The sequence below is a fragment of the Bacteroidales bacterium genome (assembly GCA_035647615.1).
Taxonomy (GTDB): domain Bacteria; phylum Bacteroidota; class Bacteroidia; order Bacteroidales; family 4484-276; genus SABY01.
In genome coordinates this window covers 173,015-288,357 of sequence record DASRND010000036.1, presented here as the reverse complement: position 1 = coordinate 288,357, position 115,343 = coordinate 173,015, and the positions used below count along the sequence as shown (strand labels likewise).

Genomic DNA, 115,343 nt, shown 5'->3' with positions numbered 1-115,343 from the left:
TTCGTCGCTCCTGACTCTGTCGTCTTTTCGTGTGAGGAGAGCGCTGAATTTCCTTCTATTTTTGGTTTAAATATCGACAAGCTATTGGCCGACTCGCTCATGGGAATATCTGGTTTTCAATCGGGCGAAATTATCATTGCCGGCCTGTCTCCGTTAGTTTCGGGTAAATTACAGTTTGATATTGTACAATTACCACAGCCCGAATTTACGGTGGAGCTGCGCTCGACGCGGTGGAAAATTCTTTTTGAGGAAACGGCTGTTAAAGATATTGATGCGCGTAATTTTCCTATGACCATTAAAACAAAAAAACTGGAGCCGGGAATTTATTTTTTAAGAATTCTCTCCGGAGATCATCATCTTGTCAAAAAAATCATTGTCCAAAATTGAGTAAACTCATCACTGATAATCCCGAACAAAACCAACTGCTCGAACAGGGACTCTTGCTTCCGCTCATGGAAGAATTTTATACCCTTCAGGGCGAAGGTTACAATACCGGCGAGGCGGCCTGGTTTATCCGCATCGGTGGCTGCGACGTAGGTTGCCGCTGGTGTGATGTAAAAGAATCGTGGAATCCAAAGCTTCATCCCCTCACAGCCACCGACAGTATTGTGGCGCATGCCATCGAAAATCCTTCTTCAGCAGTGGTGGTTACCGGTGGTGAGCCGCTCATGTACAACCTCGATTATTTGTGCCGGCAGCTAAGAGGCAAGGGCTGCAAAACCTATTTGGAAACTTCCGGCGCCTATCCGCTCACAGGCGAATGGGACTGGATTTGTCTCTCGCCAAAGAAAAATATGGCGCCCCGCCAGAATATCATCAGCCGGGCCGACGAATTAAAAGTGATCATCTATAACGATAGTGACATTGCCTGGGCCGAGGAATATGCCGCTCAGGTTTCTCCCGCGTGCAGGCTTTTTCTTCAGCCCGAATGGAGCCGCGCCAAATACATCACGCCCGTAATTATCGATTATGTGATGAAAAATCCAAAGTGGAAAATCTCATTGCAAACGCATAAATTTATGAAGATTCCGTAATCGGGTTGCCCCTGCATTTCTTCGCACCTTTTCTTCTTTGCAATTTCTAAAACAAATTTTGGTTATTGATTTTTTATAATCTGATCATTTTAAAAGATTGTGATTCCACTAAACAAAATATACCATTGGGCGCTTTTGGCTGTAATAATACTTTGCGCAATAACAGCAGATGCGCAGGAACTTTCGACCACTTCGCGAAAAGCTATCAAATATTTTGAAGAGGGACGCAGCAACTTCACGCTCATGTATTACCCGCAAGCCCGCGCAGATTTGCAAAAAGCCATAGCTGCAGACGAGGGTTTTCTGGAAGCATATCTTTTGCTTGCCGACGTTTACAAAGCTACCGATGAGCCGGGTCAGGCTTTAGAAATTTATAAAAAAGTTGTTGCAATCGATCAGTCACATCTTTATCCCGAAGCTTCGTTTTTTACAGGAGTAATTTATTATCAGGAGGCGGAATATTCCACTGCAGTGACCTATTTCGAAAAATTCCTTTCTGCTCCCGGCGCTGCACAGGCACGCATCGCTGATGCCGATTATTTCCTGCGCTGTGCTCTCTTTGCCGAAAAGGCGGTGGCCAACCCTGTCCCTTTCTCACCCGTAAATATCGGAACCGGAATCAATACTGCCGGCGACGAATACATCAATGCGGTTCGCGCCGACGAGCTTACATTATATTTTACAGGACGGCAAATCGGCACCGACGGCAAAAAAGAAGGCGACGATTTTTATTATTCTGTCCGCAGTGCCGACACCATGCCGTGGCCTGCTTCGGTAAAACTCGGTCCACCGATAAATACGCCCGGCGACGAAGGAGCGCTTACCATTAGCTGGGATGGCGGCAATCTGCTTTTTGCAGGCTGCCATTGGGACGATGGTTATGGCAGTTGCGATATTTATGCCTCACGTTTGTCGGGCAACCGGGCCACTCCGCCTGTTAATTTGGGGCCGGTGATTAATACTGCCAAATGGGAATCGCAGCCTTCGCTGGCTGCCGATGGGCGCACGCTCTATTTTGCCAGCACGCGTGGCGGCGGTTACGGTAATTCCGATATTTGGTGCAGCCGCCTGCTCGACGATGGTTCCTGGTCGACGCCTGAAAATCTTGGCGCTGTGATTAATACTTCCGGTTCCGAAATGGCACCTTTTATCCATCCCGACGGACAGACGCTCTACTTTTCGTCCGATCGTCACATTGGCATGGGCGGTATCGATTTGTACGTTTCACGCGCCGACAGCATGGGGCAGTGGAGTGCACCGGTAAATCTCGGATTTCCGATTAATACCGCTGCCGACGAAATAAATATAATCGTTACTGCTTCCGGCCGCAAAGCTTACATCTCTGCCGATCGTTTGGGTGGAATGGGCGGATACGATATTTTTGAATTTCCGCTTCACGAAAGTATCCGGCCTCAGCCTGCTACTTACGCCAAAGGCAAGGTTACCGACGCGGTGACGCATGCACCGCTTGAGGCTTATTTCAGCCTCACGGATTTACTTTACAAAAAAGAAATTGTCCGTTCATTTTCTGATGCTGCCACAGGTGAGTTCATCGTGTGTATCCCGGCCAACCGGCATTATGCGCTAAATGTTTCCCGAAAAGGCTACTTGTTTTATTCCGAAAGTATCTCCATTTCCGGTTTAGCAACTGAGTTGGAACCACACCTTATTAATATAGCACTGCAACCAATCGAAGCTGGTGAGACGATGGTGTTGCGCAATATCTTTTTTGATACGGATAAATATGATCTAAAGGAAACTTCGGTGGTTGAGCTGGAACACCTTGTTGCTTTCCTAAAAAACAATCCGGGCATCGGGGTGCAAATCAGCGGGCACACCGATAGCATTGGCTCGGTGGATTATAATCTTACGCTTTCGCGAAATCGTGCCAAAGCGGTGGTGGATTATTTGACTGATCAAAATATTGCGCCAAAGCGGCTGACATTTCAGGGTTACGCCGATCAGCATCCCGTTGCCGATAACACCACGGAGCAAGGCCGCGCACTCAACCGCCGCACCGAAGTGACGATTTTGTCGGTGGATTAGGGGATAAGATGTTCCCTTCGACTTGGTTTGGCTACGCTCACCAACCGACGCTCAGGGCAGGTGTTGTTCCTTGTTTATTGTTCGTTGTTTTAAAAAAAAAGTTGCACAGAGTTACGCTGAGTAAAAAATTGAGTTTCACGATGCCTTTTCCGTTCTACCTTCTACCTCCTACCTACTCATCCCTGCCGACTGCAGACTTTGAACTGCGGACTGTTTTCCCTTTACCATAATTGACAATTAAGATATTTTCGGAAAACAATATTTCTACGTAATTTCAAATGATTAACTTTGCCGCCAATTTTAGAAAAACCGAATTATTTGTATGATTAAGATAACGTTACCGGATAATAGTATCAGGAAGTATGAAGCGGGAGTTACCGGACTGGAAATAGCATCAAGCATCAGTGAAGGACTTGCCCGCAATGTGCTTTCAGCCAAAGTCGACGGAGAGGTGTGGGATGCCACCCGCCCCATCGACCACGACGCCCATGTGCAACTGCTCACATGGAACGATAAAGAAGGTAAATCCACCATGTGGCATTCGTCGGCACACCTGATGGCTGAGGCTATCGAAGCGCTTTATCCGGGTGCTAAATTTGGCATCGGTCCTGATATCGAAAATGGCTTTTATTATGATGTCGATACCGGCGACCATGTAATTACCGACGCTGACCTTCCGCGCATCGAAGCCAGGATGAAAGAGCTGGCAAAGCAAAAACAAACCTTCAGCCGGCGCGAAGTTTCCAAACAGGAAGCCCTTGATTATTTTAATAAAAAAGGTGACGAATATAAACTGGAGCTGATAAATGAACTGGAAGACGGCACAATTACTTTTTACGAGTCAGGCGGCTTTGTTGATCTCTGTCGCGGCCCTCATGTTCCCGACACCAGCCAGATTAAAGCTATTAAACTTACCAGCATAGCCGGTGCTTACTGGCGTGGCGACGAAAAGCGCAAGCAGCTCACACGTATTTACGGAATTACTTTTCCCAAAAACAAAGAGCTCGAAGATTATCTGCATCTGCTTGAAGAAGCCAAAAAACGCGATCATCGCCGATTAGGCAAAGAACTCGAGATATTTACTTTTTCACAAAAAGTAGGGTTGGGATTGCCGCTTTGGCTGCCCAAGGGTGCCGAGTTGCGCGAACGTTTGGAAACGTTTCTGAAAAAAGTTCAGAAAGAAGCCGGCTACCAGCCTGTGATTACCCCGCACATCGGAAACGTGGAGCTTTACAAAACCTCCGGGCATTTTCAGAAATATGGCCAGGAGTCATTTCGCCCCATCACTACGCCGGTAGAAGGCGAGGAGTTTTTTCTGAAACCAATGAATTGTCCACATCACTGCGAGATTTATAAATATAAACCCCATTCATACAAAGACCTGCCAATTCGCTACGCCGAGTTTGGAACCGTTTATCGCTACGAGCAAAGCGGCGAGCTGCACGGTCTTACCCGCGTGCGTGGGTTTACCCAGGACGACGCCCATATTTTCTGCACTCCCGACCAGGTGAAAGATGAGTTTAAAGCCGTGATGGCAATTGTGATGAAAATCTTCAAGGCCCTCGACTTTGATAATTTTGTAACTCAGATTTCACTGCGCGACCCCGAAAACAGAGAAAAATATATTGGCACCGACGAGAATTGGGAAAAAGCCGAGAAAGCTATCCTGGAAGTTGCAGAGGAGACAGGACTGGAAACAGTGGTAGCCTATGGCGAAGCTGCTTTTTATGGTCCCAAGATGGATTTTATGGTAAAAGATGCTTTGGGGCGAAGCTGGCAACTGGGCACCATTCAGGTGGATTATAACTTGCCCGATCGTTTCGAGCTTGAGTACATTGGCAGCGACAACGAGAAACATCGTCCAGTGATGATCCATCGTGCGCCTTTTGGTTCAATGGAGCGTTTTGTGGCCGTACTCATCGAGCACTGTGCCGGTAAGTTTCCACTTTGGCTGGCTCCGGTTCAGGCTATCATATTGCCTATCAGCGAAAAATACCAGGCGTACGCAGAAAAAGTTTTATCTTTGCTGCATTATTCTGATGTCCGCGTCGAGATAGACACCCGCAGCGAGAAAACCGGAAAGAAAATCAGGGATGCCGAAATGCAGCGAATTCCTTTTATGCTCATCGTGGGCGAAAAAGAAGAAACGGACGGAACCGTATCGGTAAGAAAGCAGGGCGAAGGCGACATGGGTGCATTCTCAGTGGATGGTTTTGCAGAATTAATTCGTGATGAAGTCGAAAAATTAGTTTCAAATAAAAATTAATGTCGGATAAGGAAACTCATGCATGTTCATTTATCCGACAAATTATAAATTAAAAATAGGAGAATAGGTTATAGCGACACCATTTAAAAAGCGATTTTCGGGAAGAAGGCCTGTGCGCAGGCAAGTCGAAAATCCACACAAGATCAATCTGCTCATAAAAGCACCCGTCGTGCGGGTGGTTGGTGATAATGTAGAACAGGACATTTATAATATTAAAGATGCATTGGAAATTGCCGAAAAGCTGGGGCTCGATCTTGTGGAGATTTCCCCTACGGCCACTCCACCGGTTTGCCGGGTGATTGATTACAAGAAATTCCTGTACGATCAAAAGAAAAAACAAAAAGAAATTAAAGCCAAAACGGTAAGGGTGGTAGTGAAAGAAATTCGCCTGGGACCCAATACCGACGAACACGACTTTAATTTTAAGCTGAATCATGCCAGGAAATTCCTCGAAGAAGGAGCAAAAGTAAAAGTAGATGTCTTTTTTAAAGGACGCACCATTGTTTATAAAGACAAAGGAGAAATCATTCTGTTGAAATTTGCTCAGGAACTCGAAGAGGTGGGTAAGGTAGAAAGGATGCCCAAGCTCGAAGGCAAGCGCATGATTATGATTATTGCACCCAAGAAATAATAGACTATAATTAGAATTCTCATTTATTCATTTTAAAAAACACTTTTAGTAATGCCGAAGATGAAAACGAAGTCCAGTGCCAAAAAAAGGTTCACCTTTACTGGTACTGGAAAGATTAAACGCAGACATGCATACAAAAGTCACATTTTGACCAAGAAGTCGAAAAAGCGCAAACGTAACCTGGGTTACTTCGCCATGGTTGACAGCGCCGACGTAAAGAATGTAAAAAGTATGCTTTCGAAGTAGCAATTATTAATTATTCACTTGCGCTTAGCGGAAAAGTTCCCGGGGAGCGGGGCGCTAACGTAATAAAACAGTAAAACAAATGCCAAGATCAGTAAATGCAGTAGCATCGCGGGCTCGCCGCAAAAAGATCCTCAAAAGAGTTAAAGGACAATTTGGGCGCCGCAAAAATGTGTGGACCGTAGCTAAGAACGCCTACGAAAAAGGCGCTCAATATTCTTACAGAGACCGCCGCAAGAAAAAAAGGAATTTCAGAGCACTCTGGATTCAGCGTATCAATGCCGGCGTGCGGCAGCATGGAATGTCGTACTCGGTATTCATGGACCGATTGAATAAAAATCAGATCACGCTCAACCGCAAAGTTCTGGCCGACCTGGCCATGAACCATCCCGACGCCTTCAAAGCTGTGGTGGATGCCGTGAAAGATTAAATCGAAATATTATTAACGACAATAAAAAAGCAGACTGTTTTTGCAGTCTGCTTTTTTGTTTGCCTGTAGCCCAAATGCAGATTTTTCGTTCCAATGGCAGAAAAACGACTTCGTCAGAGCGTCTATAAACCCGGATGAGTCGATGGGTAATGGTGTTTGTCCATTCCTGCTATTATTAGCTTTAAAAGCGTTCTTATTAGAATTTTTCTTTTTTTTAAATTATGCTATTTTTGGTTCGTTGCAATTTGATAAGATGTGGGAATGAAAAGGTAGTTGGGGAAAGATAAATTGCACAAAGGTCACCTTAAAATTCGTACAACTATTTAATCAGAAGCTTTTTTTTAGCGGGCGGTGTTAGGTACAAAATATTAAAAAACCTTAAAGTAACTGCGCTTGGTGCGCTTTTGATTATGTTTGTCGTCCAAAACTCAACTTGAATTACTGTTTAATGTCTACCTTTGCTTTTTTGTTAAGATTATTTAAAACGGATAAAAAAAAGGTGGCTGCATGTGTAGTCTGCGTTTTATAGTATATTTGTTTCGTGAATTTAGTATCATTTTAATTATTATAGAATTTAATAATCAATTCAATTTTCTTCATTAAACCTTAAAAAAGGAGGATTACATGTATTTAAAAGTTTACAAATTAAAATTTCTACTTGCCTCGTTGCTGCTGCTGCCTTTTCTGGCTATGACACAACCTGCAGGATGGGAGGTAACGGAAACTCCGTTAACTCATGTTATCATTATCCCCGATGGACTAAATCTATCCCTCGAAGTTTACAGTGTACAAGATGGCGATTTCATTGGCGTCTTTTACGATCACGGTGATGGGCTGGTTTGTGGTGGATATGTGGAGATAGGCGCAGGGGCAGACAACAACTTTGCTGCCTACGGGGAATTCCCGCTAATCACCCCCCCTCTTCCGGGTTTCTCTGACGGAGAACCTTTTTACTGGCGCTGGTACGACACTGATGCCAGTGTAGAACGTATCGTTATCCCTATCTTCGAATTAGGTGGTAATGTATGGAACGAAGGAGCTTCAGTACTTGAAAGCTTCGAAAACACATTTGGTGTTCAGGCTCATGCCTATCCCATTTTGTTATGCGACGGTCCCGGTGATGTTACGCTCTTTGCGGATACCTATACACAGCCGGTTAAAGATCTTATCTGGGAATGGTTCATTGGAACTACCCCGATTGGCTATACCCAGGAGTTGGTTTGGCCCGTAACCGAAACTACTACTTTTATCGTTAAGGCTTCAGCTACAGACAGCCCATATGAGGCTGAATCGGAAATAACCGTCACTTTTAGTGGCGTTTTTGCTGGTAACTATAATGGCGGTGAAGATCCCGATCCTATCGTACTGAATTTGGCTACGGCTTCTCCTGATGTGATCGGATATAGCTGGGTCACCAATGGAACCGGTACTTTCGATAATGTCAATTTACTCAATGCTACCTACACCCCCAGCCTTGCTGATATTAACAGCGGAAGTGTTACATTAACCTTAAGTGGCGTTTCGCTGGCATGTGGAGCTGTATCAGATGATGCAACCATTACATTTGTTGAAATGGTTACACTGGATATGCCCGAAATTATATTTACATGTGTTCATGATGGAGTAGCTGACCCGTTTGATTTTGATGGCTTAATAACTGCTACAAATTATGATCCCGACGTAATTCAATGGACAGCTATCAACTCAGCAGGTGGTTATTTTGAACCTAATGAGAATGTACTGGAACCTGTCTTTTTTTCCGGTGTACCTGATGTTGGTTCTTTCGATGTAAATGGTGAACCTAACCAACTTTTATTGACTCTTACCGCGCTCCCTCCTGCTATTGGTGATGCTGATGGTATTGCAAACCTTTATTATGTACGTCCTCCGGTTGTTGATGCAGGTGATCCTTATGGCTTCTGCATTGATCCTGCTGTAACAAGCTTTACCTTCGATGGAGCAAGTGTCGAATTTGACGACAATCCATCTCTGGGTCCGGTAATGTACGCTATTAATAATACTATCCTTTGGACAACTGATGGTGGTGGCTACTTTGCTGATGCTACCGTGGAACATCCAACCTATTTCTATGGTGGTGATGATCTGTTGGGTGGTGTTATCAACTTTACCGTTACCGCTGAAACCGATGTGACTTGTGGTCCGGTTAGCTCAAGCACGACTCTTACGGTTCAGGCTGCACCAAGCATCAACATTATTCCAGAGACCTACACAATTTGTGAAGGTGATTTTATGGACTTTACCGATCTGGTTGAAGGTGCCAATTACGAATCACTCCAATGGTACACTACCAATGGTTTAGGTAATTACTCCGACGAAAACGTTTTGGAACCCATTTATTATCCCAGCCCACTTGATATTTTGAATTTTGCTGAAACAGGTGAATGCACCGAATTATGGGTTGCTGCTGAGGCCATTGATCCTTGTATAGGTTCTGACGAAGATATGATGTTGCTTTGCTTTGCATTGATGCCCGTAGTTGTTTTCGAAAAGGATGACACCATATGTTCCAACGAAACTTATACTACCAGTCCTACTGTTACAAATTCAGATGGTCCATACATGTGGACACATACCGGTGAAGGTCATTTTGAGGATTCTACGATGCTCAACGCTACTTACGTGGCTGTTCCGGCTGATTCCGATACTGAAATCACCCTTACCCTCACCGCTGGAGCTATTGATCCTTGCACCGGTTTTGGCGAAGGTTCGATGCAACTCACCATATTGTGCGCACCCTACGTTGACGCAGGTCCAGATATGCTCGTTTGTGAAACTGAAAACCCGGAGCTAACCGGCATAGTAGATTGTGTATCCGATCATATGTGGGCTACTACCGGCGACGGTTTCTTCTGCTGCCCGCAGGATCTGACTACCACTTACTATCCTGGCCCTAATGATATTGAAGATTGCGTTACCCTGGTACTAATTGGATATCCGCTTGAGCCTTGCGAATTGTACGAACTCGACAAAGTCGTGGTTTGTTTCGAAAAAGCTCCTGTGGTTTACGCAGGACCTGACCAGACCGTTTGTGAAGGTGAGCTCGTGTATCTCGATGATGCTTTTGAAGAGCACACTTGTGGCCTGCAATGGGTTACCTTTGATGGTTCCGGAACATTTAGTGATGAAACAATCGTAAATCCAACTTATCAGCCTTCATTCCAGGATTTCGTCAGCGGAACAGTACACCTTATATTAATAGGTGCTCCCTGCGATCCCTGCTCGGTACCCGCTATGGACACCATGGCTCTCACCATTCAGCCTCTTCCTGTTATTGAAATTGGTGATGATGAAGTTACTATTTGTGAAGATGCCACCTACACTTCTATTGCCTCCATTACAAATTACTCCGGTCTGCTTTGGACTACCTCTGGTGATGGTACATTTGATGATGACACTTTCCTATATGCCACTTACACTCCCGGTTCTGGCGATATTGCCAACGGAGCTGTAATTATTACCCTCACCGCCGAAGCTGTAGAGCCTTGCCTTGCATCTGCCTCTGCAGATATTCTGATCAATATTCAGTTGCTGCCGACTGTAAATATTATTCCTGAGCGTGACACTATTTGTTACGAACAGTTTTACGACTTTACTGGCTTGGTAGTAGGAGATAACTATGCTGCAATCCAATGGTTTACTACCAACGGTGTTGGACAATTTAATAATGAAAACATTCTCGAGCCAATTTACTATCCGAGTCCGCTGGATTATGTCACAGGATGTGTCAAACTTTACATTCTCGTAGCACCGATCAATCCTCCTTGTTTAGGTGATGGTGCTATGGACAGCTTGATCTTGTGCTTCCAGGCTCCTGTAAATATTGAAATTGGTGGAGAAGCCATGATTTGTGAAGATTCATTCTACACCCCCGAAGAGTATCTCCTCGAAAATGCATGTGGTATTTTATGGACTACCGACGGTGATGGTGAATTTGATGATGCCACTATTCAATACACTAAATACACACCTGGTGAGGAAGACCTTGAAGCTGGTTTTGTTGAATTGCACGTAACAGGTATCGGCTGCTCAACTTGTGAAGATTTTACTGCCGATGTTTGGGTTGGAATTCAGTTGAACCCGATTGCTAATGCTGGCCCCGACGGTGTTGTTTGCGAACATCTCTGTCTGCCTCCATGGACTAGCGGACAATATCAATTGGCTGGCGTTGTTGACAATGCAAGTGGCCAATTATGGACAACAGTAGGTGACGGTGCTTTTGACGATGCTACCTTGCTCAATGCTGTCTATACCATTGGTGATACCGACATTGAAAATGGCTCAGTAGAGCTTTGCCTCACAGCCGAACCGATAGATCCTTGTACTATTGCTGATATTGATTGCATGACACTGGACATCCAGTACTTCCCGATTGCAAATGCTGGTCCCGATCAGTCGATTTGCGAAGGTGAAACAGCTCAGATGGATGGTTCAAGCCAATATTCTGACGGTGTATTCTGGGATTTCGCATTCATGGGTGAAGGCGACGGTACCTGGAACAACCAGCTTATCGAAGACCCGATTTACACTCCTGGTCCTGAAGATATCGAATTAGGATATGTTGAACTGATTATGGTTGCTTTCCCAATGAGCCCATGTACGTATCCCGCTGTTGATATTATGAAACTTACCATTATTCAGCAGCCTGAGGCTAATGCTGGTGATGACGACATTATCTGTGCAGGCGAGACTTACACGTTGCTGGATGCTTGGGTCGAAAACGCTACGGGTGGTGTCGAATGGACAACTAACGGAACCGGTGAATTTGACGACATTAATCTGCTGAATGCTACTTACACACCAAGTGAAGCTGATATTCTTGCAGGTAGTGTTGAATTGTGCCTCTGGGCTTTCGACAACTCTGCATGCCTGGGTGAATACAAAGATTGCATGAATCTTACGATTCTGCCACCCCCGACTGCTAATGCAGGACCCGATGCAACAATTTGCGAAACTGATGTATTTACCACCGCTCCTGAAGTTGCTAATTATAGTGGCGTATTGTGGACTACTGAAGGGACAGGCTCATTTGGAGATGCTACTTCACCTATAACTACATACATGCCGAGTGAAGCCGATATTCTTGAAGGAAGTGTTGAGCTTTGTATCGAAGTTTACTCGGTTGAACCTTGTCAAATCACTGCTACTGACTGTATGACCCTTACCATTCAGCTTTCACCTGTTATTGAACCGATGGAAGACATGACGGTTTGTGAAACAGCAGCTCCATATTGTTTCGAAGCTACTGCTGAAAATTACTCCTCATTGGAGTGGACAAGCGCAGGCACCGGAACATTTGATGAGGCATGCTACACTCCAAGTGCAGAAGATATCCTTGAAGGAAGTGTTGAGATTTGCCTGACTGCTCAGCCAATTGATCCTTGCACAGTTGCAGCTACCGAATGCTTCACCCTTACTATTCAGCTTGGCCCTGAAGTTTTTGCCGGTGATGATGCAAACATCTGTGAAGGTTCGACTTATACTTTTGCTGATGCTACTGCTGCCAACTACAGCTCGCTGGAATGGACAGGCGGATTGGGTACTTTCGACGATCCTACCGCTCTTAATCCTACCTATACTCCTGATGTAACCGAATACGGCACAACTGTAACTCTTCAGCTTGAAGCTTTAGCTATCGAACCTCCTTGCACAGAGTCTGCTTTCAGCACTGTGAACCTTACCATTCAGCTTGGTGCCAGTGTAGTTTCTGGTGTTGAGGATGCAACAATTTGCGAAACCGACACCTATACCGCTAACCCTGTTGTTGAAAATTACAGCAGCGTATTGTGGACAACTACCGGTACCGGTTTATTTGATGATGCTACTCTGCTTACGGCTACTTACACGCCAAGTGCATCCGACATCGAGGAAGGAAGTGTTGTACTTTGTATCAAAGCTTTCTCAGTTGAGCCATGTCTCTACGCTGATTCAGCCTGTATGACCCTTACCATCCAGCTTTCTCCTGTTGTTGAACCAATGGAAGATGCTACTATTTGCGAATCCGATGTGCTGTCAATCGTTGCTGTTGCATCAAATTACAGCAGTCTGTTATGGACAACTGACGGTGATGGTGAATTCAACTTTATTGATGTAGAAGATGTAGAATACACACCAGGCGCTGAGGATATTCTTGCAGGTTCTGTTGAACTTTGCCTGACTGCTCAGCCAATTGATCCTTGCACAGTTGCAGCTACCGAATGCTTGAACCTTACTATTAATCTAGGTCCTGCTGTATATGCTGGTGCTGATGCTACCATTTGCGAAGAAGCCTATACTTTTGCTGACGCTACTGCTGAGCGCTACAGCTCACTGCTGTGGACTGTTGCTGGTCAGGGTACTTTCGACGATGCTACAATGCTCAATACCACCTACACATCTGCTGAAGGTGAATTTGGTGAGATAATGTTTGTGCTTACAGCACAGGCTATCGCGCCTTGTGAGATGCCAGTATCGGATACTGTTTATGTAACAATTCAGCAAGGTCCTGTTGTAGACGCAGGTGCTGATGCTGCTATTTGTCAAGGTAATGATTACCAGCTCAATGGTTCGTCTGAATATGTAAGTTCAGTATTATGGAGTGGCGGTACAGGAACATTTGACGATGCTACTCAACTCAACGCTACCTATACTCCTGGTGTTGGTGAAATTGGAGCAGTGAATCTTACGCTTACCGGTATTGCAATTTTACCATGCACTGGTGAAGTCACAGATGTAATGGTACTCACTATTCAGGGATTGCCTATAGTTAATGCCGGTGAAGACCAAACCGTTTGCGAAACTGAGGAAACAATCGATGTTGAAGGTGAAGCTCTCTATGCAACCACTATTTTGTGGACCACTAACGGTGCAGGATTCTTCGATGACGAGAACAGTCTGGAAACAGCCTATAATGTAAGTGAACTGGACATTAGTCAAGAAACAATTACCTTGTATCTGACAGCAGATCAACAATACCCATGTCAGGGCACTGTTACTGATTCCATCATCATTACCTTCGAATTAAGCCCTCAAATTACTGGGCTGGTGAATGCTTCCATTTGCGAAGGCGATGGTGAATATCAATTCACAGGTGTTGAAGTTGCTCACCAAAGCTCAATACTTTGGACTACCGATGGTAACGGTACTTTTAGCGATGCCACGATTCTCAATCCTATCTACTACCTGGGTGCTGCTGATGGTGACGAGGTTATTCTTACACTGACAGCTCAGCCAACAGGTATATGTGAAGCGGTTTCTATGTCGATGACCTTGACCATCGTTGCCGATCCGACCATTGAACTTGCTCCAGAAATGGAACTTACCTGCGCTGACTATGACTTTGATCTTGAACAATGGCTCCCCATTGATCTGGAACCCATCGTGGCCAACGCATCAAGTGTACTTTGGGAAACTTCAGGAGATGGTTTCTTTACCGATGCTACTTCAGCCCTTACCCAATACAACATTGGATCTATGGTTGACAAATGGAATGGTTCTGTAACACTCACACTTACTGCCCACGGCGATGATAACTGTGGCGTTGTTGCTGAGGCAAGCATTACCATCCTTATCCCGCAACAAATCATCAACATTCCTGCAGGAACTACTTGGAGAGGTATTTCATCGTATGTTGATAAATCAACTACCTCTGTACCTGATGTGATGCAGCCTGTTGTTGTTGTTCCCGGCTCACAGAGTCTGGTAATTATGGTCAACACCGCTGGTAAACACTACTGGCCGGTGCCTGTACCACCTATCAATCAGTTAGGTCTGTGGCAGCCCATTGGTTACAAAGCCAAATTCAAAGCTGAAGGATGTCTGCCAATTTATGGTGATGTACCTTACGACACCGTAGCTCACAACTTTGCTGTCTCCGGCTCATTTAGTTATGTACCATGTCTTACCAACTATCCGGTTTTAATTACCGATCTGTTTGTAGGTCACTTTGATCCGGTGTTAAAGGTTTCTGACGAAATCCTGCTTATCTATAGCTGGGACGAAGCTGCTCTTTGGATTCCTGCTGAACCATTTGCTAGTCCGCTGCAGTTTATCAAGCCAGGCAATGCTTACCTGTTGGTGAACAAACCTGGTGCTAACTACTCCGTGACATTCCCGGACTTCGACTTCAATGCATCTATAGTTGCTAATGCTGTTGTTCCTCCGGCTGCTACCGACAATGGTGCTCCCTGGAATATCGCTGTTAATACTTCACAGCCGCACTTTATACTGTTTGCTGACGAAGTGATTGGCAAAATGCAGGCTGACGACGTATTGGGTGCCTTCGACCAGAACGACGAATGCGTTGGTGCTACCACAATCAACACAAGGGAAGCAATAATAAAGCTCCTTGCTATGGGCGACGATCCTATGACTGATGTTATTGACGGTTACCTAGATGGCGAGAACATGATGTTCAAACTGTATCGTTCTTCAACAGGCGAAACATTTGATGTAACCTTCATGTACGATGCTAACTATCCGAGCTACAACAACAAATTTGAAACTTATGGTGTGTCCAGAGTGGTTGATATGACCATGACACTCACCACACTAGACGAATTGGTTGTTGATCGCAGCATTAACGTTTATCCGAACCCTGCCAATGAAGTAATCAACATTGCTTCTGATTACGACATGAGAAGCGTTACACTGGTCAACTATGTTGGTCAGACCGTATTCTCACAGGTTGTTGAAGGCAATGATTTCCAGATCAACGTTTCCACGTTTGTCAAAGGAATGTACTTCGTACGCATCGAAACTACTCAGGGTAATGTTATTACAAAACCCATTGCAGTCCAATAATCATTAAATTGAATAATTAAGAAAAGGCCAGCCATCCGGTTGGCCTTTTTTTTTGTAAAAATTTGTTACATTCGCCAAAAGCATATCCGGAAGTTGTACTTTTACAATTTCAAATATTAAAATGCTGACTGCAATGAAAAAAATACACTTTTTTAAGTTCCTTTTCCTTCTCCTCCTCGCAGTAAACCAGCTCGTAATTGCCCAGGGTTTGCCACCGGGATGGGAATACAATTCGTCACTCTCTACCTTCATCATTGCCGTTCCGGTTTCGGCCCAACCTAATATCAATGGTGTGCTGCTCAATCCCGGCGATTACATCGGAGTTTTTTATCTCGACGACCAGGGCGAGTTTGCCTGCGGAGGCGCTACGCCATGGCTGGGAAATCAGAACACGGGGATTATTGCCTTTGGTGATGATCCCTTTTCGCCGGAGAAAGATGGATTTGCTAACAATGAATTAGTTAATTATAAAATTTACTCATGGTCGGTGCAGCGTGAATACGATGCAGTAGCGATATGCAACCCCAACCCCAACATGGTTCCATGCGATCATTTTGTGGCCAATGGTCTTTCGGGAGTAGATTCGTTATATGCCAATGGGTTTTTTATTGCTGCCCAGGCCGACCCAGAAGAGATTTGTGCCGGCAGTCAGGTGCAGCTCCTCGTGGAGCCAAGCGGCGGATCGGGAAGCCATACCTTTTTATGGACTTCGGTGCCGCCGGGGTTTTCTTCCACCCTGCCCAATCCCGTTGCTTTTCCTGAGGTGGATACAGAGTATTTGGTTATCGTTACCGATGGATCGGATAATCTTACGACCTCATTAAATGTCGAAGTAGCGCCGGCGCCTATAGCCAATGCAGGCAGCAACATTACTATTTGCGAAAATGCTTCTGTACAGCTAAATGGCCAGCAATCGAATGGTTCGTCACATTTGTGGTCGACATCCGGCGATGGTACCTTTAACAATGCGTCCGCGCTTGATGCAATGTACTTTCCGGGCGTGCAGGATATTGCCGGAGGCAGCGCGCAGCTTACGCTCACTGTGCAGGCAACCGCTCCATGCACCGGGTCTGCAATCTCCTCGCTGATGGTTTCGGTGGTTAGTATGCCCGTAGTAGATGCTGGCATGGATGTGACCAGATGCGAAGATCAAAACGTAAATATTTTGGCTACCATTCTCAATGGCGTTACCTCTTTGTGGAGCACCAGCGGCGACGGAACTTTCCAGGCACCATCGCAGCCGCAAACTATTTACAACCCCGGCCCGGCGGATATCAGCGCCGGTGGAGCCACATTAACAATTTCAGTAAATGCCATCGCTCCCTGCACCGGCGCGGCGCAGGATGCATTGGAATTAACCCTGGCGCCATTGCCCGTTGTCGATGCCGGCCAAAACCTGCTCATCTGCGAAACGGAAACGGCGCTCCTTAGCGGAAATGCTCAATACCAGTCCTCCGTCGAATGGCTCACTGCCGGCGATGGTTCTTTTGATGACCCTACAAATATACAAACACAATATTTCCCTGGTGCCCAGGACGTCAGCAGTGGCTCCGTCACGTTATCATTGGTTTGTCAGCCGGTAGCGCCTTGTACCACTGCTCTCCAGGATGATCTTCTGCTCAATATTCAAAATACTCCTGTGGTTGCGGCAGGTGGCGATGCCGTTATTTGTGAAAATTCCACCCTGCAGCTTTCGGGCAGCGTAAGCAATTTCGATGAAGTATTGTGGAGCACCACCGGCGACGGCACCTTCGATGATGCCGGAAGCTTAAATACACTTTATCATCCCGGAAATAACGATATTGTTGCCGGTCAGGCAACTATTACGCTCACCGCCCAGCCGGAATTTCCATGCACCTTATCGGTATCTGACGATATGCTGCTAAGCATTGTTTATACTCCAACAGCCGACGCCGGCATGGACGCCACCATAGAGAAAGCGGATACCCACCAGCTCGATGGTTCCGCCTCGAATTATTCGCTTACTATCTGGAGTAGTTCCGGCGATGGCATCTTCGACAACTTCGAAAATCTCGATGCTGTGTACACTCCCGGCATAGCAGATATTGGCAACGCAGGAGCTGTGCTGAGTCTTACTGCTTTTCCGCTTACACCTTGTGTTGTAAATGCGGTGGATGAAATGATCCTTAGCATCGACACTACCGTCGGAATCAGAGATTGGTTCGATCCATCACGTTTTACGATTTTCCCAAATCCGTCCGACGGATTGTTTTATCTCTCTTTGCCCGATGATGCTTCATCCAAACCATCTTTTGTTGTAGAAGTTTTTGATGCGTTGGGGCAACTGGTTTTGCGTGCAGATGGGCTGGCGATAAAATCTATCAGCGCCAATTCGCTAATCATCGATCTGCGAAAGCAAAAAACCGGAGTTTACTTTCTAAAGGTGAGCCAGGGTAATTATATTTTTAATAAAAAAATGTTGATAAAAAAACAGGAATGAAGCGTTTTACTTCAGAAAAATAGTTACTATTGTCGCTACAAAGTCAGTAGTGACGTGACCTTAATTAAAAAACGTTAAAAACAGTGTATGATTTTGAATAATAGTCATACATTTGTTTGCACTTATCGGAAAATTTACAAACCTAAGCGAATACAAATCATTAAAAAAGGAGGATTACATGTTATTAAAAGTTTACAAATCAAGAGTATGGCTCATACTCTTTATGCTATTGCCGTTTGTAGGCAGTGCTCAGCTTCCGGGATCGCCCTGGAACTTTACCAACCATCCCAATTCGGCCGTTTACGTGATTCCCACTACGGTAGCTTACAACGGTGGTTTGAATGCTCTTTCTGCCGGTGACTGGGTGGGAGCTTTCTACATGAACGACGGCGTGTTGGAGTGTGGTGGTGCCTACCAATGGACCGGAACCGCCAATATCACCGTCGTGGCCTTTGGCAATGACACGCTCGTAGCCCCTATCAAAAATGGTTTTTATGAGGGCGAAACGGTACACTGGAAATTTTATCGCACTGCTACGACCACCGAGGTAGAGGTTCTCTCAACTCCGGAATATTCCTGGACGAACGGTGCCTTAGGTGAAGTAACTAAATTCTCTGCTGCAACGCCACCGGTGGTTTGCCAGGATATCAACCTGGTTACAGGCACCAGATTAATATCATCCTACATTCAACCGGATGATCTTAATTTTAAAAATGTTATGCAGGGAGTTCTCGGTAATTTAAGCATTGCAAAAAACTCTGCAGGTTTGTCACTTCGAAAAATCGCTAATAACTGGGTCAATGGCATCGGGAATTGGGTTGTAACGGAAGGGTATTCTGTTAGGATGAATTCTCCGGCTTTACTTGAAATATGCGGAGACCAAGTGCCTTACGATACCCCCATCCCAGTAAGTGGGACAAAATTAGTTGCGTATTTACATAACAGTCCAATGAATGCTCTAACCGCATTCAATAATATTTTACCAAATTTAAGCATCGTTAAGAATTCGACAGGTTTGTCACTTCGGAAGATCGCGAATAATTGGATCAATAGTATTGGGAATCTTTCTCCTGGACAAGGATATTCCGTGCGAATGAATGCTCCGGATATTTTGGTTTATCCAGCTCTTGACAATTTGCCTTCTATGGGAAAACAACCAGAAACTATGAGTCGTGATGGTCATTTTGTATGGCCAGGTGGGGATGTAATGGACAATACTTGGTCACTTTATATTGACTTTGCAACTCTAAATGGAGTTTCTTTGCAGGCAGGAGATGAGATTGCTGTTTTGGATGGTGATAAAATTGTTGGTGTTCGGATTTTGACAGGTGTACCTGCACCTGGAACTTATAGTGAGGAATTACCTACATTTAAAACCTTAGGTGATGGCAATCCTGGTTATGTGCCAGGTCATCCAATTTCGATAAAGGTTTGGTCGGTAGCAAATCAAATAGAAGCATCAGAATTTGAGATTTCGTTTATTGACCCAGGCGATGCATGGATGGAGCCATTTTTCCCCGTTCAAAATGATGAATATAGTGTTGTTACATTATTATTTACGACGGAACAAGCTTACGTGCCTACATTCAATATTTATCAGGATGGATCATTGTTAACATCTAATGTTGAAGGAAATACCTATCTGGTAGAAGGTTTGACTAATGGAACTGAATATTGCTACACCGTAACCCAAAATCTGGAAGGTGGTGATGAGTCATGCCATTCCAATGGACTTTGTGCAACTCCTATTGGAGGCTGCCAGGACGTTGTTATCAACAACTTCCCCACTGAGCATGCAGATCTTTGCGCTGGTACAGAGTTATCATATGACTTTAGTGGTGTTGAAGTTCTCAATGCTGCCACAGTTACCTGGTCAGTCGATCCGGTTGCAGCCGGAACTTTCACAGGAGTTATTTTCACTCTGGATACAGATTATGTAGGTGTTGTTACCATTACCGTATTTGGTGAAGCTACGCCTCCATGCGCCGATTCTACCGCAAGCCTTTCATTTGAAGTGTTCGCACTTCCCGTTGTAACATGTCCGGAGTTTGATGCTGTTTGTTCTGGTAGCGATGTGATTGATTTCGCAGCAGTACCGGGTGGCGTTTACACCGATATTGAAGGTGTGGAAGTAACCGAATTCGATCCTATTGAAGCCGGAACTTTCGTCTTTACCCTCACAGTTATTGATGGAAACAATTGCTCCGCATTCTGTGATTTCGACATTGTTGTTCTGCAATCTGCTGTAGTTTATGCCGGTGCTGATGCAACCATCGAAGAAGGCGAAACATACACCATTGCTGATGCTACCGTTCTTAACACTACAATAATCCTTTGGTCCACCAATGGTGATGGTACATTTGATGACGTTACAATCGCCAATACTACCTATACGCCGGGATCGAGTGATATTGCTGCTGGTCAAGTTACCCTTACGCTCCAAGGCGGTGGCGTTTGCCCCGATACAGATAGCATGGTTTTGACTATTGGCGAGAATCCTTGCCCGAATCCACCTGTTGCTAATGCCGGCCCGGATATGGAAGTTTGTCAAGATGGTGAAGCAGTTCAGCTTAATGGTTCTGCCGAATATTACTCTAGTGTTACATGGACTACTGTAATGGCATCTGGTGTATTTAGCGATGAATACATCCTGAATCCTATCTATACTCCTGGCGAAATGGATTATTTACTGGGCTCTGTAGAAGTAATCCTACTTGTTAACGGTCTTCCTGGCTGCGATACAGCAGTTCAAGACACCATGATTATTACATTTAACGAGTTGCCCGAAGTTACACTGGCAGCTTACGCACCGGTTTGCGCAGGCATTGAAGAATTTGCTCTTTATGGTGGTTTACCAGAAGGTGGTATTTATTACGTTGATGGCGTTGAAACATTAGTGTTTGATCCGGCAGTAGCTGGTGAATACGTAGTGAAGTACACCTACACCGACGATAATGGCTGTAGCAATTTCGCAACGGGTACGATCCTGGTTAACGAACTGCCCGAAGTTACTTTGGCAGCTTATGCTCCGGTTTGCGAAGGCGAAGAAGCATTCGATCTTTATGGCGGTATGCCCGTAGGTGGAACTTACTTTGTAGATGGTGTTGAAGCATTAACTTTTAACCCCGCAGTAGCTGGCCTATACGAACTGATGTACACTTACACCGGCGAAAACGGCTGTAGTAACTCTGCTGTGGGTACGATCCTTGTTAATGCCCTTCCAATTGTGGAATGCCCGGTTATCGAGCCTGTTTGTGCTGGTAGCGAAATGATTGCTTTTGAAGCAGTCGAAGGTGGCGTTTACACCAATGCAGCCGGTGATCCCGTTATCGGATTCAATCCTATAGATGACGGAACATTCGTCTTTACCCTCACCGTTACCGGTGCAAATGGTTGTGTTGGTACATGCGATTTCAATATTGTCGTTAATCCATTGCCCGTTGTTGAATGCCCGGAATTTGAAGATGTTTGTTCTGGTAGCGAAATGATTGATTTTGCAGTAGTAGAAGGTGGCGTTTACACCAACGAAGCCGGTGACATCGTTATAGGATTTAATCCCGAAGATGTCGGTGTTTATGAATTTACACTCACGGTTACTGAGAACGGATGCGAAGGTTTCTGCACGTTCGAAATCACTGTTCTTCAATCTGCTGTAGTTTATGCCGGTGCTGATGCATTCATCGAAGAAGGCGAAACATACACCATTTCTGATGCTACAGCATCTTATGCCATAGCACTCCTTTGGAGCACAGACGGTGACGGTACTTTTGATGATACTACTATTATCGATCCTACCTATACCCCGGGCTCGAATGATATTGCTGCTAAACAGGTTACGCTCTCTCTCTTCGGCGATGGCGATTGCCCCGATACAGATACAATGGTGCTGACTATTGGCGAGAATCCTTGCCCGAATCCTCCTGTTGTTAATGCCGGAGAGGATATGGAAGTATGTGCTGATGGCGAACCAATTGAACTCAATGCCTCTAGCGAATTTTGTACTAGTTACCAATGGTTCACTCCAGACGGACTTGGTTCATTTAGCGAAGAAAATATCTTGAATCCTACCTATACTCCTAGCCCACTTGACTATGCGGCTGGTTCAGTAGAGCTATGTGTAATGGCTGAGGGTCTCTCTGGCTGCAACGCCGTTACTGATTGCATGACCATTACATTCAACCCACTGCCCGAAGTTACGCTGGCAGCTTATGCACCTGTTTGCGAAGGTGAAGAAGAATTCGATCTTTATGGCGGTATGCCCGTAGGTGGAACCTACTTTGTAGACGATGTTGAAGCATTGACCTTTAACCCCGCAGTAGCTGGCCTTTACGACCTGATGTATACTTACACCGACGATAACGGCTGTAGCAATTCAGCAATGGGTAGTATTCTTGTTAATCCGTTGCCAGTTGTTGAATGCCCTGTTTTTGCTCCTGTTTGCGAAGGCATCGAAATGATTGTCTTTGACGAAATAGAAGGTGGTGTTTACACCAACGAAGATGGTGCTGTTGTTGCAGGATTTAATCCTATAACAGCCGGAGAATATGAATTTACACTCACCGTTACCAATGAGTTTGGCTGCTCAGCATTCTGCACGTTCGGGATTGAAGTTCTTCCGCTCCCAACTATTACTACACAGCCTGTGGATGTTGAAGTTCAAATCGGACAGCCATTCGAGCTTATCGTAGAAGCAGTAAACGCAACCGGATATCAGTGGTATTTTAATGGTGCTATTATTCCAGATGCTACTGATGCTGCCTACACCGTTGCAAGTGCACTGGGTGCAGATGCCGGAACTTATTATGTGATTGTTTCTGGCGATTGCGGTGATGTTACGTCAGTAGAAGTTACTGTTACCATTGCTGCCATTACCCCTGAAACTCAGGTTATCAACTTCTATGGTCCTGTAAACGGTATGTCAACCTATCTCGAACTGATAAATCCCGATATGTCCAACATCTTTGCTGATGTAATGGACGATCTATACTATGTTGAGATGAAGAACCCCTCGAAAATCTGGACACCGCTCAATACATCGTTTGATTTTAATGAAAGCAATGGAGCAAAAGTTGCTCTGTATGGCGGATATCCCTCTTCTATCGAAGTTGCAGGTTACGCGCGCACTGACAATACCGTTAACTTGCCTATGGGTGGTTCATATATGCCCATTTACTCACGCACTGCAGTAAGTGCTGCTGATGTATTCGGGCCATTGGGTGCTTCACTCTATGCCGTTTACAGTATGGATTATTCAGGTATTTACTGGCCAGCTTTTAATATTTACACTCTGCAAAACCTGATTCCGGGAAGTGCTTATAATGTTGTAATGACTGCTCCTGGTGTTGCTAATTTCGATGTTCCTATCGTTTTAACAGCGGTAGCCGGATACACCAATGTTCCTGCAAACCTTACAAGCTGGAATGACATGGTTCTCACCGCTACACAGCACAACATCGCAATTACTGCTGCTGCTTTGTCAGGACTGCAAATTGGTGACGTTATCGGTGCTTTCAACGAATATGGCCAGATGGCCGGTATGGTAGAAGTTACCAGTCTGATAGATAACCTGGTGCTGAGAGCATTTGGCGACAACCCTGCTACCGAAGCTGTAGAAGGCTTTGTAGAAGGCGACATGATTACCTTCAAAATCTGGCGCAACGGCGTTGAAATTTCTGCTGAAGCAACTTTCGCAGCTAACTTGCCCAACCAGAATGTATTTGCAAAAGATGGTATTTCTGCTGTCGAAGGCCTGAAAGCCGGTGTTACCGCTATCAACGACCTGAGCACTGAACTTACCGCTAACCTCTATCCTAATCCTGCTACCGACCTGGTGAATATCAACACCAACTTTGTGATCAGCAACATTAAAGTGATCAACTATGTAGGACAGGTGATCTTCGAAAATAATCCTTCACAGGAAGATTTCCAGATCAATACTTCAAACCTCGTTTCGGGAATGTACTTTGTACAGATCGAAAGCAACGAAGGTTATGTAATTACCAAAAGACTTACTATTAAGTAAGTGGTTTAATTGGTGAAATTTAGGGGCTTCTCCATAAGGGAAGCCCCTTTTTTTATGTTTTTATGGGTTAATTTTCTATCATAATAATTCTAATTTTGCCCATTACAATCAGATGCTTTGCACAAATGCCTAAATATTTTATCACTATTCTATTGATTATGTCGCTTCCGGGCTTGCATGTGCAGGAATCATGGCTAAAAATGATGCAGCATCGCGATAGTTTGATGGCGCAAATAGACACGGCTTCCGGAGCGATTGCCGGTAAAAATATGGCCGAGTTCCGATTCGAAAATCTGCAGCTCCGCAGGGTCGTTTTCTTTGACACTTTGCTTTTGCAGGAGATCGTAAAAGTGATTCCTCCGGACACACTCATTCCGGGCCTCACGGCACAAAACGATATGCTTCATCGTCAAAAGCTGGATTTACAACAAGTGCTAAGCAATAGCGAAGAGCAGCATCTTCTCACCCGCCGTTATTTGAACATGCTTTTGATTGTTTCGTTTATTCTGTTGATTGTTGCTATTTGGGTTTTAGCGCTTTGGATGCGTCAACGAAGTAAAGTGATGAAACTGGAGGAAGCCAACGGCAAGTTTTATACTGATTTGCATGCTTTGCGGTCGGAGATAGAAAAACATCAGGAGACGCAAAAGCAATTGGCCACAGCCATCAATAAAAGTAAAAGCCGGCATGCTGATGAACTTAAGGCGCTGGAGCGCGAAAAAGAACAAGTAGCCGAGGAGGTTTTGATGCTCCAAAACCAGTTGGCAGCTGTAAAAAATGCTTATGATGCCGAGGTTGTAAAACGTGAGGAAATGATGCTTCAGATTGAAAACACATCGCCCGCTGCCGGAGGAAATGTTGATGCTTTGCGCAGAGAGATTGTGCAACTTCGGGAAGAGAAAAACGTTTTAAAAACAAAATATGAAAATGAGATAGCCACTCGTCTGTCGTTCGAAAAAGATGTCAGCAATCTCCTTGAAAAAATAAAAATAAATTTCGGATAGTGGAATTTAATATTCAACTTTAAAACTGATCAACCATGAAAAACCTACTTTTTATTGCAGTTATGCTTTTTAGTGTTGTCGGCTTTTCGCAACAAAACAATCAGATCGTCAAAGACGCACAGAGTGGTAAGGATATTCTTATCGGGCAATGCGATCGGCAAGCTTTAACGAATCCCACTTTTGCGGATGCCTACAACAAGGGCTACAACAGCTATGCTCCTGACCAGGAAGTCGTTAAAAAATTGAAAAAGGAAAAGAAAAATGTACAGGTAGTTGTGGTGATGGGGAGTTGGTGCAGCGATAGTAAAACACAAGTGCCGCATCTTTACAAAATCATGGATGAGGCCGGTATCAAAGACTCTGATGTTCGCCTTATCTCTGTCGATCGTGAGAAAACAGGTGGAGATGTGGATGTTTCAGCTTATGACATTCAGCGTGTGCCAACTTTTATTTTTTATAAAGATGGTCGGGAAATAGGTCGCATCGTGGAATCTCCTTCCACTTCTGCACTCGAAAAAGACCTTTTGCTCATATTCTCTCTCGGTTCTTAATCATTAAAATTGCCTGGTGAATGCTCATTCTTAAAACGATATCCGAAGCCGGTGCCTGGCGTGAAAGCGTGCGTCAGGAACAAAAAAGCATTGGCTTTGTGCCCACCATGGGGGCGCTCCACCCCGGTCATATTTCTTTGATACACAAGGCCAATACTGAAAACGATCTGGTGGTATGCAGCATTTTTGTTAACCCGATACAATTCAATAACCGCGAAGACCTGGAAAAATATCCGCGAACGCTCGATGACGATATCCGCCGTCTGGAGGAAGTAGCCTGTGATGTGCTTTTTGCTCCGACGGTTTCAGAAATGTATCCGGAGCAGGATATCGTAAACGATAAGTACAATTTTGGCAATCTCGACAAGGTGCTTGAAGGGAAGTATCGCCCGGGACATTTTAATGGCGTGGCCGTCGTGGTGCGGAAACTTTTTGAGTTTGTACAGCCTCACCGTGCCTATTTTGGTATGAAAGATTATCAGCAGCTTAAAATCGTTGAGGCGCTGGTGGAATATCATAAGATGCCCATCGATATTGTAGCCTGTCTTACTTTGCGTGAAAAAGATGGTCTGGCCATGAGTTCGCGCAACGTGCGGTTAACGAATCACGAACGCTCCATCGCCCCGGTTATCCATCGGGTGCTATTGGAAATAAAGCAAAAGATCGATCACCTTACGCCTAAAGAAGCGCAGATTTGGGCCGCCAACCAGTTGAATAAATACGCTGAAATTCAGGTTGAATACCTGCAAGTTGTTGGCGCCGACGACCTTCTGCCCATCGAAAGCTGGGATGATAAAAACAGTGTGGTGGCGCTGGTGGCTGCATATCTTGGTAAGGTAAGGCTCATCGACAATTTGATTATAAAATAGTAATTTCGCCGCTGCTATGAATATCGACATTTTAAAATCCAAAATTCATCGGGCTACCATTACAATGGCCGATCTGAATTACATCGGTAGCATCGCCATTGACGAAGACCTGATGGATGCTGCCAACCTGATCGAGAGCGAGCGGGTACACGTTTACAATATCAACAATGGCGAACGCCTTGACACTTATGTGATAAAAGGTCCGCGAGGTTCTGGCGTTATTTCGCTCAACGGCGCTGCTGCCCGCAAAGGAGAGCCCGGCGACCTGGTGATCATTGTTTCGTATGCAAGTATGGATTTTGAAGAAGCCCGCTCGTTCAAGCCTTCCATTATCTTCCCCGATCAACACAACAAACTTTAGCAGCTTTTGAAAAAGAAGTTCTTTTCGGCTTTGAAGATCCTGTTTTTTCTCTCCATAGGGATCTTCTTCATCTGGATATTTCTGCGCAAGCTCACCCCGGATCAGAAACTCGAAATCTGGGATTCGTTCATTCATGCCGATTTTAGCTGGCTGGTACTCGCCTTGATAATCGGAATCCTCAGCCACCTGGCCCGAACTCTTCGCTGGCAGATTTTGCTCGAGCCGCTTGGCCACAAGCCACGGCTATCCATCACCTTTGCAGCTGTAATGATTGGTTATTTGGCCAACATGGCGCTGCCCCGGCTGGGCGAGGTAACACGTTGCGGGGTGCTTAACAAATACGAAAAAATCCCCATCACTAAATCCATCGGTACCGTGATTGTGGAGCGCAGTGTCGACATCGTGGTTTTTATCCTGCTTTTCTTTATTAATCTCTTTATCTTTTTTGATAAAATAAATCAGTATGCCACTGATAAAATTTTCGTTCCGCTTAACGCTAAATTTCAATTTTCAGGGGCGCTCACCAATTATTTGCTTATCGCTGTTGCAATTGCTGCTGTTATCATCCTCCTGTTTTTTTTATTAAAAAAGCGCTTGAAATACACAGGCTTCTACATCAAGATGCGCGAAATCGCTAAAGGCTTCTGGCATGGCCTCTGGGCCATCACTCGCATCAAACGCCCCATCGCATTTGTACTTTACTCCATCGGGATTTGGGTGCTTTATTTTCTAATGGTTTGGGTGTGTGTTTTTAGTTTGCCGCAAACCAGTCATCTGGGCATCGATGCCGGTCTATCAATGTTGATTTTTGGTTCCATCGGCATCATGATCGTGCAGGGCGGTATTGGCATCTATCCGGCCATCATAGCCGAAGTGCTGCTGCTTTATCATATTCCGGCCACTACCGGTTACGCACTGGGATGGCTTACCTGGACGGCACAAACGCTGATGATTGTGGTGGCAGGTTTCGCGTCATTGATTGTTCTTCCCATCATTCAAAAACAAAAAAACTATGGAGCAACTCCAGAGCATACAGTCCAAAATATTCCCGCAGGCGAATGATGACCTGAGTCGTCAGCTTGCTTTTTGGAATTTTAAAAATCAAAAGATAGTTTTCACGAATGGATGTTTCGATATTCTGCATCGTGGTCACATCGACTACCTGGCCAGGGCCGCCGATCTGGGGCATGTGCTGGTGATTGGCCTCAACACCGATGCTTCGGTATCGCGTCTGAAAGGGGAAGGGCGTCCGGTGCAGGATCAGGATGCGCGCGCACTCATACTGGCAGCTTTGCGGTTTGTAAGTGCTGTAGTTTTGTTTGATGAAGATACACCTTACCAACTCATCAAAGCTGTGCAGCCTGATGTGCTCGTTAAGGGCAGCGATTATAAAACAAACGACATTGCAGGGGCTGACATAGTTCTAGCTAAAGGTGGGCAGGTGCAAACCATCGATTTTTTGGAAGGCTATTCTACTTCAGGAATCATAAGGCGTTTGTTGGCATCATCACAAAATAAATAGTCATGGCAAAAACGAGAACAGCCTTTTTTTGTCAGAGTTGCGGATATCAGTCGCCCAAGTGGCTGGGTAAATGTCCGTCGTGTGCGGAATGGAACACTTTTGTGGAAGAGCTGGTGCAGCCAGTATCCAAATCATCTGCCGGAACTTTGTCGCAGGCTGTTATAGCACACAAGCCGGTTCCCCGGCTTCTGAGCACCATCGACATGCAAACCCAAAATCGAATCGATACGTGTAATATTGAGCTTAACCGCGTGCTGGGTGGTGGTCTCGTTCCCGGATCGGTGGTGTTGGTGGGTGGTGAACCCGGCATCGGAAAATCTACTTTGATGCTTCAGGTGGCGCTCGATATGTTAAATTTCACCGTATTGTACATTTCTGGTGAGGAAAGTGAGCAGCAGATAAAGATGCGCGCCGGTCGATTGGGTGAAAAGAAAAACGATACTTACATCCTCACAGAAACGGACATGGAGACGATTTTCCGACACATCGAAAGTCTGCAGCCGCAGATCATTATGGTCGATTCCATACAGACGCTGCACACTGGCAGCATTGAGTCGCCCGCCGGCAGTGTTTCGCAGATACGGCAATGCGCCAACGAACTGCAACAATATGCCAAAGTTACCAACACGCCTGTGTTTCTAATCGGACACATCACCAAAGATGGTTCATTGGCTGGACCCAAAATTCTGGAACACATGGTGGATGCAGTTTTGCAATTTGAAGGCGATCGCAACTACGGCTACCGCATGCTGCGCTCCGTAAAAAATCGCTTTGGTTCTACTTCCGAGCTTGGAATTTATGAGATGCAAAACGACGGGCTGCGTCAGGTGCTTAATCCGTCCGAGCTTCTGATAACCCATCGTGACGAGCAATTCAGTGGCATCACCATTGCCTCTACCATGGAGGGTTTGCGCCCCATGCTTGTCGAAATTCAGGCGCTGGTGAGTACAGCAGCTTATGGAATGCCACAACGCTCCACCACCGGTTTCGACGGACGCAGGCTCAATATGTTGCTGGCCGTACTCGAAAAACGACATGGCTTCCGGTTGGCAACTAAAGATGTTTTTTTGAATATTGCCGGTGGCATACGCATCGACGACCCGGCTGTGGATTTGGCCGTAGTGAGCGCGGTGATTTCTTCCAACGAAGATATGCCCATTAATCCTAAAACTTGTTTTGCTGCTGAGGTAGGGCTTTCGGGAGAGATACGTGCTGTGAGTCGTGTGGAACAGCGCATCAGTGAGGCCGCCAAGTTAGGTTTTGAAAAAATCTTTGTGGCGCGTCATGGTCTTAAAACTCTTGATAAAAAGAATTTCGGTATCGAATTGATTGCCGTGGGACGCATCGAACAGGTCTTTGAGATTTTGTTTAGGTAAAAATGCACTGACTGTAGTCATGGAGATTCATCTGGGAAAAGAGCAACTCAAATAATTCTATTGATTGTTGCGTAAGTTATTCCAATTCACTTGTTTCTAATTCTTTTAAGTTCCTGCACATCCAGAAAATCTTTAGGCCGTCCCGATTTGAGCTTGCTGGTTATCAGGTCATCGAAGGATATTATATTCCATTTCAAAATCTTTTGACCTCCCGCAATAAACTCTTCTGATGACCGATAGGCTTCTTCAAAAGTTTTCCCGGGATTGAAACGTGTTATCAACTCGATTTCTAAGTCTGGACTTAGTTTTATAGAAATATTTTGATTTCCGGCTCTCACTTCTTGTGGGAAATCTTCAAGTGTGTATCCGAGTTCTCGCACTGCATCGAGCATCTTATCCAGATTCCGAGGCGAGTTTTCAATCCAAAAATCTATATCTGCCGAATGCCTTTTATAACCATAATAGTTCACAGCATTTCCACCCACGAGGATCATCCTAACATTGTTGTTTTGGCAGGCCTCAATAAAATTATAAACCTCTTTATTAAAATTACTCTCCATCTTTCTTGCGAATTACGAAATTGTTTTTTTTATCATTTGGATGCTCATAATCCTCTGGAAGCGGAAAAGTACGCGGAGCAGTCACCATTTCGATAAAGGCTATCAAGCGCTCGCCCGGCGTAAGTTTTAAAAACTCCTCCTCGCGCCGTCGGTTATTTTCTTCTTTGGTGCCGAAAAATATTTCCATGGAGTTTAGCAAGAGTTAGCTATTAAAACCAAAATCCAATGCGGATGGCATTATTAAAATTAAGACCAAAAGTATTATCTTTTTTCTCCGGGAATTTTAACTTGAGAACACCATCTTTTTTTATCGTAACCTCTTTGTATTTAATAGTCTCCATCCCCAGACCCAATTCCACGCCGGCATAAAAGTGCTTCATAATATAGATGTCGGTGCCGGCCACCAGATTGGCTTTAATGGACGAGTATGCCCGCTGGTGAACCGTAAAAGCATTAACAGGATTGCCCCATGGATCGTAAATTACTTCGTTGACACCCCAGCCATTTTCGATTTCCGTTTTTGCTACTACAAATTCTCCAGACGGATAGCCGGAATTATAACTGTTGACTTCATCATTGTATTTCGCCGCCTTGGCTTCGTATCCGATGTCGATGCCAAGATATGGCGATACGCGCGTATTATCAAAAAAATGATAAGCCAGGCCGGCATTGATGCCCCAGAGGGTGTAATCCATTTCGTATTTGTTAAACTTCAGAATGCTGTTGCCGTTGTGTTGAAAAGTTCGCGGAAGCTCATCATCTTTCTTTACCCTGTCGAAGTTGAAACCGGCACGCAGCACAAGTTGGGGACTGATGAAATAGCGGACTTGAAACGACTTTAAGTCGATAGGTCCGCTTTCGCTAAAGGGCAAAAAGTCAAGCTCCAGGGCAAGGTTGCCTTCGGTGGGTCTGAATTTAGGTGTCAGGCTATCCGATTGCGCAAATCCTGAAAAGGCGATCAGGATAAAAATGGTGGCGATAATTTTTGTTTTCATGCGATTTTTTATTTTTTCTATATTTGCAAATGTACAAAAAAATAAAAATGATGGCAACGATACAAAAATCCCTCCCGCTGATATTGGTTTTTGTGCTTTTCCTTTCTGGCTGTGAAAAGGATGATGACAAAACCTTTTTGTTTCCCGGCAAATCCAAGCTGGATTTTGATTATAATGATCATCTGCTCGAGCTGAGCCTGGGCAATATTGCGGATAAAACGCTGAAATGGGCGGCTACTGCCGAGGATGATTTTCTGGTGCTCGACAAAACGTCGGGCACGCTTGCAGCAGGCGCGTACCAAACCGTTTCCATCGCACCGCTGCGCAGCAAAATTACCGGTGATTCGGTGCAGTCGTCCATCACATTTTCATCCAATGTCGGGCAGGACATCCGCATAGGGATATCAATCCGTAACTATCCCGAAAATAAAACCCGGCTTTCTTACAGTGTGCGTGATATGGCTTTTGATAAAGACAAGCAGGTGGTTTATCTTTTACCCGATGGCGGAGAATATTTGGAGGTTTTCGATTTGAATGAAAAGGCCTTTCGGAAAATTGATCTTAAATGGAATTCCCATTCAAACAATGATTTTTTGCAACTAATGCCGGATGGTAAAAACCTGATTATTTCGCAGTACCACTCCCTTTTTGTGCTGGATCTTAAAAGCGAAAGCATAGTGTATTCGCATGATTTTAATAAAAAAATTGTAAGTGCAGCAGGTACCCTCAATCAAATCATTTACATTACACTCGAATACGAGAACCAGAATTTCTTTACCCTCGATTTGAATACGCGGAATTTGGTAAGTCAGGAAATGAATCTCAATAGAATTTTCATCCAAGCCCATCCTTCATGGAAATATCTTTACGGAGTTGGTTACTATGAGGAATTGATGAAGATAGATATTCAGGGAGATACTCCTCAGGAAATTTATTCGAATAATAAATATCAGGAGGCTGATCGGTTTTGGATATCCGACGATGGCACCAGGATTATTACTGATGACATGCAATTTATTCATATCAACCCCAATTTAGCAGGCTATGACGTGCTCGAAACGGAAACGATTTCGGTTTCCACTTATAACGCCATTCACGACTTTGCCAGCAACACCCAAAACAATGAGTATTATTTAATTTTTAAAGATTCCTACTATTACGAAGAAAACACCAGTTTGTATGCCTGCGATCAGGAAATGAACACACTGCGCAAAATTATTCCTGAACCTTTTTTGGTAAATAACAACAGTGGCGGATATGAATCAGTGAAAGCAACGCCACATTTTATTTTTAGCAATCCCACCGACAATACGCTTATCGTGTTAACCTACGGAAGAGTAAAAAGCAAAAGGGTGTATGCGCTCGAAATTATCGAAAACAGCGGGAGAAAGTAAGTACAGATATTACCTGCTTTATTTACAAACTTTTATAGAACACGGATCAGCGTTCCATTACTACAAGTGATGAGTTATTCAGGATTTAAAGTACATCGTTTTTTATTTTGATAAAAAAAAGCCGGAAGATTGCTTCCGGCTTTAATTTTATAATACAAAACGATTATTCACTTTTTACTTCTTCATCCAATGAGAAGTCCAATGTAGCCAGTCGCTGGTAACTCTTGTAACGCCACTGTGCATTTTTAAGCGCTTCTTTGGTAAGTATTTCAGCTTGGGCGGGGAATGCCTGATGCAGTGAGGTATAACGCACCTCTCCATCCAGGAAGTCGCCAAAAGCATTCCAGTCGGGCTCTTTGGAGTCGAGTTGGAACGGGTTTTTGCCTTCTTCTTCCAGAGCAGGGTTATAGCGGTACAGATGCCAGTAACCTGAATCGACGGCGCGTTTTTCAGCTTCCTGAGTTTTGCCCATTCCGGCACGGATGCCGTGGTTGATACAGGGTGAGTAGGCGATAATGAGTGATGGACCCGGATAGGCTTCAGCCTCGCGCACTGCCTTGAGGAACTGCGACTGGCTGGCGCCCATAGCTACTTGTGCTACATAAACGTAGCCGTAGGTCATGAGCATGGCGCCCAGGTCTTTTTTACGTGTTTTTTTGCCTGAAGCGGCAAATTTGGCTACAGCACCTGCTGGTGTTGCTTTGGAAGCTTGTCCGCCTGTGTTTGAATATACTTCCGTATCCAATACTAAAATGTTGATGTCGTCGCCTGAAGCTAAAACATGATCCAAACCGCCAAAGCCAATGTCGTAAGCCCAGCCGTCGCCACCAAAGGCCCATACTGATTTCTTAACGAGATATTGTTTCAGGTTCATGATCTCTTTGGCTACAGCCAAATCGTTGTTTTCGCAAGCGGCAACTACCCTGGCCGATGCTGTTACCGATCCTTCGGAATTGTCAACGTTTTGGATCCAATCGCCAAAAGCAGCGATCATCTCTTCGTTCAACCCATTGGAGCTTATGGCTTGATTCATACGTTCGGCAATGCGTTGGCGCATCTTATTTACGCCAAGCATCATTCCGTAGCCATATTCGGCGTTGTCTTCAAAGAGTGAGTTGGCCCAGGCTGGTCCGTGACCCTGAGCGTTGGTGCAATAAGGTGTGGAAGGTGCCGAGCCGCCATAAATCGACGAGCAACCCGTGGCGTTGGCTATCATCATGCGTTCGCCGAAGAGCTGGGTGATGAGCTTGATGTAAGGCGTTTCACCACAACCGGCACAGGCACCCGAGAATTCAAAGAGTGGCTGTGCAAACTGGCTGTTCTTTACGGATTTATCTTTGGGTACGATGTTGTCTTTGTAGGTAACATTGTTCACCATGAAGTTCCAGTTGTCACCTTCATGCAGCTGGGATTCTAAAGGTTTCATCACAAGTGCTTTTCCTTTTGCCGGGCATACGTCTTCGCAGTTGCCGCAGCCGGTACAGTCGTATGGGCTGAGCTGTATGCGGAATTGTAATCCTGCAAAAGTTTTTGGAATGGCTTTCAAGGTTTTCATCCCTTCGGGCGCCTTGGCCATCTCTTCTTCGTCGATAAGGAACGGACGGATACAAGCGTGTGGACAAACATAAGCGCACTGGTTGCATTGGATACAATTTTCGGAAATCCATTCGGGTACGTTTACAGCGACGCCGCGTTTTTCGTAGGCGGTAAGACCCGACGGGAAGGTGCCATCTTCACGACCCAGGAAGGCACTCACCGGTACGTCGTCACCTTTTTGAGCGTTGACAGGTTCCACTACGTTTTTAATAAAATCGGGAAGGTTGCGGTCGTCTACCACTTTTTCGATTTTCAGATTTGCCCATTCTTTGGGTACTTCCACCTGTTCGTATTCACCGCCACGATCAACAGCTGAAAAGTTCATGTTAACGATCTCTTCGCCTTTGCGACCAAAGCTTTTAACGATGGCTTTTTTCATCTCATCTACTGCCAGATCGTAAGGGATGACGTTGGAGATTTTGAAGAAAGACGATTGCATAATGGTGTTGGTGCGGCCGCCCAGTCCGATTTCTTCGGCCAGTTTGGTAGCGTTGATGATATAAAATTTGATATCATTCTCAGCCATGTATTTTTTGAACTGATCGGGCAAACGATCCTTGCTTTCCTCGGCATCCCAGATGCTGTTGAGCAGGAAAGTTCCACCTTTTTTCAGACCTTTCAGCATAAAGTATTTGTTGAGATATGCCGGAACGTGGCAAGCCACAAAGTCTGGTGTTCCAACCAGATACGATGCCTGGATTGGCTTGTCGCCAAAACGCAGGTTTGAGGTGGTGATGCCACCTGATTTCTTAGAGTCGTATGCAAAGTAAGCCTGGCAATATTTGTCGGTATTCTCGCCGATGATCTTGATCGAGTTTTTGTTGGCGCCCACAGTACCATCGGAACCCAGACCGTAAAATTTGGCTTCGAAAGTTCCTTTGGGTACGATGCTGATTTCTGGCAGCAACGGCAGCGACAGGAATTTCACGTCGTCATTAATACCTACCGTAAATTGATTTTTCGGCTCGTTTTGTTTTAGATTATTATACACCGAAACGATCATGGCCGGCGTGGTGTCTTTTGAGCTTAATCCGTAGCGTCCGCCCACGATGATGGGAGCGTTTTCTTTATCATAAAAAATATCTCTGATATCAAGATAAAGTGGTTCGCCGGTGGCGCCGGGTTCTTTGGTGCGGTCAAGCACCGAGATGCGTTTTACGCTTTTTGGCAGTACACGCATAAAATATTTCTCAGAGAAAGGACGGTAGAGATGCACTGTGATCAGACCTACTTTTTCGCCTTTTTCCATAAGGTAATCAATGGTTTCACGAATCACAGGTGTGATGGAGCCCATGGCCACGATGATGTTTTCGGCATCAGGAGCACCATAATAGGTAAACGGATGGTACTCGCGGCCGGTCATTTTACTGATCTGCTGCATGTAGTCTTCCACCATGTCGGGAACAGGATCGTAAAAATGGTTGGCAGCTTCACGCGACTGGAAATAGATGTCGGGGTTCTGTGCCGTACCACGTGTTACAGGCTTTTCAGGGTTCAGCGCATTATCGCGGAAACGCTGCAATGCTTCCATGTCGAGCATGGGTTTTAGCTGTTCGGTAGTAAGATATTCCACTTTTTGTATCTCGTGCGAGGTACGGAAACCATCGAAGAAATGAACAAACGGAATGCGCGATTTAATAGCCACCAGGTGTGCAACGGCGGCAATGTCCATGATTTCCTGCACGCTGCCGGTAGCCAGAAAAGCAAAGCCGGTGTTGCGGGCAGCCATCACGTCGGAGTGGTCGCCAAAAATCGACAGCGCCTGTGCGGCAAGGCTGCGGGCACTTACGTGGAATACGGCTGGCAGCAGCTCGCCCGAAATTTTGTACATGTTGGGCAGCATCAGCATCAGACCCTGTGAGGCCGTGTAAGTAGTTGTGAGTGCTCCCGCCTGTAAAGAGCCGTGAAGCGCGCCAGCGGCGCCACCTTCCGATTGCATTTCCGATACTTTTACGGTCTCGCCAAAAATGTTTTTGCGTCCGTTGGCCGACCATTCGTCGATGTATTCGGCCATGGTAGATGATGGTGTGATGGGATAAATAGCGGCTACTTCGCTAAACATGTAGGCGATGTGTGAGGCCGCGTAGTTACCGTCACAAGTGATAAACTTTTTCTTTGTAGTCATGATTATGAATTGATTAAATCGTAATTTTCGTTAAATTCAAAATTTGCTACGAAAGTAACCATAACTCCTAAATGGAAGGGCTTACAAAACCTTTGCAGATGTGAAAACCAGCTATTTAAATTCGTTTCAGATTAATCAATAAAGCAACTTCGTCAATTTTATCTTAATGATTTTTAAAGAATAGGTATGGCGGGGAGAGATGATTTTTGGTATTTTTGTCCGAAACAGAACAAATAAAATTAACAAGCACATTTTAATAACAAAAAAATACGATGATATGGCAGAATTGAAAACCACTTATTTGGGATTGGAACTTAAAAACCCGCTGATTGTGGGCGCCAGTAATCTGGTGATGGACGACGACGCGCTGGCGCAGATAGAAGCTGCCGGTGCCGCCGCAATTGTTTACAAATCACTTTTTGAGGAGCAGATACAGCTCGAGCGCGCACAGCTCGACGACAACCTCAGCGAGTATAACGAGCGCCATGCCGAGATGGTGACGCTGTTTCCGAAAATAGAACACGCCGGCCCGGACAAGCACCTGATGAGTCTGGCGCGGATAGTGAAAAAGGTAAACCTACCGGTGATTGGCAGCCTCAACTGTGTGTACGACGTCACCTGGACCGAATATGCTAAAAAACTTGCTGACACTGGCATCGCTGCCCTGGAGCTGAACTTTTATGCCAATCCCCGCGACGACAAGAAAGCCGGCAAAGAGATCGTGGAACAGCAACTGGCCGTTCTCAAAAAAGTAAAACAGGCCGTCAACATTCCTGTAAGCGTCAAGTTAAGCCCGTTTTACACCAACATTTTTAAGGTAATAACAGAAATGGATCAGCTGGGTTGTGATGGCTTTGTGTTGTTCAACCGTGTTTTCCAACCCGACATCGACATCGAAACCGAAGAACTGGTGTTCCCGTGGTTCCTTTCCAACCATGGCGACTATCGTCTTTCGTTGCGCTATGCAGGCATACTTGCCGGCAACATCAATGGAAGCATTATTGGAAATACGGGAATCCTCACCGGAACCGACGCCATACAGATGCTCCTCGCCGGTGCCAACGCAGTGCAGGTAGTTACCACTTTGTACAAAAACGGTATCGGACAAATCAAAAATATCCTTTCCGACATCAACCAGTGGATGGACAAGAAAGGATATGCTAACATCGACGATTTTAAAGGCAAGCTCTCGCGCAATAGAATGAACGATCCATTTGCCTACAAGCGTTCACAATATGTGGATATCCTGATGAGATCAGAAGAGATTTTCAAAAAATATCCGATGCGGTAGTCTTTTTTTTAATGAATAAATCAAAAGCCGCCTTCTTCAACCGAAAGCGGCTTTTGTATTAATAAAGAATCAAATTCAAATATTCGTATCGCTTTTGGTCATTGAGTTTTTAATATTGAAATTTATTTATGATGTTTACTCCGACTATTGGCGGATGTTTTATTGTCGTTTGTTATTTAGCTTCTAAAAAAGAAATTTATGTCTCTTCCTAAAACAATGAAAGCCATTCAACTTAATGATTACAACAGCAACCTGCTGCGTGTGCTTGCCGCGATGCGTGTGGCAGAAATCCCCGTGCCACAGCCCGCCACCAATCAGGTGCTGGTACGTGTGGAAGCTTCCCCGGTAAATCCTTCCGATCTGGCTTTTCTGCGTGGTGGCTACAATGTTCGAAAAACGCTTCCGGCAATCGCAGGTTTCGAAGGTGCTGGTACCATCGTCAGTGTTGGCGAACGATCAAAAGAAAATCTTATCGGAAAGCGTGTTACTTTTTATGTAAACGACGACCGCCAGGGTGCCTGGACTGAATATGTGGCGCTGTCGGACAAAGATTATTTCGTTGTGGATAAAGATATGCCGGTAGAGCAAGCCGCTTGCTTGTTTATCAATCCCTTCACGGCCTGGGCGCTTGTGGAGCATGTACAAAAGGGCGGACATAAAACCGTCATCCAGTCGGCTGCTAACGGACAAGTTGGAAAATTTATCCGTCATTTTGCGCTAAGCCGTAACATCGAAGTCATAAATCTGGTGCGCAAACCGGAGCAGGTGGAAGCATTGAAAAACGAAGGAGTAAAACATGTTTTAAATATCAGCGATGATAATTTTGATGAACAACTTCAGGCGCTGGCTTTTGAGCTGAAAGCTACCGCTGCCATCGATGCAGTAGGAGGGGAGCTGAGTGGAAAACTCTTCAACGCGATTGGAGACAACGGCGAAGTGATCGTTTATGGCGGACTGTCGGGGCAGCCTCTATCAGGATTTGATACGCTTGGCGCAATTTTTAAAAGCAAGACTATTCGTGGCTTTAACCTCAACGGATGGATCAGCGAAAAAACCTCTGATGAATTCGAAAAGGTTTCAGAAACTATCCAATCACTCTTCACCAGCGGCGAGCTTGCCACGCAAATCCAGGCCTCATTCCCCCTCGATCGTTTTGTGGATGGGATCCGCCAATATATTTCTGCGATGTCCTCCGGCAAAATCCTCTTGCTGCCATAGGCGCTTCCCACTGCCCTTGCAGGGTTTCGTTTCGTTGCGCATAACCCACTTGGGCAAAGCAAACTCCCTGTCTGCTCCGCTGAATTCAAAACCCTGCAAGGGCTTCAAGCTACCGCGAGGCTCCGCTAAATTCAAAACCCTGCAAGGGCTTCAAGCTACCGCGAGGCTACGCTGAATTCAAAACCCAGCAAGGGTTATAATCCTTGCCCCGTATCCTTCAAGAACCAGCGGTATTCCCCGCTCTGAAATTTCTTGCTTTTGAAGTCCCATCGTATCTGGTTGCAAAATATCTGTTAATCGCATCTCCTTTTTATCACTCCATCCCATCTCACCAAAAGCATGCTCGGGGATTTTGACGAAAGTCTCTATTTTCTTGTTTTCAAAATTTACTACCAACAGCAATTTTTCATTTTCGGTGTAGCGCAGCCAGGCATAAATTCCGCGTGGCGCGTTTTCGTTTGCCCACATCAGATCGTAGAATTTTCCGGCAGCAATGGCTTCGCTATCACGACAAAAAGTAAGTAATTTCTGATAAAATTTTCTCAGCGACTTTTGATCGTCCTCTAACAGTCCGCCATCAAACTTTCCGTCGTTCATCCATTGCTGGTGTTGTGGCATTGCGGCATAATCGTATATGGTGGTTCGTCCGTCGTCGCCACTGTAACCCGCAGCGCCTGCCGCTCTCTCGCCCATTTCCTGTCCGCCGTAAAGCATCACCGGACCTGTATTCATGGCGGCGGTAACGGTCATGGCCGGAATTCCGGCGCGAGGATTTCCGGCATAAGCCGCCGAAGCTATCCGAACCTCATCATGATTTTCGATAAACCGCAACATCTGTTTCTCTTTTCCCTCCAGCGCCTGCCAGCAGCCGGTAAGTGTGCGGGCGCTCGCACCATGGTGGATAATGTTGAACAACGTATCGTAAACGCCCATTTTATCGTAGAGATAATCGAAGCCGCCGCGTTGTATATAATCTGTGTAAGCAGACGGATTGTAGATTTCGGCTATGAAAATTATTTCGGGGAATTTGTTTTTTACTTCTCCAATCGCCCATTGCCAAAATTCCACCGGCACCATCTCGGCCATATCGCAGCGGAAGCCATCCACGCCTTTGGCTGCCCAATATAGCAGAATGTCGAGCATCTTGTGCCAGGTATCCGGCATCGGATCAAAGTAGGTTTTCCGTCCGTTGAGTACATCCACACCATAGTTGAGTTTGATGGTTTCGTACCAATCGTATTTGTCGGGATGTGCCGTAAAGCGGTCGTTGCCGGTAGTTTTGACAGGCACTTCCCGGTAAGGCTCCGGAGGTATTTCGTTTTCTATATTTTGCAGCCATGCAATCCCGTCAGGTAGATGAAATTCGGTGCCGGGCAGGTAATAAAAGTTGTTTTGTGGGTCGAATGACTTTTCAGGATTGTCATTTTTTCCAAAATCTTCAACACCTTCCGGTTTAACATCTGAAAAGTATTCCCTGTAAAGATGATTCGGAACAAAATCGATGATCACTTTAAGATTGGTCTCATGCGTGCGTTTTATCAGCGCTTCAAATTCCTGCATGCGCTTATGCGGATCGACAGCCAGATCGGGATCAACATCATAATAATCTTTGATGGCATAGGGAGAGCCGGCGCGACCTTTTATTAAAGTAGGATGATCTTTTTTAATACCGTATTCGCTGTAGTCAGTGGTGGTGCCATGTTCAAGTATACCGGTGTACCAGATGTGGGTTGCGCCAAGCTGTTTTATTTGTTTCAGCGCCACGTGGGTAAAATCATCAAATTTTCCACAGTCATTTTCGGCTAAAGTTCCATTAAATCCGGTCTTTTTTGTCTTGTTGCCAAAGAGTCGGGGGAGGGTTTGGTAGATGATGATTTTGTGGTTCATATTGGATTATCGGTGGTAAATTTTGGTGATATGTTTCAGCCAGGCAGCTTTGTCGTGTGTAAGTTGGTGTTGCTGGCAGCGCCAGTGCCAGTTGCCCGAAGGAGTTCCCGGAATGTTCATGCGCGCCTCGCTGCCCAGCTCCATCAGGTCCTGCAGTGGGATAATAGCCACATCGGCTACCGAACTCCAGGCCAACCGGATGAGTTTCTGGTTGATATTGCCGGTTTTGCTATCGATATATTCGCGCACCTGTTGACAAACCTCCGGCTCCAGATTGTCGTACCATCCTTTCAATGTGTCGTTGTCGTGCGTGCCGGTATACACCACGAAGTTGCGGCGGTAATTGTGCGGAAGATAGCAGTTGTCGGGGTCATCACTAAAAGCAAACTGCAAAATTTTCATGCCCGGAAATTCAAAGTCATCGCGTAAAGCTTCTACTGCGTCTGTGATTACCCCCAGGTCCTCGGCTATGATGGGTAACTTGCCGAGTTTTGCAGCGATTGCTTCAAAAAGTTCTTTGCCAGGTGCTTTTATCCACTTTCCATTTTCTGCGGTCTTATCGCCGTAAGGCACCGCCCAATAAGCCTCAAAGCCTCTGAAGTGGTCGATGCGGATGATGTCGTATTGTTCTATCGACGCCTCGATTCGTTTGGCCCACCATTCAAAGCTATGTGCCTGCATGTAATCCCAGTCGTAGAGCGGGTTGCCCCAAAGCTGACCTGTAGCGCTGAAATAATCGGGCGGCACACCGGCAACATGTTTGGGTTCACGATTCTCATCAAACTGAAACACCAGGTGGTTGCTCCACACATCGGCGCTGTCGTGCGCCACATAGAGCGGCAGGTCGCCAACTACGGATATTCCTTTTTCGTTGGCGTAACGCTTTACGCGATGCCATTGTCCGTGAAAAAGGTATTGTACAAATTTTTGGAAAGAAACCGACTGAGCGTGTTTTTTGGTAAAACGTTCGATGGTTTCAGGCTGACGAAAGCGGTAGGCTTCGGGCCATTCCCACCAGGGTTTGCCGCCAAAATGTTCTTTGATAGCTATAAAGGTGGCGTAGTCGTCGAGCCAGTGCTGGTTTTTATTGATAAAAAGAGTGTAAGCATCATGCAGCAGGTAGCTTTGTTTAAATTTGGCGAAAGCCTGCAGCAGGACTTTGTTTTTAAAAATGATGACTTTCCCATAATCCACTTTACCATTGTCGAATGTTTCGTCGTTCAAAAGATCGAGGTCGTCGAGTAAACCGTCATCTTTCAGGCTGTCAAGGTCTATGAGAATGGGGTTGCCGGCAAAAATTGAAAAACACTGGTACGGAGAGTCGCCATATCCGGTGTGACCCATCGGTAGCACCTGCCAGAGCTTTTGGCCGGCGAGATGCAGGAAATCGATAAAATGTAAAGCCTGCTGACCCAGCGAGCCGATGCCGTAATTTCCTGGAAGGGAAGTAGGATGAAGTAAAATGCCGCTGCTGCGTGATTGTTTCATGTAGTATCTTTCTTAGTGGTTAATCTTAGCCAACAAAAATAGATTTTAAAGCAGTATATTTTTTAATAATACAAAAGCAAAAAAACCACCGGCACAATGATGCCGGCAGCTGTAATAATGGCTCCGCGTCGTGTGATACCATTGCGCCCCCTTAGGATGAAAAGTCCCGTGGATGCCAGCAAGATCAGCCCGCCGGCAAAGACATCCGAAAATAATGTCCACCACTTTTTAGGGTTGTTATGCAAATAATTGACTGCGTGAAATACGGGCCTCCGCGAAATTTTCTCAATCTCGCCCTGCCCGGTGTTGATGTTGATCAACAGGCTGCCACCATTCAAAAAAACCTTGAGATGCGATGGGTTGGACATAAAATGTTTCTTGTAGTTTTTGGACTCACCGTAAGGCTTTAGCAGGTCAAGCACTTGCTCGCGATCCATATCATCATCCAAAGGATGTCCTGTATCCAACATTGTACGTGTGACGATGTAGTTAGGATTCCAGTCGCCGATGTGGTTGAGTGCTATGCCCGAAAGCCCGTAGATAAGGCTCATGGCAAAAAAGAAATAGCCCACGTCGCGGTGAATCGCTCGGTTCCATTTGCGCCATTTTATTTTCATGATTTGTCTTGTTTTTTAATAAAAAAGGCCACGAAAGTACTTTCCTGGCCTTTTTGTATTTGCAATGCTTTTATTATTTTTTTTCTTTGCACTCACTGGCAATGATGGAGTAATACGAAAGATGATCGACGTTTTGCTCGGCCATTTGTGTGCGGTAGCCCTCTATCTGCTCATATTCTTTATGAGTGTCACCTTCGTCGTGGTCGTGACCTTCTTCGCCGCGGTGGATTTTGAGATCTGATTCAGGGTTATCAGCTTTCAGCTCGTTTTCCCATTGCGTCAGGTAAGCCTCGTCAATGCGTAACTCGTCGACAAAGCCATGAATAACTACGTCGCTGCCTTCAAGGGTTTCGACGAAGCTGGAGATAGCGTCGCCGGCTTTCACCTGAATGCGGTTTTCGGGATCGGTGCCGATGATAAACATCCGCTTGCCACCATGTTTGCACACATGCACAGCGGTACCTTCGATCACTAAATTTTTGTCGACAAAAGCGTCAGGATTGGCGTTGAATTCGTCGGGTGAAACCATGACTACTTCGGTTTCGCCGGCGTACATTTGGTCGCCCTCGGCAGCCTGATCTTTTGGTGCGTTATTGCAAGAAGCAAAGAAAATTGCTGCTATTGCAAAAAGATAGAATTTTTTAAACATTATTACCTCCCTGTGATTTAGTTTTGTAATTTCATTTAAGAATTTTATAATAAGGGCGCAAAGGTAATGTTTTTGATAATTGAAAGATACAGCAAGCTAAATTGCAAAAATTAACAGATAATAAGTATGGACGAACAAGTTTTAGGAATAGGCTCCCGGGTGCGACATCCCGATTTTGGAGTGGGCGTTATCACGCAGGTCTCGGCAGAGGCATGGGAAATCGTGTTTATCGATCATGGCTGGCGGCGTCTTTCGCGCAGCTACCAGCAACTCGAAGTGATTGATGCTATGGAACCAGATCGCGATTTGGTAAGTTATGAGCAGGTCGAAAATATGATCGTCAAGGTGCTGCGAAAGTTTTCGGATGTGCAGGAAACCGTAGAGATGGGCGACAAATGGATAGGTGGCACCATGATTCTCCGACCAGGGCGTAGCGATCTGTCCGAAAAAGAAATCCCTATCGACGCTTTCTTTCATAAAATCGTAATGGCACGCGACCGGCTGCGGGTACTCGAGCAGCGCGTCAACAGCAGCGAGCTGAGTGACGAAGAGAAGGTGAACCTCCAGCAATACATCACGCGTATCTATGGAAGCTTTACTACTTTCAACGTGTTGTTTCGTTACAAAACGGATTACTTTTCGGGTGAGAAATCTTAGCCCGACAACTTGGTTTAAGGGATTTATAAGATAGCCACTGCACGCACCGGAGAACCGTCGCCGCGGGAGATACGCAGCGGAAATGCTGCCAGCGTAAAACTCTGTGCGGGCAACAGGTGAAGATTGGTGAGGTTTTCGATTACATACATCCCGCTGCCCAGAATGATTTTGTGCACCGGATAATCTGTGGAGTCGATGGAGTCGATGGAAGCCACATCCAGCCCGATGCCAACGATGCCAATATCTCTGAGGTATTCCGCAGCTTCAGGGGAAAGCACCGGGAAAGGATCGAAATATTTTTGGGTGCCCCAATGCCGGTAGAAGCCGGTGTGGAGAATCAACCATTGCAATTGCTCTCCTTCCAGTTTGAACTGCCCGAGATGCGATTTTGTGATTTCTTCGTGACCACCAAACTTCCGGCAGTCGATCATGAGCGCTTTGCCATAAAATGGAGAAAGATCGTTGGTGTCGGTTGCGGTGCCTCCGTCGATGAAGTGCCTCGGGCAGTCGAGGTGAGTGCCGATATGCGTGGTAATTTCCATGCGCGTTACCTGCGAACCATCATCGGAATGCGTCGTGGCCAGACTGAATTTTGGAGGTTCATCGCCTGGGAAAATGGGCATATCGTTCTCCAGGGTATGGGTGAGATCAATGAGTAGAGCCATATTCTTTTGTATTTATAACAAAGGAACAAAAAACTTATTTCACTGCAGAGACGCAAAGAAAAGTAACTACTTTAATCGCAGAAGCGCGAAGATGCAGAGATTTTAAATTTCTATTAATGTCTTTTTCTGCGCCTCCGCGCCTTCGCGGTTAATTATTTATATTCTCCAAAAATTACCTTACCCCAGAAGCCCGCCGCGTTTGAAGATGTCGGCTTGCACTTCGGAGAAAGGATTGATGGTGGCCGTTTTACCGTTTTGGGTGTTGGTGATTTTTCCGGAAGTAAAATCCAGTTTTACCACAGCACCTGACTCCAAATCCAGCTCCTCGATGACTGCAGGATCGTAGGTAAGGATGGGGAAGGCAGCGTTGATGGCGTTGCGTTCGTAGATGGCCCCAAACGATTCGGCTAATATTGCCGAAACGCCCAGCGACTTAAAACAATCTACCGCCTGTTGACGCGAACTTCCGGCGCCAAAGTTTTTGCCGGTAATTATTATGTCGTTAGGCTTGGCTTTGCGCGAAAAATCTTCATATCCCGGTAGGTTATCAAAAGCGTATTGTCCCATCTCTTTTATGTCGGTGATGGTAAGATAGCGGTTGTGGAAGATCATGTCGGTGTCGATGTCGTCTTTCTGGATTATCCAGATGCGACCTTCAACTGTTGTGGGCTGCTTTTCGTCCGATTTTACTTTGGGTGTACCCTGAATTACCTTTCCTGTTTTCGCGAAGGTAGCCGGTTGTTCCGGAATCTGGTCGGCAGTGGTGATGTATCCGGCTACAGCCGAAGCTGCCACCACTTCGGGCGAGGTAAGGTAAACAAATCCTTTGCCCTGTTTGCCGGCAAAGTTGCGGTTGCCTGTGCTTAAGGTAACCTCGTTGGGGCCGTTTTGTCCCACTTGTCCGGCGGCACAGCCTGCGCATCCGGCATTGGAAACCAGCGCGCCGGCATCCTTAAAAGTCTTGATATATCCCAGCTCCAGCGATTGTTGCCACACATGGTCTGTGGAGGGTACGATTTTGAGCACCACACCCGGAGCCACATGGCGTCCTTCCAAAATTTTGGCTGCTGCAGCCATATCTTCAATGCGTCCGTTGGTACACGAGCCAATAAATGCCGAGTCGATTTTTACCTTCTTCACCTCTTCAATATCGATGTCGTCATGCGGATGTCCTGGCATGGCCACCATCGTTTTGAATTTGCTGATGTCGATACTGATTACTTTATCATAAACGGCATCATCGTCAGCATAAATGCTGGTGATCTTTTTGCCGTGCATTCTTTCCAAATCAGCTATTATTTTGTCGGTAGGTGGGAAAAGCAGGATGATGGCGCCCATCTCGGTTCCCATCGACGAAATAGTGATGCGTTCGGCAAGGGTGAGTTTTTTTATAGCATCACCATAAAACTCAACTGAATACCCCAGCAGCTTGTTGGCGCCGAAGATGTTGAGCATATTTATCGCAATATCTTTGGCAGAAATGTTTGCCGGACGTTCGCCCTGGAAAACAAGCTTTACAGATTTGGGTACTTTAAACCAGGCCGATCCACTGGCCCATACTGCTGCGATGTCCTGGTCGCCCATGCCCTGGCCAAAAGCTCCTATGGCGCCCATAATGTTGGCATGCGAGTCGGTGGAAACAAAGGTTCCGCCGGGAAGAATCAATCCGCGGTCGATAGCCAGATGGGTGCCAATGCCGGCATCGATGTCGTAGATTTTGATGTCGTTTTCGCGGGCATATTGCCGACAGAAGTGCTGGTTGGCGGCATACTTTTGATCGGAGCCGCCCGGGTTGCAGTCGAAAGTGAAAAAAGTGCGTTTGGGATCATCGATGGTGAGTCCGTTGTCGATGATGTTTTTTACCACGTTGGCTCCTCCAAAGTCGCGTGCCACGCGGCAGTCGATCGTTACGTCGACGATCTGGCCAGGTTGTACGGATTTTTGCCCGGAATGGCTGGCCAATATTTTTTCGATTATGTTCATTACCAAAAGTTTTTTTAGTTTATGATAACAGCGTGCAAAGCTAAGCCACTTTTCGCATCGGCAAGCATCAAAAGTTGGAAATATTTAAAAGGTGGGTTTTAATTGATGGCAGTGTGCAAGGCGTCAGGCGCAGAGCGCAGGTATTAATTTTGCTTCTTCACACAAGGTAAGATTTGTTAGATAGTGTTATGTTGAAAGTTCCAGGATTGGTAAAGTGGAAAGCCTGCTTGCCCTTCGCAATTATCATCACTGAAAGAAATTTAAGATTTAGAGAAGTGACATTTTATCAATGAGCGCCATATCAATTCCAGAGTTGTTCGGTCGACTGTTTCCGTGTGTAGCATCTGAGTTGTGTTTTTTCGATAGGGAAGTAGTTCACTACAAAACTCAAGGATTTAGGATCAAGGAAACCTATTTGTTGGATTTTTTAGAATCAATTTTAAAGTTTCTTGCGTCGCAGTGGCATGGTCATACAGCGAGCGCCGCCGCCACCGCGCGATAGCTCCGAGCCGTCGATGGTGACGACATATTTTTTGTGATCCTTCAGGTCGATTATCCCATCGATCACATCTTCGGCCTTAATTACCTCATAGTTATGTTTGTTGAGTTGTTCCACGGTAGCTTCATTGCGATTGTATCCGATAACTTTGCCAGGCCCCATTGCAAAAAAGTTGGCGCCGCTGTGCCATTGCTCGCGTTCCTGGGTCCATTTGTCGGCAGTACCGCCGCAATAGATGGGCTGCAGGTCGATGCCCAGCCGGGAGAGACATTCGAGAATGTTCTTCTCTTCGCTGATGGTTACCTTGCGTTTGTCGATCTTAATGTAAATGGTTTTATAACGATTTGGTAGCATCACCACTGGTTCGTAAACCATGCACTCGTTTTGACTTAGAAATGTAAAGACCATGTCGAGGTGGATGAACGACTCTCCTTCGTGAGGAAGTTCCTGGACGATGATGTGGTGTACGCTCTCTTTCTCTTTCATTTTCTCAATGATCACATCCACACCTTCGGACGTGGTGCGCGAGCCTATTCCTATCAGGGTTACGTCTTCGCGTGCTATGAGTACGTCGCCGCCTTCGATACTTAGCAACTTATTCTTGCTGCCGCTTTTGGCAGCGGAAAAGGTGTTGGTATTAAAGTCGGGATAGTAATCGAAAATGGCCTCCATAATTTGTGACTCGCGTTCGCGTACAGGGCTGGCCATGCTTGCGATGAGCACGTCGTTTCCTATAGAAACCGAGGCGTCGCGGGTGAAGAAGAAGTTATGCAAAGGCCTGACAACAAATCGCTGTGGGTTCAGGTAACGTGAAAGACTGTCGCGGCGCACTTCAACGCCTTCAATCAGGTGTTGCGCCAGAGCCGTTGGCGAGAGCGAATCAAGGAACGTCAACACGCGCTGGTCGCTACAATTGGGGCAGGCTTTCGCTATCAAGTCATTTTTAACTTGATCGTTGCCCAGAACCGAAACAAGCAAATCTTCCACCTCAAAAACTTTGCACACTTTGCTGAGCACACCACTTAGCTGCATGTATTCCTGCCGCGCCACCGACAGGCTCAGGATGTCGCTGTACAAGGCACGTTCTGCATTTTCGGGCGTCATGTTCTCTACCTCGCGGCCAACTGTGTGGATGATGACGGCTTCAAGATCGCCAACTTCGCTATTGATATTTACATTAAAATTCTCTTTCATAAACATTTAAAAATATCGGCAAAAATACAAAAACAGGGAAGGAAGCCCTCAACAAAATTACTGTTTGACTTCTCATTCAATATTATTAGCTAATTACAAAAAAAATCCCAGATAAATTTCAAAAATCCTTGACGGCTTTGGTCATTGAATTTCATGTTGAAATTTATTTGGGATTGTTTACATCGGCTACTGATAGTTGTTTTAATGACTTTTAGGATTTACTGGGAAAGTCTAAAAGTCATGATCAAAATCAGGCACCATTAATTTTCAACCGGCACTTCCTCTTCGATGAAGCGAACACCATGCTCTTCGAGTTCCTTGAGAATGGGTGCGTATATCTCTTTTGTAATAGGGATATGAACGCCGCTGAGTTTGAGTTTTCCGGTAAGTATTAGTTTAACTGAAATGCCCATGGGAAGCCCCACGGTTTTTGCCATAGCAGTATGTACATGGTCATCGCCTTCCACAATCAATGAGGAGAGCATGTGTCGTTGTTCCCCTTTCAGCTTGTAGCCAAACTGGTGCTGCATTACGAGCATGTCTCGATCGTTAGGAAGGAATGCCCATTTTTCGGCAAGCAGTTTTTGCAATATCTGTGCAGGCGTGGCCCGTTTTAAGCCAATTTTCTTTTTGTTGTCAAAAAAGCCCAGCCACCTTAGGCGATACATCTCGTTTGAGTTGATGTCGATGCCGGTGTAAAATGCCAGGTTTTCCTCGGGAGTGAAGCAAGGGTCTGATTCGATGAAGGCATTCAGGAAGTCCAGATAGGTCATGTTTTCTGAATTTTCGATAGTCACGGTATCATCGGTCAGGCCAAGTTGCACAAAAATATCCCAGGCTTGCGAATAGCCGGGTCGGCGCAGTGTTCCACGCACCAAAGTAGGAATATCGTCGAGGCCGTAAACGCTGCGATATTTCAGTGAGTCGCGGTTGAGGTAAGCTTCAAATTCGCCATAGTTGAGCACTTCCACGCGGCGAGTGCGGCGGAAGAGCTGATGGTAAGGAATGAATTGATGCTTTCCATCAACAATGGCTTGTGCCGTGCACTGGCCGGCGAGGATTACGTTACGCGGTGCCCAGGTAAATTTATAATTCCACGGATTGTTGTCCGATTGCGGAGCTGGCAGGCCACCACAATAGGAGCGAAACTCCGTCATCTCGGCACCCTGATCTCTTAGTTTGTCAAGCACGTGCATGGCCGACATATGGTCGATGCCAGGATCGACACCTACTTCATTGAGCAACAAAACACCAGCTTCTTTGGCTGCGGCGTCGAGTGCCCGAATTTCGGGTGATACATAAGATGCCGTAACCATGGGTTTGCCTTGCTTTACGCAATCGGTAGCCAGGAGGCTGTGCATGAACGCCGGAAGCATCGATACTACCAGATCAGCACGGCTAATTTCGTCCCAGCTTTGGCGGCGGTCGTTTACATCGAAAAAGATGGCCTTGCCGTGTGGGTGTTTGTTGATTTTGCGCTCAGCAGCGTCGATGTCTTTGTCGCCAAGAGTGATGTGCCAATCGTGTTGTTCGGCATGGTCGAGCAGATACTTGATCAGTGTAGATGCGGAAAGACCGGCGCCGATCATCAAAATATTTTTCATTTCTACGAAAGTTTTATGAATAAGAATATGAATGAATTTTTCCAGGATGTCTGATGGTAGGCGTCCCGGATTGTAAGTTTTTAGCGGTTACACGTGTTTCTGAAGGTATTCGTAATCGGGAGTAAATTTTCCGTTTTGCAGGATGAGCGCGCGTTTTATTGGAGCGGGCAGGTCGAGCTTTTCGAAGCTGGCGTTGTAGTCGGCACGCACGATGGCGGGCACAAATTCGCGCAAAGCTTTTCCGAAACCGAGCGACGACTCACGTGGCAGCTCGCTGGGCAGAATATCGACAGCCATCACCAGGATTCCGTCGCCCTCAAAACCCATGGTAGCTTGGCGCGACACAGGATCGTAAACGAATACAGGATCTTCTATCTCAGTTCCTTTGTGTGTGAATTCTATCGAGCCATCGGGGTCGCAGCTCACATCGCCGATTACCTGCAGTTTCATCTTGCCTTGTTTGTAAAGCGTTTCGGTGAAATCTTTGGTGAGTAATCGCGGGTAGCGGTCGTTCCAATACATGCAGTTCATCAACAAAGTGATGTGGGGAGCGTATTTTTCAAACTGGTTGCGATATTCTTCAGGATGACCGTAATAGTGCTTCAGATCGAATTTTTTGTTTTCATCAATCGGAGCCGAAATGTCTTCTTCTTTAAAAACCACTTTATAAATCAATTTGTCGGAATAGTCACCCGACTTTTCGAGTGTCAGTAGCTGAGCAGGCGTGATTTCTTTGATGGGCAGCAGGTCGGCCATTTCCTGAACGCCTTTGCTCACGTTGCCATAACCAGTGATGCCCAATACCATCGGGGTGAGTTTTTTGGGAAGACCTTCTTTACGAATCATGTCGCCAACTTCTTTGATAGCTTTTTGGGCTTCCTCCAGCGAGTGGTAGTGGTGCGACTGCTGTATCCGCGTAAAGCGATTGTCGGTACCCTGCACTCTGAGACGCTCGCCCAGCGACCACAACGAATTGATCATTCCGGCAAGACCGGCATAATACCCGAAGAAGATCAGCCGCCGGCCATTGTCGTCAGTAATTGTTTCGTAATCGATCAGGCTGCATTTTTTCTCCATCATACGTTTCAGCATGGGCATGTTGTAGGGCTGCCCCTTGATGACGTGGGAGAATAAGACGTAAGTTTTCCCTTCTTCAAAATAATCCAACGGCATCTCTTTTACACCAAAAATAACCGGAGCATCTTTTAAACTTTTCGTTACGGTGGCTCCCGCCTCTTCAAATTCCGAGTCCTTAAAAATGCGTTTCGGTGAACTTTCCACAAAAACTTCCATTCCGGCCCGGGTAAGAATTTCGACCTCTGGGGGGGGGATAGCTACCCGACGTTCCATTAAATATTTGTCCTCGTGTCTGATGCCTACTTTTTTATTCATAGCAGCTTTATTATTAGTATTTATGATTATTGAATGATGATGAAAGCTTTTGAAAGCCTGCAATTTACAACTTTTGAGGGGCGGTTTTTTAACCAAAATCCAAATTGTATCGTTTCTAATTTGCGCCCCAAATTCTGATGATTTTCCAAAGGAACGCCTTTTTATTTGTATTTTAAGGTTTGATTGGTTTACAATTTCTTAATGCCAACATTCGGCATGTCGTGGGGCTAAGTTTTAAGGATTAGTTATTTTTGCGGCAAATTATGAGATGACCATCGGGAAAGCAGATACAGAAAAAATGTTAGTTTGCTTTAACCTCGGGCGATTGCGAGAATCGGGCAGTTTCTTGAGGCGGTGAGAGTGGGGTTTATTTTTGGAAACAAAAACTTTATGTAAATAAAATGAAAAGATGTTTGATAGTAACTGGTGGCGGCGACTGCCCCGGATTGAATGCAGTAATAAGAGCCATTGTAAAACGTGCTTCTACCGAAAAACAGTGGGAGATTATTGGAAGCATCGAGGCTTTCAACGGGATTTTGCGTGAGCCTACCGAGATAGTAATTCTCGACGAGGAGAAAGTGGCCGGCATTCACTATCGGGGTGGCACAATTTTGCAAACTACCAACAAAGGCGGCCCTTTTGCCTGGCCCATAAAAAACAACGACGGAACCTGGACTACTGTCGATCGCTCCGAAGAGATGCTGCGAAAGCTCCAATATCTTGGCGTGGAAGCAGTGATCAATATTGGTGGCGATGGTTCTCAGAAAATTTCGCAGCAACTTTTCGATATGGGGCTCAACATAATTGGTGTGCCCAAAACGATTGACAATGATCTCTCTGCCACCGATTCGACGTTTGGTTTTCAAACAGCCGTGCAGGTTGCCACCGAGGGCGTCGATAAATTGGTGACCACCGCAGCCAGCCACAACCGCGTGATGATTCTCGAAGTGATGGGGCGGTATGCCGGATGGATAGCTTTGAATGCTGCTGTTGCCGGAGGTGCAGAGATATGTATCCTGCCTGAGTTTCCATATGATATTAAAAAAGTGCTCAAGAACGTAAACGATCGTTTTGAGCGCGACCGTGGTTTTGTTAACATCGTCATTTCCGAGGGTGCCCGTGCCATTGGCAGCGACTATTCCACCCTGAGCCAAAAGGAGATTGGCTACGAAAACCGTCGACTTGGAGGCGTTGCCAACGTGCTGATGAACCAACTCAAAGAGGCCGGTTGCACTCACAGCATTCGCACTACCGTGCTCGGTCACTTGCAGCGCGGAGGCGTCCCCATAGCTTACGACCGTGTACTCGCTACCCAGTTTGGTGTGAAGGCTTTTGAGATGGTTCTCGATGGCGAGTTTGGGCGCATGGTCTCTTACCGGCATCCATACATTACCAGTGCTTCGCTGGCAGAGGCTCTGCTGCAGCCCAACCTGGTGGATAACGAAACCGCACTGATGAAAACAGCCCGTGGCATCGGCATAAGCTTTGGCGATTAAGCCGGAATATTTGCTGAATGATGGGCAAGAATATAAATTGTAAAATCGCTTTTAACCAAAAATTTTCGTATTTCCTTTTATAGTGAAGTCACAGCTAAGACATCCTGTTTTTGAACTTGTATCGGACACAGCGCACCAAATGAACCTGCCGGCTTATGTGGTGGGTGGGTTTGTTCGCGATCTTTTGTTGGGCAATCCCGGCAAGGATATCGACATTGTGGTGGTGGGTCAGGGTATCGAATTGGCGCAGGCCGTAGGTCGCGAGATTGGGAACGAACATGTGCAGGTTTTCAAAAATTACGGTACCGCCATGTTGCATTATCACGATTATCAGATCGAATTTGTGGGTGCCAGGCGTGAATCTTATCAGCGTACCTCACGCAATCCGATTGTGGAGGATGGCACTTTGGAAGATGACCAGCAGCGGCGCGATTTCACCATCAACGCCATGAGCATCAGTCTCAACAAAGATGATTATGGCCGTCTCATCGATCCTTTTGATGGTGCCGGCGACCTCGAAAGAAAGATTATCCGCACCCCGCGCAACCCCGACATCACCTATTCCGATGATCCGTTGCGTATGCTGCGCGCCATCCGTTTTGCAACGCGACTGGGTTTCACAATCGAAAAGAAAAGCTTCGATGCCATCGCACGCAATGCACACCGCATTAGTATCATCTCGCAGGAGCGCATCACCGACGAGCTTAACAAGATTATAATTGCTGACAAACCTTCGACGGGTTTCAAATTGCTCTTCGATACAGGTTTGTTGCAACTGATTTTTCCGGAGATGGTCTTACTTCAGGGCGCCGAATACAAAGAGAATAAGGGGCATAAAGATAACTTCTATCATACGCTGGTGGTTTTGGATAATGTGGCAGCGGAATCGGACAATCTGTGGTTGCGGTGGGCTGCCATCCTGCACGACATCGGCAAGCCGCGCACCAAGCGTTGGGCCGATGGAACAGGCTGGACCTTTCACGGACACGATTTTGTGGGCGCTAAAATGGTGCCCGCCATTTTCAGACGTCTGAAATTGCCTGCCGGCGAGAAACTCAAATATGTAAAAAAACTGGTGCTGCTTCATCTGCGCCCCATCGTGCTTTCGGAAGAGCTGGTCACTGATTCGGCTATCCGCCGCCTGCTCTTCGATGCCGGCGACGACATCGACGATCTTATGACTTTGTGCGAGGCCGATATGTCGTCGAAGATACCGGAGAAAATTAAGCGGTACCGCAAAAATTTTGAGCTGGTGCGCCAAAAGCTGCTGGAGATAGAAGAAAAAGACCGCCTGCGCAACTGGCAGCCCCCCATCAGCGGCGAGTTTATCATGGAAACTTTTGGCATTCCACCCGGAAGAATTGTGGGCGAGATAAAAACCGCCATCCGCGAAGCCATTCTCGATGGCCGAATCGACAATAATTTTGACGAAGGCAGGCAGATGATGCTGCAAATTGGTCTTTCGCATGGATTGAAGCCCGTGATAAAAAACAATTAATGATCTGTGTAATTCTCTTTTTTATTCTACATTTGATTTTTTTTCTGACCTTCCCACACAAGAACTTTGCGGCGGTCAAAATAGTAGGGAATTGAAAATTATTTTGGTTTTAATAGGGATTTAAAAAAATTACACCACATGAATATCTACACGTTCCGTTTGGTTATTGATGAGCAGGACGATTTTTTAAGAGAAATTGAAGTCAGAGGCAATCAGACTTTCAGGCAACTGCACGACTTTTTGATTAAAAATCTGAATTTAAAAAAAGATGAGCTGACTTCATTTTTTATCGTGGATGATTTTTGGAACAGGTTGCTCGAAATTACGCTGATAGATATGGCTGTGGATCCCAGTCCCGACGATGAAAGTGACAAAGTTATACCGGAAGTTTATCTGATGGATGAAGTTAAGATCGAACGCTTTGTAAAAGAAATTGGGCAGAAGCTGATTTACGAATATGATTTCCTGCAGTTGCATGGTTTCCGTCTTGAGCTCACCAAACTTGTCGAATCGGTACCCCGTCGCCGTTATCCCTTTATTGCGGCCAGCAAAGGAACGCTCGTTTTGCAGGATAATTTGCGCATAGAGGATGACGCACAACGCCTGAAGCAGGAATTACTCGACGAATTTGATGCTTTGGTAGGCGAAGATATGGACGATGACGACGACCAAGGCACTGACGATGACTATTAATCAAAAATCTATACATCCCCCTGTACTCATCACAATTGCCGGCCCCACGGCAAGTAACAAAACAAAAATAGCGATAGCGCTGGCGCAACATTTCAATACGGTGATTCTCTCAGCCGATTCCCGACAATTTTATAAAGAGCTGAAAATAGGAACCGCTGCGCCGACTGCCGAAGAACTGGCCACGGTGAAGCATTATTTTGCCGGCCATCTTTCCATCCACGATTATTATAATGTATCGCGTTATGAGCAGGATGTGCTGCAATTGCTTGACGAATTATTCCGGAAGCACCCGATAGTAATCATGGCCGGCGGCTCCGGATTGTACCTGGATGCCGTTTGTGAAGGCATCGATCAGTTGCCCGAACCAGACGCCGCTTTGCGCGAGAGAATCAACGAGATTTATCGAAGCCAGGGACTTGTTGGTTTGCAGCAACGCTTGCAACAACTCGATCCGGAGTATTACGAAATTGTCGATCGCAACAATCCCAACCGACTCAAGCGTGCGATAGAAGTATGCCTCCAAACAGGAGCCACTTACACGTCGCTGCGAGTGAAAAAAGTACAACCGAGATCTTTTAATATTATAAAAATCGGATTAAATCTGCCGCGTGCTGAATTGTTCGACAACATCCACCGCCGCACCGATGCTATGATAAGCAGCGGCTTGGTGGAAGAAGTGCGGAGTCTGCTGCCACACCGCCATCTCAATGCTTTGAACACCGTTGGGTACAAAGAGATATTTGCCTTTCTTGATGGTAAAATGACGCTCGGAGAGGCCATCGATAAGATAAAAACCAACACGCGTCGCTATGCCAAACGCCAGCTCACCTGGTTTCAGCGCGACACTGCCATCACCTGGTTTCATCCCGACAAGGTGGAGGAGATGATAAAATTTGTGGAAGGGAAAACCCAAAACATCCAGGAAATATAATCAGGTTCACTGCGATGCTACGCCGAATGAAACTTCACCAGCGCGTCGATGGGCTTGCGAATGATGGTGCTAACGTGCATGCTGCGTTCGGCGGCTATTTCGAGTAAGGTATCTGCAAGAAGATGCGCTATCGAACCGACAAATCCCAAAGGATAGCTGCCCGCTTTTTCATATTTAGCAAGAATTTCATCAAAGAAATGTAGGAAGGCTTTTCTCACCAGCCTAAGGGCAAAATCCTCGTGGCGATGTGCTACAACAAAAGGAACAAAGGATGCGATGTAGCTGGCCGGATCCTGGCGTGCGTAGAGGCGCGGAATAAAATCCTGCAGTTCGTCGGCAAATTTTTCTTCAAATTCTTGTTTTATCACAAGGGGTAGCTCATTTTTAAAATATGCGTTCAGCAGAAGTTTCCCAATATCGGCACCGCTTCCTTCGTCGGCAAGCAGATAGCCCAACGAAGGCACAGCGCTGGTGATGGCGCCATCCGTAAAAACGCAACTGCTGGAGCCGGTGCCTAGTATAGAAGCAATGCCACTGCCGCGTCCAAACAATGCACGCGCAGCGCCAAACAAATCGTGGTGCACTTCGGCTTGCGCTGCCGGAAACTTTTGCTTCAAGACATTGCTTACCAGATTTTGTGTTTCCGGTGTGGAACATCCTGAGCCATAAAAATACACCGACGCCACCTGTTCCACGTCCAGTTGGTGTGCAAATTCTGCCAGCGACTGCTCAAGCGCTGACGGTGGAAAATAGTTCGGATTGTAACCGCCTGTGGTAAGCCGTATTACTTCTGCCTGGTTTTTTACAATTACCCAGTCTGTCTTGGTGGATCCGCTTTCGGCAATAATTTTCATTTCTTATTTATTTTTTAATAATCAGATAAAAAACCTATTGATAATGTGAGGTAAAAATAAAATTACCCCCACCAAAGCTGCAATAATGGCGGTGATAAGCACTGCTGCTGCGGCAACATCTTTGGCGTGTCCGGCCAGCGGATGCTTCTGCGGTGAAACCAAATCGATAAGCAGTTCCAGCGCAGTGTTGATGGCTTCGGCTGCCCACACCATTCCGACGACGATCAGCAGTAAAATCCATTCGGCGGCAGCCAACCTAAAATAAAAAGCCGCTGCAATGACCAAAATCGTAGCCACCAGATGAATGCGTGCGTTGTGTTGCGTTACCAGCAAATAGCGTAACCCTTTGAAGGCATAGCCAAAGCTGCTGATGCGCTGCCGGATATTAAAAGGTTGTTTCTTTTTAGGATTTACCATTGCTGCCGTTTTTTTAAGTCTTCAAAAATATAAAATTAATGGCACGATAGAGGGAAAAGAGCAAAGAGCATGGCGCGTGGCGCAAGGCGCGTGGCGCATGGCGCAAAGAGCAAAGAGCATGGCGCATGGCGCAAAGAGCATGGCGCCGGGTTGGTATTTTTGAATATTGAACCGTAAAATATCGAAGCTTGCCTGCCCTGAGCGTAGCCGAAGGGAATAATGAAGTAAAGAAGGCAGGGCGCATGGCGCAAAGAGCGTGGCGCAAAGAGCATGGCGCTGAGCGCAATTACATGGTCGCGATTTCTATTCTTTTTTCGCTGTTTTCAGAGAATTCAGATTCATCGAACATCGACCCACTTCAACATTCGAGATTCGGTATTGGATATTAGATATTCCTTTTTCTTGTTTTAATTTTTGAATGTTGAACCGCAGAATACCGAATGTTAAATAATGAAGTAAAACCCTGCTGTCCCACGGTTTGGACGAGGCAGCGGAGGCTGCGGTGGCTGAGCCTGTCGAAGCCAGCTTGTCGAAGCCCTCGTCCGCTTTATTTTTACTTGCTGTGCCTGTTCAAAACTTCTTTGTGCCTTCAGGCACATGATACGGGTAGAAAAATGAGCGCCTCTCAATCTCGTCCCGTACGGGACGAAATAATCTATTACAATGTGCTTTCTACCCATATTGCATCCCTACGGGATGGTTCCAGTTTATTTTTAAATGCTGTGCCTGTTCAATCAAAATTTGAAAAAAGCAGGCTGCGCCTGCAAAAATTGATGCAGCTTAGGCTGGTTTCGACTTGGTTCGGCTACGCTCACCAACCGGCGCTCAACCACCGCCACAGTCTAAGCTGAAAGGCAGTGCCAAGTTATTGCTAACCACTACTTTCTACTTACTTTTTTACTGCTTACTTTCTTCTTCCAAACTAAAAGTGCACGAAATCGGATAATGATCCGAATATTCGACCGGATATTTTTGGTAATGCTGGGCTTTGAGTTGTGGACTGTGCAGGAGGTAGTCGATGCGCAGAAAAGGAATGCCGCCGGCGTAGGTAGTTCCCAGCCCGGTGCCTGCTTCCAAAAATGCATCCCGAAGGTTTTCGGAGATGGTGCGATAAACGAACGAGGTGGGGGTGTCGTTGAAATCGCCGCAAACAATCACCGGGTAGGGCGACTGGCTGATGTATTGCCGCACCACCGCCGCCTGACGTGCACGCCGCAGAAAGGCTTTGTGCAACTTATAAAAAATGATCTTTGAACTCGACGAATGACCCGTGGCTGCCGGATCCATAACTTCCGAAACAAATTTGTAGTCGGCCTGCGAAAAACGCACCGATTCCAAATGGAAATTAAAAACTCGGATGGTATCTGTTTTTATCACCACATCGGTAAAAATCCCTGAGTTGGAAACGGCATCTTCAAAATTAATCTCCTCGCGCCGCACAATCGGAAAGCGCGTGAAGGTAGCCAGGCCATAATGCTTTTTGTCGCCAACAGTTTTTACATATCCCACATGATAATTCTTTGCTTCGCTCTCAGCCACAAAAGGGTCGATGGTAGGAAAGTAGGTGTCGTTGCCATGAAAAAATTCCTGAAAGCATACAATGTCGGGATGCTGCGAATGGATAAAATCAAAAACAGCATCGCGCGTAAAATAGTCCTGGTCACTATGCCATTTGTACTGGTCGAAAAGCCGGACGTTGTAAGAAAGGATTTTAAAATCAGCTTTGGTTTCCTCGCTGTCGGTGGGCGCGCTGATGCTGATCATCCGCATAAAGATGTTCAAGCCGATTATTAGCGAAAGCAATGAGAATAAGAAATACCAGCGCAGCCGTAACATCCAGAAAATGGTGAAAAGCACATTGATGATCCATAGCACCGGATACACCAGTGCAAGCATAGCAGGGATGGTGGTGATTTTGGGATGGGTAAAGGGTGCGAGATACGAAATTAGCAGCGCAGCCACAAACACCAGGTTGAGGATAAGCATGAGGCGATAAGGCCATTTTCTTTTGCCGCCGGATTTTGTTTCTGCCATGGCGTCTGCCGGATTAATGTTGTTTCTTCGAGGATTGGAAAAGCATGGCTTTTTCCTCTTTGGTCAGACTGCTGTAGCCCGACCGGGAAATCTTTTCGAGAATTTTATCTATTTGCTCCTGGTTCAGTTTTCGGCGATAGTTGTATTCGTCGTCGGTAATGGGGCGCTGAATATCATTTGGAGAACCCGTGGTAGTTGGTTTGACAGGTTTGGTGAAATATTTGAAAAACTTTTTGAAGTTCATGGTTCCAAAATTTATAGAGAAGTCGTTTCCCTTTTTGAGCATTGTTACATACATAAATCCCCAGAAAGCTCCTCCCAGATGGGCGATATGTCCGCCGGCATTGCCGCTTTGTATGCTGAGCAAGTCGATGACAATAACAGCCAGCGCCAAATATTTCAGCCGGACACGTCCAAAAAGAAACAGCGTTATCGAATAATCGGGCACGTATGTCGATACCGCCACCAACACTGCCAACACCGAGGCCGAGGCGCCCAGAGCAACGGAGTATTTCACCGTTTCGTCAAAAACCGGGAAGATGTTGAAGGCAGCGATGTAAAAAATGGCTCCGGACAGTCCGCCAAGAAGGTAGATGCTCAGAAGCTTGCGGTCGTTCATGTATTCCATAAAGATGCGCCCGCTAAAGTAAAGCACCATCAGATTAAAAAAGATATGAAAAAAGCCTTCGTGCAAAAACATGTAACTGAGCAGCGTCCAGGGGCGCAGCAGCAGCGACGGCAGGCTGGCAGGAACTGCCAGGTAATAGGCAGCTATCGAAATGCTGCTCATGCCTTCGGGGTGGTCGGGAAGCTGCAAAAGCCAATACAGCAGATTGACAAGACTCACCAGGATAAACACGCCGATGTTGATGACGATAAGCTGGCGTAATACCGAAGAGCGTTTGAAAAATCGCTTAATGTTGTCGAGTGGGTTGGGTTGGTGATACATCATTTTAATGAACGCCTTTTCGTTTCCAATATTTGATCATAATAAAGCCAAAAAGCATTCCGCCAAGGTGGGCAAACCGAGCGATGTGGTCATCGGGAAGATCGCGTACACCATAAATCAGCTCCAGTAATCCGTAGCCAATCACAAAGTATTTGGCTTTGATGGGGAATGCAAAATAAAGATAGAGTGTCATGTTGGGATACAACATGCCAAAGCCGAGCAGGATGCCAAACACAGCGCCGGAAGCTCCGATGGTTGGCGTGTTGATGAGACTGTTGATGGTGGCCATCTGCTCGTTTACATAATTTTTGCCCTGAAGCAACGCATCGTGGCCTTCGCTGTAAACGTGCTGAATTTGTTCGGGGGTAAGTGCACCCTCGAGGAATTGAATGCGCCCCCATATTACCAGCACATGGATCAAAGCAGCACCCAGTCCTGTAATCATGTAAAATTTTAAAAATCGTTTGGAGCCCCAAGTGTTTTCAAGGATATTGCCAAACATCCACAGCGCAAACATATTCGACAGGATGTGCATGAAGCTCCCGTGCATAAACATGTAGGTGACAAATTGGTGTGGGTTGAAGTTGGGCGAAGCAAAATAATGAAGACCCAGATATTTCACCAGATTAATTCCACGCGTCTCCAGTGCAATGGTAGCCAGATACATGATGCCGTTGATGATCAGCAGATTTTTTACTACCGGCGGCAAAACCTGGAAACCTTGTGGGTGATATTGTTGATTCATTTCTTACTTTTGGGAATGTTAAACTCTGATGTTTTGCCTTTTGTTCATGATTGGCGTTGGCTGTCGTACATGATTTTTTCGGTGGTGATGATACGAATGATGGGCTCGCCATCGATGGAAATATCGGGTACTTTGCAGGCAAAAAGCTCTTCCACCAGCGCTTTCATTTCGGGCGGTTGCATCGGACGTCCTTTTTTAATGGCCACGTTGCGCGCCAGTGCCCGCGCCAGGTTGTTGTTTTTGTCAAGATTAAGCTCCAGCAGGTTTGTGCGGTAGTTTTCCACAATGCCTTCCAGCAGTGTGCTGATGTTGTTTTGTGGATGCCCGGCCGGGATACCGCTCACTACAAAATGAAACGGTTGTTTGTCGTCGGGCGCTATATCAAAACCCAGCAAACGAAGCTCTTCCGAAATCTCGTGCATCAAACCGGCTTCGGCAGGTGGAAGCGCAAAAGTTACCGGAAAAAGTATCTGTTGCGACAAAGCTTTGCGCCGGCTGAGCAGCTCCACATATCTGTCGTAAAGAATACGTTCGTGTGCCTTCTGCTGATCAATCACCATCAGGCCCGATTTTACCTGCGACAGGATGTAGGTACGATGCAACTGAAAAAAAGGTTGATCGTCGGTGGGTTCATCATTAGTATGGCCGGTAGCAAAGGCTTGCGTTTGCTGCTGTGGCCGGTTTTCCCCCTGCTGCGCATAAAGTTTTTCCCAGTTCTGCCGGTTCCTCTCCTCCCGTGGCGTTGGCTCTGGTTTCTGACTCTCAAAAGGATTGTAATCAGGATTGATCGTTATCTGTGGATTGCGGATTGGCGTGGTGGCAGTGGGCATCCTCAGGTCGAGCGAAGGCTCCGTTTCGAAGTCGAGAGAAGGTGTAACGCTAAACTTTCCCAAAGCTGATTTCACCGCGCTGCGTATCACCGAATACATCAGACGTTCGTCCTGAAATTTTATTTCTGTTTTGGTAGGATGGATGTTGATGTCGATCTCGTTGGGATCTATTTCTATAAAAAGGAAATATCCCGGAAAGGCTCTTTCGGGAAGCAGATCTTCAAAAGCACTGTCTACGGCATGATTCAGATAGGGGTGCTTCATAAAGCGTTTGTTGACGAAAAAATACTGTTCTCCTCTGATCTTTTTGGCGTATTCAGGTCGTCCCACAAAACCACTCACGACAAAGGTATCCATCTTTTGTTCGACAGGTATCAGGCGGTTGTTGTAGTTCTGGCCATGCAGCGCTACGATGCGTTGCTTGAGGTTTTCGGGGCGGAGCTGAAAAATAGGTTTACGATCGTTGAACATCCCAAAAGCAATGTCGGGCTGTGCCAGTGCCACCCTTTGGAATTCCTCCATAATATGCCGCAGCTCCACGTTGTCACTTTTTAGGAAACGTCGCCGCGCCGGCACATTATAAAAAAGGTTTTTCACCATAAAGGTGGTGCCTTCCGGGCATTGACAAACTTCCTGACTTTTTACCGATGATCCTTCGATGGTGATGCAGGTGCCAAGTTCTTCCTGCGTCAGGCGGCTTTTTACTTCCACATGCGCTATGGCCGCAATCGATGCCAATGCCTCGCCACGAAAACCCATGGTGCGGATACTGAAGAGGTCGTTGGCCGAACTTATCTTGGAAGTAGCATGCCGCTCGAAAGCCATGCGGGCATCCGTGTCGGACATGCCGCAGCCATTGTCGGTGACCTGCACCAGCGTTTTTCCGGCATCTTTCACCACCAGATCAATTTGGGTGGCGCCGGAATCGATGGCGTTTTCGAGCAACTCTTTTACTGCCGATGCCGGACGCTGAATCACCTCACCCGCTGCTATCTGGTTGGCTACCGAATCGGGAAGCAAATGAATAATGTCTGACATGCCTTGTTTTCGACTTTTACACAAAAAAGATAAAATAAACCAGCAGCGCAACGATGATCACATACACCAGTAGATTCGCACCACGTGCTTTGCTGCGGTTTTGCCGGTCCATTCTGCGCCAGCGCCGGTCCATCTCACCGCGCACAAAACTGGTGTCGCCGGTGCCGGATTTTTCAAGCTCCCGTCGCCGCGTTTCCATCCGCTCTTTTTCCTCGTCGTAATAGAGCGGTTTGTATTCAAAGGCTTTTGGTTTGGGTGTTTTAAAGAATACAATTTTCATTTGTTCAATATTTTCGACAAAAGTAAAACTAATTATTGCCATCGGTATTTTGCGGCTGTAAGAAAGGCTTACGCCCGGATTGAATATTAAAAGCCAGGCCTGAAGATTTGGGTAACGGAAGTCTGCTTTTAACGGATAATTAGATTCAATGAGGGTGTCGTCGAATCTTATTAGCTCATCACGTCTTGATTAATTATTAAAAACTGAAATTTGCTCCGCCAAAGAACATTCTTCCGGCGGATGGATATAAATATTTTTTACCATCCAAAGCTTTGCCGGTGCCATCATCCAGCGCATAGCCTGTGTCATTGTAGGATGCACCGAAGATGTTTTTAATATCAATATAAAAAGTTACAAAATGCAGGTTGTACTGCAAACGGGAACTAAGAATGGTGTGTCCGTTAAGCGTTACCAGGTTTTGATTGTCGAGATATATTTTGCTGGCACCATTCAAAAGCAGCGAAGCGCCAAATCCGGTTTCGGGAGCATAAGAAATGCCTGCTGATATTAGGTTTTGAGGGATACCTTTGGGACTTTTGCCTTCATTTTTGCCAGATGAAAGCTCAACCTGTGCATAGTTGTAATTCGCAAACCCGCTCCAAACGTTGTGTAGATTTACTTTAACACTAACATCTAATCCGGTATGTTCGGTGTCGAGTATGTTTTTGTAAACCTGAGTTCCCGGATCGAAATCTATTCCATCTTTCACTTTTATCAGATAGCCGGCGAGGCTTATTTCTACGGTAAAGTTGTCGGAGAATTTATAATGATGATAGGTGCCAATTTCGTAATTGTAGCTGGTTTGTGGTTTGAGGTTTGCATTAGCAAAAGGATCGGCTTTTATTTGGAATGGAGTGTACGTTGGTCCGGCCTGCATAAACCTAAAGTTATGGAGCCTTTTCAGGTCGGTGCGTTGGTCGATGGTAGGTGCTTTAAATGCGTGGGAATAGTTCACAAAGATGCTTCCGGAGTAATTGTCGGTTTTTCCGGTGCTAAGGTTAAGGGCAATTTTGGGGCTTAAAGCCGAATTTATTTTATTGATAGATGTGTCGGGAACCTTGCCAGTATATTCGTCGGAAATGTAGTCGTAGCGAAGGCCTGCTAAAAGTGTGAGCGGTTCGGCCAGGCGTATTTCGCCGTTTAGGTAAACAGCTGTGGTAAAATGATAGCCATCGCCACGAGTATCAAGCGAATCCCAGGGAGTATAATTATTTTGATAATCGTTTTCGAAACCTCTGAAAATATCAGCATACTCGCTGCTGAAGCCGCCATAGCCTCCTTCGATTCCACTGGTGATGCGCGCTCCTGCATCGGGAATTTCGCTGTGGATGCGAATGGCCAGATTCAACTGGTCGGTGTCGAGGTTGCGTCTTTTTGTGTCGCCATACGCAGTGGTATCGTACAATTCTATCGGATAAGTTTCTTCTCCTGTAAATATGACCACATTAGGAATTTGTGCAAATGTCTGGGTTTTTTCCTGCTTTCTGTGCTGATAGCTAAGGCTGATGCCCAGATCGGTATTGACATTTACACGGGTGCGAAGTTCCAGGTTGGCCAGATGTTTTTCTGCATCCTGTCCGTCCTGCCTAAAATAGGCCAGCGACTGGTTGCGGTCAGTATCGATGTTTTGTTGAAACAAAAAGCCCGGGTCATCTGCCGAAAGTATCTGGTTGAAAGTACTGAAATTGAGCGTTGAGTTGCGACTAATGGGCAACTTCACTTTGCCGCCAAAGTTGATGGTGCTCCATTTGGCGTGATCTCTGAAACCATCGGTAGCGGTGTGGTTGGCATACAGTTCATAGCTGCCGTTTCCTAATTTACCCCCATGGGCTGCGCCTATTTCGTATGAGTTGAATGAGCCATAGCCGATATTGGCCGTAGTGAAAGGTTTATCGCCAGAAACAGTTCTGATGTTAAGCACCCCGCCCATAGCGGCATCGCCATAAATGGTGGAGGAGCCTCCACGCAGCAGTTCCACGCGGTTGATCGCATTTATCGGAATCTGGCTCCAGTTGGCCAGCCCTGATTCCAAATCGTTCACAGGCATGCCATCCACTATAACGGTGAAATATTCAGCTTCGTCACCACCATAAAAACCGCGGATACTGATCTGTGGGTTGAGTCCCATGCCATCGGTGGAGGTAGCATAAATCCCCGGAAGGTAATTAAGAATGCCCGTAAAATTCTGTGCCGGCAACAGATTTATCTCTCCGGCACGCAGCACATCCACTGAGGCGCCGGCGTCGATAAGCTGCTGATTATAACGGTTGGGGGTGATCACAACTTCGTCCATAGTCATCTGTCGCAATGTGTCGGGCTCAGAAGTGATGGCATTCACGAAAGAGTATTGAAATAACTGAAGAAGGAGGATAACTGCAGGCAGCAAGAAAACTTTTGGTCGGTTTAATCTCTTTTTCATAATCGTTTTTACTTTCTTTTCATCAGCAAATTTAGAATTAATACAATGCCCGTTAGAATGTACCTGTCACAACTCAAAAAAGGCATCTATTTTATGAAAGCCACCGATGGCAATGGTCTTGTTTTTAGAAAAATAGTGGTGGAATAGCCCTTTTCATGATTTTTTTATTCGTAATCAGCAAACCCGGCAAAGTCCGGGTTTGTTGTTTTATGGCTTGATGTTCACGTTTTTATCTATTTGGATTACCCAATTTAATACGTTTAATTATTGATAAAAAAAATTTACCAAAAAAGTTTTCAATCAATCAAAAATTATAGCTATAATTGTGGGCTGTAAAAGGAAGCTGGAGTGGAGACACGAAACAATAAAAAAATTGGACTTTAAAATAATTTAGAAATCAAAACAAAGCAATGCCTATGGTAAAATTCATTTAATACAACTCTTATCAAAAAAATGCTTGATCTGCGAAGATCACAACAATCACATCAAAAAAAATTCAATGAATTATTAATTTTAAACCTAACGTTTATGAGAAAAATTACAAGTTTACTAATGATGCTGATGGCAACATTTCTGTTGTTAACAGCGAGTATCTCCTATGGCCAGATACAGGTAGGAAATGGCACAGTTAAAGACAAAGGCCTACCAATTGAGCCTTATTATAATTTCTCTTATTCTCAGGTTATTTATCTCGCTTCCGAGATTGGAACCTCCGGGGATATTACCACGCTGTCGTGGGAATTTGCGGGCGCGACGCTGAGCAAGTCTAACGACTGGACCATTTACATTGGTCACACTACTAAAACCGAATTTGCCAGCACTACGGATTGGATTCCGGTGACTGAGCTAACCCAGGTTTATTCAAGTACATTCACTCATCCTGGCGGTCCAGGCTGGATCGAATTCGACATCACTGATTTCATATATAACGGATCTGATAATCTAGTAGTTGCAGTTGATGAAAATAGTGGAGGTTGCAATGGATCGGGCGATGATTTCTATTGCACCAATGTTGTAAACAACAGGGCATTAGTTTACCGTAACGACGGAACAAATCCTGATCCTGCTGCTCCTCCAATCGCCTCATACAACTATCCTAACATTGCCAACATCATTTTTGGAGGGATAGCTCAGGCTTGCCCGGCACCCTCAGCCCTAACTGCTGAAAATGCAACGGTCAATTCCGTTGAACTTGGCTGGACAGTCAATGGCAGTGAAACCATGTGGGATATCACTTTTGGTACACCTGGTTTTAATCCTGAAACAGAAGGAACTCTCGTATCAGGAATTGTGGCAAATCCCTATCTGCTCGAGAACCTGGCTTCTTCATCGGTTTATGCATTTTATGTAAGGGCCGATTGTGGCACTGATGAAGTAAGCACCTGGGCTGGGCCTGCTACTTTTGCAACCGCTTGTGAAGCGGTTTCAGTTTTTCCGTACTCAGAAAACTTTGATGGCACCTGGATGGGCATTCCTGCAGCGCCTAAATGTTGGAAGGTTGTTAATGCAGACGAAGATAGCTACATGTGGTCTCAAAGTAATCAATACCTCCCAGCACATTCTGCACCTTATGCTGCCCACGGCATGGGCAATGGCGATGACTGGCTTATTACTCCGCAGATTGATCTTAGCGGTATAAAGGCTGAGATTAAGTGGTGGGATAAAGTTGAAAGTTCTACCAAAATTAATTCTTATAGTGTACTGGTTTCAACCACAGATAGTGATATTGCATCCTTTACTGATGAGCTGGCAGACATTGATTGTAGCAATATATCCTGGCTGGAACATACCTTGAATTTAAGCGCGTATGATGGTGAAACCATCTACATTGCATTTTACCAGTATTATTCAGCTTCAACAGTTTATGGTTTTGGCATCGATGATTTTTCAATTAGTGAAATGCCAGCCTGCCCTCCTCCATCCGATCTTACCGCAACCGACATTACCACCAGCAGCGCTTTGCTGGGCTGGACAGAAAACGGAACGGCAACTTCCTGGAACATTGAGTTTGGTGCGTCTGGTTTTACCCCAACAGGAAATCCCACAGCCAGCGTTAACGATGATCCTACTTACTTGCTAACTGGTTTAACATCGGGAGCATCCTACGCTTACTACGTGCGAGCCGACTGTGGTGATGAATACAGCGATTGGACTGGCCCACTTACGTTTATTACCAAAGTTGTTGCACCTGTTCCTTACTTCGAGGGGTTTGTTACTACCACAATTCCTGCAGGCTGGTTAACAACAGGATGGACAATTGGCTCCGGTAGGGGTGCAGCAGGAAATCCAGGGAATAGCATTTATAAAAATCTTTATAGCTCTACCCCTGGTATCTTCACAACAGCGAATATTGGTACCATAGAAGATGGCATGCTTTTGACATTTGAATACAAAACTTCAAAGTATTCCTCGCCGTTTGCGCCCCCTGCTGCCGGTTCTGGAAATTTTGTAGTATCCATTTCCACAGACTACGGCACTACTTACACCGACATTGATACGCAACCCAATGATGGCATTGAAGGATGGCACTCCAAATCTTATGATCTTGCTATTTATGCTGGTTTTGATGTCAAAATTCAAATTACAGGTAACCGGTTCTCGGAAGATTATGATCTGGCATTTGATAACTTCAAAGTGGAAGTTCCCCCGGCATGTATGCCGCCATCTGCACTTACCGCAACCGATATTACCACCAATAGTGCAATGCTGGGCTGGACAGAAAACGGAACGGCAGAGTCATGGAATATCGAATTGGGTGAAGCTGGTTTTACTCCAACAGGAATTCCTACTTATTCAGGTGTTACTAATCCCTACCTCGTTGAAGGTCTAATGGATTACACTGCTTATGCTTTTTATGTGCAGGCTGATTGTGGCGCCAAAGCTTTGAGTACATGGGTCGGACCTTTTACTTTTAAAACGCTTGTTTTGCCATTCACCGTTCCTTTCTTCGATGGCTTTGAAGTTGACAATACCCAAGATCAGCCGGTTGCTGTATGGACGCAGGAACTAATTTCCGGAACTAATTCGTGGACTGCCAATAATACACTCACTAACTACAATCGGACTCCACTTACAGGCGATTGGAATGCTTATCTTAAATATGGTTCCACAACCTGGATGTTTATAGAAATAGAGCTTACGGGTGGCGTTAAGTATGCTTTTTCGATGTTTGCCCGCCAGGATGTTACAACTGGGGCTAGCCTCACCGTAAGCTACGGCGATGCCGGCAATGCTGCCGCTATGGTTAATCCAATCATAGCCGAAACCAATATTGTAAATGGTGATTATCAGCAATTGTCAGGTTTGTTTACTCCTGTCGCTGATGGAATTTATTTTGTTGGTATCAAAGGCCAGTTAAATTATACTCCCTGGTATCTTTCTATAGATGATATCTCCATAGAGGTAGCTTTCCCGGGATACATCACCGGTGTGGTAACTGATGCGGTTACCAATGATCCGCTGGAAGGTGTTATTGTAACGGCTACGCCGGATGGCATAATAGACATAACAGATGCTTTGGGCAACTATTCGCTGGAGCTGGATTTGGGAACGTATGAGCTAACTTTCGAATTACAAGATTACTATCAAACCACTATTTCGGGAGTTCTTGTGGAAAGAAACGAGACAACTTTCCAAAATGCAACGCTTGCGCCCATTACTCCTCCCGATTGTGCTGAGTTGGTTTTTCCCCTCGATAACCAAATTAGTGTGCTGCTTGACGAGCCATTGCAGTGGGAACTGCCCGAAGGTTCAGCTCCGGCAACCGGATACAGATTGTTCCTTCAAAATCGAGACGATGAAATCTGGTTGGAAGAGGATACAGATATAGGTAATGTTAACGAATTTCTGCCCGTCGGCGGATGGGAATGGGGCAAAACCTATGATTGGCTCATTTTCCCCTACAACAATGCCGGCGCTTCCGAAGACTGCATACCCTGGTCTTTCACCACTTCTTTTACAGGCATTTTTGAAGGGATGGTTACCGAGGCCGGTACCGGATTACCACTGGAAGGTGTTAGGATTACACTTGTAGAAGTTTTGCCTCACAATCTCCCCCCTGTCGAAGTAATGACTGCTGCTGACGGTTCCTGGTCCTTCGAGTTTGAATCTGGTGTTTACAATTTGACTTACGAAAAGTATGGATACGAAACTTTATGGACTCCCTACAAAGACCTGCCAGCTTCTGGTACATTGTACCTGGAAGAAGAGCTTGTTCCGGAAGTTCCTTATCAGATGCCTTTCACCGAAACCTGGTCGATGGGTTCCTATGGCGCACAAAAGTGGGTGCGCGATCCCATGCCTGGCAATTGGGGGCTTGTTGTAGTGGATAATTCTGATACTGTTGCTATTTTTAATGGCGAAGAGCCTAATGTTGTTGAGGATTATGACATGCTACTCAAGAGTTATTTTATCGATGCCACAAACGAAACAGAAGTTTATGTGCAGTTTGATCTTATGCTTAACAATTGGGACTGGGATTATTTTGAAACAATGCAATTTGAAGTGTTTAATGGCACAGGGAGGCATGTGGTGGAAGTGTTTGACAACTATTGGGGCAATATCCCATGGCAAACAAATACCTACGACATCTCTGAATATGCAGCCGGCGGCTTGTTCCAGATTGGTTTCAGAGCTGTGGGCGAGGATAGTTACGCCATCTATTATTGGCTGATCGACAACATCATTGTTACCAACAAACTCTTTGAAGTACAACCCGAAACCATTCACAGCGTCCTCAATACAGGTGAAACCGCCGATTGGGATATCAACATCCAAAATTATGGTTTAGGTGGTATTGGTTGGAATGCCCAAATCGTTCCGGCTAACGCAGCCATGTCACTTAGCGAGACTTCTGGCACTGTAATGCCCGGAACGCAAACCATCATTCTCACCCTTGAGGCTGATGCCGTAGCTCCCGGAATTTATGATGCAGAAGTGATCATAACCGGCGGAGGTGAAATCTTTATAGAATCGGTGCTTGTTCACTTTGAAGTTTCCAGACAGGAAATAATGATCCCGGAGTCCGGACAGTGGGGTTACATCTCAACTTTCATTGACATGAATGGAAAGATGGGCATGGACTCGGTAATGGCTCCTATTAAGGACGATATGGTGATTATGCTTGGTAAAACAGGGATCTTCTGGCCCGAATTTGACATCAACACCATTGGTGAGTACGACACCTATCAGGGCTATAAACTCAAAATGGCTGATGACGCTGCTTTGTATTTCTATGGTTATCCGGTAGAAAATAAAACCGTCAGCTTTAGCGCCGACACCTATATTGTCCCGGTTCTCAGCGAGGAGCCAATCCTGGCTGCCACAGTTTTCGACGATCAGCCGGTTGAGTTTGCCTTTGGTCTTGATGGTACCATATACTGGCCAACAGGTAATATTTATACCCTGGAGTGGTTGGAGCCCGGATATGGCTATTTGGTAAGATTCAATGCGCCGGCTACGCTTGACTTCAATGGATTTAAATCGGGTGTTGAGGCATCCAATAAGCCTGCTTCGCGTGTGAACTACACCACATGGAACGACGTCAACTACACCGGCGATGTTCATATCATCGGCATTTCTTCCGAAGCTGTTTCTGAGCTGTTGCCAGGTGATGTTGTAGGTGTTTTCAGTGCTGACGGACAATGTACAGGTATGGCTCTTTACAATGGCGACAACAAAGCCTTTGCACTCGTAGCTTACGCTGATGATCCCACCACAAATGCTTTGGATGGCATGCTGGAAGGTGAAGCTTTGCAGGTAAAAATCTTCAGGGATGCCGAAACCATCGACGTGCAGCCTGTTTATAACCAAAGTATGCCCGACCACAGTGGTTACTACGTTATCAATGGTCTTACTATGATCGATTCGTTCAAAGCCGGTGCTACTTCTATTGACGATGTGGCAACTTCTTCCTTTGCTGTTTATCCCAATCCTACCACAGGAATCATCACTATCGATGGTATCAACAGTACCACCCGGGTGATGGTAACCAATACGCAAGGACAGATCATCAGCAATATCTCTATCGAAAACACGCATCAGCTCGACCTTAGCGCACAGCCTTCAGGGCTATATTTTGTGAAGCTGGTGAGCGATCAGGGAACCAAAATCGTGAAACTGATTGTGAGATAGAAACTCTTTATGGATTTGGATGATTATCATTCAAACCTTGAAAAACCTGCCTGTAGAAATATGGGCAGGTTTTTTTGTGCTTTTAGGTTACCTTTGCGGCCTTTTAATTATTGTTAATTAATACAACTATTGAAAATGAAGCAGGATTTCCGCACGCCACACTATCGATTGCAATCGCTTGTCACAGGACGAGTTTTTGACGACACCGGGTGGCTGCTCGACGATGAGCAATCCGACAAACCCGGATTGCTGCGCGCCATTTATGATGCACGTCAGCTTACGCTGAAAGATGAGAGCTATGGGTTTTACAAGTTTGCTGATTGGCTGCCGGTGCACGAATATTTGCAGGGATCGTCGGCACCTGTCACTTATCGAAGCGAGCATCTGGCTGATCATCTGGGGCTCAAAAATCTTTGGATAACTTTTAGCGGTTATTGGCCCGAAAAAGGAGCAGCCATGCGCACCTGCTCTTTCAAAGAAACCGAAGCTTATGCAGTTTGCGGACGCCTCGATCGCCAAAGCGGGAAAATACTGGTGGTGGCTTCGGCAGGTAATACTGCCCGCGCTTTTGCACGCGTGTGTTCCGATAATAAAATCCCTTTGCTGCTATGTGTTCCCGAAGACCGGATAGAGGTTCTTTGGTTTGACGAACCCATCGACGACTGTGTAAAACTAGTGGCTTCCCGGCGGGGAAGCGACTATTTCGATGCAATTCATCTGTCGAACTTGGCTTGCCAAATTGATGATTTTGTAATGGAAGGAGGCGCCAAAAACGTAGCCCGCCGCGATGGCATGGGAACAACGGTGTTGTCAGCCGTTACAACCATCGGACGCATCCCCGATTATTATTTTCAGGCGGTAGGAAGTGGCACCGGAGCCATAGCTGCCTGGGAAGCCAACATGCGGCTGATAGACGATGGTCGCTTTGGTAATAATAAGATGCGGATCATGGTTTCGCAAAACGAACCTTTTGTCCCGATTTATCATGCCTGGAAAGCTGATTCACGTGAACTTTTTTTTGCCAGTATTGCCGAGGCGCGTGAACAGGCAAATCAAATTGATGCCATGGTGCTTAGCAACCGCAAGCCACCTTATGGACTTGCAGGCGGATTGTATGATGCCCTAAAAGACACACAGGGATCGGTGCTCACCGTCAGCAACGAGTTGCTGCGTCAGGCTTCCGTTTTGTTCGAAAACCTCGAAGGTATCGATCTTCATCCCGCAGCAGCAGTAGCAGTAGCTTCGCTGATAGAGGTCGTAAATAATAAAACAGTGGATAAAGACGCACTCATCATGCTCAACATCACCGGCGGCGGCGAAGAGCGGTTTAAAAAGGAGAACACACTGTATTATCTCAAACCTGAGTTGGTTTTTGATATTGATCCGGATTTTGAAGAAGTGAAAAGCCGGCTACAAGCCCTTTTCGCAAAAAATGTTACGCCGGTTTCAGTTACTAAAGAGTAGGATGGTTTCTATCATCCAATTTCATCAATCATTTTTTAGATATGATAAACGTTATTTTTGCCTGCGATTGATCACCTGTCACATCCAGAAACAACAATGATCAATAATAAAAAAGTTGTCGTAGTATTGCCGGCCTACAAAGCCGCCAGGACCCTTGAGAATACCTATCGCGAAATTCCACACGATCTGGTGGATGAAGTGGTGATAGTGGACGATCATAGTCCCGATGATACCGTAGAAGTGGCGCGTCGCATTGGCATCCGACACATTGTGATCCATGTGACCAATACCGGCTATGGTGGAAACCAGAAGTCGTGTTACAAAAAAGCGCTCGAACTTGGTGCTGACATTGTGGTGATGCTGCACCCCGACTACCAATATACTCCCCGATTGATTCCTTCGATGGTTTACGTTATCGCCAACGACATTTACCCTGTAGTGATGGGTTCGCGTATCCTGGGGCGTGGCGCACTAAAAGGAGGAATGCCTTTTTATAAATATGTAGCCAACCGCCTGCTCACCTTTGTGCAAAATATCCTGCTCGATCGTAAACTTTCAGAATATCACTCAGGTTACCGGGCTTTTTCGCGTGAGGTACTACAGCATATCAATTTTGAAGATAACTCCGATGATTTTGTCTTCGACAACCAAATACTTTCCCAGATTTTTATGGCTGGTTTCGAAATAGGCGAAATCACTTGCCCTACCAGCTATTCTGATGAGGCCTCAAGTATCAACTTCCGGCGCAGCGTAAAATATGGCTTTGGCGTTTTGCAAACTTCCATGCTTCATTTCCTGCATCGCAAAGGAATTATCAATCACAGACTTTATGCGCCAAAAAAATCTTAAAGTGGTAGATGACATGATCGGGCAGATGAAGCTTTCGGGTAAACCGAAGGTGCTCGGCAATGATTTTTATCAACGTCCCGATGTTTTGGGCATTGCACGTGAACTGATCGGGAAGGTATTAGTTGCTAATATTAACGGTGAACGCACCACCGGCATCATCACCGAAACTGAAGCTTACGCTGGTATTACCGATCGTGCGTCCCATGCCTGGAACGACCGCCGCACCCCCCGTACTGAGATTATGTACGGAGCCGGCGGGCATGCATACGTTTATCTTTGTTATGGAATTCATTCGCTCTTCAACGTGGTGACAAACACCATTGGTATTCCGCATGCCGTGCTTATCCGCGCCATTTGCCCCATCGAAGGATTAGAGACCATGTTGATGCGCGCAAAACGAACACAGCCCGACAAAACCTTTGGGAAGGGTCCCGGGAATGTATCTAAAATTTTAGGTATTCATTATACTGATTCGGGATTGCCGCTTACAGAAAGCTTAGGGAAGATTTTTATAGAAGATCACCAGATGGCCTTTCCGGATGATGCCATTAAGGTAACACCACGGATAGGCATTCAGTATGCAGGCTCTGACGCTGCTTTGCCTTACCGGTTTGTGGTATAGCACGAGCAAAAAAAAGCCTCAAAATTTCTTTTGAGGCTGTTAACTTTTCGTGTTTTCGATTAGGCAATATTAAGGTTCAATTCAGTACCGGGTTTGAATTTTACAACCTTCTTGGCAGCAATCTTCAGTTCCTTTCCGGTTTGAGGGTTACGGCCGATACGTGCAGCGCGCGTAGCAACGCTAAACGATCCGAAGCCTACCAATGCAACTCTGTCGCCTTTGGCCAGGGCTTCGCCTGTAGTTTTGATAAAAGCATCAAGTGCTCTTTTTGCTTCTGCTTTTGTGATGTTGGCATCAGTTGCCATTGCGTCGATTAATTCTGCTTTGTTCATGGTATAAAAATTTTGATTAACAATAAATTTTTCAAATCGCTTACAAATATAAGTCAAACCGCAAAAGTAGCAAGTTATACCAGTTAAAAAATATTGTTTTGTTAATAAATTGCCCTTTTTGTTGATAAAGCGCGTTAAAAATCCTTAATTTCAGGGCGATACAGCGTTTTCTGGTGGTTTATCCGTTCGTTTGCCATCTTTCATTCATATCAAAACCATTCAGAAAGTTTTTGGTGCTCATCCGTGTTTTACCAGCCATTTGCAACTCCAGAATTTCAATTAAGCCATCTTCAGCATATATCTTTAAATATGTTTTGGAGTCGGTAAGGATGCTTCCGGGAGGGGGTGCAGCTGAGGTGTCCTCGTAGGTGGCCTGGTATATTTTTATTGGAAATAATAATTCTTCAGGGCTCTTCAAAACCGTGTAGGCAGTGGGGTAGGGACTTAGCCCTCGTATTTTATTGTATATTTTATTTGCCGGGTTTTTCCAGTCGATCAGGGTATCTTCTTTAAAGATTTTGGGAGCTTGCCGTGGCATCCTGTTCATGTTTGCAGGCCATTGCTGTGGTTGTTGGGTGTAATCTCCGCTACTGATGGCTTTGGCAGTTTTAACTACCAAATTAGCTCCGGTATGCATCAGCCGGTCGTGCAGCTCCCCGGCACTTTCGGCAGGGCCTATCGGCATTTTTTCTTGTAAAATGATGTCGCCTGTATCAATGTCGTGTTGCAGGAAGAAAGTAGTGATGCCGGTTTCTGTTTCGCCATTGATGATGGCGTGATTGATAGGTGCAGCTCCCCGGTAGTCGGGCAGCAGTGAGGCGTGTAGATTAAATGTACCCAATTTTGGCATTGCCCAGATTACCTCCGGCAGCATTCTGAAAGCTACCACAATACCAAGATCTGCTTGCAGTTCTCTGAAAGTCTCCACAAAATCATGCGCTTTCAACCGCTCAGGTTGCAGCACTGTAAGTCCGTGACTGAGCGCTGCAACTTTTACAGCCGGTTGCATGATCTTTTTGCCACGTCCTGCAGGTTTATCGGGCGCCGTAACTACTGCTACTATCTCGAAGTCTGCTGCCAGCAATGCTTCCAGCGAAGCTACCGCAAACTCCGGAGTGCCCATAAAAACGATGCGTAACTTTTTATTCATGGCCGAAAGATAAAAAAAATACCTGTTCATGATTTTGAACAGGTATTTGTCATTTTTTATTCGATAGCTTTATTTGATCATCCCTTGTGCGTGGGCAATAGTTTTTTCGATTTCTCTTGCTTCCTGGCTTCTGGGAAATTTAGTTTTGATCTGTTTGTACATGTCGATAGCTTTGCTGTAATCTCCGAGAATTTCGTAAGCCCATCCTGCTTTCGTCAGGAAAGCCGGTGCGGTAAGTTCATTTTCGCTTGCGTTGGCAGCTTTTTTATAATACTCAGCAGCTTTTTCGGTTTTGTCGAGCTGCATGTAGCTGTCGCCGATAGCGCCAAGCGCCATTGCTTTTACCAGTATATCTTTGGTGCTGAAATCTTTCAGATGGTCTAGAGCTGCCTGGTATTCGCCTTGCTTCAAATAAATAATCCCTGCGTAATAATGGGCAAGGTTAGCCGATTCAGTCCATTGGTAATCATCGATGATGTCGAGAAAGCCCGGATTGATGCCGTCGCCATTAAGTGCCAGATTGAGCGAATCATGGCTGAAATATTTCTGTGCCATGAAAATCTGCTCCTTGGCGGTTTGTTCTTTGGGATAGAGGTAAAATCGTTGAAACGCAAAAAATGCAAGAATGATCACCACCAACACACCAATGACGGTAAGTATCGGTTTTTGATTGTCTTCGATAAATCGTTCGGTTCTGCTTAAAGCCTCCTCAACGGCTTGAATGTTTTCTTCTGCTCTCGTGGTTTTTTTAGCCATAACTATTACTTCAATATTTTGAGGTGCAAAAGTATATTTTTTTTGATAGGAAACATTCAGAGCAAACAATTATTATCTATTATTCATCCATAAAGGATACAGGAAATCGGTGGGTGGATCGAAATTTTCTTTGATAGAGCGCGCAGAAACCCATCGCAGCAGGTTTAAATAGCTGCCCGACTTATCGTTGGTGCAGATGCACGTGCGCCTTCAAAGGGCTGCTGGCTCACTACAGCGCCGGTAGGTTTGTCGTTGATATAGAGATTTCCGGCAGCGTGCAGAAGTGTTTCAGAAGCAAGTTCAACAGCGTACCGGTTGAGCCCGAAGATAGCGCCGTGAGTGCATAAGGTGAGGTTTTGTCAACCAGATGCAGCGTTTCTTTGACTTCTCGTCGTCGTAAAGATAAATAGTCAGCACTCAATAGTTTTTTTATTTCAACATTCGATATTACTTCTTGCTCTTCCCGCCATGCGCCCTGCTTTTTCCTTGCTTCCCACCCCGACAACTTCTTCCTGTTTTACCAATTCTGTTTATCTTGTAGACTTAGAAATGATTAGTATTTAAACATTAACAAGATACCCCTTTGATTCTCAACGCTCATTCATATTACAGCCTGCGCTACGGAACCTATTCTATCGAGGAGCTGGTTGCAGATGTCGCCCGCCATGGCCACACAGCCCTGGCGCTTACCGACATCAACAACTCCACCGGCATCATCGATTTTGTAAAGGCGTGCCGACAGCAGGGCATTAAGCCCATTGCCGGGATGGAATGCCGGCGCGAGGATAAGGTGCTTTACACCTGCCTGGCGCGCAACAATGCTGGCTTTCGCCAGATCAATGAATTTTACACACATTACAGCCTCCAAAAAATTGACCTGCCCGATGAGCCTCCAGCTTTTGATGATGTGTATGTGGTTTGGCCTCTGGAGCAGGAGCCTCAACGAAAGTTGGAAGACAACGAATTTGTTGGCGTAAAACCTGCGCAGGTGCGGAGGCTCGTAACTTCCCGATTTGTCGGCCAGCAATCCAAATCGCTTGTATTGGCTCCTGTTACCTTCCGCGATCACGACGACTATTTGCTGCATCGCAACCTTCGGGCTATCCACAAAAACACGCTCATCAGCAAACTCACTGCTAACGACGTGGCTGCAGCGGATGAGATGATACTTTCGTCCGATGATCTGCGCAAGCAATTTGCCGATTATCCTCAGCTTCTTATTAACACCGAAAAAATCCTGGACGATTGCTCGATAGATTTTGATTTTAAAACCGTAAAAAACAAGCAGGTCTTTACCGATTCACGTTACAGCGACAAGATGCTTCTCGAAAAGCTGGCGCACGACGGCATGAAATACCGCTACAGCGCTGCCGACAAAACAGCCGCCGAGCGCATCCGTCATGAGCTGGCCATCATCGATAAGCTTGGTTTTTCGTCGTATTTCCTGATGGCGTGGGACATCGTGCGTTATTCGATGTCGCGCGGATTTTATCATGTGGGTCGGGGGAGTGGCGCCAACAGCGTGGTGGCTTATTGCTTAAAGATTACGGATGTTGATCCCATTGAGCTTGATCTCTATTTTGAGCGTTTTATCAATCCCAAGCGTACCAGTCCGCCTGATTTTGATATCGATTATTCGTGGAAAGAACGCGATGAGGTGATCGACTACATCTTTAAACGTTATGGTCGCGAACATACCGCTCTGATGGGAACTATTTCAACTTTCCGCGACAAATCTCCCATTCGTGAAATAGGCAAAGCTTTCGGGCTGCCCAAAGCAGAGATTGATGCACTGGTAGATTTTCCAGAGCGCCACAGGCAGCAGCACGACAGCGTCACAGCACAGGTGCTTCAGGTAGCTGCCCGCATGACGGATTTCCCCAATTTGCGAAGCATCCACGCCGGCGGAGTACTCATCTCGGAAGAACCCATTACCTGCTACACCGCGCTGGACATGCCGCCCAAAGGTTTCCCGACAACCCAGTGGGATATGTATGTGGCCGAAGAGCTGGGATTTGAGAAGATGGACATCCTGAGCCAGCGCGGCATCGGACATATTAAAGAATGTGCCGACATTATCCGGCGAAACCGAGGTCTGGAGGTGGACGTACACAATGTACCCAAGTTTAAAAAAGATGCTCAGGTGAAAGCGCAACTGAAACGCGCCGAGACCATCGGATGCTTTTACGTAGAAAGCCCTGCTATGCGCTCGTTGCTCACCAAGCTGCGCTGCGATAATTATCTGACGCTGGTTGCTGCCAGCTCTATCGTACGCCCCGGCGTGGCGCGCTCGGGCATGATGCGCGAATACATCCACAGGTTTCATCATCCAAACGATTTCGAGTATTTCCATCCGGTGATGGAAGAACAACTTCGCGAAACTTTCGGCGTGATGGTGTATCAGGAAGATGTGCTAAAGGTGTGTCATCATTATGCCGGCCTCGACCTGGCCGAGTCGGATGTGCTGCGCCGCGCCATGAGTGGTAAGATGCGCGGCAAAGCGGAGTTTCAGCGGATTGTGGAGCGCTTTTTTGAAAAGTCGCTACAGCTTGGCCGCCCCGAAGCCACCACCAAAGAGGTATGGCGTCAGGTGGAATCGTTTGCCGGATATGCTTTTTCCAAAGCGCACTCAGCATCCTACGCCGTCGAAAGCTTCCAGAGCCTCTACCTCAAGGCGCACTTTCCGTTGGAATTTATGACGGCGGTCATCAACAACTTTGGAGGATATTACAACACGTGGGTTTATTTTAACGAAGCGCGCCGCTGCGGGGCTGACATTGCGCTGCCATGCGTCAATCGCAGCGAGTACAAAACGACCATTTATGACAAAGAAATTTTTGTGGGATTTATCCACATCCAAAACCTGGAGCAAAAGCTGGCATTGCGTATCGTCGAGGAGCGTCGCATCAATGGCGTGTATGCCGATCTGGAAGATTTTGTGACGCGGGTACATCCGGGCATTGAGCAGATGATTTTGCTGATACGCATTGGAGCGCTTCGCTTTACCGGCAACACCAAGAGCCGCCTGCTGTGGGAGGCACATCTTTTTTTTGGAAAACGAAAAAATGAAGTCATCCAAAACACGCTTTTCAAAGTAAGCGGCAAACAGTTTACGCTGCCCCAGCTCGATTACAGCAGGGTGGAAGATGCTTACGACGAAATAGAACTCATCGGATTTCCCGTTACCATTGGCTATTTTGATTTATTAAAAACTAATTTCCGGGGCGAGATAAAGGCCCGTGAGATGTTGGAGCACACAGGTAAAACCGTGCGCATGCTTGGCCAGTTGGTTACGCGGAAATATGTAAAGACCGTCCGTGGTGAGATTATGCACTTTGGTACTTTCATCGACGACGAGGGCGAATTTTTCGACACCACCCATTTCCCCAATTCTTTAAAGCAATACAACTTTCAGGGCTATGGCGTCTATCTTATCTTGGGTAGAGTAGAGGAGGAGTTTGGTTTTCCCAGCCTGGTAGTGCAAAAGATGGCGCGCCTGCCCGTGGTGGAAGATCCCAGAGCAGGGTAATGCAAAAAATACACATACTCAAAATTTCAAATGACAAATAAATCCCAAAAAACAAATTTCAAATAAAAATCCTGAGCCGGCTGAGTGAATGAATTTGGTGAAATCTCAAAAGGGTTGGCAGGAGGTTTTTTTAAAATTAGTTTTGAATATCGAATACGGAATTTCGAATCTTAAATTTTGAATTTTAGATCATAGCCCCAAAGAAGCGTCATTATCAGTATCAATTTTTGAATGACGATTAACGCTTTAGGAGCGAAGCTGCTTTGAATAACGACTACAGAACCGAACCATAGAGCGCAAAAGCTCATTTTTAATATTAATTAACTACCAAATTAGTTAATCAACTAAAATAATAGTTTTATGTTTGCGTTTTAAAATTATTATAAAAATAAAACAGATGAAACCACTTACCAGAGCCGAAGAGGAGATCATGCAAATATTATGGAGTAAGGGAGAATGTTTTGTACACGACATCCTCGAAGAGTTTGATGAACCCAAACCTGCCTACAATACCGTGTCGACGGTGGTGCGCATTCTCGAAAAGAAGGGTTATGCCAGCCATCATTCGTTTGGCAAAAGTCATAAGTATTATGCGCTGATCAGTAAAAAAGAGTACACCCGGCGCTACCTGAGCGGACTCATGTCGGGTTATTTCAGCGATTCGTACAAGCAATTGGTTTCCTTTTTTTCTAAAGAAGAAAACCTAAGCGTGCAGGAGATGGAGGAAATCCGCAGCCTGATTGATGCGCAGATTGAAAAGAAAAAGCAAGACCCGGAATAATCTGAAGAACCTATAAAAACAGATTTGTATGGAAAATTTCATCCTATACCTATTACAGTCAGCCGGCGCCTTGTCGCTGTTTTATTTGCTGTACCGTGCGGCGCTCAGACGCGAAACGCATTTTACGCTCAACCGGATTTATTTTCTGTTGGCGGCGCTTGCCTCGTTAATGTTGCCGTTGGCCAAAGCCAATATCTTTGGAAACGCTGCCATGCCTGCCACCACAATGATCGTTCTCGACACCATATTTATTAATGGTTCGGATGTGCAACAAATGGCGCAGCAGCACATGAGTATCTTCCAGATAATGACAGGAATTTATCTTCTTGGTGTTATTTCTCTTTCGCTTCGGTTTGTGATAAAATTGGCGCAACTTTTCAGGCTCATCCATCGCAGTGAAGTGACAAGCTACGGATCGTGGCATCTTGTTGTGATGGAGGAGGAGATGGCACCATTTTCATTTTTTAATTATCTTTTTATTCATCGTTTGGAAATGGAATCTGAGCAGCTCGAAACAATCGTGGCGCACGAGCAGGTGCATTGGCGGCAGCTTCATTCGGCTGACCTGCTTCTGGCGGAGTTGCTGACGATTTTCCAGTGGTTCAATCCATTTGTATGGCTTTATCGCAAGTCGTTGGAAACCGTGCACGAATATCTTGCCGACGAAGGTGTGCTGCGAAAAGGGTACGAACCCATCAATTATCAGAATCTTTTATTAGTGCAGGCTTCGGGTGCTTCCGCCTTTGGCTTTGCCAACCATTTTAATCATTCATTAATCAAAACACGTATTATTATGATGACGAAAAACAAATCGCGCCGGCGGTCGCAATTGAAAGTGCTGCTGGCTGTTCCATTGACACTGCTGCTCATTGCAGCTTTTACCTACAGCCTGCCTGCCGGAGAGCTGGTGCAAAAGATTTCTTTGCCCGCCACTGAGTTTCCACAAGCTACTTCTTCACCTATCGCTACTACACCCGACACACTTAGCCCTGAGCGGCAAGTTTATCCGGTTGTTGATCACATGCCAAAGTTTCCGGGGGGCGATGCCGCCCGGATGAAGTATCTCCAGGAAAACATTGTTTATCCTGAATCGGCTCGTAAGGCTGGTGAACAAGGCATTGTGTATGTCACTTTTGTGGTGGAAGCTGATGGCCAGATTACCAATGTAAAAGTGCTTCGTGGATTAGGTGAGGCACTCGACAAAAGTGCACTGGATGCTATAAACGGAATGCCTGTCTGGGAGCCCGGGAAGAAGGATGGAGAAGCGGTCGCTGTTCAGTTTACCATGCCCATCAAGTTTACGCTGGATGCAGGGAAAGATCAGGAAAAAGAAGAAGCTGATCCTGAAAAATAAACGGTCGGGCGGAAGCCATCCGGACGAATTAACATAGAAAATCATTTGGCGAAAGCCTGCTCAACAAAACAGCAGGCTTTCGTGTTATGAGGCCATTCACAAAACATATTATTATGAAAAATAAAACTCCTTTCTTTCTTTTCGCTTTCGCAATGGCTTTGATTTTCGTTGCAAATTCTGCTATCGGACAAGAAACTGCCTCCGAAAAAGTAAAACAACTTTGGGCTACCGAACAGGTTTTTATGGTGCCTGAATCGGTTTATTACGACAGCCACAACCAGATGTTGTATGTGGCCAGCGTCAACGGAAAGCCTACCGATAAAGCATCAAATGGTTTTATTTCGGCGATGGAACCCGATGGCCGTATCACCCGCCTGGAGTGGGTTACCGGACTGCATGCACCCAAAGGAATGACCATGCTCGACGACAAACTATTTGTAGCCGACATCGATCGGGTTGCGGAAATTGATGTAACAACCCGTGAGATTGTGAAATTTTATTCGGCAAAGCAGGCTGAATTTTTAAATGATTGCATTGTCGATGAGCAAGGCAGAGTTTACATTACGGATATGAAGACTGGCGCGATTTATCGGATTGCCGATGGCGAAATTGACGAATGGCTGCCGGCAGGCACTTTCGACAGTCCCAATGGAATCAACTACCGCAACGGCTATCTTTATGTGGGTGTTAATGGTAAGATAATTCAAATCGATTCGTCGGATAAATCACAAAAGGTGGTTGCGGAATTTGATGGGAGTGTGGACGGACTTGAGATGGACAAGTCGGGCAACTTTATTTTCTCGGATTGGAGTGGCCTTGTTCGTCGTGTTGTGCCTGGCGGCAAACCGGAAATTCTTTTTGATACCACCGACGAAAAAGTTAATGCTGCAGACATTCATCTGATGGCGGAAGAAAACATACTTCTAGTTCCCACCTTTTTCGACAACCGTGTTGTAGCTTATAAAATTCTGGATTAGCAGAAGAAGTCTTTGGGTTTTAAACAATCTCACGGTGTTTGGACGAGGCTGCGGTGGCTGCGGTGGCTGAGCCTGTCGAAGCCAGCTTGTCGAAGCCCTCGTGTTTTCTATTTTTACAGGCTTTGCCTGTTGCTGTTTTTTTTAGATGAATTAAAAAAGGCAGGCAAAGCTTGCAGAAATAGATTCAACTTAGGCAGGTTTCGACTTGGTTCGGCTTGGTTCGACTACGCTCACCAACCAACGCTCACCAACCGACGCTCAACCACCGCCACAGCCTATGCTGAACGAGCGACATAACAGGGAATTGCCAGCTGCGAATTGCAGCTACCTACGACATACTACCTACTTCTTTCTCATCTCTCATTTCTACTTTTTAACTTCTACCATCTGACCGAAAAAATCCACCACCGATACCTTCGCCGGACGATACGATATGCCGAGTTCCTTGATGCTCTTCGTGTTGTCAGCACGGAAAGGATAGCCGATATTGCGACTGATCATTTTGCGAGTAAATCCTGCCAAAGGTCCGATGAGCCACAAAAGAGGCTTCGGGATTTTTCTTGTGGGAAGCGGGTATTTATTGCCAAAGTCATCTCTCAGCATCTTTGAAATTTCCAATATGCCGGAGTTGTTGCCGGAGATGATGTAGCGTCCTTTGGCAGTGGGAGTGAAGCCGGCAGCAAAATGCGCCTGCGCCACATCGCGCACATCCACAATCCCGATTTCATAATCAGGAGCGCCCATTTTCATGGTGCCGTCGCCAAGTTGTTTTATAATTTTAAAACTCTCCGAAGTTATTTCGGGACTGATGCCCGGCCCCATCACCAGCGAGGGATTTATCACCACCAAATCCCAGCGCTGCTGCTGATCCTGCATCCTCCAGGCTTCTTTCTCAGCCATTGTTTTGGAATAATTATAAGGCTGGTGACTAACCGAAGAGGTTGTGTTCCAACATTCCTCAGTAATGGTGTGGTTGGGGAGTTGCAATAAATCTTTGTTGTCGCCGTAGATGGCTGCCACACTGCTGGTGAGCACTACGCGCTTAACGGAAGTGGTTTTGTTTACCGAATTCAAAACGTTACGGGTTCCTTTTATGGCAGGGTCTATCAGATCGCGCTGCGCATCTTTAACGTTCAAAGCAAAAGGAGAGGCCGTGTGAAAAACCAACTCACAGCCTTGCATGGCTTCATCGTACGAGCCTTCGCGCAATAGGTCGGCATCAAAATACCGGAGCGTTCCCGGCGTTGAAGCTGCCAGAGCATCGAGATATTTGGTTTTGCTTTTATCGTTGGGATTGCGGATGGGAGCATGTACGGTAAAACCCTTGTCGAGCAAAATTTTCACTATCCAACCAGCAACATAACCCGTTGCACCGGTGACCATTGCAGGCGCTTTTTTGTTGATTTCTTTCATGCCGTTTTTGTTTATAAAAAGTTGCCCCTAAAAGCATACGGAAGCCTTCTTTGTTCATTTGCCTATCTTTGCAGCTATATTTTTAGTTTATGAAATTCGATCAATACAATATTTACGAAGGCATCAAAACCAGTTTGTCGAAACTGGAGTTTAAAAAGCCCACCGACATACAATTCAAGTCTATACCTGCCATCCTGAGAGGGGAGGACGTGCTGGCGATAGCACAGACGGGCACGGGCAAGACGGCTGCTTTTGCCATTCCCGTTTTGCATTTGCTGCAAAGCCGCAAAATCTCTGGCCGGCCTGACGGAGTGAAATGCCTGGTGATGGCGCCGACGCATGAGCTGGCGTTGCAAATCGCTGGTGTTTTTGAGACGCTTGGCAAACATACACGCATCACCACTTTCTGTATTCATGGTGGTGTGGATCAGCAGCCTCAGATAGACACGTTGAATAATGGTGTGGATGTTTTGGTGGCTACTCCGGGGCGGATGTTCGATCTGGTAAGCCAAAAAGCGCTGGACCTGCGACGCGTGGAAATTCTTGTGCTCGACGAGGCCGATCACATGCTCGACATGGGTTTTATTAAAGATATCCGCGACCTGATGCGCCTGTTACCCAAAAAACGGCAGACGCTATTTTTCTCCGCCACTATCAACGAAACCATAAAAGATCTGGCTTACTCGCTGGTGGTGAATCCAATCAGAATCCAGATTTCGCCCAAAGACCCGGTGGCCAAAAATATCGAGCATGGGGTTGCTTTTGTGGAGATGGACGACAAAAGGTTTTTCCTTGAAGATTTTATCCGACAAAATCCTGATAAAAAGACATTGGTATTTGTGCGGACTAAAGTCCGCGCCGAACGAGTGAGTGCTGCCATGAAACGTGTGGATATCGCAACCGAAACCATCCATGGCGACAAAGAACAAGCGGAACGTCAGCTGACGATGAAAAACTTCAGAGCCGACGACCTTAAAATTCTTATCGCTACCGATGTGAGCGCTCGTGGCATCGATATTCCGGATGTGGAATTTGTGATCAACTACGACTTGCCCGACAGCGCCGAACAATATGTGCATCGCGTAGGCCGCACGGGCCGTGGAACTGCCAAAGGACAAGCCATTACTTTTTGCAGCAGCGAGGAGAAACCTATGCTCGAAGAAATTGAAGCCTCGCTCGGAAAACCCATTCACCGCATTGTGCTTACCGGAAAGGAATATCACGAGGTATTGCTTGAAGCAAAGGGTCCAAAAAACGACTGGCGTGCGTTGCTGGCTGAAGATGAATCAGGAAAAAAGAAAAAGAAGCCCAAGAAAAAGTAGGCTAGATTTCTGAAATTGCACCCCAGCTCACTCATTTTTTAACTCTGATGGTGATCAGCACAACCGTTTATTTCTGACTGTCAGCATTTGTAACGTGCCGTCTCGTAGGGTTATCCATCCGAACCATACCTTTGCCCGCCATACAAATACTTATTTATAAAAAAGTAATACTAATGAAAATAGACAAAGCAGGATTTATGACACGTCAGGTGCATGCCGGAGAAATTGAAGATCCTTTTGGAAGCGCTACCGTGCCGATTTATCAAACATCAACTTTTAGATTTAAAAATGCTGATCACGGAGCCGACTGTTTTTCAGGCAAAAGCGATGGATTCATCTATACACGTTTGGGCAATCCCACCGTGTGTGCATTGGAACGCGCTGTGGCCAGTCTCGAAAACGGATTTGGCGGAATTGCAACCTCCTCGGGTATGGCTGCCATCACCACGGTTTATATGGCTCTTCTGGGGGCAGGCAAACACATCGTTAGTCACAATAGTATTTATGGTCCAGCACGCGGTGTGATGGAGACTTTGTTTTCGCGTTTTGGCGTCGAATATTCCTACGTCGATACTACCGATCTGGATCAGGTGCGCCGCGCCATCCGTCCCGAAACAGCAATGATTTATACCGAAACACCTGCTAACCCTACCATCGCTATCTCCGACCTCAAGGCTTTGGCAGAAATAGCTCATGAACATAATATCCCGTTGGTGGTGGATAATACTTTTTGCAGTCCTTACATTCAGCGGCCTATCGAACTGGGTGCTGACATTGTAGTGCATTCGATGACGAAATCCCTCAACGGCCATGCCGACATTGTAGCCGGTATGATTATTTCAGCCAGCGAAAAGTACCACAAAATACTAAAGCCTGTGATGCAAAACATGGGCTGTAACATGGATCCGCATCAGGCTTATATGGCCCACCGCGGACTGAAAACTCTCTCTTTGCGTGTAGAAAGATCACAGCAATCAGCACAGAAAGTTGCCGAATTTCTCGAAAGTCATCCTAAAGTAGCCTGGATTAGATATCCCGGGTTGAAGTCGCATCCACAATATGAATTGGCACAAAAACAAATGCGTGGCCCCGGATCGATGATGTCGCTTGAGCTTAAAGGCGGACTGGATGCCGGAAAGCGGATGATGGACGGTGTGAAATTGGTGATGCTTGCAGTTTCACTCGGTGGCATAGAGTCGCTGATACAGCACCCTGCCTCCATGACGCACTCCAAGATTTCACATGAGAAAAAAATCGAAGCCAATATTACCGACGGACTGGTGCGCATCTCTGTAGGAATTGAAGATGTAGAGGACATCATTGCCGACCTCACCCAGGCACTCGACAAAGTATAAGCCGGGTTAAAAACCTTCTTTTTTCATAAAACTGCCTTTGCCATTATCAAAATAAGCGAAGGCAGTTTTTTTTGTAATTACTTTGCAAATTTCCACCCCGTTGAAACAGGATTAATTTTTTACCCGCCGAATTAAAAATTTATCTCTAAAACCATCGTTTGCATCCAAAGCAAAGGTTAGTGGTGGATCATTCCGTAGGTAAATTATTTTTGTTGTTGATGTTGGTTCTGGTTGCCTGGCTGCCAGCGTCGGCGCAACAGGGCAACGCGCTCGTACTTAGTGGTGGCGGCTCACGTGGTATGGCGCACATCGGCGTGATAAAAGCGCTCGAAGAAAACAACATTCCTATCGACTACATTGCCGGAACATCCATAGGAGCTGCTGTGGGCGCTATGTATGCTGCCGGGTTTTCACCTCAGGAAATCGAAGACATTTTTACCTCGGAGGATTTCAGGCGCTGGATTGCCGGCGACCTCAGCCGGAGCTATTCGTGGTATTACACCAGCGATCTGCCTGATGCCGGATGGGTTGATCTGAATCTGCAGTTTAAAAATCGCTTTTCAAAAGTATTGCCTTCCGGGATAAAGACTCCCGTAGAACTCGACTTTCAGATCACACGTCTGCTCTCCGATGCCTCTGCTGTGGCCAATTATAACTTCGACAATCTGATGATCCCTTTTCGTTGTGTGGCTGCCGACATCGACTCAAGCAAGGCGCTGACACTTCGGCATGGCGACCTGGCGCGCAGCGTGAGAGCAAGCATTACTTTTCCGTTTTTGTTTACACCAATAGAAATCGACGGTCGTTTGCTTTTCGATGGGGGCATGTACAACAACTTTCCTACAGATGTAGTAACCGCCGATTTCGGCCCTGCGCTTATCATCGGCAGCAAAGTGTCGGGCAACTATCCAAAACCCAAGGCAGAAGATGTGCTTTCGCAAGTACAAAATATGTTGATGTGCGATACTGATTTTGCACTCGATTCCGCTGCGGGCATTTTGCTTGAGCCTCATTTGCCCAAGGTAAATCTTACAGACTTTACACTTTCAAAAGCATTTATACAGGCTGGCTACGACATTGCCATGCAGAACATGCCACAGATAAAAGCCAGGATAACCGAGCAGAGAACCGCGCAACAGGTCGACTCATTGCGCCGGCAGTTCAATGCCCGAAAACAACCTTACATCATCGACAGTATCTACATCAGCGGGCTAAAGCCCAGCGAAACGGAATATGTGTACCGCACGCTGACACATCGCAAGGATAATTCGACACTCGACGAGATTTCGAATCAATATTTTAAACTTGCCGCCGACGATAAGCTGAAGCTTGATGGCAGCCACATGAAGCTCAATCCAAAAACCAACCTTTACGATCTTTATCTCGATCTTCGCCCTGCCAACCCTTTTACTTTGACACTCGGTGGCAACATTTCTACGCGCACCGCCAATCTTGCTTTTGCCGAACTCAACTACCGTCATCTTTTTCGAGAGGCCTTGCGGCTGAAGCTCAATGTTTATTTTGGTCGCTTTTACACGTCGGCGCTGGCAGGCGCTCGGTTCGACTTACCCGGAAAAATTCCTTTATATGCCGGCGGCATCATCGTTTACAATCATTTTGATTATTTCAAAAGCACTATTCATTTCATTGAAGATGTGACCCCTTCTTTTTTAATACAAAACGAAAACTTCCTGGATGTATACGCCGGCGTGCCTCTCACCGTAAATGGGCGGCTCGAAGCGGATTTTGCGCTTGGACGTTTCCAAAATGAATATTACCAGGACAATATTTTTGCCCGCTCCGACACCGCCGACCGAACCCGGTTCGACTTTTTGCAAAGTGGCCTTTGCTGGGAGCTTAACTCGCTCAACAGGAAGCAGTATGCCACTGCCGGAGCACGTTTTAGCATCTCCACCGGAATGGTGTGGGGCGACGAAGCTTTTGAGAGTGGCTCTGTCAGCAACATTCAGCAGGCACGCGCTGGCAAGTTTCACCGGTGGGCTTTTGTAGATTTACTCTGGGACAATTATTTCCAGAAGCTAGGACCGGTAAAGTTTGGTTTTTACGGCCGCATCCATCTTTCCAATCAGGAGTTTTTTGGCAATTATACCTCCAGCGTATTGGCTGCCCCGGCATTTGAGCCGGTACCCGAAAGCAAGACGATGTTTCTGCTCCACTACCGCGCTTATAAATATGGTGCTGCCGGTTTAAAAGCTGTGTGGAGCCCCACCCGCAACATCGATCTGCGCTCAGAAGTCTATCTGTTTCAACCCTACCAGAGCATTAAAAGAGACGCCACTAATCTGGCTTTTTATGGCGATCCTTTCGACGACCGATATTGGATATTCTCCGGCGCCATCGTTTACCATACGCTTATTGGTCCTGTAAGCCTTTCGGTTAACTATTTCGATAGCCCCGAAGAGAAGTTTTTTATAGGTCTTAATGTCGGCTACATCATCTTCAATAAAAGCATCCTGCGATAGGAGCCCCCAGTCTTCAGCAGGCAGTCTTCAGTTCCCAGCCGGAAGTGTTTGGGATGACAGCTCCAGTCCAAACCCTAAGATTTACGCCTTGCACCTTGCTTTCCGCATTATCAAGTTTTACCTATTTTTGAGGCAACCATTTTAATCCTTTGCATCATGAAAATATCCCGACTTCTGCTCCTGATCTTTTTGGCCTCCCGGCTCGTGCTTTCTGCACAAACGCTTTCACCGGAAGAAATTCTTGCTACACGCGGTGAGGTTTATTTCCAAACTATTGTTCCTGACCGGGATTTGGTGAATAAGATTTCACATCTCGTATCGGTGGATTGTCTGCACGGCGATACTGTTTTTGCTTACGCAAATGAAAAGGAGTTTACGGCCTTTAAGCAAGCCGGTTTTGATTATACAATCCTTCTGGCGCCCGGATTGCTTGATGTGCCGGTGGAGATGCGCGACAATGTAGATATCCGGAATATCCGGAGCTGGGATTTTTATCCTACCTACACCGCCTACCTCGATATGATGCAACAATTTGCCAATACTTATCCCTCGCTTTGTCAGTGTTTCAGCATCGGGCAAACAGTTAACGGACGCGAACTGATGATGCTGCGCATTTCGGATAATGTGGGTGTGCGTGAGGCTGAGCCACAGTTTCTTTATACCGGAACCATGCATGGCGATGAGCTTGTCGGCTACATCCTGCTGCTGCGGCTGGCCGATTATCTTTTGTCAGGTTACGGTCAGGATGCCGCCATTACTGATTTGATTGATAACACCGAAATTTGGATAAATCCATTGGCCAACCCCGACGGCACTTTTTATGGCGGTAACCATACTGTAAACGACTCGCGTCGTTACAATGGAAATTCTGTGGATCTCAACCGTAATTATCCTGATCCGGAAGATGGACAGCATCCCGACGGCAAAGCCTGGCAGCCTGAAACTATTGCATTTATGCAACTGGCCGAAGAGCAAAATTTCGTGATGTCGGCCAACATGCATAGCGGCGCCGAAGTGATAAATTACCCATGGGATACCTGGTCGCAGCCGGCTGCTGACAACATATGGTGGCGGCATGTTTCGCGACAATACGCCGATACTGTTCATCTTTATTCGCCCGCATCCTATCTCAAATTTAAGGACAACGGGATTGTTAATGGCTGCCAATGGTACAGCATCAGTGGCGGACGGCAGGATTATATGAACTATTTCCACCACTGCCGTGAGGTGACCATGGAGCTGTCGAATACGAAAAAACTTTCCACCTCCGCACTCGAAAATCACTGGCAGTGGAATTACCGTTCGCTGATGAATTATTACAGCCAATGCCGATATGGCGTGGCCGGCATCGTTACGGATGCGCTCACCGGCGAACCGATTAATGCAAAAGTTTTTATCAATGGGCACGACATCGACCAGTCGTGGGTGTTTGCCGACAGCCTCACAGGATTTTACCAGCGACTTTTAGCACCGGGAACTTACAATCTCACTTTCTCCGCGTTGGGATATTTGCCGCGCACCATTCCCGCCGTAGGAGTCAGTTATAATCTCACCACAGAAATTGATGTAATACTAACCCCCGCCGGACTTGTGGTTGATTTTGAAGCTTCGCAAAATGCAATCGCAACAGGCAGTAGCATCAACTTTACTGATTTTAGCACCGGGAATCCCGTGTCGTGGCAGTGGCATTTTGAAGGAGGAATGCCCGCTGTTTCAACTGCAAAAAATCCGTCAGGCATTATTTACACTTCGCCCGGGCAATACAATGTTTCGCTGACGATTACCGATGCCACCGGCCATACCGCAACCTCTTCAAAAACCAATTTTATAAATGTAGATGCGCCTGTATTAATGGCCAATCAGACGCTGACACTTTCGGGAGGATTATTTTATGATTCAGGTGGTGAGAATAACAATTATGGCAACAACCAAAATCTGACGACGACTTTTTTGCCAAAAGCACTCCAGGCCAAAGTTAGCGTTGACTTTCTGGAGTTTTCAATCGAAAGCCAGGCTTCGTGTAGCTATGATTATTTAAAAATTTATGACGGTGCTTCTTCTGCAGCTCCTCTGTTCGGCACCTGGTGCGGCACACAAAGCCCCGGAAAGATTGTAGCAACCAACGCCGCCGGTGCGCTGACGTTTGTATTTCATTCCGACTACAACAACACAAAAAGTGGCTGGAAGGCGCTGCTGCGCAATGAAGCTGCACAACAGATAACCTTATCTGCCGGATGGAGTGGGCTTTCACTTTATGTAAACCCTGAAGAAAATGATGCCGCTACAATTTTTGGTGAAGTGATCGACGATTTGATCTTTTTGGCCGGAGAAGCAGGCGCCCTGCTGCCGGAAAATAATCCACAAGCTCCTTTTGATTGGAATTCCCGTAAAGGGTATTTTATAAAAATGACCGAACCGGCAACTCTTACCATTCCGGGTACTGTAATTACCAACAAAACCATAAACCTTCATGCCGGCTGGAATCTCTTGCCCATTATCATTGCTGAGCCTTTGTTGTCGCAGCAACTAACATCGCAACCAACCGAAGTGATTAAAGCAATCAAAGAGGTGGCTGGCACAAAAGTGTGGTGGCCGGAAAAGGATATTGCTACACTGCAAGTACTTGAACCTGGGAAATCTTATTGGCTTTTTGCTACGCAGGAGGCGGTGCTGGTTGTTTCGGAATAAATGGAGCTGATCTTTACGTTTTAAGCAAAAGGCTACTTCTCTGACAATTTACAAATCTCTTAATTTCATAGCCCAGGCGTTTTCGTTTAAACCCTCCAACTATTTCTTCCAATGCTCGGCGATGTACTCCAGCGCTTCGCTTATTTCGAGGCTGGCAGTGCCGGGGCCGGTGCGGATGTAAAAACTTTCGTCGAAGCCTTTTTGCCGCAGAAACACAGGCGCTGGAGCAGGAAGGCAATGCACACGGCAAACGGTGCGCTGGCCAATGGTTTCAAGGGTGGTTTTCAGGTAAGGGCTTACCTGTTGCCCCATCGACGACTTGATGAGCGCCCACACATGCAGCAGAAATTTGTCGGTATTGTCAAACTGATCCATCTCGATGCCCAGGATGTTGCCGTTGTCTTCCACCCCAATGAGCAGGTCGCCGCCGGCGCTGTTCATAAAGGCTGCCATAGTTTTTAGTGCCGTATGTTCGATGGCCGGATTTTTTTTGTTTTGATACAAATTCCAGCGAAAGGTACTTTTAAACTCCAGGCTGTTGCTTTCGCCGAGGCTGATAAGCTCATGAATCACAGAAATCTTATTTTGTCCTTTATCAAAAAATCCCAAAAACTCAATGGTATTCAATGCCTCGTTGTGCAGCTCCCTGACGCGCTGCAATGGCTGGCGCAGAATATCAAGGAACGCTTCTGAGTCTTTTGCGATATTTGTTTTGGTCATTTGCAATGCCAGCGTGCTGTTGGCGTATTCACTTGGGGTGATTACGTGCGACACCAGCATCAGCGGAAGCATCAATCCATTTTGATGGCCGGTGAGCAAAAGGTTGACGGCAGCTTTTTTCTCCACCGAAAAATCATTATAAAAGTTCTTTAGCTGCTTTTGCAGAATATCGGCTCCATCCCCCGGAGTTGCGTCATTCTCAAATTGACTTACAAAACTACGGTAGGCCTCGCTCATCACCGAGACGCTCCAAAAAATCAGATTCATCACCTCCGGATTTTTATCATAGAAATCGATTGTGCCAGCGATATCTATCAGCGGCTGGGGTTTGCCGGTACTGCGACTGTGCAAAAGTGCGCCTTTTGCATAAAGACTTTCGAAATTTGTGGCAACCGGATCATCTCCTTTTTCGATGCGATCTTTTGCAAACGAGAAAATGGCGGCGCCATTCATCCCGGCGGCATCGTAACTGCCACTGAGCGTAAATTTCACAAGCAGATGTTTGAGAATTCGTGCGTCCGCATGTGCAAACTCGGCACCCAACGGAGTGGTGAGCGGCGCCCCCTCATGATAAATGATAAAATCCTCCTCACGCATCACAAGATCGAGCGTTTCGGAATTGATAGCAGTAGGTTTGGTCATCGAAGTATTCTTTTTCTATATTTTTGCCAAAAATAATCTTAATAAAAATCTATCTGATGATGAAGATGAAAAAGAATTTGTTGTGGATGCTGATTCTGGCGCTGGTAGCCTGGGGTTGTAATTCTCAAAACAGTAAAGATGAATCTGACGAAGCTGCCGACAGCGCAGCCAACCAAGTCCTTGTAAGCCATGTCAATCATCCCGATTGGTCGAAAAATGCAAACATTTATGAAGTAAATCTGCGGCAATACACCAGTCAGGGAACGATAAACGCTTTTGTAGAGCATTTGCCGCGGCTCAAAGAAATGGGCGTCGATATTTTGTGGTTTATGCCTGTGCAGCCGATTGGCGAGAAAAACCGAAAAGGCGAGTTGGGTAGTTATTATTCCGTACGCGATTACAGCGCCATCAATCCGGAGTTTGGGTCGATGGAAGATTTTAAAATGATGGTTAAGCGCGCTCATGAGCTGGGTATGAAGGTGATCATCGACTGGGTGGCCAACCACACGGCGTGGGATCATGGCTGGATGAATGATTATCCCGAGTTTTATGCAATCGATAGCACGGGCCAGATGTACGCGCCTTTTGGCTGGGAAGACGTGGTGCAGCTCGATTACGTCAACGACGCTTTGCGCGATGCGATGATCGGCGAGATGAAATTTTGGATAAAAGAGGCTGACATCGACGGCTATCGCTGCGATGTGGCCGGCATGGTGCCAACCGATTTCTGGGATCGGGCACGCCGCGAGCTCGACCAGATCAAGCCTGTTTTTATGTTGGCTGAAGCCGAAAAAGAGGCGTTGCTTGTAGATGCTTTCGATATGGATTATAGTTTTCAATTTCACCACCTAAGCAATGCGATTGCACGCGGAGATACTTCGCCAGCGGCGATTGCTGCGTATTTTGATCAGACGGAGGAGACGTTTCCGAAAGGAGTTTACAAAATGAATTTTACCACCAACCACGACGAAAACTCCTGGAACGGCACGGTTCACGAACGCTATGGCGAAGGTTATAAAATATTTGCAGTGTTGATGGCTACCGTTCCCGGAATGCCGCTGGTCTATTCTGGCCAGGAAGCCGGACTCGATAAACGATTGGAGTTTTTTGAAAAAGATGCCATCAACTGGAAAGAATATCCTTTACAGGATTTTTATAAAACCCTACTCGATCTGAAACACCGCAACCAGGCGCTTTGGAATGGCGACCATGGCGGTAAATATGTTCCTGTCGAAACCGATAAAGAATCCGTTGTTGCTTTTACGCGGACAAAAAATAATCAGTCGGTGCTTGTCATTCTCAATCTTTCGGCAGAGCCAATCGACGTAATGCTGCAAGGCGAGGCCTACGCCGGGGATTACAATGATGTGTTTGGTAATAAAAAAATAACCATGCGCGATAACCATCAGTTGCGCCTTCAGGCCTGGGAATATCGTGTTTATGAAGGGTTGTAAAGTTAAAGGGTTCGCAGCCCCGCAGGGGATGCAACCCTGGACAGAATTTATGGAGTTGTCGGGAAGGGAGAAGTTATCAAGTTTTGGAGATATTAGGTTTTATCTATTGAGATTAAAATGACGAAGCTATTTTTATTAGCTAAAATTGATATTGGATGTAACAACAGATTTCTCTCCGACCAGTTGTCGGATCGAAGTGACAAGCGAACTGATGAGATTTGGGGAGGTGGGATCGGCGCATAGCGCCGATCCCACCTCCCCCTCGCTCGCGTACTAGTCGTGTCATTTCGACCGAAGGGAGAAATCTATTTTCAGATAATTACAAAACAAAATTGAAAACTAATTACAAAACAAATTTGATTTCATGAAAAAATTCCTTTCCTTTCTTTTGGTATTGCTTTTCGCAATGCCAGCATTCCCACAGCAACTGCTCAACAATAGCCTGGGAAATTTAAAAAATGTAAAATCCAACAAGGCAAAGCAAACGTTTTCATTCGTTACTGAAAACGGAACGGCCAATGTTACCATTTACACACCCAATATCATTCGGGTGCGCATCGCCAAAACTTTCGATGCCGACGTGTCGTACGCTGTAGTGGGGGAGGTGACACGTGGTGACTTTGATTATGGCGAAGACAAAACCCAATATTTTATCACCACCGATTCGATTCGGCTGGTGATTGATAAAAATCCAGTTCGATTTACCTTCAAAACCAAAGATGGACGCATTATCTCGCAGGACGACCCCGCCTTTGGGACGTCCTGGACAGGCACTGAAGTTTCAACCTACAAATTGCTGCAGGATGGCGAGAAATTTATCGGCCTCGGCGAAAAGTCCGGTCACCTCGACCGTCGCGGCGAAGCCTACACCAACTGGAATACCGACAATCCGCATTACGACAACAACAGCGATCCGTTGTACGCTTCCATTCCTTTTTATATCGGGCTGCACCACCAGTTGCGCTATGGCATTCTGCTCGACAACAGCTACCGAACTGTTTTCAACTTTGGCGCTTCCAACGACAGGTTTTCTTATTTTTCGGCTGACGATGGCGAGATGGATTATTATTTTATCTGGCATACCAATGTAGCCGACATCCTGAAATCATACACCTGGCTCACCGGCCGCATGGAGATGCCTCCCCTGTGGTCACTTGGGTTTCAGCAAAGCCGATGGAGCTATACTCCCGATACGCAGGTGCTGAGTGTTGCCCGTACTTTCCGTGAAAAGAATATTCCTGCCGATGTCATCTATCTCGACATCGACTTCATGGATAACTATAAAATATTTACCTGGAATCCCGAAACTTTCTCCGATCCTGCCGGATTTCTGAAACAGCTTCGTGATATGAATTTCAAAACCGCTATCATCGTCGATCCGGGTATCAAAGTGGAGAAAGGCTACAAAGCTTATGAAGAAGGTGTTGCCAACAATTATTTTGTAAAATATCCCGACGGCAAATTCTGGACAGCGCAGGTATGGCCCGGCTGGTGTCATTTTCCGGATTTTACCAGCGAGCGAGTGCGCAAGTGGTGGGGATCGAAATTTAAAGAAAATGTAGATTATGGCATCGAAGGTTTTTGGAACGATATGAACGAAATTGCCACCTGGGGTCAGCAGCCGCCAAGCCTGATACAATTCGACTGGGAGGGTAATAAAACCACTTACCGCGAGGCCAAAAATGTGTATGCCAACACGATGGCACGCGCCACGTTGGAAGGCACCAAAAAGCTGATGAACGGGCGGCGTCCGCTCAATATTACGCGAGCGGGTTTTGCCGGCTTGCAACGCTACACCGCCATTTGGACCGGCGACAACCAGGCCAACGATGAACACATGCTTTTGGGCGTGCGACTGGTAAACTGTCTGGGCTTGTCGGGTATTTCATTTACCGGCTCCGATGTGGGCGGATTTGGCGGCAACCCCACGCCGCAGCTTTATGCCCGCTGGATGCAGATAGGCGCTTTTACACCTTTTTTCCGCGGACATACTTCCAAAAATACCGCCAGCAGCGAACCCTGGGTGTATGGCGAAGAAACCGAACGCATCGCTCGTAACTATATCCAGTTACGCTATAATCTGCTTCCTTATCTCTACACCGCCATGCGCCAGTCGGTGCTTACCGGCTTGCCCGTAAACCGCAGCCTGGCCATCGACTACACCGATGACGAAAAGGTGTTCTGGCGCATTTATCAAAACCAATATCTCTTTGGCCCCTCCATGCTCATCATCCCTACTGAAAGTACGCGTCTGGCAACGGGTGCCTATTTGCCGAAAGGCGGCTGGTACGATTTCTATGCTGATCAATATTTTGAAGGAAACCAAGAGATTTTTGCAGCCAGCCCCGTCAGCCGGCTTCCGGTTTATATTAAAGAAGGAAGCATGATACCGATGCAGTCGCCGGTGATGTTTACCGGACAGAAACCTTCTGACACGCTGATGGTGCATCTCTACCGAAGCCATTGCAGCCAGGATGTTTCGTGGAATTACTATGAAGATGACGGCGTGACATATCAGCACCTGGATGGGAAATTTTACCAGCGGAAAATGATTTATAAACCGGAGATCAACGAAGTAGTTTTTGGTGAGAAATCAGGGAATTACGAAAGTAAATTTACCTATATACAATTGATTTTTCATGGGTTTGATGATCCCGAAATGATGGTGAAGTTCGACGGTAAGCCACGCAAAAACCAGCCGGCAGCCTTTGATTTCAATCGTGCGGGCGAAAAAATAGTTCCTGCCGATGCCGCACTTTCCAATCTGCCTTCGATAGTATTTCCAAACGAAAATGGGAAGATGGTGGTGAGCTGGTGAGAGTGATTCAATCCTCTGGAGCGGCGGTGAGAAATTCTACGTTGCTCGCGGCTTAAGGCTCTCGAACAAAGCCAGGCATTCCTCTTTCAAAACCTCACCACGAATTGTGATTTCTTTAAAACCTTTGGTAACGATTTCTTGAGCCGAAATCTCAATCTGTGGATAAAACCTGTTGATTTCTTGCCAGGGCACGGAAAACACTACTTCGCCAATGCCCGCATAGATGATGGCGCTCATGCACATGGGGCAGGGTTCGCCGGTGGTGTAAAGTGAAAGACTGTGTGCTTTTATTTCGGTTTTGGCCAGTTGCCGGATGGCGTTCATTTCGGCGTGTGCCGAAGGGTCGCCACTGGTGCGTACAGTGTTGGGTGTTTCTACCACTATTTTATCACCATTTGCAATCACACAACCAAAAGGTGTTTTTGCCTCACGGGCAATTGCCAGCGCCCGCTGCATCATGCGTTTGTCACGAATTTCGGTTGAGCTTTCCATTATAAACAAGCTACAAATGTCAATAAATCAAATTCCTCGTTCGGCTTAGGCTGCGGTGGCTGAGCTTGTCGAAGCCCGCCCAAGCTGTATCTATTTTTGCAGGCCTGGCCCGCTTTTCCTTTACAGGATGTTGAAAACAGGCCAAGCCTGTAGAAATAATCTGGACGAGGCACAGCCTCGTCCAAACACCATCTTAAAAGTTATGGTTAGTGATCTTTGCACCATTTTATCCCCAGCCTAAAGAAAACCATTAATTAGTGTCTCTCCATTAACTCGCCATCCACCACACACCCCTCTAACTCCCCTGAAGGGGAGAACCAGCCAACGCACTACCAGCGCGAGGGACTTCCCCTTTAGGGGAATGAGGGGTAGCGAAGGCAAATTTTAAATATGTCTACTTTATGGACAGACACTAATTAAGCCCCTGCGGTACCAAATCTCGGTGCACGTAAATGGCCAGGGTGTTGAGTTGCATGTAGGGTTGTGAAACATATAAATATCCGCCATAGTCGTTGCTGTCGGCGTCCCACGAGTTTTTCACTTTGTACCACGTGTTGCCGTTCTGGTCTTTGGCCATGCCGATGATGTGCATCGAATGGTCGTCGGTGGTCGAATAGCTGTCGTAGGCTTGTTGCCGCATTTCGGCAGTTACCACGCGCTGCTTGCCAGCCACATCAAATACACTATCGCGTGACGCACGTGGAATATCGCTCCAATCTTTCTCAGGTACCAGCGCCAGACCTTTTTTATGACTAAATCCCGGATTGCTCACGTCGGCAGCCCACGCCACCGAGTAGCCGTTGTTGATGGCCAGATCGATGATGTTGGTGAGGTCTTCCATTTTTACATTATAATACATCTCATAATCCCAATTGTCAGGAATTTTAAGGATGAAATTTCTGTAATAAGGCTGGTGCGAATAAGAGGTAACCTCCACATAATCTGCCGGGTTAAGTTTGATAACTTGCTTAGCAAATGATTCGGGCGTGTAGCTTTTGCCATTCCAGGTAAATTGCTCCGGTTTGGAGCCAAGGTAAGCATCGAGGATTCCGTTGTAGGCGGTCATCCACACGGGCGTAAGTTTTCGGTTTTCGTTGTCGGTGATGGCTTTTACGAAAGTTTGCAAAACATGATCCATCTCACCATGCACATGTTTGTCTTCACCGTAGGTAAGGCCATTGTAGGCTTCTTCGGGCAGCATGCCACGGTCGGCAAGCGTTGCCATCACATGGTGCGGCTCTCCGCCGGGACCAAAGTTGAAGTTGCCATGCTGACGCACATAGCCGTCGGCGCGCTGCTCGTAAGCGTAGCGTACAGGCCACATCTCGGCCAGATCCAATTCAGGGCCGCCCTGCCGCAGCACTTCTGCTTCGATAAACGAGATGCCTGCGTACGACCAGCAGGTGCCCGACTGGTTTTGGTTTTTTACAGGCATGTGTGGCGCAATTTTAATATCCGTAAAAATGTAGCCGCCAACGGTGTCAGCAGCACTCTGGGCATGCAACCGGCTGATGCCGGAAAATCCTGCAACAACAATGAGCAGGACGATTAGAAAGTTTCGTTTCATTATTTTTATTTTAGTAATATTTGTAATGCAGGCAAAAATAATGTAAAAATGCAAGGCCGTTATCCGATTGAAATGCGAAATTTGCCCGAATAATCAATTTGTACAATTTTATGACACATTTGAAAGGTCTTTGGGAAATATCTCCCATCGATGGACGCTATCAAAATAAAACCGATAATTTGCGGCCCTATTTTTCCGAAGCGGCGCTCATGCGTTACCGGCTGTTGGTGGAGGTGGAATATTTTATCAGCCTGTGCACCTGGCCCTTGCCGCAGCTCTCAGATTTCGATTTTGATAATTTTGAAAAGCTGCGCGAAATCTACAGGAGCTTCGATTATGAGGCTGCGCAACGTATCAAGGAGATAGAAGCGGTGACCAATCATGACGTAAAAGCCATCGAATATTACCTGCGCGAGAAGTTTGATGAGCTGTCCCTTTCTCCGTTTAAAGAGTTTATCCATTTTGGACTTACCTCGCAGGACATTAATAATACAGCAGTGCCGATGGCGCTCAAAGAGGCCTGGCAAGACCAGCTTTGGGCGCAGCTCGAAAATTTGCAGCAGCAGATTTACACCTTATCCCATAAGTGGAAAGATATAACGATGCTGGCCCATACACACGGTCAGCCTGCCTCGCCAACCACGCTGGGCAAGGAGTTGTATGTTTTCAGCGAAAGGCTGGAGCAGCAGTTTACTTTGATAAATAATATTCCTTTCTCCGGGAAGTTTGGCGGTGCCACCGGAAACTTCAACGCACAAGTGGTGTCCTTCCCTGATGTTGATTGGGTGGAGTTTGCTAATAAATTCCTGGTCGACAAGCTGGGGCTCGAACGGCAAAATGTGACGACCCAGATTGAACATTACGACAACATGGCTGCCTTCTTTGATGCCCTGAAACGCATCAACACCATCCTGCTCGACTTGTCGCGCGACATGTGGAGCTACATCTCGATGGAGTATTTCCGTCAGAAAATAAAGGAAGGCGAAGTGGGTTCATCGGCGATGCCGCACAAAGTAAATCCTATCGACTTCGAAAATGCTGAGGGCAATCTGGGATTCGCCAATGCCATTTTTGAGCATCTTTCGGCAAAGCTACCGGTGTCTCGCCTGCAGCGCGACCTCACTGATTCCACCGTGAGTCGCAACATCGGTGTGCCCATTGCACACACTATCATAGCCGTGCAGTCGTTGAGCAAAGGTTTGGATAAGCTGGTGCTGAATGAGAAAAAAATCGTAGCCGACCTCGACAACAACTGGGCGGTGGTAGCCGAAGCTATTCAAACCATCCTGCGCCGCGAAGGCTACCCCGATCCTTACAACGCTTTGAAAACGCTTACCCGCACCGGCAGCAAAATTACCCGCGAAACCATGCTTCTTTTTATCGACACACTGGAAATATCAGATGCGGTAAAAGCGGAGATGAAAAAAATTACGCCACACAACTACCACGGCATCAGTCCTTTTTCAAGTTGAAAAAACAGTCTGACCGCTTTGTTTGTTACTGTTTAAACTAATAGAGATATTGTAGATTCCGGAGTTTAGTGTTTGTTTGCACAGAAAGAAGGATTTAATTTTTATTTTTGCCAAAATTTAAAACATCATATGGATTTAAAAAACATCTTATCAATATCGGGCAAGTCCGGTTTGTATAAAAATATCGGACAGTCTAAATCAGGTGTCATCGTCGAAAGCATCACCGACGGAAAACGTTTCCCGGCATTTGCCCACGAGCGCATCAGCTCATTGGCCGAAATCAGTGTTTTCACCCATGGTGAAGATGTGCCGCTTGCCGACGTGTTTCGCAAGGTTTTCGACAAGTATGAAGGTAAAGAAGTGCTCGATGCGAAATCTAACGGCGCTGAATTACGGGCTTTTATGCTCGAAGTGTTGCCCGACTACGATGAAGAGCGGGTGTACACTTCCGACATCAAAAAGTTGGTAACCTGGTACAATTTGCTTGTAGCCGGCAACATGATGGAATTCACCGACGAAGAAACCAGCCAACCAGAGGAGGAGGCTTCAGAAGAAGCTCCCACCGAAACTTCCACAGAAACTCCCACCGACACCGATACAGAAGCTGGGGACAAACAATAATCCCGATGTATCGGCACCTTGTTCGCCCCTTGCTTTTCCGCATCAACCCCGAGCGCATCCATCATCTGGTAGCGTCGGGTTTGCAGCTTACCCATGTGGTTCCAGGAGCAAAGCAGCTTATGAGTAGCATTACTTCGGTAACGCACCCTTCGCTGGAACGGGAGGTGTTCGGATTAAAGTTTCGTAACCCGGTGGGCGTAGCAGCAGGTTTTGACAAACAAGCCACGCTTTACAATCAACTGGCGCATCTTGGTTTTGGTTTTGTCGAAATAGGAACCATCACCCCGCTGCCGCAATCTGGTAATCCCAAGCCACGCCTTTTTCGGTTGCCTGCCGATCAGGCGCTGATCAACCGGATGGGCTTCAATAATATCGGCGCAGATCAGGCTGTCGAGAATCTTAAAAAGCGAAAGACCGATATCGTCATTGGTGGGAACATTGGAAAAAATACCGTTACACCCAACCACAAAGCTGTGGACGATTATGAAATCTGCTTCCGCAAACTTTTCGATTACGTCGATTACTTTGTTGTTAATGTGAGTTGCCCCAACATCAGCAATCTCAGCGAACTGCAGGATCAGGATAAGCTCATGCTAATCCTCAACCGCCTGCAGCAAATCAACCACAGCCACAGCAAAACCAAACCTATCCTACTCAAAGTATCTCCCGATCTGAACGATGGTCAGCTCGAAGAAGTGATAGATATTGTAGCCCAAACCCAGATCGACGGCGTAGTGGCTGTGAATACCACCGTTACCCGGCACAATCTCAAAACGCCTGATAAGCGGGTAGAACAGATCGGCAATGGTGGTTTGAGCGGCCTGCCGCTGCGAGATCGTGCTACCGAAGTAATCCGCTACCTGGCACAAAAATCAGGAAAATCGTTTCCGATCATTGGTGCCGGCGGCATTTTTACACCCGACGATGCCATCGAAAAATTACAAGCCGGCGCCGACCTGGTGCAGGTTTACACAGGATTTGTGTATGAAGGACCACTCATCGCCCGCAACATCAACCGGCAGCTGGTTTTAATGGATAAAATTTTTAAAAATGAAAAAAAATAAGGGATACATACATCTCTACACAGGCAACGGGAAAGGGAAAACAACAGCAGCAATAGGTCTGGCGATAAGAGCTGCCGGAGCTGGCAAAAAAGTTTTTATCGCTCAATTTGTAAAAGGAATGCACTATTCCGAATTGGACGCTTTAAAAAGATTTCCTGAAATTGAAATCCGGCAATATGGTTTGGATTGTTTTATAAAAAATGAGCCTACCCAAAAAGATATCGACGCAGCCCGAACCGGACTTGCTGAGGTTACTAAAGTAATAGCCGAAAACAGTTTTGATATCCTTATCCTGGATGAAATTTGCATTGCTTTGTATTACCATCTTTTTGAAGAAGAAGAAATTGTAAATTTGCTCAAATCCAGGCCAAAAGAAATGGAGATTGTTTTGACCGGGCGCTATGCCCCGCAGTCTCTTTATGAAATTGCCGATTTGGTTACAGAAATGAAAGAAATAAAGCATTATTATAATGACGGCGTAGAGGCCAGAAAGGGTATAGAATTTTAGCAGGCAAAATTTATCTCAGATGAAAGTATTCAGTCCATCCGAAAAACAAGATTCACTCGACGTTCTTAACTATCAGATCAGGGTTTGCACCAGGTGTGGCTTGTCGGCTACACGAAAACATGCGCTCACCGGCGAAGGAAATATTGGCGCCGTCCTTCTTTTTGTTGCGCTCTCGCCCGGAGCGAAGGAGGATGCCGGGAACAGGATGTTTATTGGTCCATCGGGTCAGGTTTTTAATAATTTGCTGCACAAAGCCGGAATTGAAAGGAAATCAGTTTTTATGACGAATCTGGTGAAATGCACTTTGCCACGAAACCGCAAGCCGGTTCCAAATGAAATTGAATCGTGCAGCTCTTTTTTGGAGGATGAAATTGCAATTATCCAACCTCAAATCATTGTTCCTTTGGGATCTTATGCCACCTATGCAATTTTGGCAAAGTATCAAACCGACCCTTCCGCACCAGAAATGGTTTTTAAAAATATAAATGGGCGATTGTTAGATTTGGGAGGAACAAAAATATTTCCGCTCACACATCCCTCGGCCTTGCTGTACAATCCATCCTTTGAAGCCGGAACTATCGAAAGCTACAAAAATCTAAAATCACTGTTGTGATACCACAAAGTGATATTTTTTATACTTTTGCACCCTCATTTTTGCAGATAATGGTTTTGATGCCTGAATATCAATTATCTGCATGTTAACAACGATGTAATAACCCGGATGATAAGGCAGCATCCACAACAATTTATTTTTTAATGGATAACGAACAAGAAAAGTTAAACCAGGAATCTTCTGAGGAGAATCTAACTTCTGCCGCTGCCGCTGGTAGTACAATTGAAGATGACGCAAAGCCCGAAGGTGCCATCACGCCCGAAGAGGCCGAAGAACAAGCCGAAGTACAGGCTGAATCGCAGATGAGCAAAGAGGAAGCCGAGGAAGTGGCAGCTGAGATGATTACCGAGTCTGCCGAGGCAGAGCCGCCTCATCCCGAAGCAACCGAAGAACCTTCAGAGGAGCCTATAATGCCCGCCGACGACGAGCCTAAAGGCAAGCCCAAGCATGAGCATCATGACACTCCTGCTGATCCCGGCGATTTCGACTGGGATGCGGCTGATAAAGGTCTGGACAACTACACAACATCAGAACGTGAAAAGCTCGAAGAGCTTTACGGCCAGACTTTCAGCTCTGTTGCCGAGCATGAAGTAGTTACAGGTACTATCTCTGCGCTCAACGACCGCGAAGCTGTGGTAAACATCAATTTCAAATCGGATGGTGTGATCCCCCGCGCTGAGTTGCGCTACAACCCCGATCTGAAAGTAGGCGACCCGCTGGAAGTTTATGTGGAAAACCAGGAAGACCAAACGGGTCAGCTGATTCTTTCGCACAAAAAAGCACGGATACTCAAATCATGGGAGCGTGTTAATGAGGCTTTCGAAACTGAAGAGGTGATAAAAGGCCACGTGAAGAGCCGTACCAAAGGTGGTTTAATTGTCGACGTATTCGGCATTGAGGCTTTCCTGCCAGGTTCACAAATTGACGTGAAACCCATCCGCGATTATGATATCTATGTAGATAAAGTAATGGAGTTTAAAGTGGTGAAAATCAATCACGAGTACAAAAATGTGGTTGTTTCGCACAAAGCACTCATCGAACGCGAACTCGAACAGCAAAAAGCCGAGATCATTGCCAAACTCGAAAAAGGTCAGGTGCTCGAAGGTACCGTTAAGAATATCACCTCTTACGGTGTATTCGTCGACCTGGGTGGCGTTGACGGTCTGGTGCACATCACAGATTTATCATGGGGCCGTATCAACCATCCCGAAGAAATCGTGGAACTCGACCAGAAAATCAAAGTGGCTATCCTTGATTTTGACGAAAGCAAAAAACGTATTGCTTTAGGCCTTAAGCAGCTTACCCCACATCCATGGGATGCGCTTGATCCTGAAATGAAAGTAGGTGATAAATTAAAAGGAAAAGTAGTTGTGATTGCCGATTACGGCGCTTTTGTAGAGATAGCTCCCGGAGTAGAAGGATTGATCCACGTTTCGGAAATGTCGTGGTCGCAGCACCTTCGCACCGCTCAGGATTTCCTGAAAGTAGCCGATGAGGTTGATGCCGTTATCCTTACCCTCGATCGCGAAGAGCGCAAAATGTCGCTGGGCATGAAGCAACTCATCCCCGATCCATGGGAAAATATCAAAGGGCGTTACCCTGTTTCTTCCAAACATAGCGCTGTGGTGCGCAACTTCACCAACTTCGGAATCTTTGTAGAACTCGAAGAAGGTGTGGATGGTTTGATTCATATCTCCGACCTTTCATGGTCCAAGAAAATAAAGCATCCTGCCGAGTTCACCAAGATTGGCGAAGCCATCGAAGTGATCGTTTTGGATGTGGATGAAGAAAACCGTCGTCTGAGCCTGGGCCACAAGCAGCTCGAAGAAAATCCATGGGATGTCTTCGAAACTGTTTTCACCGTTGGCTCTATCCACAAAGGAACCATTGCCACAGCTACCGACAAAGGTATGGTGGTGACGTTGCCTTATGGTGTGGAAGGATTTGCTCCCACGCGTCATTTGCAAAAAGAAAACAACAGCATGGCCAAAGTCGACGAATCACTCGACTTTAAAGTCATTGAGTTTTCTAAAGAAAATAAAAAGATCATCCTTTCGCACAGTCGCGTGTTCCAGGATGTGCTCTCTGCCGAGAAATCCAAAGAAGATAATGAACAAAAAGCTCAGGCCCGTTCCAACAAACAGGTTGTGAGAAAAATGAAGGATAACCTCGAGAAAACCACTCTGGGCGACATCAGCGAACTGGCTGAGCTGAAATCGGAGATGGAGCAGGCCGCACGTGAAAAGCTGGAAATTCGTGCCCGCAAGCAGGAAGAGAATGATCAGGAGAAAGCTGACGAAAGCCAGCTGCTTGCAGAAGCTACTGAAGTTCCTGAAGCTCCCGAAGATGCTGCCGAAACCGACGACGCTAAGGTAAAGGAAACTAAAAAATCCAAAGCTGGTGCGGATAAAGAAAAAGTAGAAGCCTCTGACGAGAAAGCTACCGACGAAAAAGTCGACGAACCGACAGAAAAACCTGCCGAAGAAAAGGCTGACGAACCGACTGAAGAACCTGTCGAAGAAAAAGCTGACGAACCGACCGAAGAAAAGGCCGGAGATGCTACCAAAGAAACCGACGAAGCCGACGAAAAGAAGAAATAATGCATCAGGCTATGCCGTGATATCTTCGCGGCGTCGATTTTATTCATAAATAAAAAAGCTGTTCTGCACTTTGTGGAACAGCTTTTTTTTATCTTCTACATTCAAAAACTATCTTTGCACAAAACAAACCCATGCAAGCACCCGTATTTACCGCCACTATTCTGGGCAGCAGTGCTGCCACACCCACTTCCACACGAAATCCGTCGGCAATTTTGCTCAACATGGACTACAAATACTATCTGGTAGATTGTGGCGAAGGCACGCAGATACAACTGCGGCGCATGCATTACAAGATTCAAAAGATCAATCACATTTTTATCAGCCACCTGCATGGTGATCATTTTTTTGGCGTCATCGGGCTTATTTCTACCATGCACCTGCTGGGACGCGACAAGGAATTACATTTGTTCGGTCCGTCCCGTCTCGAAGAGATTGTACAACTACAACTGGAAGCCTCGCAGACCGAGCTGGTGTATCCACTGATTTTTCATCCTACGCAAGCCGACAAAGAGGAAGTAATTTACGAGTCGGATAAGCACTTTGTAAAGTCATTTCCGCTTGACCATCGAATTGAAACTACTGGTTTTATTTTTGGCGAAAAGCCAAGACGACGCAAAATTGACAAAGAGTTTCTGCTAAAGGAAGATGTTCCGGTTGCCTGGATGATGCGCATAAAGAATGGCGCCGATTACGTTAGTCCTGCTGGCATTGTCTATCCCAACGCACAAATCACACGGCAGCCTCCGCCGCCACGCATTTTTGCTTACTGCTCCGACACACGTTACAATCCGGATATTGCGCAGTATGTGCAGGGTGCTGATCTGCTTTACCATGAAGCTACCTTTATGGAAGAACTCAAAGAGGTGGCCAGAGAGAAATACCACTCCACAGCCGCAGAGGCCGCTCTTACCGCCAGAGAAGCCGGAGCAAAGCATTTGCTCCTGGGGCATTTTTCGGCGCGTTACAAAAAGCTGGATGGGATATTAGAGGAGGCCACAGCTGTGTTTGCCAATACTTCTTTGGCAAAGGAGGGTGAAGTGACGGAGGTATGACCCCAAATAACAAAACCCCGCCAAAGGCGGGGTTTGAACACAAACATTATGAAAAACAAAAACTATACTCTTTTCTCTTTGATACGGGCTTTCTTACCACGCAGTTCGCGTAGGTAGAAAATACGTGCACGGCGCACAACGCCACGCTTGTTAACGACGATTTCCTCGATAAACGGTGAAGCTACCGGGAAAATTCTTTCCACACCTATGTTGTTGGAAATTTTGCGTACGGTGAATGTTTCGGTTGCGCCTTGTCCTTTGCGCTGAAGAACCACGCCTTGATATTTTTGTAAACGCTCTTTGGCGCCTTCCCTGATTTTGTACGTTACAGTGACGGTATCTCCTGCTTTGAATGCAGGCATCTCTTTAATTACGGTCAGGTTATCGACCAACGTTAATAATGATTTATTGCTCATTGTTGTAGCTTTTATTTTTCTCAAAAGGAGTGCAAAAGTAGACATTTATTTTAAAATAAAGCATTCCGGCTAGTTTATTTTCTAATATTTATTAACATTCGCTTCATTGGCGACAGAAATATTCTATTAACCTTCCTCAGGAAGTTGAGTTATCAACATTAAAAAAGTAAATACTGGGGTTGGTATTGAAATGAATTATCATGCTGTGCGTAAATCGAGAAATTGTTTTTGTGTTAGCTATTCCAAATCTCCCATGACTTCTCGGCCTGGAGGGTGAGCATTAGTGTATCATTTAATGCAGTGAATTTAACGGGTCGGGTAGAGTATTTGATCAGCCAGGGGGCAATAATTATTTATTTATTAAAAGATTTTGTTTTTGATAATTAATATTTTTTAACTTTGTTGCCTTAAAAAAAACGTTATGAACTAATTATTGTAGCAGGTAAATGAAAAGGCGTTCCCATATTTTTTTCCCACTTTCCGGAGTGGTCTCTGAGAGTCAGTTGTTTTGGGTGGCTAATTCATCTGGCATGCGGTTAACAGAACAGAACAGAACAGAACAGAACAGAACAGAACAGAACAGAACAGAACAGAACAGAACAGAACAGAACAGAACAAATAAAACATACCTACCCCCGCTATTTCAAAGTTGCATTTTCCCGATTGAAGTATCCTCCATAATCAGGTTGACAGCTCTCGCTAAGCACCGATTTCATTTTCAAAACATCATTTTTTCAAAACTTTTAAAATCTTATCTCTATGAAACAGATTTATTTTTTAATAGCTGCCATTTTGATTTTGGCGTCGGCAGCAAATAAGCAGGCCGTTGGACAACCGCCTGGCTCTTCTGAACCCCTCGTCATTAGCAGCGACACCTGGTTTACGGGCGAAATATTTGCCTGCAACGACATTATTGTGGAACCGGGGGTAACATTAACCCTGTTATCGGGCTGTGTTCTGCACATGCCGGCAGACCATAAAATGGTGGTGCAACGGCAGGCAAAATTATTCGTATTGGGCGCTACCATTACCGACAGCGGTGATGGCTACTGGGAAGGCATAGAGGTGTGGGGCAACAACAATGCATCGAGCCTGTTTTTCCAGGGATATGTTAGTTTAAGATATGGAGGTACGGTTTCAAATGCCAAATGTGCTGTTAAAGCCACCAGAATACGCGAAAACAGCGATGATACGATGTGGGAATATTCAGGCGGGTATGTGCGGGTTGATGACGGTAACCTGATTAACAATACAGTAGCAGCCTGGTTTTATCCCTATAGTGCAGGGTCGTCCTTCAGCGAATTTCTGAATTGTAACGTAACCATCAGCGATGGCTACGGCGGTGCCCAGCCACCCGATGCGCTGTTTAAAATGCAACTCATCAATGGTATTGGTTTTACCAATGTAACAATTGCTGACAACCGAATGGCTGCTCCTATGGTACTTACCGGCATAGAAGCCACAGGCTCCCGGTTTTTGGTAAATGGAACCAACAATGCCGGGGTTTACACCACTACTTTCAGCAACCTGTTGTATGGCATCAAGGTGCTGGGTACCCAGCCACTGAACAAGGTAACAGTGGACGAATGCGGATTTTACAACAACGTACGGGGCGTTTATTCCTCTGGAACAACCGGCGACAAAATAGTGCTGTGCCACTTTGAACCTTGGCAAAATGCAAGCCCCTTTTATGAGAACTATGGGGTGTATCTAGACCAGTGTACCGGCTACCAGGTAGAAGAAAACAGCTTTATCAACCCACAGCCTTCGGTGCGGCGGGGCAATGGTATTGTGATAAACCGCTCGGGAAGCAACCCCAACGAAATCTATCGCAACATTCTTGTGGGGCTTGACTATGGCATTGTAGCGCAAAACGAGAACCGGAGCCGCAGCGGCCTCACCGGCCTGTGCATAAAGTGTAACGACTTTGATGTGTGCAACAACGACATTGTGATCACGATCCCCACCGGCCTCGAAACGCCCGAACAGGGCATTGCCGCCCACCAGGGCGCCGGAACAGAAGATCCCAAGGATATGGCGGGTAACCTCTTTTATATCGAAAGCCCCAGACCCGATGGTGACTTTGACGACATTAACAACCAGGCCAATCATATAATTTACTATGTTCCTAATAATGCGTTACCCTCAAATCCAAGACTAATACCAGTGGATTATACGCGTCATTCTGTTACTGTTGTTGATGTCCTAAATGATTGGACTTTTGAATTGGGCTGCCCGTCACATCTTGTAGGAGGCGGCGGTAACAACAACACTGAAGCCTTGCTGGCCACTATAAATGAGGCTGCCAGCAATGCCGATTCATTGCAAAGCATCCTTGATGCACTAACGGATGCCGGCAATACACCACAACTGGAGGCAGAAGTATTTGGCAGCACGCCACCCGAAACTATGGAGCTGTATAGCCTGCTGATGAATACCTCACCCTGGCTTTCGGATACGGTGGTAAGTGCTGCGATAAATAAAGAGGAGGTATTGCCAGGAGCGCTGATGCGCGACATCATGGTTGCCAACCCCCACAGCGCCAAGTCGGAGTACCTATTGCAACAATTAGCCGACCGCTGGGAGCCTTTACCCGATTATATGATTGCGCAGATATTGCAGGGACGCAGCCTTGTATCGTTGCGCGAAGAAACAGGGGCAAAACTGGCAGCATGGCAGCTTAAGAAAAGCAGTGCTTTCAGCGCACTGGCAGCCTCCTTTCTGGCCGACACCCTCGATGCTGCAGCAGCGCTAACTGATTTATATATTTTGCTCGAAAGCGATGATGCACTGCACAGCAAATATCTGCTGGCGTTTTTGAAGCTACAGCACAACGCCACGCAGGCGGGCGCAGCCGTTTTGAGCGGCATACCTGCCTCGTTTGATCTGACTGCCGCACAACAACAGGCACATGAGCAACTGGCTGCTTACTACCAACTTCAGGCCGAATTGCAGGCAGATACCCTGCACGTGTTGCAACCCGATAACCTGGCGTTAGCCCAACTAAGCGGGATGGTAGCAGCGGGTAACGGGCTGTCGGCAGTATTTTCACGGAACGTGCTGCGTGCCTTGGCGATGACGGAATACCTCGAACCGGTGATTCTGCCGGATATGTACAAGGCTGCCGAAGCCGCCGATACCTATAACAAGCTGCTTGAGGCAAAGCCGCCGCAATACCTGATGGTGAAGCCTAACCCGGCAAAGGATTATGTGATACTTAGCTACCAGATGGAAAACGAAGGTATGGCAGGCATCGAAGTAAGGAGCCAGCAGGGCCATCTTGTATATGCCGGCCAAACCGGGAACATGCAGGACGAGCTAACCCTCGATACCCGTGGCTGGAAGCCGGGATTGTATGTGGTGTCGCTGATGCGCAACGGAAAGCTGATCGAAAGTACCAAATTTACTTTAGCCCGTTAGTATTAACCCGAATCCCGTGGCCACCGGCCACGGGATTCGTTAATAACATATAAAGATGAAAAATATCATATTTCAACTCTTATTGGTATGCCTGCCTACGCTGCTGGCGGGGCAAAACTACCGGTGGGAAGTTATCCACGGGGTACCCACACGCAATGAATCGGCGCGTCATGTCATGGAGGATTACGACAAGGGTTTGTTTGTTTCAGGTCGCAGTTGGATTGGCTACGAAGGGGATGCCTGGAGCATAAAGACGGATGTAAACGGAAACCTCCTATACGATAAAAAACTAAAGCATGAAGAATATACTCTGATAACCAATCAGGCTTGCTTTGATAGCGATGGGAATAAATATTTGTGTGGGATGGTACAAACAAAGACAGCCCAATGGCCCTATGTATCCATGCTGGATGTATGTGGCAACCTTGTGTGGTGTAAGATGCTGGATGATGATAATTTTAGCCATGGCTTTTCCCCTTCCCTGCTCATAAATAGCAACAATGAATTGATTGTATTGGTATGGTATGAAGGGAACTCTGACTTTAAAATTCATTTAGTAGCTTTTGATTTGTCAGGTAATCAGCTATGGAAGAAACCTTACGCTTCCAAGCATAAATATCCATTAATGGAGTTTCCCCACATAGAACACTTATTGTATTTTAAAGGGAGCTATTACATGGCTGGATATTGCTACTATCCATTTCCGAATAATCCTAATCATATGTGGCTACGCCCGTTGTTTATTGGCATAGATAGTTCCTTTAAAGAGAAATTCGTTATTCCTTTCATGGTTGAAGACAGTGTCATTGGGATGGCTGGCAGCTTGTTTCCTGTAAATGATAGCATTATTATGGCTGTGGGTGCAAGATACACTCTACCAGCGTTATATGAGATTGCTTCGTCCATGATGTTTATAAAAACAGATGGAAAGGAATTGAAGTATGTAGATATTCCAAACGACTCTATAGGTTCAGATGTAATAACCAGTTCCGCTGGCGAAATTGAAAGAATCAATGATTCTCTTCTTTTAATGATTTCCTTTTTTGGACCGGATAAAGTAGATAATCCAATTGGTGAAATTATTATTGATACTTCCGGGAATGTTTATAAGTTTCACACTGAATCATCATTTTATCCTATAACCATAGCGCTACATAAAACCTATGATGATAACTTTGTTTTAGCAGGTGCTAAGAAACAAAACAACTCTTTGTGGTTCGACATACTCCTGCGCAAAATAAATGCAGACCTGGAGTCGGTTGCTTTTGATACTACGCAGCGGGTGTACGACAGCTTGTGTCCGCACACCATCCAGTCGTCAACTTTAGACCTTACCGCCTGCCTTACGCCGGTAAATGTAAATGAGTTGCCACCACCGGATGTTTACTACGAGAGCCTGCGCTGGATACCGGTAAAGGCGTATCCCAACCCGGTAACACACGGAAAGCTAACGCTGGAGTTTGCCAACACCGGCCACCACCAAAATATGGAGCTGCGCTGCTTCGACAACCTGGGCAGAATAGTGCACAGCCAAAAGGTTTACAAAGACCAGCAGGATACCGAACTGCAGGTTTCAGCCTGGGCACCGGGTGTGTATCTCGCTATCGTTTTCAGCAATGGTGAAGCGAGAGGAAAGGCGAAGTTTATTATTCAATAAGATGGCGTAATATTTAGTGTTTCCAAGAAAACTATAACTGTTGAAAATCAGAATTTACCCCGACCCTAAAAAGGATTCTGATTTTCAACATTTTTTTTGCCGGGTCTAAATTCGATATTCCCTTTGGCTTGGTTCGGCTACGCTGGCTTCGACAAGCTCAGCCACCGCAGGGCAGGCTTTATTCGATATTCGTATTCAATTATAATTCTGAATTGCTACTCCAAATCTCCCATGCCTTCTCGGCCTGGAGGGTGAGCATCAACAGGCCGTTTTGTGTGGTGGCTCCGGCAGCTTTTCCTCTTTTTAGAAATTCGGTTTCGGCAGGATTGTAAATCATATCGAAAAGAAAATGTTGTGAGCCAAGCAGGTGATAGGGGATGGCCGGACATGCTTCAATATCCGGAAACATGCCCAGCGGTGTGGTGTTGATGATTAAAGTGTGGTTTTTTAAAAGTGAAGCATTCACATCGCGATAAGCTATTTGGCTATTGTTTTTTGGATTTCGTGAAACCGTCAAATAGTCGATTCCATTTTGTTGCAAAACATAGCGGGCTGCTTTTGCAGCGCCACCCGATCCAAGCACCAAAGCATGCTGCGCGTGTACTAATCCCTCGCAACTATTTTGAAATCCAAAAACATCCGTGTTGTAGCCCTTGAGCCATAAAGATTCCCCATGGCGCTTTATCACGATTGTATTAACAGCGCCAACTTTGCCGGCAACTTGATCCAGCTCGTCGAGCAGCGGCAGCACAGCTTCTTTGTAGGGTATCGTTACGTTGAGGCCCACCAAAGTTGGATCGGTATTTATAAAAGGAATCAGCTCATCGATTGAAGGAAGTGGTGCTAAGAGATGCCGGCATCTGGCAATGTTTTCGCGAAGGAACTTCTCATCAAAAAAAGCCTTCGAAAATGAGTGCGTCAGCGTTTTTCCGATAAGGGCGTAAGTTTTCATACTCTTTTGCGTGTGGCAAGCCATTCGATGGCTAAGATCAGCGGCTCATTATAATTCCGGCGTCGAAGTTTGTTTGCGTGTAGCAAGCCATTCGATGGCAAAGATCAACACAAAGCCCACTATGGCCAGCAAGATGGCGCCGTAAAGATGCGGATCGCCGGTATAGTTGTGTGGCAGTACGTTTTCCTGCAACAGCGGCTTGAGCACGCCGAACATCTCAATATCGTTTTTCCAGGGCCACACTTTGTTGAGTGAGCCGGCCATAAAACCCGCCAGGAGTGCGATGGTCTGGTGATGATATTTTTTTAATAAAAAAGCAAGCACATTAGAAAACGAAACAATTCCCACTACGGCTCCGGCGAGAAAAATAGCCAGGATGCCGATTTTTAATTCGCTCACAGCGCCCATGATGTAGGTGTATTTGCCCAGCAACAAAAGAATAAAACTGCCGGAGA

Annotated in this window: 80 protein-coding genes and 1 pseudogene (2 of these 81 running past the window's edge); 49 read left to right on the top strand and 32 right to left on the bottom strand. The window is 46.1% G+C overall.

Features of this window, described 5'->3' with window-relative positions:
* The 17 genes from VFC92_13275 to radA form a co-directional block, all read left to right on the top strand.
* Positions 1–387, top strand: partial view of a hypothetical protein gene (locus VFC92_13275; protein ID HZK09153.1) — the 3' portion only. Its footprint begins 837 nt before the window's first position; only the last 387 of its 1,224 coding nucleotides appear in the window; the start codon falls outside the window, past its left edge; the stop codon is at positions 385–387.
* Positions 384–1,034: a 7-carboxy-7-deazaguanine synthase QueE gene (locus tag VFC92_13270; protein ID HZK09152.1), complete on the top strand. Its 651-nt coding sequence runs from the start codon at positions 384–386 to the stop codon at positions 1,032–1,034. The genes VFC92_13275 and VFC92_13270 overlap by 4 nt, the downstream gene beginning before the upstream one ends.
* Positions 1,035–1,133: 99 nt before the next feature.
* The gene (locus VFC92_13265; GenBank protein HZK09151.1) at positions 1,134–3,080 is read left to right on the top strand and encodes an OmpA family protein; all 1,947 of its coding nucleotides are present in this window, start codon (positions 1,134–1,136) and stop codon (positions 3,078–3,080) included.
* 322 nt (positions 3,081–3,402) lie between these two features.
* A complete protein-coding gene (thrS, locus tag VFC92_13260) occupies positions 3,403–5,346 on the top strand; it encodes a threonine--tRNA ligase (protein HZK09150.1) in 1,944 nt (647 codons plus the stop codon).
* A 112-nt stretch (positions 5,347–5,458) separates the two neighbouring features.
* Complete coding sequence (infC, locus tag VFC92_13255; GenBank protein HZK09149.1) at positions 5,459–5,977, top strand: translation initiation factor IF-3; 519 nt, start codon at positions 5,459–5,461, stop codon at positions 5,975–5,977.
* Positions 5,978–6,028: 51 nt separating this feature from the next.
* Positions 6,029–6,223 (top strand): 50S ribosomal protein L35, encoded by a 195-nt coding sequence (gene rpmI / locus VFC92_13250; GenBank protein HZK09148.1) that lies wholly within the window; start codon positions 6,029–6,031, stop codon positions 6,221–6,223.
* Between the two features lie 79 nt (positions 6,224–6,302).
* Positions 6,303–6,650, top strand: coding sequence for a 50S ribosomal protein L20 (rplT, locus tag VFC92_13245; protein ID HZK09147.1), 348 nt, complete (start codon positions 6,303–6,305; stop codon positions 6,648–6,650).
* Between the two features lie 624 nt (positions 6,651–7,274).
* A complete protein-coding gene (locus tag VFC92_13240) occupies positions 7,275–15,449 on the top strand; it encodes a T9SS type A sorting domain-containing protein (GenBank protein ID HZK09146.1) in 8,175 nt (2,724 codons plus the stop codon).
* A gap of 133 nt (positions 15,450–15,582) precedes the next feature.
* Complete coding sequence (locus VFC92_13235) at positions 15,583–17,910, top strand: T9SS type A sorting domain-containing protein (protein HZK09145.1); 2,328 nt, start codon at positions 15,583–15,585, stop codon at positions 17,908–17,910.
* A 112-nt stretch (positions 17,911–18,022) separates the two neighbouring features.
* Entirely contained in the window at positions 18,023–23,932 is a 5,910-nt protein-coding gene (locus tag VFC92_13230) for a T9SS type A sorting domain-containing protein (GenBank protein HZK09144.1), read from the top strand.
* A gap of 125 nt (positions 23,933–24,057) precedes the next feature.
* Positions 24,058–24,936 carry a hypothetical protein gene (locus tag VFC92_13225; GenBank protein ID HZK09143.1) on the top strand — a complete coding sequence of 293 codons (879 nt, stop codon included), beginning with the start codon at positions 24,058–24,060 and terminating at the stop codon, positions 24,934–24,936.
* Positions 24,937–24,971: 35 nt separating this feature from the next.
* Complete coding sequence (locus tag VFC92_13220; protein ID HZK09142.1) at positions 24,972–25,487, top strand: thioredoxin family protein; 516 nt, start codon at positions 24,972–24,974, stop codon at positions 25,485–25,487.
* A gap of 20 nt (positions 25,488–25,507) precedes the next feature.
* Positions 25,508–26,356, top strand: coding sequence for a pantoate--beta-alanine ligase (panC, locus tag VFC92_13215; GenBank protein ID HZK09141.1), 849 nt, complete (start codon positions 25,508–25,510; stop codon positions 26,354–26,356).
* Between the two features lie 16 nt (positions 26,357–26,372).
* Complete coding sequence (gene panD, locus VFC92_13210) at positions 26,373–26,717, top strand: aspartate 1-decarboxylase (protein ID HZK09140.1); 345 nt, start codon at positions 26,373–26,375, stop codon at positions 26,715–26,717.
* Positions 26,718–26,723: 6 nt separating this feature from the next.
* On the top strand, positions 26,724–27,779 hold the full coding sequence (locus VFC92_13205; GenBank protein ID HZK09139.1) for a lysylphosphatidylglycerol synthase transmembrane domain-containing protein: 1,056 nt from the start codon (positions 26,724–26,726) through the stop codon (positions 27,777–27,779).
* A complete protein-coding gene (rfaE2, locus tag VFC92_13200; protein HZK09138.1) occupies positions 27,730–28,239 on the top strand; it encodes a D-glycero-beta-D-manno-heptose 1-phosphate adenylyltransferase in 510 nt (169 codons plus the stop codon). Before VFC92_13205 ends, rfaE2 begins: the two co-directional genes overlap by 50 nt.
* Before the next feature lie 2 nt (positions 28,240–28,241).
* Positions 28,242–29,615: a DNA repair protein RadA gene (radA, locus tag VFC92_13195; GenBank protein HZK09137.1), complete on the top strand. Its 1,374-nt coding sequence runs from the start codon at positions 28,242–28,244 to the stop codon at positions 29,613–29,615.
* 86 nt (positions 29,616–29,701) lie between these two features.
* On the opposite strand, the gene VFC92_13190 is transcribed toward radA, so the two are convergent.
* The 3 genes from VFC92_13190 to VFC92_13180 are packed head-to-tail and all read right to left on the bottom strand — an operon-like array spanning position 29,702 to position 31,170.
* Positions 29,702–30,175: a nucleotidyltransferase gene (locus VFC92_13190; GenBank protein ID HZK09136.1), complete on the bottom strand. Its 474-nt coding sequence runs from the start codon at positions 30,173–30,175 to the stop codon at positions 29,702–29,704.
* On the bottom strand, positions 30,165–30,362 hold the full coding sequence (locus VFC92_13185) for a hypothetical protein (GenBank protein ID HZK09135.1): 198 nt from the start codon (positions 30,360–30,362) through the stop codon (positions 30,165–30,167). Before VFC92_13185 ends, VFC92_13190 begins: the two co-directional genes overlap by 11 nt.
* A gap of 22 nt (positions 30,363–30,384) precedes the next feature.
* Positions 30,385–31,170, bottom strand: coding sequence for a hypothetical protein (locus tag VFC92_13180; GenBank protein ID HZK09134.1), 786 nt, complete (start codon positions 31,168–31,170; stop codon positions 30,385–30,387).
* Between the two features lie 47 nt (positions 31,171–31,217).
* Between VFC92_13180 and VFC92_13175 the strand changes: the two genes are divergently transcribed.
* Positions 31,218–32,564: a hypothetical protein gene (locus VFC92_13175; GenBank protein ID HZK09133.1), complete on the top strand. Its 1,347-nt coding sequence runs from the start codon at positions 31,218–31,220 to the stop codon at positions 32,562–32,564.
* A gap of 163 nt (positions 32,565–32,727) precedes the next feature.
* Here VFC92_13175 and nifJ read toward each other — a convergent pair whose 3' ends face one another.
* Positions 32,728–36,285 carry a pyruvate:ferredoxin (flavodoxin) oxidoreductase gene (gene nifJ, locus VFC92_13170; protein HZK09132.1) on the bottom strand — a complete coding sequence of 1,186 codons (3,558 nt, stop codon included), beginning with the start codon at positions 36,283–36,285 and terminating at the stop codon, positions 32,728–32,730.
* Positions 36,286–36,562: 277 nt separating this feature from the next.
* Between nifJ and VFC92_13165 the strand changes: the two genes are divergently transcribed.
* Entirely contained in the window at positions 36,563–37,576 is a 1,014-nt protein-coding gene (locus tag VFC92_13165; protein ID HZK09131.1) for a dihydroorotate dehydrogenase-like protein, read from the top strand.
* Between the two features lie 198 nt (positions 37,577–37,774).
* Positions 37,775–38,794, top strand: a complete 1,020-nt coding sequence (locus VFC92_13160; GenBank protein ID HZK09130.1) for a zinc-binding dehydrogenase — start codon at positions 37,775–37,777, stop codon at positions 38,792–38,794.
* Positions 38,795–38,971: 177 nt separating this feature from the next.
* Here VFC92_13160 and VFC92_13155 read toward each other — a convergent pair whose 3' ends face one another.
* The 4 genes from VFC92_13155 to VFC92_13140 form a co-directional block, all read right to left on the bottom strand.
* A complete protein-coding gene (locus VFC92_13155; protein ID HZK09129.1) occupies positions 38,972–40,681 on the bottom strand; it encodes an alpha-amylase family protein in 1,710 nt (569 codons plus the stop codon).
* A gap of 6 nt (positions 40,682–40,687) precedes the next feature.
* Positions 40,688–42,169 carry a 4-alpha-glucanotransferase gene (gene malQ, locus VFC92_13150; GenBank protein HZK09128.1) on the bottom strand — a complete coding sequence of 494 codons (1,482 nt, stop codon included), beginning with the start codon at positions 42,167–42,169 and terminating at the stop codon, positions 40,688–40,690.
* Between the two features lie 62 nt (positions 42,170–42,231).
* Positions 42,232–42,786 (bottom strand): PepSY-associated TM helix domain-containing protein, encoded by a 555-nt coding sequence (locus VFC92_13145; GenBank protein HZK09127.1) that lies wholly within the window; start codon positions 42,784–42,786, stop codon positions 42,232–42,234.
* Between the two features lie 73 nt (positions 42,787–42,859).
* Positions 42,860–43,435 (bottom strand): hypothetical protein, encoded by a 576-nt coding sequence (locus VFC92_13140; GenBank protein HZK09126.1) that lies wholly within the window; start codon positions 43,433–43,435, stop codon positions 42,860–42,862.
* Positions 43,436–43,561: 126 nt separating this feature from the next.
* On the opposite strand from VFC92_13140, the gene VFC92_13135 reads away from it, so the two are divergent.
* Complete coding sequence (locus tag VFC92_13135) at positions 43,562–44,092, top strand: hypothetical protein (protein HZK09125.1); 531 nt, start codon at positions 43,562–43,564, stop codon at positions 44,090–44,092.
* A gap of 23 nt (positions 44,093–44,115) precedes the next feature.
* Here the strand turns inward: VFC92_13135 and VFC92_13130 are convergent, their stop codons facing one another.
* The 5 genes from VFC92_13130 to VFC92_13110 all read right to left on the bottom strand — a co-directional run bounded on the left by VFC92_13130 (position 44,116) and on the right by VFC92_13110 (position 51,429).
* The gene (locus VFC92_13130; GenBank protein HZK09124.1) at positions 44,116–44,757 is read right to left on the bottom strand and encodes a cyclase family protein; all 642 of its coding nucleotides are present in this window, start codon (positions 44,755–44,757) and stop codon (positions 44,116–44,118) included.
* A 177-nt stretch (positions 44,758–44,934) separates the two neighbouring features.
* Positions 44,935–46,740, bottom strand: a complete 1,806-nt coding sequence (locus tag VFC92_13125; GenBank protein HZK09123.1) for an aconitase/3-isopropylmalate dehydratase large subunit family protein — start codon at positions 46,738–46,740, stop codon at positions 44,935–44,937.
* A gap of 439 nt (positions 46,741–47,179) precedes the next feature.
* Positions 47,180–48,433, bottom strand: coding sequence for an arginine deiminase family protein (locus VFC92_13120; GenBank protein ID HZK09122.1), 1,254 nt, complete (start codon positions 48,431–48,433; stop codon positions 47,180–47,182).
* Positions 48,434–48,693: 260 nt separating this feature from the next.
* On the bottom strand, positions 48,694–50,037 hold the full coding sequence (locus tag VFC92_13115) for a saccharopine dehydrogenase C-terminal domain-containing protein (GenBank protein HZK09121.1): 1,344 nt from the start codon (positions 50,035–50,037) through the stop codon (positions 48,694–48,696).
* Positions 50,038–50,124: 87 nt separating this feature from the next.
* Complete coding sequence (locus tag VFC92_13110; GenBank protein HZK09120.1) at positions 50,125–51,429, bottom strand: bifunctional lysine ketoglutarate reductase /saccharopine dehydrogenase family protein; 1,305 nt, start codon at positions 51,427–51,429, stop codon at positions 50,125–50,127.
* A 401-nt stretch (positions 51,430–51,830) separates the two neighbouring features.
* Between VFC92_13110 and VFC92_13105 the strand changes: the two genes are divergently transcribed.
* From VFC92_13105 to miaA, 4 genes are all read left to right on the top strand, one after another.
* On the top strand, positions 51,831–52,925 hold the full coding sequence (locus tag VFC92_13105) for an ATP-dependent 6-phosphofructokinase (protein ID HZK09119.1): 1,095 nt from the start codon (positions 51,831–51,833) through the stop codon (positions 52,923–52,925).
* Positions 52,926–52,986: 61 nt separating this feature from the next.
* Positions 52,987–54,423 carry an HD domain-containing protein gene (locus VFC92_13100; protein ID HZK09118.1) on the top strand — a complete coding sequence of 479 codons (1,437 nt, stop codon included), beginning with the start codon at positions 52,987–52,989 and terminating at the stop codon, positions 54,421–54,423.
* 138 nt (positions 54,424–54,561) lie between these two features.
* Positions 54,562–55,116 carry a hypothetical protein gene (locus VFC92_13095; protein HZK09117.1) on the top strand — a complete coding sequence of 185 codons (555 nt, stop codon included), beginning with the start codon at positions 54,562–54,564 and terminating at the stop codon, positions 55,114–55,116.
* Positions 55,082–56,047, top strand: a complete 966-nt coding sequence (gene miaA / locus VFC92_13090) for a tRNA (adenosine(37)-N6)-dimethylallyltransferase MiaA (protein HZK09116.1) — start codon at positions 55,082–55,084, stop codon at positions 56,045–56,047. The genes VFC92_13095 and miaA overlap by 35 nt, the downstream gene beginning before the upstream one ends.
* A 17-nt stretch (positions 56,048–56,064) precedes the next feature.
* Here miaA and VFC92_13085 read toward each other — a convergent pair whose 3' ends face one another.
* The 8 genes from VFC92_13085 to VFC92_13050 form a co-directional block, all read right to left on the bottom strand.
* Entirely contained in the window at positions 56,065–56,901 is an 837-nt protein-coding gene (locus VFC92_13085) for a hypothetical protein (protein HZK09115.1), read from the bottom strand.
* 21 nt (positions 56,902–56,922) lie between these two features.
* Entirely contained in the window at positions 56,923–57,318 is a 396-nt protein-coding gene (locus VFC92_13080; GenBank protein HZK09114.1) for a diacylglycerol kinase family protein, read from the bottom strand.
* Positions 57,319–58,215: 897 nt separating this feature from the next.
* On the bottom strand, positions 58,216–59,352 hold the full coding sequence (locus VFC92_13075; protein ID HZK09113.1) for an endonuclease/exonuclease/phosphatase family protein: 1,137 nt from the start codon (positions 59,350–59,352) through the stop codon (positions 58,216–58,218).
* 13 nt (positions 59,353–59,365) lie between these two features.
* Positions 59,366–60,304 carry a rhomboid family intramembrane serine protease gene (locus VFC92_13070; GenBank protein ID HZK09112.1) on the bottom strand — a complete coding sequence of 313 codons (939 nt, stop codon included), beginning with the start codon at positions 60,302–60,304 and terminating at the stop codon, positions 59,366–59,368.
* A 1-nt stretch (position 60,305) separates the two neighbouring features.
* Positions 60,306–61,046, bottom strand: coding sequence for a rhomboid family intramembrane serine protease (locus tag VFC92_13065; protein HZK09111.1), 741 nt, complete (start codon positions 61,044–61,046; stop codon positions 60,306–60,308).
* 44 nt (positions 61,047–61,090) lie between these two features.
* A complete protein-coding gene (gene mutL / locus VFC92_13060) occupies positions 61,091–62,914 on the bottom strand; it encodes a DNA mismatch repair endonuclease MutL (protein ID HZK09110.1) in 1,824 nt (607 codons plus the stop codon).
* A 16-nt stretch (positions 62,915–62,930) separates the two neighbouring features.
* Positions 62,931–63,194 (bottom strand): hypothetical protein, encoded by a 264-nt coding sequence (locus tag VFC92_13055; protein HZK09109.1) that lies wholly within the window; start codon positions 63,192–63,194, stop codon positions 62,931–62,933.
* A gap of 196 nt (positions 63,195–63,390) precedes the next feature.
* Positions 63,391–65,613 carry a TonB-dependent receptor gene (locus tag VFC92_13050; protein ID HZK09108.1) on the bottom strand — a complete coding sequence of 741 codons (2,223 nt, stop codon included), beginning with the start codon at positions 65,611–65,613 and terminating at the stop codon, positions 63,391–63,393.
* 45 nt (positions 65,614–65,658) lie between these two features.
* On the opposite strand from VFC92_13050, the gene VFC92_13045 reads away from it, so the two are divergent.
* From VFC92_13045 to VFC92_13025, 5 genes are all read left to right on the top strand, one after another.
* A complete protein-coding gene (locus VFC92_13045) occupies positions 65,659–65,760 on the top strand; it encodes a T9SS type A sorting domain-containing protein (protein HZK09107.1) in 102 nt (33 codons plus the stop codon).
* 381 nt (positions 65,761–66,141) lie between these two features.
* A complete protein-coding gene (locus VFC92_13040) occupies positions 66,142–71,745 on the top strand; it encodes a choice-of-anchor J domain-containing protein (GenBank protein HZK09106.1) in 5,604 nt (1,867 codons plus the stop codon).
* Positions 71,746–71,880: 135 nt separating this feature from the next.
* Complete coding sequence (locus VFC92_13035; GenBank protein HZK09105.1) at positions 71,881–73,209, top strand: cysteate synthase; 1,329 nt, start codon at positions 71,881–71,883, stop codon at positions 73,207–73,209.
* 96 nt (positions 73,210–73,305) lie between these two features.
* A complete protein-coding gene (locus VFC92_13030; GenBank protein HZK09104.1) occupies positions 73,306–74,058 on the top strand; it encodes a glycosyltransferase family 2 protein in 753 nt (250 codons plus the stop codon).
* On the top strand, positions 74,039–74,680 hold the full coding sequence (locus VFC92_13025; protein ID HZK09103.1) for a DNA-3-methyladenine glycosylase: 642 nt from the start codon (positions 74,039–74,041) through the stop codon (positions 74,678–74,680). Before VFC92_13030 ends, VFC92_13025 begins: the two co-directional genes overlap by 20 nt.
* A gap of 59 nt (positions 74,681–74,739) precedes the next feature.
* Here the strand turns inward: VFC92_13025 and VFC92_13020 are convergent, their stop codons facing one another.
* The 4 genes from VFC92_13020 to VFC92_13005 form a co-directional block, all read right to left on the bottom strand.
* A complete protein-coding gene (locus VFC92_13020) occupies positions 74,740–75,036 on the bottom strand; it encodes an HU family DNA-binding protein (protein HZK09102.1) in 297 nt (98 codons plus the stop codon).
* Positions 75,037–75,190: 154 nt separating this feature from the next.
* Positions 75,191–76,162, bottom strand: a complete 972-nt coding sequence (gene fmt / locus VFC92_13015; protein ID HZK09101.1) for a methionyl-tRNA formyltransferase — start codon at positions 76,160–76,162, stop codon at positions 75,191–75,193.
* 69 nt (positions 76,163–76,231) lie between these two features.
* Positions 76,232–76,918 carry a tetratricopeptide repeat protein gene (locus VFC92_13010; protein HZK09100.1) on the bottom strand — a complete coding sequence of 229 codons (687 nt, stop codon included), beginning with the start codon at positions 76,916–76,918 and terminating at the stop codon, positions 76,232–76,234.
* A 229-nt stretch (positions 76,919–77,147) separates the two neighbouring features.
* Positions 77,148–77,423, bottom strand: coding sequence for a hypothetical protein (locus VFC92_13005; protein HZK09099.1), 276 nt, complete (start codon positions 77,421–77,423; stop codon positions 77,148–77,150).
* Positions 77,424–77,501: 78 nt separating this feature from the next.
* Between VFC92_13005 and dnaE the strand changes: the two genes are divergently transcribed.
* The 4 genes from dnaE (at position 77,502) to VFC92_12985 (ending at position 83,559) form a co-directional block, all read left to right on the top strand.
* On the top strand, positions 77,502–80,447 hold the full coding sequence (gene dnaE / locus VFC92_13000; GenBank protein HZK09098.1) for a DNA polymerase III subunit alpha: 2,946 nt from the start codon (positions 77,502–77,504) through the stop codon (positions 80,445–80,447).
* 388 nt (positions 80,448–80,835) lie between these two features.
* Positions 80,836–81,228, top strand: a complete 393-nt coding sequence (locus VFC92_12995) for a BlaI/MecI/CopY family transcriptional regulator (protein HZK09097.1) — start codon at positions 80,836–80,838, stop codon at positions 81,226–81,228.
* A gap of 28 nt (positions 81,229–81,256) precedes the next feature.
* Positions 81,257–82,582 carry a M56 family metallopeptidase gene (locus VFC92_12990; GenBank protein HZK09096.1) on the top strand — a complete coding sequence of 442 codons (1,326 nt, stop codon included), beginning with the start codon at positions 81,257–81,259 and terminating at the stop codon, positions 82,580–82,582.
* Positions 82,583–82,695: 113 nt separating this feature from the next.
* Entirely contained in the window at positions 82,696–83,559 is an 864-nt protein-coding gene (locus VFC92_12985; GenBank protein ID HZK09095.1) for an SMP-30/gluconolactonase/LRE family protein, read from the top strand.
* Positions 83,560–83,925: 366 nt separating this feature from the next.
* Here the strand turns inward: VFC92_12985 and VFC92_12980 are convergent, their stop codons facing one another.
* Positions 83,926–84,972 (bottom strand): NAD-dependent epimerase/dehydratase family protein, encoded by a 1,047-nt coding sequence (locus VFC92_12980; protein HZK09094.1) that lies wholly within the window; start codon positions 84,970–84,972, stop codon positions 83,926–83,928.
* An 89-nt stretch (positions 84,973–85,061) separates the two neighbouring features.
* Here VFC92_12980 and VFC92_12975 point away from each other — a divergent pair, with 89 nt between their 5' ends.
* The 4 genes from VFC92_12975 to VFC92_12960 all read left to right on the top strand — a co-directional run bounded on the left by VFC92_12975 (position 85,062) and on the right by VFC92_12960 (position 92,820).
* Entirely contained in the window at positions 85,062–86,294 is a 1,233-nt protein-coding gene (locus VFC92_12975) for a DEAD/DEAH box helicase (GenBank protein HZK09093.1), read from the top strand.
* A 173-nt stretch (positions 86,295–86,467) separates the two neighbouring features.
* Entirely contained in the window at positions 86,468–87,649 is a 1,182-nt protein-coding gene (locus VFC92_12970) for an aminotransferase class I/II-fold pyridoxal phosphate-dependent enzyme (protein ID HZK09092.1), read from the top strand.
* A 182-nt stretch (positions 87,650–87,831) separates the two neighbouring features.
* Positions 87,832–90,132 (top strand): patatin-like phospholipase family protein, encoded by a 2,301-nt coding sequence (locus VFC92_12965; protein ID HZK09091.1) that lies wholly within the window; start codon positions 87,832–87,834, stop codon positions 90,130–90,132.
* Positions 90,133–90,288: 156 nt separating this feature from the next.
* Positions 90,289–92,820: a M14 family zinc carboxypeptidase gene (locus VFC92_12960; GenBank protein HZK09090.1), complete on the top strand. Its 2,532-nt coding sequence runs from the start codon at positions 90,289–90,291 to the stop codon at positions 92,818–92,820.
* A gap of 99 nt (positions 92,821–92,919) precedes the next feature.
* Here VFC92_12960 and VFC92_12955 read toward each other — a convergent pair whose 3' ends face one another.
* Positions 92,920–94,182, bottom strand: coding sequence for an ATP-binding protein (locus VFC92_12955; protein HZK09089.1), 1,263 nt, complete (start codon positions 94,180–94,182; stop codon positions 92,920–92,922).
* Between the two features lie 56 nt (positions 94,183–94,238).
* On the opposite strand from VFC92_12955, the gene VFC92_12950 reads away from it, so the two are divergent.
* Positions 94,239–95,636 (top strand): alpha-amylase family glycosyl hydrolase, encoded by a 1,398-nt coding sequence (locus VFC92_12950; protein ID HZK09088.1) that lies wholly within the window; start codon positions 94,239–94,241, stop codon positions 95,634–95,636.
* A gap of 364 nt (positions 95,637–96,000) precedes the next feature.
* Entirely contained in the window at positions 96,001–98,454 is a 2,454-nt protein-coding gene (locus tag VFC92_12945) for a glycoside hydrolase family 31 protein (protein HZK09087.1), read from the top strand.
* A 36-nt stretch (positions 98,455–98,490) separates the two neighbouring features.
* Here VFC92_12945 and VFC92_12940 read toward each other — a convergent pair whose 3' ends face one another.
* A complete protein-coding gene (locus VFC92_12940; protein ID HZK09086.1) occupies positions 98,491–98,946 on the bottom strand; it encodes a nucleoside deaminase in 456 nt (151 codons plus the stop codon).
* A gap of 412 nt (positions 98,947–99,358) precedes the next feature.
* Positions 99,359–100,513: a C1 family peptidase gene (locus VFC92_12935; protein ID HZK09085.1), complete on the bottom strand. Its 1,155-nt coding sequence runs from the start codon at positions 100,511–100,513 to the stop codon at positions 99,359–99,361.
* A gap of 110 nt (positions 100,514–100,623) precedes the next feature.
* Here VFC92_12935 and purB point away from each other — a divergent pair, with 110 nt between their 5' ends.
* The 7 genes and pseudogenes from purB (at position 100,624) to VFC92_12900 (ending at position 108,443) form a co-directional block, all read left to right on the top strand.
* Positions 100,624–101,985, top strand: coding sequence for an adenylosuccinate lyase (gene purB, locus VFC92_12930; GenBank protein ID HZK09084.1), 1,362 nt, complete (start codon positions 100,624–100,626; stop codon positions 101,983–101,985).
* Between the two features lie 129 nt (positions 101,986–102,114).
* Positions 102,115–102,606, top strand: coding sequence for a DUF5606 domain-containing protein (locus tag VFC92_12925; protein HZK09083.1), 492 nt, complete (start codon positions 102,115–102,117; stop codon positions 102,604–102,606).
* Between the two features lie 5 nt (positions 102,607–102,611).
* Positions 102,612–103,670 carry a quinone-dependent dihydroorotate dehydrogenase gene (locus VFC92_12920; GenBank protein HZK09082.1) on the top strand — a complete coding sequence of 353 codons (1,059 nt, stop codon included), beginning with the start codon at positions 102,612–102,614 and terminating at the stop codon, positions 103,668–103,670.
* Positions 103,657–104,178: a cob(I)yrinic acid a,c-diamide adenosyltransferase gene (cobO, locus tag VFC92_12915; GenBank protein HZK09081.1), complete on the top strand. Its 522-nt coding sequence runs from the start codon at positions 103,657–103,659 to the stop codon at positions 104,176–104,178. Before VFC92_12920 ends, cobO begins: the two co-directional genes overlap by 14 nt.
* 19 nt (positions 104,179–104,197) lie before the next feature.
* On the top strand, positions 104,198–104,791 hold the full coding sequence (locus VFC92_12910; GenBank protein ID HZK09080.1) for a uracil-DNA glycosylase: 594 nt from the start codon (positions 104,198–104,200) through the stop codon (positions 104,789–104,791).
* Positions 104,792–105,201: 410 nt separating this feature from the next.
* Positions 105,202–107,016: pseudogene (gene rpsA / locus VFC92_12905) on the top strand (30S ribosomal protein S1).
* Between the two features lie 506 nt (positions 107,017–107,522).
* Positions 107,523–108,443, top strand: a complete 921-nt coding sequence (locus tag VFC92_12900) for a ribonuclease Z (protein HZK09079.1) — start codon at positions 107,523–107,525, stop codon at positions 108,441–108,443.
* A 62-nt stretch (positions 108,444–108,505) separates the two neighbouring features.
* On the opposite strand, the gene rplS is transcribed toward VFC92_12900, so the two are convergent.
* A complete protein-coding gene (gene rplS / locus VFC92_12895) occupies positions 108,506–108,859 on the bottom strand; it encodes a 50S ribosomal protein L19 (protein ID HZK09078.1) in 354 nt (117 codons plus the stop codon).
* A gap of 759 nt (positions 108,860–109,618) precedes the next feature.
* On the opposite strand from rplS, the gene VFC92_12890 reads away from it, so the two are divergent.
* Entirely contained in the window at positions 109,619–112,279 is a 2,661-nt protein-coding gene (locus VFC92_12890) for a T9SS type A sorting domain-containing protein (protein ID HZK09077.1), read from the top strand.
* A gap of 55 nt (positions 112,280–112,334) precedes the next feature.
* Entirely contained in the window at positions 112,335–113,936 is a 1,602-nt protein-coding gene (locus VFC92_12885; GenBank protein HZK09076.1) for a T9SS type A sorting domain-containing protein, read from the top strand.
* Positions 113,937–114,135: 199 nt separating this feature from the next.
* On the opposite strand, the gene VFC92_12880 is transcribed toward VFC92_12885, so the two are convergent.
* Complete coding sequence (locus tag VFC92_12880) at positions 114,136–114,888, bottom strand: shikimate dehydrogenase (GenBank protein ID HZK09075.1); 753 nt, start codon at positions 114,886–114,888, stop codon at positions 114,136–114,138.
* A gap of 48 nt (positions 114,889–114,936) precedes the next feature.
* Positions 114,937–115,343: the 3' end of a DUF368 domain-containing protein gene (locus VFC92_12875; protein ID HZK09074.1), read on the bottom strand. It continues 508 nt past the right edge of the window; only the last 407 of its 915 coding nucleotides appear in the window; its start codon lies beyond the right edge, outside the window; its stop codon occupies positions 114,937–114,939.

Coding starts and splice junctions, on each gene's coding strand:
- thrS (HZK09150.1), top strand. CDS start 3,403: ATGATTAAGATAACGTTACCGGATAATAGTATCAGGAAGTATGAAGCG.
- rpmI (HZK09148.1), top strand. CDS start 6,029: ATGCCGAAGATGAAAACGAAGTCCAGTGCCAAAAAAAGGTTCACCTTT.
- rplT (HZK09147.1), top strand. CDS start 6,303: ATGCCAAGATCAGTAAATGCAGTAGCATCGCGGGCTCGCCGCAAAAAG.
- VFC92_13240 (HZK09146.1), top strand. CDS start 7,275: ATGTATTTAAAAGTTTACAAATTAAAATTTCTACTTGCCTCGTTGCTG.
- VFC92_13235 (HZK09145.1), top strand. CDS start 15,583: ATGAAAAAAATACACTTTTTTAAGTTCCTTTTCCTTCTCCTCCTCGCA.
- VFC92_13225 (HZK09143.1), top strand. CDS start 24,058: ATGCCTAAATATTTTATCACTATTCTATTGATTATGTCGCTTCCGGGC.
- VFC92_13220 (HZK09142.1), top strand. CDS start 24,972: ATGAAAAACCTACTTTTTATTGCAGTTATGCTTTTTAGTGTTGTCGGC.
- panC (HZK09141.1), top strand. CDS start 25,508: ATGCTCATTCTTAAAACGATATCCGAAGCCGGTGCCTGGCGTGAAAGC.
- panD (HZK09140.1), top strand. CDS start 26,373: ATGAATATCGACATTTTAAAATCCAAAATTCATCGGGCTACCATTACA.
- rfaE2 (HZK09138.1), top strand. CDS start 27,730: ATGGAGCAACTCCAGAGCATACAGTCCAAAATATTCCCGCAGGCGAAT.
- radA (HZK09137.1), top strand. CDS start 28,242: ATGGCAAAAACGAGAACAGCCTTTTTTTGTCAGAGTTGCGGATATCAG.
- VFC92_13190 (HZK09136.1), bottom strand. CDS start 30,175: ATGGAGAGTAATTTTAATAAAGAGGTTTATAATTTTATTGAGGCCTGC.
- VFC92_13185 (HZK09135.1), bottom strand. CDS start 30,362: ATGGAAATATTTTTCGGCACCAAAGAAGAAAATAACCGACGGCGCGAG.
- VFC92_13180 (HZK09134.1), bottom strand. CDS start 31,170: ATGAAAACAAAAATTATCGCCACCATTTTTATCCTGATCGCCTTTTCA.
- VFC92_13175 (HZK09133.1), top strand. CDS start 31,218: ATGATGGCAACGATACAAAAATCCCTCCCGCTGATATTGGTTTTTGTG.
- nifJ (HZK09132.1), bottom strand. CDS start 36,285: ATGACTACAAAGAAAAAGTTTATCACTTGTGACGGTAACTACGCGGCC.
- VFC92_13165 (HZK09131.1), top strand. CDS start 36,563: ATGGCAGAATTGAAAACCACTTATTTGGGATTGGAACTTAAAAACCCG.
- VFC92_13160 (HZK09130.1), top strand. CDS start 37,775: ATGTCTCTTCCTAAAACAATGAAAGCCATTCAACTTAATGATTACAAC.
- VFC92_13155 (HZK09129.1), bottom strand. CDS start 40,681: ATGAACCACAAAATCATCATCTACCAAACCCTCCCCCGACTCTTTGGC.
- malQ (HZK09128.1), bottom strand. CDS start 42,169: ATGAAACAATCACGCAGCAGCGGCATTTTACTTCATCCTACTTCCCTT.
- VFC92_13145 (HZK09127.1), bottom strand. CDS start 42,786: ATGAAAATAAAATGGCGCAAATGGAACCGAGCGATTCACCGCGACGTG.
- VFC92_13140 (HZK09126.1), bottom strand. CDS start 43,435: ATGTTTAAAAAATTCTATCTTTTTGCAATAGCAGCAATTTTCTTTGCT.
- VFC92_13135 (HZK09125.1), top strand. CDS start 43,562: ATGGACGAACAAGTTTTAGGAATAGGCTCCCGGGTGCGACATCCCGAT.
- VFC92_13130 (HZK09124.1), bottom strand. CDS start 44,757: ATGGCTCTACTCATTGATCTCACCCATACCCTGGAGAACGATATGCCC.
- VFC92_13125 (HZK09123.1), bottom strand. CDS start 46,740: ATGAACATAATCGAAAAAATATTGGCCAGCCATTCCGGGCAAAAATCC.
- VFC92_13120 (HZK09122.1), bottom strand. CDS start 48,433: ATGAAAGAGAATTTTAATGTAAATATCAATAGCGAAGTTGGCGATCTT.
- VFC92_13115 (HZK09121.1), bottom strand. CDS start 50,037: ATGAAAAATATTTTGATGATCGGCGCCGGTCTTTCCGCATCTACACTG.
- VFC92_13110 (HZK09120.1), bottom strand. CDS start 51,429: ATGAATAAAAAAGTAGGCATCAGACACGAGGACAAATATTTAATGGAA.
- VFC92_13105 (HZK09119.1), top strand. CDS start 51,831: ATGAAAAGATGTTTGATAGTAACTGGTGGCGGCGACTGCCCCGGATTG.
- VFC92_13095 (HZK09117.1), top strand. CDS start 54,562: ATGAATATCTACACGTTCCGTTTGGTTATTGATGAGCAGGACGATTTT.
- miaA (HZK09116.1), top strand. CDS start 55,082: ATGACGACGACCAAGGCACTGACGATGACTATTAATCAAAAATCTATA.
- VFC92_13085 (HZK09115.1), bottom strand. CDS start 56,901: ATGAAAATTATTGCCGAAAGCGGATCCACCAAGACAGACTGGGTAATT.
- VFC92_13080 (HZK09114.1), bottom strand. CDS start 57,318: ATGGTAAATCCTAAAAAGAAACAACCTTTTAATATCCGGCAGCGCATC.
- VFC92_13075 (HZK09113.1), bottom strand. CDS start 59,352: ATGGCAGAAACAAAATCCGGCGGCAAAAGAAAATGGCCTTATCGCCTC.
- VFC92_13070 (HZK09112.1), bottom strand. CDS start 60,304: ATGATGTATCACCAACCCAACCCACTCGACAACATTAAGCGATTTTTC.
- VFC92_13065 (HZK09111.1), bottom strand. CDS start 61,046: ATGAATCAACAATATCACCCACAAGGTTTCCAGGTTTTGCCGCCGGTA.
- mutL (HZK09110.1), bottom strand. CDS start 62,914: ATGTCAGACATTATTCATTTGCTTCCCGATTCGGTAGCCAACCAGATA.
- VFC92_13055 (HZK09109.1), bottom strand. CDS start 63,194: ATGAAAATTGTATTCTTTAAAACACCCAAACCAAAAGCCTTTGAATAC.
- VFC92_13050 (HZK09108.1), bottom strand. CDS start 65,613: ATGAAAAAGAGATTAAACCGACCAAAAGTTTTCTTGCTGCCTGCAGTT.
- VFC92_13045 (HZK09107.1), top strand. CDS start 65,659: ATGCCCGTTAGAATGTACCTGTCACAACTCAAAAAAGGCATCTATTTT.
- VFC92_13040 (HZK09106.1), top strand. CDS start 66,142: ATGAGAAAAATTACAAGTTTACTAATGATGCTGATGGCAACATTTCTG.
- VFC92_13035 (HZK09105.1), top strand. CDS start 71,881: ATGAAGCAGGATTTCCGCACGCCACACTATCGATTGCAATCGCTTGTC.
- VFC92_13030 (HZK09104.1), top strand. CDS start 73,306: ATGATCAATAATAAAAAAGTTGTCGTAGTATTGCCGGCCTACAAAGCC.
- VFC92_13025 (HZK09103.1), top strand. CDS start 74,039: ATGCGCCAAAAAAATCTTAAAGTGGTAGATGACATGATCGGGCAGATG.
- fmt (HZK09101.1), bottom strand. CDS start 76,162: ATGAATAAAAAGTTACGCATCGTTTTTATGGGCACTCCGGAGTTTGCG.
- VFC92_13010 (HZK09100.1), bottom strand. CDS start 76,918: ATGGCTAAAAAAACCACGAGAGCAGAAGAAAACATTCAAGCCGTTGAG.
- VFC92_12990 (HZK09096.1), top strand. CDS start 81,257: ATGGAAAATTTCATCCTATACCTATTACAGTCAGCCGGCGCCTTGTCG.
- VFC92_12985 (HZK09095.1), top strand. CDS start 82,696: ATGAAAAATAAAACTCCTTTCTTTCTTTTCGCTTTCGCAATGGCTTTG.
- VFC92_12980 (HZK09094.1), bottom strand. CDS start 84,972: ATGAAAGAAATCAACAAAAAAGCGCCTGCAATGGTCACCGGTGCAACG.
- VFC92_12975 (HZK09093.1), top strand. CDS start 85,062: ATGAAATTCGATCAATACAATATTTACGAAGGCATCAAAACCAGTTTG.
- VFC92_12970 (HZK09092.1), top strand. CDS start 86,468: ATGAAAATAGACAAAGCAGGATTTATGACACGTCAGGTGCATGCCGGA.
- VFC92_12960 (HZK09090.1), top strand. CDS start 90,289: ATGAAAATATCCCGACTTCTGCTCCTGATCTTTTTGGCCTCCCGGCTC.
- VFC92_12955 (HZK09089.1), bottom strand. CDS start 94,182: ATGACCAAACCTACTGCTATCAATTCCGAAACGCTCGATCTTGTGATG.
- VFC92_12950 (HZK09088.1), top strand. CDS start 94,239: ATGATGAAGATGAAAAAGAATTTGTTGTGGATGCTGATTCTGGCGCTG.
- VFC92_12945 (HZK09087.1), top strand. CDS start 96,001: ATGAAAAAATTCCTTTCCTTTCTTTTGGTATTGCTTTTCGCAATGCCA.
- VFC92_12940 (HZK09086.1), bottom strand. CDS start 98,946: ATGGAAAGCTCAACCGAAATTCGTGACAAACGCATGATGCAGCGGGCG.
- VFC92_12935 (HZK09085.1), bottom strand. CDS start 100,513: ATGAAACGAAACTTTCTAATCGTCCTGCTCATTGTTGTTGCAGGATTT.
- purB (HZK09084.1), top strand. CDS start 100,624: ATGACACATTTGAAAGGTCTTTGGGAAATATCTCCCATCGATGGACGC.
- VFC92_12925 (HZK09083.1), top strand. CDS start 102,115: ATGGATTTAAAAAACATCTTATCAATATCGGGCAAGTCCGGTTTGTAT.
- VFC92_12920 (HZK09082.1), top strand. CDS start 102,612: ATGTATCGGCACCTTGTTCGCCCCTTGCTTTTCCGCATCAACCCCGAG.
- cobO (HZK09081.1), top strand. CDS start 103,657: ATGAAAAAAAATAAGGGATACATACATCTCTACACAGGCAACGGGAAA.
- VFC92_12910 (HZK09080.1), top strand. CDS start 104,198: ATGAAAGTATTCAGTCCATCCGAAAAACAAGATTCACTCGACGTTCTT.
- VFC92_12900 (HZK09079.1), top strand. CDS start 107,523: ATGCAAGCACCCGTATTTACCGCCACTATTCTGGGCAGCAGTGCTGCC.
- rplS (HZK09078.1), bottom strand. CDS start 108,859: ATGAGCAATAAATCATTATTAACGTTGGTCGATAACCTGACCGTAATT.
- VFC92_12890 (HZK09077.1), top strand. CDS start 109,619: ATGAAACAGATTTATTTTTTAATAGCTGCCATTTTGATTTTGGCGTCG.
- VFC92_12885 (HZK09076.1), top strand. CDS start 112,335: ATGAAAAATATCATATTTCAACTCTTATTGGTATGCCTGCCTACGCTG.
- VFC92_12880 (HZK09075.1), bottom strand. CDS start 114,888: ATGAAAACTTACGCCCTTATCGGAAAAACGCTGACGCACTCATTTTCG.